Here is a 113533-nt window from a genome sequence, read left to right on the forward strand (position 1 = left end):
ATCCTTAACAACTTCAACCACTTGCGCTTTCGATCTCTCGTCAGCGGGAGGCGAATTCTACAGCGTTACTCGCTGCTGTCAACACCTCTTTTTCAACTTCCTTTCGGCTTCGATGACCTGAAGCAACTTGCTGCCGAAAACTGCGTAACTCTTTGTTTATCAAGGAGTTTTCCGTTTCGACTGCACCGGAAGTGGGGCGAATTATAGACATCTATAATCTGCCGTCAAGCACTGATTTTGCTCTTCTATCAATAACTTGCTCAAAGCGCCAAAACGCCAGGTTTGAAGCCTATATAGAGAAGCAAAAGCGCTTCTCTATATAGGAGGGAGAAATCAAAGCACGCCAGACGCCTTGAGCGCAGACACCGAGCCAGCATCCAGCCCCAAGACCCGATGCAGTACCTCCAGCGTATGCTCACCCAGCAAAGGCGGTGCAAACCGGTACTCCACTGGGGTTTCAGATAGACGAATAGGGCTCGCCACCTGAGGCACCATTCCCGCCAGCGCATGCGGCAGCTCGATGGCCAACCCGCGCGCCTTGACCTGAGGATCGGCAAACATCTGCGCCAGGTCATTGATAGGCCCGCATGGCACGCCCGCCTGCTCCAGCTGCGCCACCCATTCAGCGGTGGTCTTGAATACCGTTGCCTGGCGGATGAGCGGAATCAGCACCGCGCGGTTCGCCACCCGCACCTTGTTGGTGGCAAAGCGCGGATCATCCGCCCACTGCGGCTGCCCGGCCACTTCCGCGAACTTGCGGAACTGCCCGTCGTTCCCGACGGTAAGGATGAAATCGCCATCCGCCGTAGGAAAGTCCTGATAGGGCACAATGTTCGGATGAGCATTACCCAAGCGTTTAGGCGCATTGCCTGTCGTCAGGTAGTTCATGGCCTGGTTGGCCAGACAGGCCACCTGCACGTCCAGCAGCGCCATGTCGATATGCTGACCACCGCCGTCGTGATCCCGATGCGCCAGCGCAGCCAGGATCGCCACAGTCGAGTACAGCCCGGTCAGGATGTCCGTCAGCGCCACACCAACCTTCACCGGCCCCGCACCTTCCTCGCCTTCAGGTCGCCCCGTGAGGCTCATGAGACCGCCCAGCCCCTGGATCATGAAGTCATAACCCGCACGCTTGGCGTAAGGACCGGTCTGGCCAAACCCGGTGATCGAGCAATAGATCAGGTCCGGATTGATCGCCTTCAGCGACTCATAGTCCAGGCCATAGGCCGCCAAGCCGCCAACCTTGAAGTTTTCGATCAGGATGTCCGACTTCGCCGCCAGCTCACGCACCAGCTTCTGCCCTTCGGGGCGAGTGAAGTCGATGGTGACCGATTGCTTGTTGCGATTGGCCGACAGGTAATAGGCGGCCTCGCTGGTGTTTTCCCCATAAGCGTCTTTAAGGAACGGTGGCCCCCAGGCGCGCGTGTCATCACCGTTACCGGGGCGCTCTACCTTGATCACTTCGGCGCCGAGGTCGGCCAGGATCTGCCCGGCCCAAGGCCCAGCCAGCACCCGCGATAAATCCAGTACCCGTAGATGCGATAGCGCGCCCATGGACGTCCTCCTGTTAATAGAACGCCTGGATGCCGGTTTGCGCACGACCGAGGATCAGCGCGTGGACGTCATGAGTACCTTCATAGGTATTCACCACTTCCAGGTTCACCAGGTGGCGAGCAACGCCGAACTCATCGGAGATGCCATTGCCGCCCAACATATCGCGAGCCATGCGCGCGATGTCCAGGGACTTGCCGCAAGAGTTGCGCTTCATCATCGAAGTGATTTCGACCGCCGCAGTGCCCTCATCCTTCATACGACCCAGACGCAGGCAGCCTTGCAGCGCCATGGTGATTTCGGTCTGCATGTCGGCCAGTTTCTTCTGGATCAACTGAGTGGCTGCCAATGGACGGCCGAACTGTTGACGATCCAGGGTGTACTGGCGAGCGGTATGCCAGCAGAACTCGGCTGCACCCAGTGCGCCCCAGGAAATGCCGTACCGCGCCGAGTTGAGGCAGGTGAAAGGACCTTTCAGGCCACGGACATCCGGGAAGATGTTCTCTTCCGGCACGAACACGTTGTCCATCACGATTTCACCAGTGATCGATGCCCGCAGGCCGACCTTGCCGTGAATCGCCGGAGCGCTCAGGCCTTTCCAGCCTTTCTCCAGAACGAAGCCGCGGATGTCGCCGGCATCGTCCTTGCCCCAGACCACGAACACGTCGGCAATCGGGCTGTTGGTGATCCACATCTTGCTGCCAGTGAGGCTGTAGCCGCCTTCCACTTTGCGCGCACGAGTGATCATCGCACCCGGGTCAGAACCGTGGTTAGGCTCGGTCAGGCCGAAGCAGCCGATCCACTCGCCCGAGGCCAGTTTCGGCAGGTACTTCTGCTTCTGCGCTTCGGTACCGAACTCATTGATCGGCACCATTACCAGCGAGGACTGAACGCTCATCATCGACCGATAACCGGAGTCGATACGCTCGACTTCACGGGCGATCAGGCCATAGCTGACGTAGTTCAGGCCGCTGCCACCGTACTGCTCAGGAATGGTTGCGCCCAACAGACCCACTTCGCCCATTTCGCGGAAGATCGCCGGGTCGGTCTTCTCATGGCGGAAAGCTTCAAGAATGCGCGGCGCCAGGCTCTGCTGAGCGAACTGCGCAGCCGTGTCGCGAATCATGCGTTCTTCTTCAGTGAGCTGTTGATCCAGCAGCAGGGGATCGATCCAGTTGAAGCTAGCTTTACCGCCCATGAGTGTGTCCTCTCGAATCGGGTCAAATAACGTGGACTGATCCTAGGCCTGGATCGGCGCTACGGCAAACGAGGATTTCGCATACTGTTGTGCTAATTTCTCACTCCGAAACGTCGTAAAAGAGCTTTTATGCGATGCATTAGTGAGGTTGACGTACATGCGCAGGAAGATACCCAGCACCACCGCCCTGATCAGCTTCGAGGCCGCAGCGCGCCATGAAAGCTTCACCAAGGCCGCCCAGGAACTTTCGCTGACCCAGGGGGCGATTTGCCGACAGATCGCCAGCCTTGAGGAGTTCCTCAGCGTAGAACTGTTCCGACGTTCGCGGCGTGGAGTGAAGCTGACGGAGGCCGGACTTTCCTACAGCCGCCGGGTCGCCACTCAACTGGATGCGGTTGAGCGCGACACCCTATCCGTGATGGGCCAGCAGGGCACCAACGTAATCGAATTGGCCGTGGTTCCGACCTTCGGTACCCAATGGCTGCTGCCACGACTCAAGGACTTCCAGCAGAAGCACCCGGAAGTGACGGTCAACCTGACCAACCGCACACGCCCGTTCCTGTTCGCCGACACTGATTTCGATGCCGCGATCTACTTCGGCGACGCGGATTGGTCGGGTACAGAATCCCACAGGCTGATGGGTGAAAATCCGATGCCCGTTTGCAGCCCCAACCTGCTCGCAAACAAGACCAGCCTCACGCCCGGCGAAATCGCCGATTTGCCCCTGCTGCAACAAACCACCCGCCCTTATGCCTGGCGCCAGTGGTTCGATTCCCAACACCTGAATGTCCCGCGAGACATGACAGGCCCCCGCTACGAGCTATTCTCCATGCTCGCCCAGGCGGCCATGCATGACATGGGCATTGCCCTGATTCCGCCGTTCCTGATTCAAAGGGAGTTGAAAGAAAAACGCCTGGTGATCGCCAACCCGCAAGCACTGTCCAGCATCAAGGCTTATTACCTGATGATTCCTGAGCGAAAGGTCGAATCCGCGTCTTTAAGGGCATTTCGTGACTGGCTGGTGAACCAGGCGCACAGCTACAGCCTAGAGGAGTAAAGGCTCTCCAACGTTACTTAACCCCGTAGTCAGCAAAAACAAAGCCCTACAGATATACGTATTTGTCGCATGACAGCAAACTGTATCGAAAAGTCGTACAAACGTCCCACAAGCGCCTGATCACGCGGCTTTGCGCCACTATTTCGAGGCGATGCCGCATCATTCATACGGCCGATGTGTAAATTCTTCAGTTTCGGCCAGAATCCTTGTAAAGCACGGTCTGCAAGGGATTGAGCCGGGTGGTTGCGACATTCGGTCACGGGGTGACTTGTAGTTAATTTTCCGTCACCCGTCATAATCCCTTGAAGGGCACAAAGTTCGCCTGCAAAATGCCGCGCCCCGCCCTGATTTGGCGGGATCGTGCTGATCGGCCGCCCCAGCCGCACCATCCGTAGTGCATGGGTTTACTCAATAAGATCACGCAGGAGATTTGACGTGCACATTGGTGTTCCTCTCGAAACCCAGACCGGTGAAACACGGGTTGCTGCAACCCCGGAAACCATCAAGAAGCTGATCAGCCAGGGTCATAAGGTCACTGTACAAAGCGGCGCCGGCGTGAATGCCAGCGTTGTCGACAGTGCCTATGAAGCGGCAGGCGCAACCATTGGCAGCGCCAATGATGCGTTTGGAGCAGAGCTGATTTTGAAGGTGGTCGCCCCCAGCGACAGCGAGCTGACGCTGATTAAAAGCGGCACCGTTGTGGTGGGTATGCTCAATCCGTTCAACAACGAAACCATCGCCAAGATGGCCGAGTGCGGCATTACCGCCTTCGCCCTGGAGGCTGCGCCACGTACCTCCCGCGCCCAAAGCCTGGATGTGCTGTCGTCGCAAGCCAACATTGCCGGTTACAAGGCTGTCTTGCTGGCCGCTCACCATTACCCTCGTTTCATGCCGATGTTGATGACGGCTGCGGGCACCGTGAAAGCGGCGCGCGTGCTGATCCTGGGTGCCGGTGTGGCCGGATTGCAGGCCATTGCTACGGCAAAACGCCTGGGTGCGGTGATCGAAGCCTCTGACGTGCGTCCTGCGGTGAAAGAGCAGATCGAATCCCTCGGCGCGAAGTTCGTCGACGTGCCTTACGAGACCGACGAAGAGCGTGAATGCGCCGTTGGTGTCGGGGGCTACGCCCGGCCGATGCCAGCCAGTTGGATGCAGCGCCAGGCCGCGGCCGTGCACGAGCGCGCCAAGCAGGCTGACATCGTAATCACCACAGCGCTGATTCCCGGCCGCAAGGCACCGACGCTGCTCAGCGCGGAAACCGTGGCACAGATGAAACCGGGTTCGGTGGTCATCGACCTCGCGGCCGCCCAGGGCGGTAACTGCCCGCTGACCGTGGCCGATCAGGTGGTCGTCGAAAACGGCGTGACCATCGTTGGCCCGACCAACCTGGCGGGCGCAGTGGCGGCCGATGCTTCGGCGCTGTACGCACGCAACCTGCTGGACTTCATGAAACTGTTGTTCGATAAAGAAGGACAACTGGTGATCAACCTTGAAGACGATATCGTCGCCGCGTGCCTGATGTGCCGCGACGGCCAGATCGTGCGCAAGAACGGCTGAGGATAAAAACAATGGAAGACATGCTGATCTCTCACGGTATCTACAACCTGATCATCTTCGTGCTGGCCATCTATGTCGGCTACCACGTGGTCTGGAACGTAACACCTGCACTGCACACGCCACTGATGGCTGTTACCAACGCCATCTCGGCCATCGTGATCGTCGGCGCCATGCTCGCCGCCGCCCTCACTGTGACCCCGCTGGGCAAGACCATGGGCACCCTGGCCGTGGCCCTGGCCGCCGTCAACGTGTTTGGTGGCTTCCTGGTCACCCGGCGCATGCTGGAAATGTTCAAGAAGAAAGCGGCCCCGGCAAAAGCTCCGGCCGCCAAGGCCGAAGCAGTCAAGGCTGAGGTGCAGCAAGCATGAGCATGAACCTGGTTACTTCCCTGTATTTGATCGCCTCGGTTTGCTTCATCCAGGCGCTCAAGGGCCTTTCGCATCCCACCACGTCGCGTCGCGGTAATCTGTTCGGCATGCTCGGCATGGGCCTGGCGATACTCACCACGGTCGGCCTGATCTACAAGCTCGGTGCCGAACTGGCCCAGGACGGTATCGTCTACGTGATCGTCGGCCTGCTGATCGGCGGCACTGCCGGTTCGATCATGGCCAAACGCGTTGAAATGACCAAGATGCCCGAACTGGTCGCCTTCATGCACAGCATGATCGGCCTGGCCGCGGTGTTCATCGCCATTGCGGCAGTCGTCGAGCCGCAGTCGCTGGGTATCGTTGCGCAACTGGGTGACGCGATCCCGGCCGGTAACCGCCTGGAGCTGTTCCTCGGTGCCGCCATTGGTGCGATCACCTTCTCCGGTTCGGTAATCGCCTTCGGCAAGCTGTCGGGCAAGTACAAGTTCCGCCTGTTCCAGGGCGCACCGGTACAGTTCACCGGTCAACACAAACTGAACCTGCTGCTCGGCGTGGCCACTCTGGGCCTGGGCATCACCTTCATGTTGACCGGCGACCTCAGCGCCTTCGCCTTGATGCTGGCCCTGGCCTTCATCATGGGTGTGCTGATCATCATCCCGATCGGTGGCGCGGACATGCCAGTGGTCGTGTCGATGCTCAACAGCTACTCCGGCTGGGCAGCGGCAGGTATCGGCTTCTCGCTGAACAACTCGATGCTGATCATCGCGGGTTCGCTGGTAGGTTCGTCCGGTGCGATCCTCTCGTACATCATGTGCAAGGCGATGAACCGCTCCTTCTTTAATGTACTGCTCGGCGGTTTCGGCAATACAGCCGACGCAGGTCCGGCAGGCGCCAAGGAAGCCCGTCCGGTGAAATCCGGTTCGGCTGACGACGCGACTTTCCTGCTGACCAACGCCGACACCGTGATCATCGTTCCGGGCTATGGCCTGGCGGTAGCACGGGCGCAGCATGCGTTGAAGGAACTGACCGAGAAGCTGACCCATCGCGGCGTGACCGTGAAGTACGCGATCCACCCGGTTGCCGGTCGCATGCCGGGCCACATGAACGTGTTGCTGGCGGAGGCCGAAGTGCCTTACGACCAGGTGTTCGAGATGGAAGACATCAACTCCGAGTTCGGTCAGGCCGACGTGGTGCTGGTGTTGGGCGCCAACGACGTGGTCAACCCGGCCGCGAAGAACGATCCGAAATCGCCGATTGCCGGCATGCCGATCCTCGAAGCGTTCAAGGCCAAGACCATCATCGTCAACAAGCGTTCGATGGCCAGCGGCTATGCCGGCCTGGACAACGAACTGTTCTACCTGGACAAAACCATGATGGTGTTCGGTGACGCCAAAAAGGTCATCGAAGACATGGTAAAAGCCGTCGACTAATCCTCTGCGGCACACAGAACGCCCCGACTCGTCGGGGCGTTTTTGTTTGCGCAAATCGTCGGACAAACTATTCTTTTGTTACCGATCCGGTAACGGTGTTTTGCTTGAAAGGCCCGGAATAGACACCTCGATTGCGACCTTGGTAGCGGGACAGAAGCCGGCGCAATTCACTAGACTGCACGTCCTGCTACCTGTTGCCCGAGATAACAATCCATGTACCGTGACCGTATTCGCCTGCCTTCGTTGTTGGACAAAGTGATGAGTGCTGCTGACGCTGCCGCCCTGATTGAAGACGGCATGACCGTCGGCATGAGTGGCTTCACTCGCGCCGGCGAGGCCAAGGCCGTTCCTCAGGCGCTGGCCGAGCGCGCCAAGGTCACGCCGTTGAAAATCAGCCTCATGACTGGCGCAAGCCTGGGCAACGACCTTGACAAGCAGTTGACCGAAGCTGGCGTGCTGTCGCGACGCATGCCGTTTCAGGTCGACAGCACCCTGCGCAAGGCGATCAACGCCGGTGAAGTCATGTTCATCGACCAGCACTTGTCGGAAACCGTGGAGCAATTGCGCAACCAGCAATTGAAACTACCGGACATCGCCGTGATTGAAGCCGTTGCGATCACCGAGCAAGGGCATATCGTGCCAACCACTTCGGTAGGCAACTCGGCCAGCTTTGCGATTTTCGCCAAGCACGTGATCGTCGAGATCAACATGGCGCACAATCCGAACCTCGAAGGTCTGCACGACATCTATATCCCGACCTATCGCCCGACCCGCACTCCGATTCCATTGGTCAGAGTCGACGACCGCATTGGCAGCACCGCCATCCCGATTCCGGCGGAAAAGATCGTCGCCATCGTGGTCACCAACCAGGCTGACTCACCCTCCACGGTGCTGGCGCCAGACGCTGAGACCCAAGCCATTGCCGACCACCTGATCGACTTCTTCAAACAGGAAGTGGCTGCCGGACGCATGACCAACAAGCTCGGTCCACTACAGGCCGGTATCGGCACCATCGCCAATTCGGTGATGTGTGGCTTGATCGACTCGCCGTTCGAAGACCTGACGATGTATTCCGAGGTGCTGCAGGACTCGACTTTCGACCTGATCGACGCCGGCAAACTGAGCTTTGCTTCGGGCAGCTCGATCACCCTGTCGAGCCGGCGCAACGCCGATGTGTTCGGCAACCTGGAGCGTTATAAGGACAAGCTGGTCCTGCGCCCGCAGGAAATCTCCAACCACCCTGAAGTCGTGCGCCGCCTCGGCATCATCGGCATCAACACGGCGCTGGAGTTCGACATCTACGGCAATGTCAACTCCACTCACGTCTGCGGCACCCGGATGATGAACGGCATCGGTGGCTCGGGCGACTTCGCGCGCAACGCGCACCTGTCCGTGTTCGTGACCAAGTCGATCGCCAAGGGCGGCGCGATCTCCAGCGTGGTGCCGATGGTCAGCCATGTCGACCATACCGAACATGACGTCGACATCCTCGTGACCGAAGTGGGCCTGGCAGACTTGCGAGGCCTGGCGCCCCGGGAGCGTGCCCGGATCATCATCGACAAGTGCGTGCACCCGGATTACCGCCAGGCGCTGAATGATTACTTCACTGCTGCGTGCGCCATCGGCGGACATACCCCGCACATCCTGCGTGACGCACTCAGTTGGCACATAAACCTGGAAGAAACCGGGCACATGCTGAAGAAGTAATTGCTACAGATAGCAGCTGGCGCAAACACAGTTTCGCCAGCTTGCGCTTGCCACCCTCGCAATATGAAAAAAACTGTACTGCTGTACTGGTCATTTCCTACGGAAAATTCCTGCCTAGTCGGGGTAAAACAGCATTTTTGCACTCAAACAGTGCAGACAAGTACAGTTGCCTCAATTTTGACCAGTACACCCCCTATAAACAGTTAACTGAGCTCTCACAATACAGATGAACTGTATCTACAGAGACTAGGCAAACAAGAGGATCATGGGCACCAGTTAAACCACTACCTAATCCCGCCACAAGCGGAAGGATGACCACCATGGAACGTACACTCAGTTCCGATCTGTTCTTCGAAGACACTGCTGCAAAAACCCAGGCTTCCCTGCCTCTGCGCGTTATCGCCAACCTGATGTTGTGGCAGCGCCGCATTACCAGCCGCCATCAACTGGCTCGCCTGGATTCGCGTCTGCTGGCTGACGCCGGGATTAGCGAAGCACAACGCTACGAAGAGCTGAGCAAGCCGTTCTGGCGCTAAGTTAGCGTCGCTGGCTCTGACCTTAAGGTCCACCGCCAGCAACCCGAATTGAAAAAACAGAACCCGTCGTGGGCAACTACGACGGGTTTTGTCATTTTGGCCTGTCAAACCCGGTCTTACAGAAGAGAAACCTGAGCACCAGTACAGTTTGCAAAAAGTACAAACTGCATGAGTACAATATTGCCTCAGTGTGTCTGTAGTGGATATTCGACGGGTGTCAGCATGGAGCCCTCCACTTATCAGGACAGGGATCGTGCCATGAAGAACGTACTGGATTTTTCCATTCCCTCGGTTCAATCGAAACCTTGCCAGCAGAGGCTTCGAGGGCTGCTGAAGGGGCTCTGCGCTGGCCTGGAAAGGGCGAGAACGCGACGTTTGCTGGCTCAACTCGATGATCGCCAGCTATCGGATCTGGGTATCAGCCACGCCGACCGCAGCCATGAATTGGATAAACCGTTCTGGCGCTGACTTCCTGCGTGCAGGGCCGGGACTGTTCGAACCGACACAGACAGGCCTAATATCACTTCAGAACGTGGCGAACGCCGAGTGCCTGGCGTCAGACTTTGCAGACACTGCGCCATATTTCAAATGGTCTACCAAAAGGAGTTACCCCATGTCCCGTCTTCGCCTGCTTAGCGCCGCGGCCCTGTTTGCCGTGGCTGCCAGTGCCCAAGCCACCAGCTTCATCGTGACCACGGATGCTGTGGTCAACGCGCTCAAGGCCACTTCCGATGCGACTACCAACATCGTTTCGTCGTCGTTCAAGGATGACAAGATCGTCCTCGCCGCCCGTGACGACGCTGCCAGCTTCGTCGCCAGCGAAGGCTCCATCCGCGGTGTGAAGCTGGAAAGCGCCCTCGATCACATTCGCCATAAGGCGCCGCAACTGAGTGCAACAGACGCACAACTGGCTCAGGCGATCCTGACCATCTAAACGGCGGTACAGACATGGGGCACGCCCGGCGTGCCCCAATGTTTCGGCACTGGCTCTAGACCGGCCCTTGCGCTAGCCTTGGGACTCACTTTCAACTGTCGAGTCTCATGCGTTTTCTTACCCGCTTCCTGATCACTCCAGTCTTTCTCACCCTGGGTTACTGCGCATCAGCCCACGCTTATGACGCCTTCAACCTGTCCACCCAGGGCACCGTCGCCAGTGGTTACGCCACAAGCCTCGTGACCTCCGCTCCCTTCGACCATAAACTATTGCTCGCCGCCCACGATGACGCCGCGGCATTCATTGCCAGTGACGGCCAACTGAGAGGCGCACGACTGGAGTCGGCCCTTCGGTATCTGCGCCAGACCCAGGCAAAACTTCATGCCAGCGACCTTGAACTGGCGCAAGCAATTCTCGTCCAATAGTTATCCCTGCTTTTCTGGAGTTCGATCCATGCGTAACCCGCTGATTGCTGCCATCCTCGGCCTGCTGCTGTTGGCCGATGTGGCCCAGGCACATACTCTGGTTGCCACCAGTAACATCCTGATCCGTGCGACCCAGCGCACCCTCGATTTCACCTCCGACACCACCACGTCCATTCGCGATTCGAAAATCGTGCGCGAAGCCCAGGACGACGCCGCCAGTTTCGTCGCCAGCGATGGCGACATTCGTGGCGCTCACCTGGAGTCCGCTTTCAACTTGCTGCGCACCCGCGTGCCGGAAGCGCGCGACGCCAGCGATCAGGATCTCGCCGAAGCCATCCTCGCACTGTGAGGTGTGCACGCGCCTGGCTGCTGACCGGGGCCCTGTTGCTGCTCGGCAACACGGCCCACGCAGGCCTTCAGTTACAACTCAAGACCGAAGGTCTGACGCCCGCGCAACAGCAAGCCAGCCAGGCGTTGCTTGATGAAGCGATGCAGGCGCTGCCGCCACGCTTCATCGAGCACCTGGACCGACGTATCGTGGTCGGCTGGACCGATGACATGCCGCGCAATGCCTACGGCCAGGCATCGCTGGTGTCCGAGCTCGATCTGAACCGCAACCTGCTGGCCGGCCTCACCGATGGCAGCGCCGCGAGCAAAAAAACCCATCGCCCCCATGGCACCGTGCGCCGGGAAATGCTGGCCACTGTGTTGCACGAGCTGACTCACATCTACGACCGTTCGCGCCTGTGGCCGGATGACGAGCGCAAGCTGATTCAGCGCTGCACCCGGCGCAACAACAGCTCAGGGCTGGTCGGCATACCCGACCAATGTCGGGGCCAGTCCGATCGGCGCTTTACCCTCAGCGATGATCCGCGCCTGCTCGACCTGGCCGGCTGGCAGCAATACGTAGGCCGTCGGGGTGAACGCGAACAGCACAATCGCCAGATCGCCCGCAGTCCGGATATCTACGAGACCAGCAGTCCCAAGGAATTCGTCGCGGTCAACATGGAGTATTTCCTCCTCGACCCGAGCTACGCCTGCCGCCGTCCCGCACTGTATCGCTACTACAAAGAGCATTTCGGCTGGGCGCCCGCCGCCAGTGACACCTGCAGCAAAACCGTTGCGTTCCTCAATGCCGGCAACGACTTCGCGAAGACACCGCTGGGGCAGGTCGATCCGGAGCGGGTCTATGCCGTTGACTATTTGCTGGCCGAGGCTAACCAGAACCTGTTCAGCCGCTGGGGCCACAGCATGCTGCGTCTGGTGATCTGCGCGCCGGGCCGCCCCCGTGGCCCGGATTGCCGACTGGACCTGGACCAGCACCTGGTGCTGTCGTATCGCGCCTTCGTCGGCGACGTACAGTTGTCGAGCTGGGATGGCCTGGTCGGCAAATACCCGTCGCGGCTGTTTATCCTGCCGCTGTCCCAGGTCATTGACGAATACACCAAGACCGAACTGCGCAGCCTGGCCTCCGTCCCCCTGAACCTGTCGCACACAGAGATTGAAGACGTGGTGGAACGTGCCGCCGAGATGCACTGGAGCTACGACGGCAACTATTTCTTCCTGTCGAACAACTGCGCAGTGGAAGAACTGAAATTGCTGCGTGGCGGCACCAATAACCCGAAATTGGTAGGGCTCGACAACATCATGCCCAACGGTTTGCTGGAAGTGCTCAAAGGTCGAGGGCTGGCGGACACCAGTGTGCTGGACGATCCGCGGGAGGCCTTGCGCCTGGGTTATCGTTTCGATTCCTTCCGCGAACGCTATCAGGCGATGTTCGAAATCCTGAAAAAGCACTTGCCGGTCAAACAGGAAACCGTCGAAGACTGGCTGGACTTGAAAGCCGCGGATCGTCGGCAATGGTTCGAGCAGGCGGACCTGCGCACCAGCGCGGCGTTGCTCCTGCTGGAACAGGCCAGTTTCCGTCAGCAGTTGCTGCTGGCTCAGGATGAAGTGAAGCAGCGCTATCTGGGCGCCCGGGAACTGCAGAATGGCGGCATGGACAAGGCCAACGAGACGCTCAAGGACATTCTCGCCAACAGTGGCTTCCTCAGCCGTCCGGCGGAACTGCTGGGCACTAACGGCTATGGCTTGCCACAGCCGAGCGAGTGGGAGCATCTGGAATCGGAAAGCAGCCAGCGCCAGAAGCAGCTTCTGGCGCTGTCCGGGGACTTGGACAAGGAAGTGAGAGCGTTGCTCGAACCGGGTCGCGCCGCCGAAATGGCCGCCAACGAAGCCAACGTGAAGCAGATTGGCGAGCATTTGCGCAAATTGCACAAGGCAGCAGGCGGCATAGAGTTGCCTTGACCCGCAACCTGTGGGAGCGAGCTTGCTCGCGATGAGGGCTGCACATCCAGCATTGATGTCGGCTGACACGCCGCTATCGTCGGATCGCCGCCCGGAGCAAGCTCGCTCCCACAAGGTTTACAGCGTTTTGCTGTTCAGTCTCTTAATCAGGAACGTTGCCTTCAGCTGACGCGGGCCTTACGCACGCCTTCGGCCAATGCCGAGCACAGGCTCAGCACACCATCCACGGCTTGTTCCGGGGACGTGGCATTGGCGATGTGATCGATCAACGCCGAACCCACCACCACACCATCAGCCAGGCGTGCAATGGACGCTGCCTGTTCCGGAGTCCGGATACCGAAACCGATGCTGATCGGCAGGTCGGTATGGCGGCGCAGACGGGCGACCGCTTCCTCGACGTGTTCCAGCGTGGCGGCGCCGGCGCCGGTCACACCGGCTACCGACACGTAGTAGACGAAACCGGAGCTGCCGTTAAGAACAGTCGGCAGGCGTACATCGTCGGTGGTTGGCGTGGTCAGGCGGATGAAGTCCAGGCCCGCAGCCTGCGCCGGGTCACACAGCTCGCCGTTATGCTCCGGCGGTAGGTCGACCACGATCAGGCCATCAACGCCGGCCTCTTTGGCTTCGGCAATGAAGCGCGGTACACCATACATGTGGATCGGGTTGAAGTACCCCATCAGCACCAGCGGCGTTTCGTTGTTGTCCTGGCGGAACTCGCGAACCATTTGCAGGGTTTTCGCCAGATTCTGCTTGGCACCCAACGCACGGATGTTGGCGAGCTGGATGGCCGGGCCGTCAGCCATCGGGTCGGTGAAGGGCATGCCCAGCTCGATCACGTCGGCGCCAGCCGCCGGCAAGCCCTTGAGGATGGCCAGGGAGGTGTCATAACCCGGGTCGCCAGCGGTCACGAAGGTCACCAGGGCGGCGCGGTTCTGTTCCTTGAGTTCGGCAAAACGCGTTTGCAGGCGGCTCATCAGTGTTTCTCCTGCTTGGATTGTTCCATGTGGTGCATCACGGTCTGCATGTCTTTGTCGCCACGGCCGGACAGGTTGACCACCATCAGGTGATCCTTTGGCAAGGTCGGTGCACGTTTGAATACTTCAGCCAGGGCATGGGCGCTTTCCAGGGCCGGGATGATCCCTTCCAGGCGGCAGCACTGGTGGAATGCAGCGAGGGCTTCGTCGTCGGTCACCGAGGTGTACTGGACGCGGCCAATGTCGTGCAACCAGGCGTGTTCCGGGCCGATGCCCGGGTAGTCGAGGCCGGCGGAGATCGAGTGGGCGTCGATGATCTGGCCATCGTCGTCCTGCAGCAGGAACGTGCGGTTGCCGTGCAGCACGCCTGGAACGCCGCCGTTCAGGCTGGCCGCATGCTTGCCGGTCTCGATGCCGTAACCGGCCGCTTCAACGCCGATGATCTCGACACTCTTGTCGTCCAGGAACGGATGGAACAGGCCCATGGCGTTGGAGCCACCGCCAATGCACGCCACCAGGCTGTCCGGCAGGCGACCTTCCTGGGCTTGCAACTGCTCGCGGGTTTCCTTGCCGATCACGGCCTGGAAGTCACGGACCATCGCCGGGTAAGGGTGCGGACCGGCCACAGTGCCGATCAGGTAGAAGGTGCTGTCGACATTGGTCACCCAGTCACGCAGGGCTTCGTTCATTGCATCCTTCAGCGTACCGGTGCCGGCGACCACCGGGATAACCTCGGCGCCCAGCAGCTTCATGCGGAACACGTTGGCCTGCTGGCGTTCGATGTCAGTGGTGCCCATGTAGATCACGCAATCCAGGCCGAAACGCGCAGCCACGGTGGCAGTGGCCACGCCGTGCATGCCGGCGCCGGTCTCGGCGATGATGCGCTTCTTGCCCATGCGTCGCGCCAGCAGGATCTGGCCGATGCAGTTGTTGATCTTGTGGGCGCCGGTGTGGTTCAGCTCTTCGCGCTTGAGGTAGATCTTCGCGCCGCCACAGAACTCGGTCAGACGCTCGGCGAAGTACAACGGGCTTGGACGTCCGACGTAGTCACGCTGGAAGTAGGCCAGTTCTTCCTTGAATGCAGGATCTTCCTTGGCCAACTCATATTCACGGGCCAGGTCGAGGATCAATGGCATCAGGGTTTCGGCGACGTAGCGGCCACCGAACGCGCCAAACAGGCCGTTGGCATCAGGGCCGTTGCGCAGATTAGTCTGGGTCATTTGGCGCTCCAGTTGAATGCGTGAAGTGATGCATAAAGAGATAGTGGGCTTCACTCTACCCCTGACGCCCCGGCCTGAAAACCGATAAGATCGCCACAACCTGTCAGGAAAACTCACAGATCCCATGAGCCATGACCTTCCTCCGCTGAATGCGCTTCGCGCCTTCGAAGCCACTGCCCGCTTGAACAGCGTCAGTCAGGCCGCCGAGCAGCTGCATGTCACCCATGGTGCGGTCAGCCGGCAGCTCAAGGTGCTTGAAGAACACCTCGGCGTCAGCCTGTTCATCAAGGACGGTCGCGGCCTGAAACTCACAGATGCCGGCTTACGCCTGCGTGACGCCAGCAGCGAAGCCTTCGAGCGCCTGCGCAACGTCTGCGCCGAACTCACACAAAGCACGGCCGACGCCCCGTTCGTGCTCGGTTGCTCGGGAAGCCTGTTGGCGCGCTGGTTTATCCCGCGACTGGGGAGACTCAATGCCGACCTGCCGGACTTGCGCCTGCACCTGTCGGCCGGAGAAGGCGATCTCGATCCCCGAAGACCGGGACTGGATGCCTTGCTGGTCTTTGCCGAGCCCCCCTGGCCGGCGGACATGCAGGTTTTCGAGCTGGCCAGCGAACGTATCGGTCCGGTCATGAGCCCTCGGTTCGCCGGCTATGAGCGGCTCAAGCAAGCGCCGGAAAGCGCACTGCTGAACGAACCCTTGCTGCACACCACCTCACGCCCGCAAGCCTGGCCAAACTGGGCGCAACAATGCGGCCTCGACGCCAGGGCATTGAAGTACGGTCAGGGATTCGAACATTTGTATTACTTGCTGGAAGCCGCCGTCGCGGGGCTGGGCGTGGCGATTGCCCCCGAACCCTTGGTGGCGGAGGACTTGAAGGCCGGCCGCCTGGTTGCGCCATGGGGCTTCAGTGAAACCCCGGCACAACTGGCGTTGTGGCTACCCAAGCGCGCCGCGGACGGGCGCGCCAGGCAACTGGCGCAGTGGCTGAAAAACGAGCTGCGCCGGGTAGATTAATCGCGCTTGCACAATAGATAAGCGGCCAGCAGGCCCAATGCGCCCACGGCGACACCGGCTGTAGTCCAGGGGTGCTCCTGGGCGTAGTCCCGGGTGGCAATCCCTGTTTCGCGGGTTTTGACCTTGACCTCTTCATAGGCGTCGGCAAGCAGATGGCGCGAGTGCTTCAAGGCATTCTCGGCGTTGCCTTTCAGGGTCTTGAGGGTTTTACGCGACTCGTCCGAGGCGTCGTCCTTCAGGTTTTCCAAAGACTTGAGCAGACTCTCGATCTCGGCTTCCATGCTTTGCAATGAGGCTTTGCGTAACGAGGTGTTGGCCATGGTGGCTCTCCTGCATTGGTGATGAGTGGCGTGTGTTGGTTGGGACTTCAGGGGTTCGAGAAAGTGCAGAAAATCTGAACTTCACTCTCAGTACGACCAACAGAAGAAATAGGAAAAATCACTGCTAGGCTGTAATTCACACGCCAAGGAGAACGCCATGTCTGACCATCACACCTACAAGAAAGTCGAGCTGGTTGGCTCGTCCACCAGCAGTATCGAGGATGCAATCAACAACGCCCTGACCGAAGCCAGCAAAAGCATCAAGTACATGGAATGGTTTGAAGTCACCGAGACCCGTGGGCACATCAGGGACGGCAAGGCCGCGCACTTTCAGGTGACCCTGAAAGTCGGATTCCGGATTGCCAGCAGCTGACTTTGGGCTAGTCTTCTGAACTTGCACGCCGGCCGAATGCCATAGGGAATGGCACAGCGCTGCATGAGTGCGTCCGGCTGACGGCTGGTTACCCCTATGATCCGACCAGGGAATGCAACCGATGAAGAAGTTTATGTTGGCGGTAGGTTTATTGAGCCTTGCGGGGACCGTATTGGCAGATGGTGGCAAGCCATGCGAAGAGCTGAAAGCCGAAATCGCAGCGAAACTTGATGCCAAGGGCGTTTCCGGTTATTCGCTGGAGATTGTCGATAAAGGTAGCGCCGCTGGCGGAAAAGTTGTTGGTAAATGCGAAAAGGGCGCCAAAGTGATCGTCTACAAAAAGTAGGCCGGTCCTCGCCCGATTGAAAAAGCCGACGCCCTGGCGCCGGCTTTTTCATGCCTGCCGTTTGAGTATCAGCCTCGCATGACCTGCGCCAGCAGCTCGTAGGAATGCACGCGATCCGAATGTTCGTACAGGTCACAGGTGAAAATCAGCTCGTCAGCCTGGGTCTGTTCGATCAGGACCTCGAGTTTGGCGCGGATTTTCTGTGGGCTGCCAATCATGGCCAGACCAAGAAAATCGTGCACAGCCTCTTTCTCATGGGGCAGCCACAGGCCGTCCATGGTCTTCACCGGTGGACGCTGTACCAGGCTTTGGCCGCGCATCAGGGCGAGAATCCGCTGGAACACCGAAGTCGCCAGGTAATCGGCCTGCTCATCGGTATCGGCCGCCACCAAAGGCACGCCGAGCATCACGTAGGGTTTATCCAAAACGGCTGAGGGCTTGAAGTGATTGCGGTAGACCCGAATCGCTTCATGCATGTAGCGCGGCGCGAAATGCGAAGCGAAGGCGTAAGGCAAACCGCGTTCACCGGCCAGTTGTGCACTGAACAGGCTCGACCCCAATAACCAGACCGGCACATGGGTCCCGGTTCCCGGCATGGCGATGATCCGTTGATCCGGGGTACGTGGCCCGAGGTAGCGCACCAGTTCCGCCACATCTTCCGGGAAGTCGTCGGCGCTGCCGGAGCGCTCGCGGCGCAAGGCACGTGCGGTCATCTGGTCGGAACCGGGTGCGCGCCCCAGGCCCAGATCAATCCGGCCCGGATACAGGCTTTCCAGGGTGCCGAACTGCTCGGCAATCACCAAGGGTGCGTGGTTGGGCAACATCACACCGCCCGAACCGACACGAATGGTCGACGTGCCACCGGCCAGATAACCGAGCAGAACCGAAGTCGCGGAGCTGGCGATGCCGTCCATGTTGTGGTGCTCAGCCACCCAGAAGCGGTTGTAACCGAACTTCTCGACATGCTGCGCCAGGTCCAGCGAATTGCGCAGCGACTGGGCCGCGCTGCCGTTCTCGCGCACCGGCACCAGATCGAGGGTTGAGAACTTGATATCGGACAGTCGTTTCATAAACCTGCTTCTCCAATTGAGGGCGCAGGTTTGTTCTTGCGAACGCAAACCTGCCGAATCCAAAAGCCTGTTCATGCAATGTGGGCATATACCCGAGTTTCAATAGCCCGGTAAAAAATCCCGCGAAAAAAGCAGATTGATCGGACGAAGTGAACTTTGCCCCTTCGTCTATCCTCACAACCCTGGCAACCGAAAATCCCACAGGCGCGACCTTTCGCGCCGACCTTCAGGAGGCAGGCATGGCTATCGTCAAGAAAGCATCGGCACATTGGGAAGGTGATCTGAAAACCGGCATCGGCTCGATTTCCACAGAAACCGGCGTGCTTCGGGAAGCCCCCTACGGCTTCAAGGCGCGCTTCGAAGGCGGCCGGGGCACCAACCCGGAAGAGTTGATCGGCGCTGCCCACGCCGGCTGTTTCTCCATGGCGTTCTCCATGATTCTCGGTGACGCCGGCCTGAAGGCCGATAGCATCGATACCCAGGCAGAAGTCACTCTGGATCAAGTGGACGGCGGTTTTGCGATCACCGCAGTGAAATTGATTCTGCAAGCGAAAATCCCCGGGGCAACCCAGGCGCAGTTCGAAGAACTCAGCAACAAGGCCAAAGAAGGCTGCCCGGTGTCCAAAGTGCTGAATGCCAAGATCAGCCTGGAGGCAACATTGGTCAGCTAGATCTTCATTTTTGCAAAGAAAAGATCGCAGCCTTGCGCAACTTGCCGGGATCATTCGGCAAGAGGTGTCCAAGGCTGCGATCTTTTTTGTGTGGTGACAGATTTGCCCGCTAATAATATGGTCGAATAAATGACAGCAGCGAAAACCTGTGAACAGGCGTGCTGCCTCAAAGGAGCTTCAACCATGAAACGTTTTACCCTGGCGGTTATCTGTTGCGCGCTGGCCACGTCGGCCCTCGCAGCACCGAAGCCCTGCGAAGAGCTCAAGGCCGAGATCGAAGCCAAGATCCAGGCCAGTGGCGTCACTTCCTACACGCTTGAAATCGTCACCAACGACGAAGTGCACGACCAGAACATGGTCGTTGGCTCGTGCGAAAACGGCACCAAAAAAATCATCTACCAGAAGAACGACCGCTGACATCTCACATCAGGCAGTTGGCTTCCCGGTCTTCAGCGACGATCTCGCGCTTGGCGTTGTACAGGCGGGCGCCGGGGGTAAACGCTATGGAGCGGCCTTCGAGTACATAACGCTGACCGGCTTCGAAATGATCGTAACGGATGGTCAGGTAGCACAGCCGCTCAGAGGGCCCGCTCATCGTACTCAAGCCACCGCCGCCGGGCACTTCAAAGTCGAAACGCACGATCAGTTCGTGGCTGCCGGGCGTCACTTCGAAATAACGCCCATCGCGCAATCGTTGTTTGTCCAGGCGTTCAGCCATCAACAACTTGTCGTTAGGGAAGGGCGTCGAAAAATCAACCCAGGCCATTTTTGGATCAGGTGTCGGCATCGGGCTTTGACAGCCCGCGACGACTCCGACGGCGAGTAACAGCATCAACCTGCGCATGATGGATGTCCCGGGGGATAGGCATCCAGCATAACGCCGATCAGGTTCGTTGGCAGCCCGCAGGAGTGCCATGGCCGATCACTTTTCGCTGTTGATCGTAGAGCTTGGCCCACGGCCGAAAACCGATGTTCCCCGCTTGCAGTTGATAACGTTCGCCGGCGTTGAAATCCTTGAATTTCACGTTCAACTGACAATCGCGCCACAACGGCTCGGCGTCGGGGCCGATGTTGGTGGGCTGCACCGGAAACTGGTAACGGACTGTCAATTCATGGCTACCGGGCTGAACCTCGAAGTAGCGTTTATCGTCGGTGGCCTTGGCATCGACCTCCAATGCCTGCAACGCCGTATCTTCTTGCTTCGAGTCCAGGTCGATCCAGGCTTGCGCAGGATCATGGCGGGGTATTCCGAATCCGGCACAGCCGGCCAGCAACAGCAGACTTCCTGTCAGTATCATCGTGCGCATAGCGGAGCTCCAGTGAGGCGGGATAGTCTTGCGGGAAGACTCTCCAAGGAAGAATTATTGTGATCAGGCCGCTTCCTAGCCTTGGGTTACTTGATCGCGTTTTTCGCGTTTTGTTTCCGGGCGTGTTGTTTTTGTTACTCAACGGTTGCACCAGCATCAGCTATTACAGCCAACTGGCCAGTGGCCAACTGCAGTTGTTGCGGGCCAGGGAGCCGGTTTCCAGCGTGATTGCCGACCCGGCGCGCGACCAAAAACTGCGTATACACCTGGAGCAATCACAAAAGGCCCGAACGTTCGCCAGCCGGCAATTGCACCTGCCGGATAACCAAAGTTACCGCTTGTACGCGGACATTGGCCGTCCCTTCGTCGTCTGGAATGTCTTCGTCACGCCGGAATTTTCCCTCAAGCCTGTAAACCACTGCTTTCCCATCGCCGGCTGTGTGGCCTACCGCGGGTACTACAGTCAGAGCGCAGCGCGCGGCGAAGCAGCCTTGCAACGTTTGCAGGGCATGGACGTGTCGATTGGCGGCGTCGAGGCCTATTCGACTCTCGGCTGGTTCAATGACCCGATCATCAGTTCGATGATGGGCTGGGGGGATGAGCGACTGGCCACGCTGATCTTTCACGAGCTGGCCCATCAGCGCGTCTATGTGAAGGACGACACCGAGTTCAACGAATCCTTTGCCACCTTCGTCGAGCAGGAAGGTACTCGCCAATGGCGTGCCTATCGCCACCTGCCACCGGACAACAATGCGCAGGCGCGTCAGCGCGACCAGTTCACGGAGTTGGTGCTGGAAACCCGCGCCCGGCTGGAAAAGCTCTACGCCTTGCCCTTGCCAACCGCACAGATGCGCCAGCGCAAGGCGGCCGAGTTCGAGCGCTTGCGCAGCGAATACCGGCAACTGCGCGACAGTCAGTGGGCTGGAGACAAACGCTACGACACCTGGATCCATGCCCCCATGAACAATGCCCGGCTATTACCGTTTGGCTTGTACGACCAGTGGGTACTGGCATTTGACGCACTGTTCCATCAGGCGGATGGCGATTGGCCCAGGTTCTATGCCGCCGTGGAAAAGCTCGGTGGCTTGCCGACGGATGAGCGCAAGGCCGCGCTTAAGAAGTTGGCTGACGGCGCCGATCAGCCAAAGAACCAGTAGCAAACGCCGATTGCACCCAGCACCCCGGCAAGTTCCGCCAGCAATGCGCAGCCAACGGCATGGCGCGCACGCTGGATGCCCACGGCACCGAAGTACACCGCCAGCACATAGAACGTGGTCTCGGTACTGCCCTGGATTGTCGCCGCCACCAGCGCCGGGAAGCTGTCGACGCCCGAGGTCTTCATGGTTTCAATCAGCATTGCCCGGGCGGCACTGCCGGAGAAGGGTTTGACCATCGCCGTCGGCAGCGCATCGACAAAGCGCGTGTCCCAACCGGCCCACGCCACCAGATGACGAATCCCGTCCAGGCCGAAGTCCAGCGCCCCGGAGGCCCGCAGGACACCCACCGCGCAGAGCATCGCCACCAGATAAGGCAGCAGGTTCTTGGCGACGTCAAAACCCTCCTTGGCACCTTCAACGAAGGCCTCGTAGACCTTCACTTGGCGCAGCGCCCCGATCAGTAAAAACAGCATGATCAGGCCAAACAGCGTCAGGTTGCCGAGGATCGATGACAAGCCGGCCAGCGCGGTCGCCGAAAGGGTCGCCAGCAACGCCATGAAACCACCGAGGGCGAGGGCGCCGGGGATCAGGTAGGCCAGCACCACCGGGTCCCAGACGCGCAGGCGCTGCATGAATGCCACCGACAGGAAACCGACAATGGTCGAGCAACTGGTCGCCAGCAGGATCGGCAGGAACACCAGCGTCGGGTCAGGCGCGCCTTGCTGAGCGCGATACATGAAGATGGTCACCGGCAGCAGGGTCAGCGAAGAGGCGTTGAGCACCAGGAACAGGATTTGTGCGTTGCTGGCGACGGTAGCGCTGGGGTTGAGTTCTTGCAGCGCTTTCATGGCCTTGAGGCCGATAGGCGTGGCGGCGTTGTCCAGACCGAGGCCGTTGGCGGCGAAGTTCAAGGTGATCAGGCCGATGGCCGGATGACCAGGCGGGACTTCAGGCATCAGGCGCAAAAACAACGGCCCCAAGGCCCTGGCCAACCATTCGACGATGCCGGCCTTCTCGGCAATGCGCAGAAAACCCAGCCAGAGGGTGAGGGTGCCGAACAGCAGCACCATGACCTCGACCGACAGCTTGGCCATGGCAAAAATGCTCTCCACCATCGCCGCGAATATCCCGGCGTTGCCACCAATCAGCCACTGCGCCAGCGCCGAAACGGCTGCCACGATGAAGAAGCCAAGCCACAGGCCATTAAGCATCAGTCAAATCCCCCAAAAGATCCGCGAATGATAGCGGGGTGACCAGAAACGACAAACCCCGGATTTCTCCGGGGTTTGTCTGGTGCGGCTTTCGTAGATCACTGTGGGAGCAGCCGGTTGACGCTCGATTGCTCGCGATAGCGGTGTATCAGTCGACATCAATATCGGCTTTAGTCGGTCATCGCGAGCAAGCTCGCTCCCACAGGTTTTGTATCAGTTGCTGGAGGTTTCACCCGCTGGCAGCTTTTCCTTGCTACGCCAGTGCGGCAGGGAGTTCCAGTAACGCTGGCCCTTGGCGTCGTCGTACATACCTTCCCAACGAGCGATTACCAGAACAGCCAGGGCGTTGCCGATCACGTTCAGTGCGGTACGGGCCATGTCCATGACGCGGTCGACACCGGCGATGAACGCCAGGCCTTCCAGTGGAATACCGACGCTGCCGAGGGTGGCCAGCAGGACCACGAAAGACACGCCCGGTACGCCGGCGATGCCTTTGGAGGTGACCATCAACGTCAGGACCAGCAGCAGTTGCTGACTGATCGACAGATCGATGCCGTACAACTGGGCAATGAAGATCGCCGCAATGCTTTGGTACAGGGTCGAACCGTCGAGGTTGAACGAGTAACCGGTCGGTACCACGAAGCTGCAAATGGCTTTCGGCGCGCCGTAGGCTTCCATCTTCTCGATCACGCGCGGCAGCACGGTTTCGGAGCTCGCGGTGGAGTAGGCCAGTACCAGCTCATCCTTGAAGATGCGCATCAGCTTGATCACCGAGAAGCCGAACAGGCGAGCGATCAGGCCCAGGATCACGAACGCGAAGAAGGCGATGGCGACGTAAACCAGGATCACCAGTTTGGCCAGCGGTATCAACGACGCGAAGCCGAAGTTGGCCACGGTCACCGCGATCAGTGCGAACACGCCGATCGGGGCGTAGTTCATGATCATGTGAGTGACCTTGAACATGCTTTCCGACACGCCCTGGAACATCTTCACCAGCGGTTCGCGCAGGTCCGCCTGCAGGCTCGACAGCCCGAGACCGAACAATACGGAGAAGAAGATGATCGGCAGCATTTCGCCGCGAACCATGGCCGCGAAGATGTTCGACGGGATCAGGTTGAGGATGGTTTCGATGAACGCGTGTTCATGCTGGACCTCGGCGGCAGTCGCCTGGTACTTGGAAATGTCCACAGTGCCCAGGGTGCTCATGTCGATGCCGGCACCCGGATGGAACAGGTTGGCCAGCAGCAGACCGACCACGATGGCGATGGTCGTGACGATTTCAAAGTAGATGATGGTCTTGAAGCCGATGCGCCCCAGCTTCTTGGCGTCACCGACGCCGGCAATGCCGACGATCAAAGAGGAGATGACGATCGGGATCACGATCATCTTGATCAGACGGATAAAGATATCGCCTGCCGGTTGCAGGACGTTGCTGATCCACCAGGCTTTTTCGGCACTGAAATGGTTGAGCAGTGCACCGATTGCTATCCCCAATACCAGACCGATGAGGATCTGCCAGGCGAGGCTAAGCTTTGCCTTCTTCATATCTTTACCCTTACTTGCGTTTGACTCAGGGAGATGCGCGAACTGGAACGCTCGTGGCGAAAAAGTCTAGTGCATCTACCCCCCGTATAAGGTGCCCCGGAACGCGTGTTTGCGGCTCTCTGGCAGGCGAAAAAAGGCGCAACTATTCCGATGCAAGGAAGCGCCGTCTAATGCCGTAAACGCCTACCCTATGCCGAATCGGCATGAGGTTTTTCCACTGAATGCGACGTCGCAATCGGTTCGAATGCGACATTTCAGCAGGCATAAGTGCCGTGAACCGGTCATCACAGAGCAGATTGAATGTTTTTTGAGCAGTGGCCGAGCGTTGATTTTCCAGCAGAATCCCGCAGGACAAAGCGAAAAATCGCGGCCAAAAAAAAGGGCTTTTTCTCGATATACGGTCGCCTGTGAAACACCGGGAAAAGTAATTTCCGACGTAACAGGGACAAGGACGCGATAACAGTGATGAAATCGAGACGAGTGCTCTATTTCAATGTGTTGCGTGATCCAGCCCTACGCAAGCTCGTCGAGCCATGGTGGTCCGGCGAACTTGCGCAGCAGCTTTTCCTGACCCGGCCCTTACGCAGGTACTCCCTGTACCCGTAGGTCACTCCACCCATGAAACAGGCAGAACGTCCCGACCCCTTGGTCATGCGCCAGCCTTCCTCAGGTGACGCAGATAGAAAGAGGCGCTGTGACCTCCTTCGTGTACAAATTCTGTTCTATCGACAAACCCTGCATGAGGGCCTCAGGCATGCCGGAGAGAAACCTCAGCCCGCATGCCATGGCACTACCGCCCTGATAGCAGGGCGGCTGCCAGCGTCTTGAACACACCATTCATGTCAGCCTCGACCGCGACGGCTGAAGAAGAAGGAAGCAATGAACATCACCAGGAACACGACAAACAGAATCTTGGCGATACCCGTGGCGGTGCCCGCGATACCACCGAAGCCCAGTACTGCGGCGATGATGGCAATGATCAGGAATGTGATTGCCCAGCTCAACATGGTGATTCTCCTTACGCTTCTATTTAGAGGTGTTGCGTTTCCCGGCACATCGCTGCGGCGGAAATTGTTTACCTAGAACACCCAACGCTCCTGATGACGTACCTCGCCTGCAGGCCCAGCCTGGTCGACGTCCATCATGCGCATCGGGGTGCTATCGGCCTGAAGGCTGCCAACAGCACTGAAATGGGTTTGGGTCGGATGCTGAATCGACAGTTGTGGCGCCTGCGGCTGCTGACTCTGCTCCCAGCGCACAAACTGTTGGCCGCCGATAAGGGTGAGCAACAGCGCCAGTACAGCAAACAGTCCTTGCTGAATATGCACAGGCGAGAGGTGCAGGTGGGCGGCACGTTGACGGTTCATCCTGGAGCTCCTACCACTCGGGTCGGTATTCGATAGCGGGCGCTTGTTTTTGAATGCCCTGGTTAACCAGACAATTGCAGCCCGCATGCCAGCATTGAACCGAATTAATTGTCTTTAATATCAATATCTTACGACCATCAAAGAAATCACATCGTACGCATCCTGCACGATGCCACTTGTGCAGTCGTGCGTATTGCACGATTCATTTGAAGGAAGGCGTAAATTTTTTGAATTGAGAGGAGGACGCAGATGTCAGAAATACACGCTGGCCGCTGTCGGAATCCGGGCATCTATTAAAAGACCCCCTACATCAGCTGACTGACCGATACATCGGATGAAAGCTACCCAGCCATGACAGGAATGGCTCAGAATCAATCATGCAACTTGCCCGATTTCTCCGGGACTAAATCAAGATCATTCATTAAGGAGCGTAGGAAAATGGAATCCGCCACTGAGCACCAAGGCCGCATTCTGCTGGTGGATGATGAGTCTGCCATCCTGCGTACTTTTCGTTACTGCCTCGAAGACGAAGGCTACAGCGTGGCCACCGCCACCAGCGCCGCGCAGGCCGAAGCCCTGTTGCAGCGCCAGGTCTTCGACCTGTGTTTCCTCGATTTGCGTCTGGGTGAAGACAACGGTCTCGATGTGTTGGCCCAGATGCGTATCCAGGCGCCCTGGATGCGGGTGGTGATCGTCACTGCGCACTCAGCCGTCGACACGGCGGTGGATGCCATTCAGGCCGGTGCCGCCGACTATCTGGTCAAGCCGTGCAGCCCCGATCAATTGCGCTTGGCAACCGCCAAGCAACTGGAAGTGCGGCAGCTGTCGGCGCGGCTGGAAGCCCTGGAAGGTGAAGTGCGCAAGCCCAAGGATGGTCTGGACTCCCACAGCCCGGCCATGAAAGTGGTACTCGAAACCGCGCGCCAGGTGGCCACGACCGATGCCAATATCCTGATTCTCGGTGAGTCCGGCACCGGCAAGGGCGAGCTGTCCCAAGCCATTCACGGCTGGAGCAAACGCGCGAAGAAATCCTGCGTCACGATCAACTGCCCGTCGCTGACCGCCGAGCTTATGGAAAGCGAGCTCTTCGGCCACAGTCGTGGCGCCTTCACCGGCGCGAGCGAAAGCACCCTGGGCCGAGTCAACCAGGCGGACGGCGGGACGCTGTTTCTCGACGAAATCGGCGACTTTCCGCTGACATTGCAGCCGAAATTGCTGCGTTTCATACAGGACAAAGAATATGAGCGCGTCGGTGACCCGGTGACCCGCCGTGCCGATGTGCGCATCCTTGCAGCCACCAACCTCAACCTCGAGGACATGGTCCGCGATGGTCGTTTCCGTGAAGACCTGCTCTATCGCCTGAATGTCATTACCCTGCACCTGCCACCGCTACGCGAACGCCGTGAGGATATTCTCAACCTGGCCGATCGTTTCCTGGCGCGCTTCGTCAAGGAGTATGCCCGCCCCGCGCGCGCGTTGAGCGACGAGGCCCGGGAAGCCCTGCTGGGCTATCGCTGGCCGGGCAACATCCGTGAGCTGCGCAACGTGATCGAGCGCGCGAGCATCATCTGTCCGCAGGAGCGGGTCGAGATCAGTCATCTGGGCATGGCCGAAACCCCGGTCAACAACGCACCGCGCATCGGCGCAGCGCTGAGCCTGGATGAGCTGGAAAAGGCCCACATCGGCGCGGTCCTCGCCACCGCCGACACGCTGGACCAAGCGGCAAAAACCCTGGGCATCGATGCTTCGACGCTGTACCGCAAACGCAAGCAGTACAACTTGTGAGCAATAGGCGATGAAACTGGCGATGAAATTGCGGACCCGGCTTTTCCTGAGCATCTCCGCACTGATCACCGTCGCCTTGCTCGGGCTCCTGCTCGGGCTGGTCAGCGTGATGCAGATGGCCGGCAGCCAGGAAGCACTGACCCGCAGTAACTTCATCACCCTGGACCTGGGACTCAAGATGCGCCAGACCCTGGGTGACCAACTGATCATTATGCTCAGCGAGAAGCCTGACTCCGCCGCTTTCGCCGCCTCGAAGCAGCGTTATTACCAGTTGCTGGAGGAAGGCATCGCCCAGGAACCCGAGCAGAACGCAAGCGAGTACGGCTTCAGGAAAGCCAAGGCTGACTACGAGCGCTTTATCGAAGCTTATGAGGCGTCCCCGGACCCTTCGACTGTGCTCAGCAGTCATGACAACCTGACAGAAAAATTCAACGCACTGCGCAATGGTCTGATCGCCGAGCACAAGCGCGCGCTGGATAACATCAACGATACCGAGCGCCAGGCTCGGGAGCGGGCACTGCTGATCGCCGGGCTGCTCGCCCTGGTGGGGTTGGCGGTGCTGATCATCGGCTTCGTGACCGCGCAGGCCATTGCCCGGCGTTTCGGGGCGCCCATCGAAGCCTTGGCCAAGGCAGCGGACAATATCGGCCAGGGCAATTTCGATGTCACCCTGCCGATCTCCTCGGCAGTGGAGCTCAACCAGCTGACCCGACGTTTCGGGATCATGGCCCAGGCGTTGCGTGAACATCAGGCCACCAATGTCGACGAGTTGCTGGCCGGCCAGCAGCGTTTGCAGGCCGTGCTCGATAGCATCGACGACGGGCTGCTGATGATCGACCGTCAGGGCCATCTGGAACACCTTAACCCTGTGGCCCAGCGTCAGTTGGGCTGGGAGTCCGATCGCCTGGGGCAGGGATTGGGCACGGCACTGGAGCGCCCTGAACTCGATGAGCAGCTGCAACTGGTGCTGCGCGGCGGCACTCTGGAGCGGGCGCCGGAGGACTTGAGTGTCGAAGTCGATGGCGAGTCGCGACTGCTGACCTATAGCCTGACCCCGGTCAGCCACACCCAGGGCCATATTCTCGGGGCCGTGATGGTGCTGCATGACGTTACGGAGCAGCGTGCCTTCGAACGGGTACGCAGCGAGTTTGTATTGCGCGCCTCCCATGAATTGCGCACACCGGTCACCGGCATGCACATGGCCTTCGGATTATTCCGCGAGCGCGCGCACTTTGCCCCGGACTCCCGGGAAGCCGACCTGCTCGATACCGTGAATGAAGAGATGCAGCGGTTGATGCAGCTGATCAATGACCTGCTGAATTTCTCCCGTTACCAGAACGGTTTGCAGAAACTCACCCTGGCGCCGTGTTCCATCGAGGCGCTGCTGGAACAGGCTGAGTCACGCTTTGCCGCATCGGCCGCCGAGAAGGACATCAGTCTGCTGGTGGAAGTGCAGGGGCCTTTGCCGCGTTTGCAGGCCGATCAGCCACAACTGGAGCGGGTACTCGATAATTTGCTCGACAACGCCTTGCGCCACACCGGTTCCGGCGGGCGGATACGCCTGCACGCCCGGCGCCACGGCGACCGGGTCATCATCAGTGTCGAGGACAACGGCGAAGGCATTGCCTACGGTCAGCAGGGGCGGATCTTCGAGCCGTTCGTGCAGGTCGGACGCAAGAAAGGCGGAGCCGGTCTCGGCCTGGCATTGTGCAAGGAAATCGTGCAATTGCATGGCGGGCGGATGGGCGTCTATTCACGGCCGGGGCAGGGCACTCAGTTCTACATGGCGCTGACGGTATAGATCGCGGTCACGCTTCGTCATCCAGGCGCCGGCCGCCCGCCCGACGTCGCCCTCGGGTTATCAATTCAATGAACTGAACCGCGCTCAGCGCATGGGCGAACAGCCAGCCCTGGCCGAACTTCACGCCTTCACTGCTCAAGAACTCGGCCTGGGCCTCATGTTCGATGCCCTCGGCAATCACCTTCAGATGCAGCGACTGGGCCATGTGAATGATGTGCGGGGCCACACCGCTGCTGGCGGCGTCATGGCCCAACGCATCTATGAACGCCTTGTCGATTTTCAGGCAGTCCACCGGCAGGGTTTGCAAATAGGCGAGGCTGCAGTAGCCGGTGCCAAAATCATCGATCAACACCTGGTGCCCGACATCCCGCAGCGATTGCAGGTTTTCCCGGGCCACCACCACATCGACCAGCCCGCGCTCCGTGACCTCGAAGGCAATTTGCCGCGCAGCAACGCGGTGCAGGGTCAGCAGCCTCGCCATCACCTGGCCGATTCGCGGAACCATCACATCGCACGCCGCGAGATTGACTGAGATGTACAGTTGCGGGTTGGCGCGCAGCAACTGGCCGAGTTGCTCGAGCAAGCGTTGCAAGACGAAATCCGTCATCTGGCGAATCTGCCCGGTGTCCTCCGCCATCGGAATGAACAGGTCGGGACTGGTCAGGGTACCGTCCGGCCTGCGCCAGCGCAGCAGCGCTTCAGCCCCGACACAGTTGCGGCTATCGAGGTCGAAGATCGGTTGATACAGCACCTGCAACTCGCCCCGGCGAATCGCCCCGGCCAGCTCGGCATCCAGCGACTGCCGCTGTTGCACCAGCAGGAACACCAGGAACCCGACGCATATGCCCAGCGCCAGGCTGGCCGGTAGCAGCCACCACCAGACCGACGGGATATGCATGCCCGTACGCAGGCTGATCAACACCAATTGATACTCCGGGTTGTCGGTGGGCATGCGGTATATCAGGCGTGACTGGGTGATCTGCAGCGCATCACGGTTTTTTGGCGGCCAGGCCTCGACCGGCGGCCAGATCTGGGAAGAGCCCAATACCGGAATCGCGCGCGTGCCATGGTCCAGGACGACCAGCAGGCTGCTGCCCGGCGACAGGTCGACCATATCGGTCAAATGCCCGCGGGAGGTCGCGACGCGGAAATTCCCGCGCCCCAGCATCAGGGCGGCGCGGTTTTCATCGGGTTCGGTGGTGGTGTTGAGCCAATAGCTGTAGGTCGGGCCCTTGATGTCTGGCGATCGAATCAGCGACAGCCCTTCCTGGCGGGGGCGATTGGAACAGATTCGCGAGGAGTCCATGTAGGCGGCTTCGTAGACGAAGCGATAATTGAACGTAACCTGTTGCAAGGTCGCGATCATTTCAGCATCACAACCGCGCAACGGTTGCGCTTCAAGGTCGTCCAGGCTTTCACGCAGTTGCCCGAAGAGCTGTTCCAGGCGGGCGAGAAAGCGCTCACCCTGAGCATTCATTTCTTCGCTTTCGTTTTGCTCGACCTGATGAATGGCGACGAACAGGCTGCCGGCCATCAATAACGTTGCGCTCAAGACAGCCGACATCAGCCCCAGGAACCAGGGGCGATGGAACCAACTACGGAAGGTCTCTCGAGCAGCAGTCATTGCGTAATATCCGATGGATTACCAATGAGTTATAGCTGCTGATTGGGAAAAAGCCCTGACCGCCGGGCGGGCGCCATTATTTTGTCTGATTCAACACCAAAAGCAGCGCGGCTGTTTGCGCATCCGGCGTGCCATCGAAGCGCGCCGGGCGGAAGTGCATCTGGAAGGCCGCGATCACATGTCGTGTCGCAACATCGAGCTCGCCGGTTTGTGGCACGGCATAACCCAGGTGGGCCAATTGCGCCTGAAACCAACTGATGCTCGGCAACTGATCGGCGAACAGCATTTGCTCGCGCGCGACCGCCTGTTCGTTCGGCCAGATACCCAGACCTTCGGCAGCCAGACGCTTCCAGGGGAACAGCGGCCCCGGGTCCAGTTTGCGCAACGGCGCAATATCGCTATGGCCGATGATGTCGCGAGGCTTGATGCCATGACGCTTGCTGATGTCCTTGAGCAATACGATCAAGGACTGAACCTGATCTTCGCTGTAGGGATACCACACGCGCCCGGTTGGAGTGTCCTTGAATCCCGGGTTGACGATTTCGATACCAATGGAACTGGAATTCAGCCAGGTCCGGCCATCCCACTCGCTCTCCCCGGCGTGCCAGGCGCGAACATTTTCATCCATCAGCTTGTAGATGGTGGCGCCCTTGTCGTCACCGATCAGGTAATGACTGCTGACTTCGCCGTGGGTCAGCAGTTGCAGCGAACGCTCCAGCGAGGCGTTGGTGTAATGCACCACCACGAACTGCACACGGCTGTCGTAATTGGCTGAAGGGTGACTGGTGTCAAAACGGGGACCGCTGGCGCAGCCGGCCAGCAGAGCAAGTGAGACGATCAGAGCAAGATATTTCATGGCGAAAGGCAGTACACACAAGACAATAATGCAACAGTGTAACGTAATGCCTTGCGGGCTGACGGCAATCGCCGCGAATTAAACAAAATGGAACAAATAATGCTCAGCCCGGCTCCACGCGGTTGCGTCCGGCATTTTTTGCACGGTACAACGCCTGATCGGCTCTTTTAAGCACTTGATCGCTGTGCTCACCCGGCCTGAACGCCGACATTCCGACAGACACGGTAATGGTCACCGGCTCTCCCTTGAAGTGGAACGGACAAGCCTCGATGGCGGCACGCAGGCTTTCCAGCAACTTCAGCCCTGCCGCCGGCACCGTAGATGGCATTAACAGCACAAACTCTTCGCCGCCGAACCGGGCAATGAAGTCCGTACCGCGAAGACGCTTGCGCAACACGCTGGCAATGATCTTCAGCACTTTGTCACCGGCCAGGTGCCCGTAGTTATCGTTGATACGCTTGAAATGATCGAGGTCGAGCATGGCCAGCAACAGCGTATTGCCATGTTGCTGCCATTGTTTGACTTCATGATCCAGGCGCTCGCTCCAGGCCGCGCGGTTGGGCAGGCCGGTCAACGGGTCGACCAACGCCTTCTGCCGTTGCTCTTCAAGATGCTCGCGGTAACCCTGGGCCTCCTGTTCCATATGGGCGACGCGCTCGGCCAGGCTGTGCAGGCGCGCAGCGACCTCTTGCTCGCGCTCATCACGTTGTTTCTGGTGCTGGTCCATGGTGCCCAGCAAGCCTTCGAGATGGTTTTCCAGAACGTGCTTGAGATCTTCCAGGTCCGCGGCTTCCTGCATGCTGCTTTGCAAGCCATCAACCTGTTCGCGGATCTGCGTGTCCATCTGCCGCGCAGCCGAACGGTTGTCGGCGTGCCCAGCGGTGGCGGCCTGCAAGTTGCTCTGGAACGATTCGAGGCGCTCGTTCAGTCGTTGCAGGTAGGCTTCGAACTCATGCTGGCCGCTGTCGGTAATAGCCAGCATCAATGTGGCGAAATCGTCGAGAATCGGTAGTAATTCGTACCAGTTCAGACCGTTTTTCAGACGATCGCGCATGGATTCGGCTTGCGGGCGATGGCGCTCGGGCAATGTCAGGTCTTCGAGCAGCCCCAGTAGCGTGTGTTCGATGTGGCTGGCCACCGAGCTGTAGGAGGGCTCGGGGGAATCCGGGAGTGCGTAGAAAGTGTCGTGCCCGGATAGAAGCTGATCTACGGCGACCACCTCCTCTGTCGGAGTCGCAAGCAAGGCCTGGCTATCCGGCGATGCTGGCACGGTCAGCTCGTCGGGGTTCACTTGCGACTCAAGAGGTGTTTCCGGCGTCGGCTTCTCGGCCGACCTGGTTTCTGCCGCGCCTGCCATGGCGGGTTGAGGCTGGGCAGCCGAAGGTGCCAAGTCCACGACTGCCGGAGCAGGGGAAGCCTCGACTGGCTCGGTCGGCGCGGACTCCTCTTCCACTCGCTCAGCCGTGGGTACTTCGCAGTTTGCCGTCTCAATCGCGTCCGGGGCCGACTCAATAACCGCCGCAGGGCTCCCGGCTACGGGGGTCGCCGGCGCAGGAGAAGCAGGCGTTGATGCCACCGTCTCTTCTGTCTCACGACCGCCGAACAATCGCTGCAGCAAGCCCGGCCGACCAGGCTCCGTCGGGGTTTCCAGTTGGCTCAGGGCCTTGCCTTGCAAGCCACTCAGCTCGCTGAGCAACAAGGGTATCTCACGCGCCTGACTGACCCGCGCATCCAGTTGCTTGGCGAAACTCTTGAGTGGCCGGCTCACATCCCGTGGCAGCGGCAATGTTTGCAGTTGAGTGACCAGTGCAGTCAGGGCGGCACTGGTCTGGTTGATCCGGGTTTCCCGACGCTGTTCGGAGTCGAGCACGGCTTTTTCCAGGCGTGGAATCAGCGCGGCCAGGCCGGCGTCCATGTCGTCGGTGCGCACGACCTCGCGCATTTCCTTCATGCATTGGTCAACCGCGCGGTCAGTACCTTCCGCCGCCAGGGTGCTGCGCACCAGCCCGCGACGCAGCAAGTCGAGCCGCGCGTCCCAGCGACGTTCGAGCTTTTCCTGTTGTTCGATGCTTTGGAGGTATTTCTCTTTCCAGCGCTGTGTTTCGTCGCTCATTCATGGGTTCCGCGTGGGGCAGGACTCAACGCGGGCAATGCATCGGCCGTGAGCGAACCCGGCAGACGAATCTCTACCGCGACCGGCAGGTGATCGGAAATGGGCTGTGCCAGCACCTCGACCTTTTCCAGGGTCAGGCTCGGGCTCAGCAGGATATGGTCCAGGCAGCGCTGGGGGCGCCAGCTGGGGAACGTTGCTTCCAGTTGCGGCGCGAGCAGGCCGAGATCGCGCAACGCGGAATTTTGCAGCAGGTCACTGGCATGGGTGTTCATGTCGCCCATCAGTACCTGGTGTTTGTAGTCGCCAATCAGATCGCGGATGTAGGCCAGTTGCAGGCTGCGCGCCCGGGCGCCCAGTGCCAGGTGCATCATGACGACCACCAGTGCTTCCGGGCCTTCGCCGAACCGTACCAGGATGGCTCCGCGCCCCTTTGGGCCCGGCAACGGATGATCTTCAATGGCCCACGGACGCAATCGGCTGAGCACGCCATTGCTGTGCTGGGCCAGGCGACCGAGATTGCGATTGAGTTGTTGATACCAGTAGGGGAAGGCGCCGAGATGGGCCAGATGCTCAACCTGATTGACGTAGCCTGAACGCAGGCTGCCACCGTCGGCCTCCTGCAAGGCGACCAGATCGAAGTCGCCCAGCAGATTGCCGATTTTCTGCAGATTGTCGGCACGCCCGGTGTGCGGCAGCAGATGCTGCCAGCCCCGGGTCAGGTAATGCCGGTAGCGCTCGGTGCTGATGCCGACCTGGATATTGAAACTGAGCAAGCGCAGACGACTGTCTGCGGGCAGGCCCGTGGACTCCAGATGATGCTCGTTGACCCGCGGATCATGCAGGCCAACGATGCGTTCAGTACCCCATCGGCGCATGGCAGTGACTGCCCTTAGTTGGCGGCAGCCTTGTTAGCCGCTCGCTCTTTGTCGATCAGTTTGTCGGCCAGTTGCAGGGCCTGTTCGGCACCGCCGGCGGAGCCCACGTCGAAGCGATATTTGCCATTCACAATCAGGGTTGGAACGCCAGAGATCTCATATTTCTTGGCCAGTTCACGGGCTTGAACGACCTGTCCCTTGATTGCAAAGGAGTCGAAAGTGGCCAGGAACTTTTCCTTGTCTACGCCCTGGGTAGCCAGGAAGTCGGCCATATCATTCTTATCGGTCAGCTTCATTTTTTTGTTCTGGATCGCGTCGAACACCGCAGCATGAACCTTATGCTCAACCCCCATGGATTCAAGAGTCAGGAACATTTGGCCATGAGCGTCCCAAGGACCGCCGAACATCGCTGGAATACGCTTGAAGTTCACATCCGATGGCAGTTTTTCGGCCCAGGGATTGATTGTCGGCTCAAAGTGATAGCAGTGCGGGCAGCCATACCAGAACAGCTCCACCACTTCGATCTTGCCAGGCACGGCGACCGGAACCGGATTGCTCAGTTCGACATAAGGTGCGGCGGGGGCTTCAGCAGCCTGGGCAGTCATGCCGAACAGGCTGGCAGCGGCAAAAACGGCGCTGATGATCAGATTACGCATGCTTTACTCCTGGACAAATTTTTCGCCTCGCGCGACGTGTTTTCAGACAGGTCCTGGCGGGCTTGAGTTCTGTAGTGTAACGGCAGCGGCCACAAAAAAGGGCGGCCAAGGCCACCCTTTTTATACTCGTTGCAACGGATTAATCGAGCGTTAACGTTGTAAGCGATATGTACCCGGTTCAACGCCCGATCCGCCGGCCTTAATGCAGGCCCTGGATGTAGCTGGACACCGCGGCGATGTCTTCGTCGCTCAGCTTCTTGGCAATACTCTGCATGGGTTTGGTATCGCCGTCGTTGGTACGGCCGCCGTCTTCCTTGCGGAAATCGGTCAGTTGCTTGGCGATGTATTGAGCGTGCTGGCCACCCAGGTGCGGGAAGCCCGCCGGGGCGTTACCTGCGCCATTTGGCGAGTGGCAGCCGGTGCAGGATGGCAGGCCCTTGGCCAGGTCACCACCGCGGAACAGGGCTTCACCGCGAGCGACGACTTTAGGATCGGCGGCACCGACGCTGCCTTTCTGGCTGGCGAAGTAGGCGGCGATGTCCGCCAGGTCCTGATCGCTCAGGTTGGTCAGCAGGCCGGTCATTTCCAGAACCGTGCGCTTGCCCGACTTGATGTCGTGCAATTGCTTGGTCAGGTAGCGTTCACCCTGACCGGCCAGTTTTGGAAAGTTTGGTGCCATGCTGTTGCCATCCGGGCCGTGGCAGGCGCCACAGACGGCGGCTTTGGCCTGACCGGCTTTTGCATCACCCGGTTGTACTGCCTCACCTGCAGCATGGGCCATGCCGGAGATGCCCACGGTCAACAGCAGACTCACGATCAATTTCTTCATCAGCTAATCCAACTACGGCTAAGGGTTAAGAGTTATGGACCGGGCTTACTCGCTCATCCAAAGGATGATGGCTTGGTAATCCTCGGCACTGCAGTCCATGCACAAACCACGCGGCGGCATCGCCTTGAAACCCTGGGTCACGTGTTGCACCAGCGTCTCCATACCTTTCGCCAACCTCGGCGTCCAAGCATCCTGATCGCCTTTTTTCGGCGCCATGGGTAATTGGCCGGAATGACAGGCACCACAAACACGGTTGTACACAGCTTCCGGATCCTGTGTAGCCTGAGCGCTGTAAAGCGGTATCAAGACACCGGCAGCTAGCAGCCATTTCGTCATAAAACGACCTTTTCAGGGTTGAGAGCGTGCTGCGTTCTAGTGCGCAATCAAGGTCTGTCGCTCTCGTGAACTTCATCCTACGCTGGGACAAAGCGCACACAAAATCTGCGGCATTATATACTGGCGTCACTGAAACGGAAGCGACACTGCTTGCCGCACCCATTCCTGGCGCCGCCCACATCGGAAATCCCATGCAACTCAAGAATCCCATCCTCGGTCTGTGCCAACAGTCCACCTTCATGCTCAGCGCCGCCAAAGTCGACCAATGTCCGGATGACGAGGGCTTCGAAGTCGCCTTCGCCGGGCGTTCCAACGCCGGCAAGTCGAGTGCATTGAACACCCTGACCCACGCCAGCCTGGCGCGCACCTCGAAAACCCCGGGGCGCACGCAACTGTTGAATTTCTTCAAGCTAGACGATGAACGCCGTCTGGTCGACCTGCCGGGCTACGGTTATGCAAAAGTACCGATCCCGCTCAAGCAACACTGGCAGCGTCACCTGGAAGCCTACCTGGGTGGTCGCGAGAGTTTGAAAGGCCTGATCCTGATGATGGACATCCGCCATCCGATGACCGATTTCGACCTGCTGATGCTCGATTGGGCCGTCGCTGCTGGCATGCCGATGCACATTCTGCTGACCAAAGCGGACAAGCTGACCTATGGCGCGGCCAAGAACACGCTGCTCAAGGTCCAGGCGGAAATCCGCAAGGGCTGGGGCGATCTGGTGACGATTCAGCTGTTCTCGGCCCCGAAACGCATGGGCCTGGAAGAAGCCTATACCGTACTGGCAGGCTGGATGGAGCTGGCGGACAAGGGTGTCGAGGTAGAAGCCCAATAGGGCTGCGAAAGCTGTCTGGGGCACCCCGGACAGCTTTCTGCAGGCAAAAAAAACCCCGGACTTCATATGGGGAGGGAGAAGTTCCGGGGTTCAAGCTCTAGACCGCTAGGGCGGGGTCCAGATATCTGCCAACACTTAACACAACATAGGAGCATCGAAGGGCTTCACCAGCCATTCAGTACCTCTGAGTGGTGCTTCGCAAGATTAGTTCAGATTTTTTTCAAATAGCTTTGAAATAACTTCGATAGCCTTGCGGACTAAGCTGTTTGCGCCCTTCTGCCGCGGCACCATGCCGCAGCAGAACACGACTCTTTTCTGTAGGAGCGAGCTTGCTCCTACAGGAAGGCTCAGTGAGCCTCATCCCAGTTATTTCCAACACCCACTTCGACCAGCAACGGCACATCCAGTTTCGCGGCTTCGCTCATGTGTACGCGAATTTCATCGCGAACCTGGTCGACCAGGTCCTCACGTACCTCCAGCACCAGTTCATCGTGCACCTGCAAAATGACTTTGGCGTCGAGGCCGGACGCGGTCAGCCAGTTATCCACAGCGACCATGGCTTTCTTGATGATGTCCGCAGCGGTGCCTTGCATCGGTGCGTTGATCGCCGTGCGTTCGGCGGCGGCGCGCTCTTGCGGTTTGTTGGAGTTGATGTCCGGCAGGTACAGGCGACGACCGAAGAACGTCTCGACATAACCTTGCTCGGCGGCCTGGGCCCGCGTGCGGTCCATGTACTGGCGTACGCCGGGGTATCGGGCGAAGTAGGTATCGATGTAGGCCTTGGCGGTCTTGGTGTCGACGCCAATATCCTTGCCGAGCTTCTGCGCCCCCATGCCGTAGATCAGGCCGAAGTTGATCGCCTTGGCGCTGCGGCGCTGGTCGGAGGTGACCTCGGCCAGTTCGACCTTGAACACTTCGGCGGCGGTCGCGGTGTGCACGTCCAGATTGTGGCGGAAGGCGTTCATCAGCCCTTCATCCCGTGACAGGTGCGCCATGATCCGCAATTCGATCTGCGAGTAGTCCGCCGCCAGCAGCTTGTAACCGGTCGGGGCCACGAAGGCCTGGCGGATACGACGCCCTTCGGCGGTCCGCACCGGGATGTTCTGCAGGTTCGGATCGCTGGAGGACAGGCGTCCGGTGGAGGCGACAGCCTGGTGGTACGACGTATGGATCCGCCCGGTGCGCGGGTTGATCTGTTCCGGCAAACGATCCGTGTAGGTGCTTTTCAGCTTGCTCATGGAGCGATATTCCATGAGCACTTTGGGCAATCGATAGTCGTCTTCCGCCAGTTTGGCCAACACCTCTTCGGCCGTGGACGGCTGGCCCTTGGCAGTCTTTTTCAGCACCGGCAGGCCGAGCTTCTCGTACAGGATCACGCCGAGCTGCTTGGGCGAACCGAGGTTGAATTCCTCGCCGGCGATCTCGAACGCTTCGCGCTCAAGTGCAACCATCTTGTCGCCCAGCTCGATGCTTTGCACACCCAGCAAGGCGGCGTCGACGAATGCGCCCTGGCGCTCGATACGCGCCAGCACCGGCACCAACGGGATTTCAATGTCAGTCAGCACACTGGCCAGGCTCGGAATCGCCGAGAGTTTTTCGAACAAGGCCTGGTGCAAACGCAGGGTGATGTCCGCATCTTCGGCGGCATAAGGCCCGGCCTGCTCAAGGGCGATCTGATCGAACGTCAGCTGTTTCACGCCTTTGCCGGCGATGTCCTGGAAACTCACCGTGGTGTGGTCCAGATACTTCTGCGCCAGGCTGTCCATGTCATGGCGCGTGGCCGTGGAGTTGAGCACGTAGGACTCGAGCATGGTATCGAAGGCGATGCCGCGAACGGTGATGCCGTTGTCCTGTACGCCACCGATGGCGCAGTTGGCCAGGATGTTCATGTCGAACTTGGCGTGCTGGCCAACCTTGAGCTTGTTCGGGTCTTCCAGAATCGGCTTGAGCGCGCGCAGGACCGTATCGCGGTCCAGTTGCTGCGGCACGCCGATGTAGGAGTGGGTCAACGGGATGTAGGCCGCTTCGTTAGCCTGAACCGCGAACGACAGCCCCACCAGTTGCGCCTGCTGCGCGTCGATGCCAGTGGTTTCGGTGTCGAAGGCGAACAGCTTGGCGTTGTTCAGCTTTTCCAGCCAGGCATCGAAACGCGCCTGATCGAGGATGGTTTCATAAGCGGCTTCAGCAGCGGCGGCCGGTGCTTCGGCCTCTGGTTCGCTGAACAGATCGGCGGCCGGTGCAGGCTCGGCGGCTGCGCTCAGTTCCAGGCGTTTGGCGTCACGATCAAGGTCGTTCAGCCAGCTCTTGAACTCCAGCAGGCTGTACAACTCGTAGAGTTTCGCCGGATCTTCCGCACCCATTTGCAAGTCGTCGAGGCCAATGTCCAGCGGCACATCGACCTTGATGGTCGCCAACTGATAGGACAGGAAGGCCATTTCCTTGTGCTCTTCGAGCTTGGCCGGCAGGGTCTTGGCACCGCGAATCGGCAGGGTCGGCACGATGTCGAGCTGTGCATAGAGCTCGGTAAGGCCGCCGTTCACACCGACCAGCAGGCCGGAAGCGGTCTTCGGGCCAATCCCCGGAACACCCGGAATGTTGTCGGAAGAATCGCCCATGAGCGCCAGATAATCGATGATCTGCTCCGGAGCGACGCCGAATTTCTCCTTCACGCCCTCCACGTCCATGCTGCTACCGGTCATGGTGTTGACCAAGGTAATGTGACCATCGACCAGTTGCGCCATATCCTTGTCGCCCGTGGAGATGATCACCGGACGATCCGCCGCCGCGCTGCTGCGGGCCAGGGTGCCGATCACGTCATCGGCCTCGACGCCTTCGACGCACAGCAGCGGGAAGCCCAGGGCAATCACGCTCTGGTGCAGCGGCTCGATCTGCACGCGCATGTCGTCAGGCATACTCGGACGGTTGGCCTTGTACTCGGCGTACATGTCATCGCGAAAAGTCCCACCCTTGGCGTCGAACACCACGGCGAACGGACTGTTCGGATATTGCTTGCGCAGGCTCTTGAGCATGTTCAACACGCCCTTGACCGCACCGGTCGGCAGGCCTTTGGACGTGGTCAGCGGTGGCAGCGCGTGAAAGGCGCGGTACAGGTAAGAAGAACCGTCCACCAGGACGAGGGGGGCTTGGCTCATGTGCAGGATCAACCTTTTCGGCGGGTCCGGCGCTAGAATAGCGGGACCGTTGACGACAAAGGGACAAGGTTATCATGCGCACACTAAATCGCCTGTTGCTGGCTGGCTTGTTTGCAATCACACCCCTGGCCGTCATGGCAGCGGACGATGCGCCGACACCGGAGCCAGATGTCACGATCCGCACGGAAGGGGACAAGGTCATCCAGGAATACCGCCAAAACGGTTTTCTGTATGCGATCAAAGTCACGCCCAAAGGCGGCAAGCCGTATTTCCTGGTACGCGCCGACGGATCAGAAGGTAACTTCATCCGCTCTGATTACCCGGATATGCTGATTCCGGCGTGGGAAATTTTTAAGTGGTAAGTCGTCCTTAACTTTAATCGGCGCTGGCTCAACAGCGGCGCCCGTACTGGCAGTTTAAACATGTCTGTGTTCACCCCCCTGGCTCGGCCCGAGCTGGAAGCTTTTCTCGCCCCTTATGGCCTCGGCCGCCTGCTTGATTTCCAGGGGATTGCCGCCGGTAGCGAAAACACCAATTTCTTTATCAGCCTGGAGCAGGGCGAATTTGTCCTGACCCTGGTAGAGCGCGGCCCGGTTCAGGAAATGCCGTTCTTCATCGAACTGCTCGACGTACTGCACGGCGCCGACCTGCCGGTGCCTTACGCCCTGCGCACCACCGACGGCGTGGCCTTGCGCGAACTGGCGGGCAAACCTGCGTTGCTGCAACCGCGCCTGGCCGGCAAGCACATCAAGCAAGCCAATGCGCAACATTGCGCACAGGTCGGTGAGTTGCTCGGCCATCTGCACCTGGCGACCCAGGCCAACATGATCAAGCGCAAAACCGATCGCGGCCTGGACTGGATGCTGGAAGAGGGCACGCAGTTCCTGTCGCACCTCGGTGCCGAACAGAAGGACCTGCTGCAACGGGCGCTGGAAGAAATCACCCGACAGAAAGAAAAAATCCTCGCTCTGCCGCGGGCGAACATTCACGCCGACCTGTTCCGCGACAACGCGATGTTCGAAGGCACCCACCTGACCGGACTGATCGACTTCTACAACGCCTGCTCCGGGCCGATGCTCTACGACGTGGCGATTGCCTTGAACGACTGGTGCTCGGACGACGAGGGCGTGATCGATGGACCGCGAGCACGGGCCTTGCTGGGCGCTTATGCGGCCCTGCGACCGTTCACCGCTGCCGAAGCCGAGTTGTGGCCGACCATGCTGCGGGTGGCTTGCGTACGCTTCTGGTTGTCACGCCTGATCGCGGCGGAGTCGTTTGCCGGGCAGGATGTGTTGATTCACGATCCGATGGAGTTCCAGTTGCGCCTGGCGCAGCGGCAGACGGTCAATACGCCGTTGCCTTTCGCCCTTTAAAAAGCAAAAGATCGCAGCCTTCGGCAGCTCCTACACCGATCTCTGTAGGAGCTGCCGAAGGCTGCGATCTTTTGTTTCAGCGGTTACAACGACTCCAGACACCCCGCCAGATCATTCCCCAATTTCTCCAGCACCTGCTCATAGCCCTGGGCCGTCGCCGGCGTGTACCCGCCCAACGCATCCAGTTCCGCCAGCTTCACCGGCAAACCCGCCACCAGGGTTTCCGCCAGGCGCGGACGCAGCGGTGGTTCGCTGAACACGCAGGTCTTGCCGACTTCCTGCAAGCGCGCGCGCATCGCCGCGACATGCTGGGCACCGGGTTGCACTTCGGCCGCGACGCTGAACACACCCACGTGCTTGAGGCCGTAGGCGTCTTCGAAGTAATCGAACGCTTCGTGGAACACGAAGTAAGGCTTGCCCTGAACATCGGCCAGGCGTTTCTTCAGGCGCACATCCAACGCATCGAGACGCTCGTCGAAGGCTTTAAGGTTGCTCTGATAGCGCACGGCGTTGTCAGGATCGACGGCACTCAGGTCTGCCGCCATTTTCGTGGCGATGACCCGGGCGTTGACCGGCGACAGCCACAAATGCGCATCCAGGCTGCCTGGGCGATGATCGTGGTCGTGGTCGTCGGCTTCTTCGGCGTGGGAGTGGCTATCTTCGGCAAAACGGCGCAGTTTCATGCCTGGCAAATCCTGCACGGCGACGCTGGGCAGCGTACGACCATTGAGCACGCGAGGCAGGAAACCTTCCATGTCCGGGCCGATCCAGTACAGCAGGTCCACCGATTGCACCTTGCGTACGTCGGAGGGGCGCAGCGCATAGTTGTGCGGCGAGGCACCCGGTGGCAGCAAGACCTCAGGGATCGCCACGCCGTCCTGCACCGCAGCGGCAATCAACTGCAGTGGCTTGATGCTGGTAAGGACCTTGACCTCGGCCTGCGCCGGACCGATCAGCAGAAAACTTGCGAAAAATGCGACAAAGATAGAAAAAAGACGGGACACGATGACCACTCGAAGAGGCGAGAACGGGTAACATAATAACGTCTCTCACAAAACTCGTCGCCGCTCATGCTAAAAACACCGATTGCCAGCCGCCCCCACGACCACTCGCATTGCGTTCACAGCGCTTTGTCCGAGGCCGATGCCCTGTGCGCTCGTCAAGGCCTGCGCCTGACCGCATTGCGCCGGCGGGTGCTGGAACTGGTGTGGCAAAGCCACAAGCCGCTGGGTGCCTACGACATTCTCGCGGTCCTCAGCGAGCAGGACGGTCGCCGCGCCGCGCCGCCGACGGTGTACCGCGCGCTGGACTTCCTGCTGGAAAACGGCCTGGTCCATCGCATTTCCTCGCTCAACGCCTTTATCGGCTGCAATCACCCGGAACATGCACACCAGGGCCAGTTCCTGATCTGCCGTGTGTGCCACGCCGCCATCGAGCTCGAGCAAAAGTCCATCAGCGACGCGATCATCGCCAGCGCCAGGGATGTCGGGTTTATCGTCGAAGGCCAGACCGTCGAAGTGGTCGGTCTGTGCTCGGGTTGCCAGGGGGCTTGATGAGCAACGCGCTGATCCGTCTAGAGCAGGTTGCCGTCACGTTCGCCGGGCAACCGGTGCTGGACAACATTGAGCTGAGTGTCGAGCCGGGGCAGATCGTGACCCTGATCGGCCCCAACGGTGCCGGCAAAACCACACTGGTGCGTGCCGTGCTCGGGCTGTTGAAACCGGACAGCGGCAACGTCTGGCGCAAGCCGAAACTGCGAGTCGGCTACATGCCGCAAAAACTCCATGTCGACCCGACCCTGCCGCTGTCGGTATTGCGCTTCCTGCGCCTGGTGCCAGGCGTAGACCGTGCGATGGCCTTGGCGGCACTCAAGGAAGTCGGCGCCGAACAGGTCATCGACAGCCCGGTGCAAAGCGTTTCCGGTGGCGAAATGCAACGCGTGCTGCTGGCCCGGGCCTTGTTGCGCGAACCGGAACTGCTGGTACTCGACGAACCGGTGCAGGGTGTCGACGTGGCCGGCCAGGCTGAGTTGTACAGCCTGATCACCCGCCTGCGCGACCGTCACGGTTGCGGTGTGCTGATGGTCTCCCACGATTTGCATCTGGTGATGAGCACCACGGATCAAGTGGTTTGCCTCAATCGTCACGTCTGCTGCTCCGGCCATCCCGAGCAGGTCAGCGGCGATCCGGCGTTCGTTGAGCTGTTCGGAAAAAACGCACAAAGCCTGGCGATTTATCACCACCATCACGACCACGCCCACGACTTGCATGGCTCGGTGGTCAAGGCGCCCGCATCGGGCCAACCCCATGTTCACGGAGATGGCTGCAAGCATGGCTGATTTTCTGCTCTACGCCCTGCTTGCAGGCCTGGCCCTGGCCGTTGTCGCAGGCCCTTTGGGGTCTTTCGTGGTCTGGCGGCGCATGGCTTATTTTGGCGACACCCTGTCCCACGCGGCATTGCTCGGCGTAGCCCTGGGCTTCCTGCTGGACGTCAGCCCGACGGTTGCCGTGACCGTCGGCTGCTTGCTGTTGGCGGTGTTGCTGGTGACCTTGCAACAACGCCAGCCATTGGCATCCGACACGCTTTTGGGAATTCTCGCACCCAGCACGCTCTCACTGGGCCTGGTGGTACTAAGCTTCATGCACGAAGTGCGGATCGACCTGATGGCTTATCTGTTCGGCGACCTGCTGGCAATCAGTCCAACCGATCTGGCCTGGATTCTTGGCGGCAGTGCGGCCGTGCTGGCCTTGCTGGTTGCATTGTGGCGGCCATTGCTGGCGATCACGGTGCATGAAGAACTGGCCAGGGTCGAAGGCCTTCCGGTAGCCGGATTGCGCCTGGCGCTGATGTTGCTGATCGCCGTGGTGATTGCCGTGGCGATGAAAATCGTTGGCGTGTTACTGATCACTTCGTTGCTGATCATCCCGGCGGCGGCGGCACAACGTCACGCCCGCTCGCCGGAACAGATGGCACTGGGCGCGAGCCTGCTGGGCATACTCGCCGTGTGTGGCGGATTGGCGTTGTCCTGGTTCAAGGACACCCCGGCCGGCCCGTCGATTGTGGTGGCAGCCGCCGCGCTGTTTCTGCTGAGTTTTGTTCTGCCCCGTCGAGGGGTGTAGACTTGCTCGTTTTTTGCGCAAATAGAGAGTCGCAGGAATGAAGTCGTTCGCCTCCCGTTATCTGCTCCTTGTCGCATTTTCTTTGCTGCTGGGCGCCTGCCAAAGCACGCCACCGGCGGCCACCGAGGCCGCCAATGCGCGAGCCACGGCCATCGTACAGCTGGAACAAAACATCGCCAGCGATGAACTGGCCACCGCCGAAGACCAATTGGCGGCCTTGCAGGCCGAATCGCCCAACGATGCTTCCCTTGAGCAGTACCAACGGCAGCTGGCCGAAGCCTATCTGCGCCGCAGCCAGATCGTGCTGCAAAAGGGTGATGTGGATGCCGCTGCGACCGCCCTGAGCCGTGCCCGCTCGTTGATGCCCAAGGCTCCGGCACTGACCGGCGGAGTCAACGGCTCGATTGCCCAGGCGCGCAAGGCCGAGCTGGAAAAAGCCGAAGCGGCCCTGAAGGCTGCCGAAGCCAAGCCAAAAGCCAAGGTCATCGATCTCACGGCTGAAAGCACTACGGTCTCGCTGAATATCAACGATATGGGCAAACTGCGTCGCCAACTGGATGCCATCGCCGCCGATGTGGTGAATTTTCAGTGCGACGTGAGCATCCAGGCTCCACGCACCAATGATTACCCTTGGCTGGCGACACTGCTGACAAAACGGGTGAACAAGCTCGACCCTGAGTTTGACCTGAAGCTGGAGCGGCAGATTTTGCGCAGTGTTCCGGCGCAGATGGTTCTGAGTCCGCGTAAACCTTAAAAAGCTTCGCGAGCAAGCCCGCTCCCACACGAGTTCTGCGGCGGGCATAGATCCAATGTGGGAGCGGGCTTGCTCGCGAAGGCGGCCTTTCTGGCAATAAACATTTTCAGGCCGGAATCGCCCTGGCCTTCGCCTCCCTGCCCCAAACCCGATGCTGCCCGATCGCGGCGAAAAACGCTTTGATCAACTTCGCATCCGCCCCCAGGATCAATCCCGCATCAGCCTCCAGCTTCAATACATCCAGCAACTGCTTCGCTTCACCCTGCAAGGCGATAGCCTTGAGATGTTTGTATGCCTCCAACAGGTAATGCAACGCCACGCCATCCGTACTCAGCGCCTTGATCGACGCGGCTCCGCCCGGCACGAACACCGCGTCAAATGCCACCGACGGTGAACCCTCCATCGAAGCATCGACAGGCAGAGTTTTGCCATCGGCGGTTTTCACGGGTGCAGAGGTCGGCCCCAGTAATTTCGCGTGAGCCCCCTCTGCTGCAAGCGCTTTCTTCATCGCATCAATCGCAGCGCTATCAACGCCATTGGCCGCCAGAATCGCGACTTTTCGCGTCTTGATGTTCTCCGGCAACAGATTGGCCTGGCTCAATGCCGGAGAGCGATCCGGTGCGGTTTTGCGCACCTCGACGGTTCCTCGAGCCGGCGCAGGCAATCCAAGGTTCAGCGCCACGCGCTTGGCCAACTCCAGATCGATATTGGCGAGAATTTCGTTCACTTCCCGGACGCGGATCGCCTCACGCTCAACCTTGCCCAACTCAAAGCTGTAGGCCGAGATGATGTGCTCCTGTTCGTGCTCACTCATGCTGTGGAAAAACAAGCGAGCCTGGGAGAAGTGGTCAGCAAACGATTCGCTGCGCTGGCGAATCTTGTTGGCATCAATCCGCTCCGGATAGCTCTCGAAACCACCGTCCCGAGCAGAGGCCGGCGTTTCCTTTGGCCAGCCGCCATCGATGGAGTTCGGCTCATAAGACGCACGTCCCTTGTCGATGGTGGTGCGGTGCTGGGCATCCCGCTGACCGTTGTGGAACGGCGACACCGGACGGTTGATCGGAATCTCGTGAAAGTTCGGCCCGCCGAGTCGGCTGATTTGCGTGTCGGTGTAGGAAAACAATCGGCCTTGCAGCAGAGGGTCGTTGGAGAAATCGATCCCCGCAACGATATGCCCGGGGCAGAAGGCAACCTGCTCGGTTTCGGCGAAGAAGTTGTCCGGGTTGCGATTCAGCACCATCTTGCCCAGCGGCGTGATGGGCACGAGTTCTTCGGGGATCAGCTTGGTCGGGTCGAGGATGTCGAAATCGAAGGCGTGTTCATTTTCTTCTTCGATGACCTGCACCCCCAACTCCCATTCCGGGTAGTCGCCGATCTCAATCGACTCCCACAGATCACGCCGATGGTAGTCGGCGTCCTTTCCCGCAAGCTTCTGCGCTTCGTCCCACACCAGGGAGCAAGTGCCGGCCGTAGGGCGCCAGTGGAATTTGACGAAGCGCGACTTGCCCTCGGCATTGATCAGGCGAAAGGTGTGCACGCCGAAGCCCTGCATGCTGCGCAGGCTTTTCGGGATCGCCCGGTCGGACATCGCCCACATCACCATGTGCGCCGACTCCGGCACCAGCGAAACAAAGTCCCAGAAGGTGTCGTGGGCCGAGCCGCCGGTAGGGATCTCGTTATGCGGCTCGGGTTTGACCGCGTGCACGAAGTCGGGAAACTTGATCGCATCCTGTATGAAGAACACCGGCATGTTATTGCCCACCAGGTCGAAGTTGCCTTCGTCGGTGAAGAACTTCACGGCAAAACCCCGCACATCACGCACGGTGTCGCCTGACCCTCGCGGCCCCTGTACCGTGGAAAAGCGCACGAACACCGGGGTTTTCTTCGCGGGGTCCTGCAGGAAACCGGCCTTGGTCAGCACCGAGTGGTTTTCATAGCTCTGGAAATGACCATGGGCGCCGGTGCCGCGAGCGTGAACGATGCGCTCGGGAATGCGCTCGTGATCAAAATGCGTGATCTTTTCACGCATGATGAAATCTTCCAGCAGCGACGGCCCGCGGGCCCCGGCCTTCAGGGTGTTCTGGTTGTCCGCCACCTTCACGCCCTGGTTGGTGCGCAAGGCCTGCTCAGTGGCATCGGAGCGAAATGTTTCCAGGCTGTCGAGCTTGGCGTTGGTGTTGTGGCGATCCGGGGTATCGGTCCCGGCCAGGACGCTCTTGGTGGCGGCAGGCTTCTTGGTACTCATCAGGCGTGAACTCCTCAGGCATATTCCAGTGGCCTAAGTAGTGACTGACGAGCTTATTCAGCCGTTCCTTTTTTCTGACCTTTGATCGCGTTATTGCCAAATGACAGGACAAATGCGAAATAAATGCTAAGAACCTCTATACGGACAGGCTAAAATGCGCGCCCGGCTAACCGCTGACCCTTTTCTAACGCGCCCCACAAGGTTCGCTACGTGATCGAGTTTCAAAACGTCCATAAAACCTACCGCGTCGCCGGTAAGGAAATCCCCGCGCTGCATCCGACCAGTCTGACGATTGAGAACGGACAGGTTTTCGGCTTGATTGGTCATTCCGGCGCAGGAAAAAGTACCCTGCTGCGTCTGATCAATCGCCTGGAAAACGCCAGCGGCGGCAAGATCACCGTCGACGGTGAAGAAGTCACCGCGCTCGACGCCAACGGCCTGCGCCGCTTCCGTCAGCAGGTCGGGATGATTTTCCAGCACTTCAACCTGCTGGCCTCCAAGACCGTCGCCGACAACGTCGCACTGCCACTGACCCTGGCCGGCGAACTGTCGCGCAGCGAAATCGATTCGCGCGTGGCCGAGTTGCTGGCGCGGGTCGGTTTGTCCGACCACGCGAAAAAATACCCGGCGCAATTGTCCGGCGGGCAAAAGCAGCGTGTGGGCATTGCCCGCGCCCTGGCGACCAAGCCAAAAATCCTGCTGTGCGATGAAGCCACCAGCGCCCTCGACCCGCAAACCACTGCATCGGTCCTGCAATTGCTGGCCGAGATCAATCGCGAGCTGAAACTGACCATCGTGTTGATCACCCACGAAATGGACGTAATCCGCCGGGTCTGCGACCAGGTGGCCGTGATGGACGCCGGTGTGATCGTCGAGCAAGGCTCGGTGGCCGAGGTGTTCTTGCATCCGAAGCACCCGACCACCAAACGTTTTGTGCAGGAAGACGAGCAGATCGACGAAAGCGAACAGCGTGACGACTTCGCTCACGTACCGGGTCGCATCGTGCGTCTGACCTTCCAGGGCGAAGCGACCTACGCGCCGTTGCTGGGCACCGTCGCCCGGGAAACCGGGGTGGACTACAGCATCCTGGCCGGCCGTATCGACCGCATCAAAGACATCCCTTACGGGCAACTGACCCTGGCCGTGACCGGCGGTGACATGGAAGCGGCGTTCGCCCGCTTCATCGCAGCCGACGTCCACATGGAGGTGCTGCGCTAATGGAAGCCCTGACAAGTTTTTTCGCCAATATCGACTGGCTCGAAATCTGGCTGGCCACTGGCGACACCCTGCTGATGCTCGGCGGTTCGCTGTTGTTCACCGTACTGCTCGGCTTGCCGCTGGGCGTGCTGCTGTTCCTCTGCAGCCCACGCCAGTTGCTGGAAGCCAAAGGCGTCTACGCGATGTTGTCGCTGGTGGTGAACATTCTGCGTTCGCTGCCGTTCATCATCCTGTTGATCGTGATGATTCCGTTCACCGTGTTGATCACCGGCACATCCCTCGGTGTCGCAGGGGCGATCCCGCCGCTGGTGGTGGGTGCCACGCCGTTCTTCGCGCGCCTGGTGGAAACCGCCCTGCGTGAAGTGGATCGCGGCATCATCGAAGCGACCCAGGCCATGGGTGCAACCACACGGCAGATCATCACCAATGCCTTGCTGCCGGAGGCGCGTCCGGGCATCTTCGCGGCGATTACGGTGACCGCCATTACACTGGTGTCCTACACCGCGATGGCGGGTGTCGTCGGCGCCGGTGGCCTGGGTGACCTGGCGATCCGCTTCGGTTACCAGCGCTTCCAGACCGATGTGATGGTCGTGACGGTGGTGTTGCTGCTGGTCTTGGTCCAGGTACTACAAACCGTTGGCGACAAGTTGGTCGTCCACTTTTCCCGTAAGTAAGACATGAGCCGGCCATTCGCTGGCAGGCGCCAAACGGGCGCCTCACAAGGAGTTAGCTGAATGAAAAAACTACTCGTCGCCTTCGCTGCCGTTGCCGCATTCTCGGCCCACGCGGCTGACACCCTGACCGTCGCGGCCACCCCAGTGCCCCACGCCGAGATCCTCGAATTCGTGAAGCCGACCCTGGCCAAAGAAGGCGTGGACCTAAAGGTCAAGGTCTTCACCGACTACATCCAGCCGAACGTGCAAGTCGCGGAAAAGCGCCTGGACGCCAACTTCTTCCAGCACCAGCCGTACCTGGATGAGTTCAACAAGGCCAAGGGTACAAACCTGGTATCTGTCGCCGGTGTGCACCTGGAACCCCTGGGCGCTTACTCGAGCAAGTACAAGACCCTCGCTGAATTGCCTGGCGGCGCCAACGTGGTGATCCCGAACGACGCCACCAACGGCGGCCGTGCACTGTTGCTGATGGCCAAGGCCGGGCTGATCAAGTTGAAGGATTCGAACAACATCCTGTCGACCGTGAAAGACATCACCGAGAACACCAAGGACCTGAAAATCCGCGAGCTGGAAGCCGCGACCATCCCGCGCGTGCTGACCCAGGTCGACCTGGCGCTGATCAACACCAACTACGCGCTGGAAGCCAAGCTCGATCCAGCCAAGGACGCGCTGGTCATCGAAGGCAACGACTCGCCGTACGTGAACATCCTGGTAGCTCGCCCGGATGACAAGGACAGCGACGCGATGAAGAAGCTGGTTGCAGCTTTGCACAGCCCGGAAGTGAAGGCCTTCATCCTCGAGAAGTACAAAGGCGCGGTAGTGCCGGCGTTCTGACCGACTGAAAGCAACAAAAAAGGGCGCATCGAATGCGCCCTTTTTTGTGCCAGAAACACCGCCCCCCTGTGGGAGCGAGCTTGCTCGCGATGGCGGTGTATCAGTCAATGTAGATGTTGACTATTACGGCCTCATCGCGAGCAAGCTCGCTCCCACAGGTTTAGCGGTGTCTTTAGTTGCGCTTGAGCATCACCGGCAACTGCGCCACCAGCTTCGCGTTGTTCAACGGCGCCCGGATGAAGCCGCGCTGCGTGCCGTCCGGCCCGATCACCGCGAGGTTGCCACTGTGGTCGACCGTGTAGTTTGGCTTGTTGGTGTCCGCCGGAATGAACGGAATGCTCACCGCGTTGGAGATCTTTTGCAGCTCATCGATCGACTTTGGCGCCAAGCCGACAAACTGCGGGTCAAAGTAGCTCAGGTACTGCTTGAGCTGCTGGGGCGTGTCGCGATGGGGGTCGACGCTGACCAGCACGATCTGCAGCTTGTCCACCGCCTCGGGCGGCAACTCGCTCTTGATCTGTCGCAGCTGGGCGAGGGTGGTCGGACAGACGTCCGGGCAGAAGGTGTAGCCGAAGAACAGCAGGCTCCACTTACCCTTCAATTCATTGATCATGACCGGCTGGCCGTCCTGATTGGTCATCGTCACGTCCGGCAGATTGCGGCTCTGCGGCAGCAAAATGATACCGGCGTCGATCAGCGCCGTCGGGTCGCCCTGGTTTTTCCCGGACAGTACCTTGTTGACGGTCAGGCCCAGGATCAGTGCGACCAGGGCGACGAGGATGAAGACGGTTTTCTGGGTTCGAGTCATAGGTTCAACAGTAAGTAGTGGTCTACGAGCAGGGCGATAAACAGCAGGAACAAGTAGTAAATAGAGTACTTGAACGTGTTGATCGCCGCGTGCGGCCGAGTGCCACGGTACAGCACCACGGCCCATTGCAGAAACCGCGCCCCCAACCCGAGCGCGCAGACCAGGTAGAGCATACCGCTCATGTGGATCACGTAGGGCATCAGGCTGACGGCGAGCAGCGCAAAGGTATACAGCAGGATATGAATCTTGGTGTAGTGCTCGCCATGGGTGACCGGCAGCATCGGGATGTCGGCCTTGGCGTATTCCTCCTTGCGATGGATCGCCAGCGCCCAGAAGTGCGGCGGGGTCCAGGCGAAGATGATCAGTACCAGCAGCAGCGGTTCGGCGCTGACGTGACCGGTGGCGGCGGTCCAGCCGAGCAAGGGCGGCGCGGCACCGGCCAGACCGCCGATGACAATGTTCTGCGGGGTCGCACGCTTGAGGAATCCGGTGTAGATCACCGCATAGCCAAGCAGCGAGGCGAGGGTCAGCCACGCGGTCAGCGGGTTGGTAAACGCCAGCAGCATGGCTTGCCCGAGGGCCGCCAATACCAGCGCGAACGTCAGCGCGGCGGTCGGAGATATCCGGCCTTCGGCGAGCGGCCGTTTGTGGGTGCGCGCCATCACCGCGTCGATGCGCCGGTCCACCACATGATTGACCGCCGCGGCGCCACCGGCACACAGGGCGATGCCCAGGTTGCCGAACACCAGCACCGTCCACGGCACCCCGGCACGGGTCGCGAGGAACATCCCCACCAGTGAAGTGATGAGCATCAACACCACGACCTTGGGTTTGGTCAGCTCCAGGTAGTCACGCCAGATCGCCTGACTGGGACGTTCGCCGATCAGAATCGCCATGGCATCTCTCCTTTTATTGTTATGGGCCCGGCTGAGTGTTTACGCAGGCTGAAGCGCCAGCGCGTTGGCTGCTTGACCCGGACCAGACTGGTTCGGGCGTGGTAGTTGACCAGCACCATGGTCAGCAACAGCGCGGCGCCGCCCGCGTTATGCGCGACGGCCACCGGCAGCGGCAGATGGAACAGCACGTTGCTGATGCCCAGAGTGATTTGTGCGCCGAGGGCAATCAGCACCAGGCCTGCCAGGCGCGTCATGCCGACCGCCTTCAATTGCCAGGCCAGGCCGAGCAATACCAGGGTGACCAGCAAGGCACCGATGCGATGGGTCAGGTGGATGGCCGTACGGGCGTCGCTGTCCAGTTGCCCGCCGAGGTAATTCGGGCCGATGTGTTGGGTCAGATGAAAGCCATTGGCAAAATCGGCAGGCGGCAGCCATTGGCCGTGACAGGTTGGAAAGTCGATGCAGGCCACGGCGGCGTAGTTGGAACTGACCCAGCCACCGAGGGCGATTTGCCCGATCACCAGCAACAGCCCCGCCGTCGCCCAGTGCTGTAAACGTCGTGGCACGGTCAGCGCCGGCAGTACGCCGGACAGGCGCAAGGTCAGCAGAAACAACAGGCTCAAGGTCGCGAAGCCGCCAAGCAAATGCCCGGTGACCACCTGCGGCCAGAGCTTGAGCGTTACCGTCCACATGCCGAACGCGGCCTGGCCGAAGACCACCGCCAACAGAAACAGTGGCAACTTCACCGGTTGCCCCGGATGACGGCGATGCAACCACGCACGACCGGCCAACACCGCGATCAACACGCCCAGCGTGCCAGCGAAGTAGCGGTGGATCATCTCGTTCCAGCCCTTGTGGGCCTCGACCGGAGCGTCCGGGAAATGCAATTCGGCATGGGCCAGCTGGGCTTCGCTTTTCGGCACGCTGATGAAACCGTAGCAGCCAGGCCAGTCCGGACAACCGAGGCCGGCGTGGGTCAGGCGGGTGTAGGCGCCGAGCAACACCACAATCAGTGCCAGCAAGGTGGCAAACAACGCGAGGCGAAATCCAGGCTTGGCCATGACGATGCCCTTATCCGATATTCGACAGTTTCAGCAGGTGGCGCAGATCGTTCAGCAGGTCCTTGCCCTTCACCGACGGGTCGTAGCGCAGCACCAGATTGCCGTGGGGGTCGATGATCCACAGGTGCGGGGCGTCATTGCTCTGAGCGCCTTTTGTGTAGGCAGGCAAGTCCAGTGGATAGCGTTGCAACTGCGGGTACTCGCGTTGAAGTTTAGTCTCGTAATCGCTGTTCAGCGTCTGCGCGGCGGCCAATGCATGGCTGGCGCGAGACGCATCGCGGCCGAGGCCGATCTGGATCTGCCGCGCCAGATACACCAGTTGCTGGCAGTCCACCGCGCAATCCTTGGGCGCGGTCACCAGGATCTGCCAACGCTCCTCCGGGGCCTGCACGCCGATGTCCGCGCGGGTCTGACCGTTGCCGATCAGTTCGCCGTGATAACTGCGGCCCTCGGGCACCCAGAAATTCAGCTTGTACATACCGGTGGCAAGGATCATTGGACCGATCACCCCGAGCAGGATCAGCAGCAGTTGCATACGGCCCTTGCGCCGGTTCACCGAAGGTTTCGCCTCAGACATGCTGGGTGGATTCATGGCCGCTCCCATGGTGTTTCTCCTTTGCGTTGTGCCAGCCGAGATAGAGATAAAGACCGAACAGGGCGATCCCCATGGCGAACCACTGCACGGCATAAGCGATATGTTTTTCCGGGCCCGTGGCGACCACCGGCCAGTCGGCCTGATAGGTGGCCGGAGCGGTTTCGGCGCGTAGCTCAAAGGCAAAGCCTTCGCGGTTCAGCGTCTTCCAGAGACTGGCCGGTTCAACGGCCGTAATCAGCTTCGGCCACGTCGCTGTCGCCGGGTCTGCATGCAACTGAAACGGCGCGCCGGGGGAGACGTAGACCCACGCGTCGAGGCTGACTGCCTCGACAGGTGTCTTGAATTGCACGGGAGTGCGGCGTTCCGGCCAAGGCAGCCAGCCGCGATTGACCAGCAGCCAGAGTCCGCTGGCCTGATCATGAAAGGGTTGCAACAGCTCGACGCCGACCCTGCCGTTACGTTGACTGTTGTCGAGCAGCAGGCTGTGTTCGGCATCGAAGCGGCCGTGCAGGCGAACCCGGCGGAAAGCCGAATCAGCGGTGTATTGCAGTTCGGTGCTGGCCATCGGCTCGGCGGCCCGGCGCTCGGCGTAGGTTTGCAGCAGCGCGCTTTTCTCCGCGCCCCGGCTCAATTGCCAGAACCCCAGGGACACCAGTAGCGGCAGCAACAGCGCGACCACCAGCGTTGGCACGATACCCGGCCGAAAGCGCTTCATGGCATTGCCAGAAAGTCGGTCATCGCGATAGCTATACTCAAGTGCATCGCTTGTCCCCCGGAGTCTCACCATGCTCAAAGCAGCCATCGTCCTGATGCTGATTGCCACGGTTGTCAGCCTGTTCAGCGGCCTGTTTTTTCTGGTCAAGGACGACAGCAGCTCAAACCGCCTCGTCATTGCCTTGAGTGTGCGTGTCACGCTGGCCGCCATTACCCTCGGTCTGATCACCTGGGGGTTTTTCAGCGGCCAGCTGGTGTCCCACGTGCCGTGGTAGCTCAAAGCTTCAAGCTTTTAGCTTCAAGCTGCTTCAAAGCACATAGACGAAAACGAACAACCCGATCCACACCACATCCACGAAGTGCCAGTACCAGCTCGCCGCTTCGAAGCCGAACTGGTGCTCGCTGTCGAAGTGCCCGCGCATGACCCGCATCAGCATCACGAACAGGATGATGGTGCCGATGGTCACGTGGGCGCCGTGGAACCCGGTGAGCATGAAGAAGGTCGCGCCGTAGATGCCCGAACCCAGGGTCAGACCCAGTTCGCGGTAGGCGTGCATGTACTCTTCGGCCTGGAAGATGAGGAATGCACAGCCCAACACTACGGTGAGCGCCAGCCAGAGTTTCAGTGCGCCGCGATGGCCCTTTTTCAAGGCGTGGTGGGCGATGGTCACAGTCACGCTGGAGCTCACCAGCAACACAGTGTTGAGCAGCGGCAGGCCCCAGGGGCTGATGACCTCCTTGGGTGGCGGAAACAGTTTCGAGTCGGGGTTGTCCAGCAGCGGCCAAGTGAACTGGAAGTTCGGCCACAGCATGTGCGCGACGCCTTTGGCGCCTTCACCGCCAAGCGCCGGCCCGGAGATGTGACGCACATAAAACAGTGCGCCGAAAAAGGCGATGAAGAACATTACTTCCGAGAAAATGAACCAGCTCATGCCCCAGCGGAACGAGCGATCCATTTGCGCGCTGTACAAGCCGCCGCGACTTTCCTTGATCACCGTGCCGAACCAACCGAACAGCATGTAGGCCAGCAGTAACCCGCCGACGAAAAAGATCAGTGGCCCATGGGATTCCGGGCGCGCCGCTTTCAGATCGTTGAACCAGGTGGCCAGGCCAAACACCGTGACGAACATGCCGACCGTGGCGATGATTGGCCATTTGCTCTGGGCCGGTACGTAATAATGCTCATGAGTTGCCATTTATTGTTCTCCTTATCGGGCACGCTCAGCCGCCAGTGTTTACAGCTACCGGTGGATGTCGGGCGGTGATATCGAACAGCGTGTAAGACAGCGTCAGGTGCTTCACATCCTTGGGCATGTCACGGTCAACGATGAAACGTACCGGCATCTCGATCCGTTGACCGGGCTGCAGCACTTGCTGGGTAAAGCAGAAACATTCGGTCTTGTGGAAGTACGCCGCCGCGGAGCTTGGCGCGATGCTCGGCACGGCCTGGGCACTCATCGGCTTATCGGTAGGGTTGTGGGCGATGAAGATCATCTCGTTCACCGCCCCCGGGTTAGCGGTCAGCTCGTCATGCTTGGGGTAAAAATCCCATGGCATATCGGCGGTATTGGTCGACAAGAACTGCACACGCACCTGCCGCGAGGTGTCGACCGTCTGCTCCCCCTCGTACTGCCCGGCGGTCTTGCCATTGATGCCGAAGGCCCTGCACATCACGTCGTAGATCGGCACCAGCGCAAACCCGAACACAAACATTGCCACCACCACCGTCAACAGGCGCGTGACCAGTTTCTTCATTGAAATCGAGTCAGCCATGGTTTTGAACCTCTACGCCAACCCCTGTAGGAGCGAGCCTGCTCGCGAAAAACTGGAGAGCGCCGCGGGGTGTCAGGTTGCCAGCGTTATCGTTGACGACCATCGCGAGCGAGCTCGCTCCTACAAAGGGGCAGGCGTTCATTTCACTTCCGGCGGCGTGGTGAAGGTGTGATACGGCGCTGGCGACGGGATGCTCCACTCCAGGCCTTCAGCTCCATCCCACGGTTTGGCCGGTGCCGGCGGGCCGCCGCGAATGGTCTTGATCACGATGAACAGGAAGAAGATCTGCGTGGCCCCGAACATGAATGCGCCGATCGACGACACCATGTTGAAGTCGGCGAACTGCAGGTTGTAGTCCGGAATCCGTCGCGGCATGCCCGCCAGCCCCACAAAGTGCATAGGGAAGAAGGCCAGGTTCATGCCGATGAACGACAGCCAGAAATGCAGCTTGCCGAGGGTTTCGTCGTACATGTGGCCAGTCCATTTCGGCAACCAGTAATAGGCCGAGGCGAAGATCCCGAAGATCGCCCCCGGTACCAGCACGTAATGGAAGTGCGCGACCACGAAGTAGGTGTCCTGGTACTGGAAGTCCGCTGGGGCGATGGCCAGCATCAATCCGGAGAAACCGCCGATGGAGAACAGGATCACGAACGCCACGGCAAACAGCATCGGTGTCTCGAACGTCAGCGAGCCCTGCCACATGGTGCTGGCCCAGTTGAACACCTTCACGCCCGTTGGCACCGCAATCAACAGGGTGGCGTACATGAAGAACAGCTCGCCCACCAGCGGAATGCCGACCACGAACATGTGGTGCGCCCAGACGATGAACGACAGGAACGCGATACTCGCCGTGGCATAGACCATCGAGGTGTAGCCGAACAGCGGCTTGCGCGAGAAGGCCGGAATGATCGAGCTGACGGCACCGAAGGCCGGCAGGATCATGATGTACACCTCGGGGTGGCCGAAGAACCAGAACACGTGCTGGAACAGCACCGGGTCACCGCCACCGGCTGCGCTGAAGAAGCTGGTGCCGAAGTGGATGTCCATCAGCATCATGGTCACGCAGCCCGCCAGCACCGGCATCACCGCGATCAGCAGGAACGCCGTGATCAGCCAGGTCCAGACGAACAACGGCATTTTCATCAGCGTCATGCCGGGGGCGCGCAGATTTAGGATGGTGGCGATCACGTTGATCGCCCCCATGATCGAGCTGATCCCCATCAAGTGAATGGCGAAGATGAAGAAGGTCACGCTTTCCGGTGCGTAGGTCGTCGACAGCGGCGCGTAGAACGTCCAGCCGAAGTTCGGCCCGCCACCGGCGGTGAACAGGGTCGACACCAGCATCAGGAACGCCGCCGGCAACAGCCAGAAGCTGAAGTTGTTCATTCGCGGCAGGGCCATGTCCGGCGCGCCGATCATCAGCGGGATCATCCAGTTGGCGAGGCCGACGAAGGCCGGCATCACCGCGCCGAAGACCATCACCAGACCGTGCATGGTGGTCATCTGGTTGAAGAATTCCGGCTGGACGATCTGCAGCCCCGGCTGGAACAGCTCGGCGCGAATCACCATCGCGAACGAACCGCCGAGCAGGAACATGGAAAACGCAAACCACAGGTACAAGGTGCCGATGTCCTTGTGGTTGGTGGTCAGCACCCATCGCATCAGGCCTTTGGCGGGGCCGTGGGCGTGGTCGGTGGCGGTATGAACATGTTCATCGATTACAGCAGTCATGTCCTGTCTCCTGCAAACAGATGGGCTGGGCAGGCCGGGGTGCGTAGCCCCGACCGGTTCCTTACGTGCGCAATAGACCGGGTCATTTGCTTTCCGCCTGTTTCAGCTCCAGCACTTCTTTTGGCGTGACCATGTCGCCCTTGTTGTTGCCCCAGGCGTTACGTTCATAGGTCACGACCGCTGCGATATCGACTTCCGAGAGCTGTTTGCCGAACGCGGCCATGGAAGTGCCAGGCTTGCCGTGGAAGACAATGCTCAGGTGATCTGCTTTCGGTCCGGTGGCGATTTTCGAGCCCTTGAGTGCCGGGAACATCGGCGGCAGGCCCTGGCCTTCGGCCTGGTGACAGGCCACGCAAGTGGTGTGATAGACCTTGTCGCCGCGCTCCTTGAGCTCGTCGAGGGTCCATTCCTTGCTGGTCAGCTCTTTGAGCTGCGCGGCCTCGACCTTGCGATCGGCCAGCCATTTTTCGTAATCGGCCTTTTCCTTGACCTCGACCACGGTCGGCATGAAGCCGTGATCCTTGCCGCACAACTCGGCGCACTGGCCACGGTAGATGCCGGGCTTGTCGATGCGGGTCCAGGCTTCATTGACGAACCCGGGTATCGCATCGCGCTTGACCGCGAATGCCGGCACCCACCAGGAGTGGATCACGTCAGCGGAGGTCACCAGGAAGCGCACTTTGGTGCCGACCGGCAGCACCAATGGCTTGTCGACCTCGAGCAGGTAGTGCTCACTCTTGGCTTCCTTGTTGTGGATTTGATCCTGGGGGGTGGTCAGGTTGCTGAAGAACTCGACGTCCTGGCCCAGGTATTTGTAGTGCCACTTCCACTGGTAGCCAGTGACCTGGATATCGATCTCCGGCTCGCTGGCGTCGTACATCTTGATCAGGGTCGCGGTAGCGGGAACCGCCATGGCCACCAGGATCAGGAAGGGCACGATGGTCCAGAGGATTTCGACGGTGGTGCTTTCATGAAATTTGGCGGCCACCTGCCCGGTCGAGCGGCGGTGGAGAATCATCGACCAGAACATGGCACCAAAAACGATGATGCCGATCACCACACAGATCCAGAAAATGGTCATGTGCAGGTCGAATACTGCGTGACTGATTTCAGTCGCTCCAGGCGCCATATTCACAGTCCAGGCCGCTTGCGCCTGACTGAAAATCGACCACAACAGGAGGCCCATCCAGACATGTGGATGTCGCATCATTGCGGGTTCCCCTTATCGTTCTTGTTATCCCGCCGGCTTTCACCTGCGGCAAGGGAGCGGCTGCATCAGACTACGAACTTGAGCACCGGGCCTTGCTGCATATGCAGTCGGGCGTCATCAGCTAACTCCATTCCACCCCGAGTATAGACAGCACCTCTGACCTCGCAATGCGAAGGCGTAAATCATCTGAAACAGCATTAACTTGCTTTGCAGGGCACGAATGGAGAAGGATGCAGACGAGTGGTGGCAAACCGATATAACGGGGCCGTCTCAAGGATGAAATAATTATGACAAATGCGTCTTAGCATTTTTCGTAAGCCAGCTAAGTTATGTCTTCCCTATTTCATTGCCTTGTTTCCTGGAGTTTTCATGAACACCGCCGCATTGCGCGAGCAGATCCAAAAAGCCCAACAACACGAAGCCGAGACCGGCCTGCTGACGCGTCAGCTGGAAAGTAAGCTGCCTCACCTGCACCCGGCGATCCAATTGCCGGAAGCGGACGCCAATGGCGTGCTGACGCGATTTGTCGCCGCCTACGTCGAAGAAGTGCCCGATCTGCTGGATGCAGCCAATGAAGTCGCCAGGGAAGCGGGCATTGAGTCACAGATCAAACCGGTGCTGAAAATCGCCGAGCAGTACTTCCTCCAGCCGCCTGCCATCATGGCCGGCCATGTCGGGCTCGACGGCCTGCTGGATGAAGCCTATCTGGCGCACCGGTTTGTCGAAGAGGTCAACGACCTGTACATCAAGCATTTCGGCCAGCCACTGATCCCCTTGGACATGACTGTCGCCAACCTGATTGCTCACCAATTGATCGGTGAGGAGTTCGCCAACCAACTGGATGAGGCGGTGCATCACGCCATCGACGAGATGCTCAACGAAGAGAGTTTTGCCCTGGAGTCGGTGGAAACCTACCGCGACAAGCTCAGCAGCCCGGACACCGGTGCCGCATGGAAACGCTGGCCGTGCATGTCCCGCCGCCTGGGTGTAGGCCTGGAACTGGATCAGCCGGCGGCTTGATTCCTGAAACCTGTGGGAGCGGGCTTGCTCGCGAATGCGGTCAATCATTCAACGTTGATATCGACTGACACGCCGCTTTCGCATGCAAGCCCGCTCCCACACAGGTACCTCAGCCAACCGCGCCGACGCCGGTATTCGTCCGCACCCGCCCCTCAAGCCGACGCTTCAATCCCCGCGATTCAATCAACAGCTTCGAACCCTTGCCCGCATTGGCTCGCCCCCATTCCTCCAGTAACTCCAGACACGAGTGATCGATGTAGCTCAGGTTATTGAGCGGCACATGCACCGTCGTACCCACCGGAATGCTGCCCAGCACCTGGGTCAGCGCCGGTACTTTGAGGAAGGTCGCCGCGCCCACCAGGCGCAACTCCATTTCCCCTTCCCGGGGCAGGTCGATCAGGCTGATCTTCAAGCGCGAGGCTTTCAGCGCCAGTTTCACCAGGGTCAGGCCAAAGCCAATCAACACGCCCGTCAGCAGGTCGGTAAAAACGATGGCCAACGCGGTTGCCGCGTAAGTGAACATCGGCGCCCGACCGTACCGGCCCAACCCCCGAAAGACCTTGAGATCCACCAGTTTGAAACCGGTGTACACCAGCACGCCCGCCAGGCTTGCCACCGGAATGCTCTGCAGCACGCTGGACAGCAACAGCACGAACGCCAGCAGCCACAGGCCGTGGAATATGGTCGAAAACCGCGTGGTTGCTCCGGCCTGAACATTCGCCGAACTGCGCACGATAACGCCGGTCATCGGCAATGCCCCAAGCAGGCCACACAACATGTTGCCGATACCTTGCGCCGACAATTCCCGGTCGAAGTCCGAGCGCTGGCCGCTGTGCATGCGATCAACCGCCGCGGCTGAGAGCAAGGTTTCGGCGCTGGCGATAAAGGCCACGGCAAACGCCGCGATCAGCAATGTCGGATCGGCCAGGTTGAGCAGGTCCGCCGGCTTCAGCCAGTCGATAGCCTCCGTCAGGTTGGCCGGTACCTCAACCCGTTTGACCTGCAACGCCAGCACCAGGCTGGCCAGCGTGGCCAGACCGACACCCAGTAGCGCCCCGGGAATGAAGCGCAAGGATTGCGGACGGAATTTTTCCCACAGCCACATGACAGCAATCGTCGACAGACCGAGCAAACCGGCTTGCCAGCCAAACGTGGGCAATGCCTGAGCCAGCGCCGCCGGGAAGGCTGCGAGGTTATCGAGGCCCGAGGGTTTGGGCACGGCATCCAGCATGACATGCACTTGGGACAGGACGATCAGCACACCAATCCCGGCCAGCATGCCGTACACCACCGCAGGCGCCGTCACCCGAAACCAGCATCCCAGCTTCAATCGGCCCGCCACCAGTTGCAGCAAACCCGCCAGTAACAGGATGGGCCCAAGCATGGCGATACCGTGTTGGCGGACCAATTCGAAGACCAGAACGGCCAGACCCGCCGCCGGGCCACTGACTTGCAGCGGCGAGCCGGCCAACCAGCCGACCACCAGACCGCCGATGATGCCGGTGATCAGGCCTTTGGCGGGTGGCAACCCCGAGGCAATGGCGATGCCCATGCACAGGGGCAGGGCGACCAGAAACACGACCACCGAAGCCAACAGCTCCCGTGGCAGAACAGCTTTGAGTCGAGCAGCACGCATGGTGAGTCTCCCGAAGTTTTCTTCAGGCATGGCAAAGCCAGGCTGCCTGAACGGCAGCCTCGGCTAAACCACACAACGATTTAGGAGGATTTAGAAGCGCGCTTTGGGCGTCGCCACGGGAATTGGCAGGCTGCCATTGAGCGGCAGGAAACAGCCTTGATCGGCGTCGTACGCTTTGATTTCGCTGGTTTCGATGTTGTAGACCCAGCCGTGGATAAACAGCTGACCGTTGGCCATGCGCGAGGCAACCGACGGATGGGTACGCAGGTGCTGCAATTGGGCGATCACATTCTCCTCGGTGAGGATGTGCATGCTTTCGCTTTCGTTAGAGCAGTTGCAGTTCTCCTGCACCATGGTCTTGGCCACTTCGGCATGACGCAGCCAGGCTTTGACCGTGGGCATTTTCTCCAGACTGTCCGGGTTGAGTACCGCGCGCATGGCGCCGCAGTCGGAATGTCCGCAGATGATGATGTGATGCACCCCCAGAGCCAGCACGGCGTACTCGATGGCCGTGGAAACACCACCGTTCATTTGCCCGTAAGGCGGCACAACGTTGCCGACGTTACGGGTCACGAACAGGTCGCCCGGGGAGCTTTGTGTGATTAACTCAGGAACGATGCGCGAATCGGCGCAGGCGATGAACATCGCTCGTGGCCGCTGGGCCGTGGCGAGTTTCTTGAAGAGCTCTTCCTGCTGAGGAAAGATCTCATGATGAAAATGCAAAAAGCCGTCAACGATATGCTTCAACGCTGCATCGGCGGTTTCGGCCTCGGGTTGGGCTGAAGCCGACGCAGCCAACGGCTGTTTATCCTTGTCACTCATCAATTCATCCTCATTGGCGGGCTCAGGGAGTCATCCCGTGTGGTCCGGTGTGAAGCCAGTGGCTGGTTAAAAAACATCCAGGCCAAACATCTCGACCCATCAGTCACTCGATGAACAAGGTAGCGGCCGAATCTTAATTGAAACTGAATAAAACGCTCTAGAATGCGTGTTCCAGGTCACAAAAAACGTGACCAGCCTAAGGCGCGAGCGCAATCTTCAGTACTCAACCATAGGCCAATTGTCCTCAAATCAACGACATTTGGCGACCGGGCGGACAAAAGGCATTGCAGTCCAGGTCAAAGCCTTCCCGGTGATTGAGCCCCAGGCGCTTGATGGTTTTGGCAAAGCGCTGTGCCAGCAGGTCGGCGAAGGGGCCTTCGCCGCGCATTCGAGCGCCAAAGCGGCTGTCGTAGAGTTCACCGCCACGGCTCTGGCGAATCAGGCTCAGCACATGCGCCGCCCGTTGAGGGTAGTGGGTCGCCAACCATTCCTCGAACAGAGGCGCCACTTCAAGCGGCAAGCGCAGCATCATGTAGGCAGCACTCTGCGCCCCGGCTGCATGGGCCTCAGTGAGCAGACTCTCGAGTTCGCTGTCGTTGATCATCGGGATCATCGGCGAACACAGCACACCCACCGGAATGCCCGCCTCGCGCATGACCCTGATCGCCCGCAACCGGGCCTTGGGCGCTGCGGCGCGGGGTTCGAGGATGCGCTTGAGCTCATCGTCCAGTGTGGTCAGGCTGATCATTACCGCCACCAGTCTTTGGCTGGCGAGCTCGGTCAGCAGGTCCAGGTCACGAAGAATCAGCGAGCCCTTGGTCACGATGGTCACCGGGTGCCGATAGCGCAGCAGCACCTCAAGGGTCTTGCGGGTGATCTGGTATTCGCGCTCGATCGGCTGGTAAGGGTCGGTGTTGGAGCCGAGGTTGATCGGCGCACATTGATAACCACGTTTGGACAACTGCTCTTCCAGCACATCCACGGCGTTGGTCTTGGCGATCAGTTTTGTCTCGAAATCCAGCCCGGGCGACATGTCCCAATAGGCATGACTGGGGCGCGCATAACAATAAATGCAACCGTGCTCGCAGCCGCGATAAGGGTTGATCGAGCGATCGAAGGGCAAGTCCGGCGACGTGTTGCGGGTGATGATGGTTTTCGCCGTTTCAATGCGCACCTCGGTGCCTTGGGTCAGCGGCACTTCCTGGTACCAGCCGTCGTCTTCGACCACCGAATGACTGGGGGCGAAACGGTTGTGCGGGTTGGTCGCAGTGCCGCGGCCACGGGGAGGAAATGGCGTGTGCATGAAAAACACCCAATGACTGTATGCGCATACAGTACATCGATCAAAACCGCTCGACCAGCGCCGTTCGGCACTTTCTGATTATTTGTCATGCATGCTTGCGTGAAGCAACCGGGAGAAACATATAAAGCCTGGCTGTTGTGACAAAACTGCATGTACCATTTTTTCGCTGCAAAACATAAACACCGATATTCTATAAAAGGATTTATTTATGTCGTTTTTTGATCGCCGCGGTATCTTTTTGCAAAAACTTGGACCGACTGTAGTCGCCCCAGATGAAGTACTGGTATCGATGCAGTTCGCACTCAAGGAAGAAGGTTGGGATGAAGAAAACTCGGTCGTGACCACCTCTTTGCTGGACTCCACCACGCTGATTGCGTCCTCATACGACGGCGGCCAGTCTTTTAGTATCGGCAGTATCGACAAAGATATTGATGGTAACGGGACCATCAATTCCGATGATAAGGAAAAACTGCTGGCTCTGGCCAAAGCGTACGCCGGTATTGCGAAACCTTGAACCAAAGGTCCAGGCAGATATATTGTTATTAATCAGGTCCGGTCGAAGTTAATCATCGAGCGGGTTTGATTTTTTTGTCGCCCATAACAATGCTCTTTCAATGAGCGAAGCTTGATCCTTGATGAAACATTCATCATCCCGTCAGCTTCACGATTCTTTGACAGCCCTCTCACAGGCCTTTGACCGGGCGTAGTTGATCCTTGCCAGCATCTTCCCGTCCCTTTCAGAACGGTCGCTCAAACATGCCCTTACCACGATTCATATTTGCAATCTGCCTGTCGCTCGTTGCACTCGTTAACCAGACACCGGCACTTGCTGACGACAGTCAGATTCAGCGTCCGGCGGACTGGGCTCAACCCGTCGAAAAGCAATACAACCTCTTTCAAATGTCGCCAACCCTCTACCGCAGCGCCTTGCCGGACAAGGATGCGGTGCCGCTGCTGGAGAAACTCAAAGTCGGCACGGTGATCAACTTCCTGCCTGAAACGGACTCCAGTTGGCTGTCCACGCCAGGCATCACGCAAGTACAGCTGCCTTATCGCACCAACCATGTGGATGACGCCGATGTGCTCAAGGCCCTGCGCGCCATCCAGTCTGCCGAAGCCAAAGACCCGGTGCTGATGCACTGCAAACACGGCTCTGACCGTACCGGCCTGATGGCGGCCATGTATCGGGTTGTCATCCAGGGCTGGAGCAAGGAAGAGGCCCTGAACGAAATGACCGAGGGCGGCTTTGGTGACAGTACCCACTTCAAGGACGGCATCCGCTACATGATGCAGGTCGACGTCGACAAACTGCGCACAGCCCTGGCCAATGGCGATTGCAGCACCAGCCCGTTTGCCGCGTGCTCAATGAAGAGCTGGTTCAAGTCCGCGCATATCGAATAAAAAAGTTCTTCACGCAATCCCGGGAAACTGTAGGAGCTGCCGAAGGCTCGGGCCGCGTTCGGACGATCTTTTGATCTTGATCTTCAGAAATCTCCAGATAGCAAAAGCAAGATCAAAAGATCGCAGCCTTCGGCAGCTCCTACAGAAGACATTTCGTAATCTGTTTCGTGAAGAACCTAAAAAAACCCCCGTGGCATGGAGCAACGGGGGCTTTTTTTCACTCAGTGCTGTTCGTCGGGCTTTTTCTTCAGCTTCGGATTCGGGAAGAACTGAACCGCCTGAACCTTGGTGTCCGGGGCTTTGGGTACGGTGGTGTTGACCCGCGTGCCAAGCTCCTTGGGCACCGACAGCCCTTGCTCATTGAGTGTGTCGGAGTAACCGCAGGCCACGCATTCTCGGTGCGGGACCTGGTCTTCGGTCCACATCATCAATTTGTCCGGCTCGCTGCATGCCGGGCAGACCGCCCCGGCGATAAAGCGTTTTTTCGTAATCACAGGTCCCTCACTCATGCTGCCGCGTCCTCACTCAGGCCGCTGTGGCGCAAGAGTGCGTCAATCGATGGCTCACGGCCACGGAAGTCGACGAACAGCACCATCGGCTCCTGGGAACCGCCACGGGCCAGGATCGCTTCGCGGAAGGCACGACCGGTGTCGGCATTGAGCACGCCTTCTTCTTCGAACTTCGAGAACGCATCGGCCGAGAGCACTTCAGCCCATTTGTAGCTGTAGTAACCCGCGGCATAACCGCCGGCGAAGATGTGCGCAAAGCTGTTGGGGAAGCGGTTGTAGGCCGGCGGACGCATCACCGAGACCTCGTCGCGCACGCCTTCGAGCACTTGCAGCACGCTGCGGCCGTCGCCATGGGTCGCGTGCAGTTCGAAGTCGAACAGCGAGAACTCCAGTTGGCGGACCATCATCAAGCCGGACTGGAAGTTTTTCGCCGCGAGCATTTTTCCGAGCAAGTCCTGGGGCAGTGGCTCGCCGGTTTCGTAATGACCGGAAATCAGCGCCAGGCCTTCCGGCTCCCAGCACCAGTTTTCCATGAACTGACTTGGCAGTTCGACGGCATCCCAGGCCACACCGTTGATGCCGGATACGCCAGCATGCTCGACGCGGGTCAGCAGGTGATGCAGGCCGTGACCGAACTCATGGAACAGGGTGGTGACTTCATCGTGGGTCAGCAGCGCAGGTTTACCGCTGTCAGCCGGGGTGAAGTTGCACACCAGGTTCGCCACCGGGCTTTGCAGCACGCCGCCAGCCGTGCGGCGACGGTCGCGGGCGCCATCCATCCAGGCACCACCGCGCTTGTTGGCGCGAGCGTAGAGGTCGAAGAAGAAGCGGCCGACGTGCTGGCCGTTTTCCTTGATTTCGAACAGGCGCACATCCGGGTGCCAGGTGTCGAAGCCTTTGAGCTCGGCAATCTCGATGCCGTACAGGCGCTGGACGATGGCGAACAGGCCGCTGAGCACCTTGTCGATCGGGAAGTAGGCACGCAGGGCTTCCTGAGCAACGCTGTAACGTTGTTCGCGGAGCTTTTCACCGTAGAAACCGCTGTCCCAGCTTTGCAGGTCCGGGCAACCTTGCTCGGCCGCATAGGCCTTGAGCTGTTCCAGATCCTGGGCGGCGAACGGTTTGCTGCGCTTGGCCAGGTCGCGCAGGAAGCTCAGGACCTGATCGCTGGATTCGGCCATTTTGGTGGCCAGGCTCAGCTCGGAGAAACTGCTGAAACCCAACAACTTTGCCAACTCCTGGCGCAGGTCGAGGATTTCTTCCATGACCGGGCCGTTGTCGTTCTGGCCGGCATTCGGCCCCTGGTCCGACGCACGGGTGCAGTAAGCCGCGTAGACTTCTTCGCGCAGTGCGCGGTCCTGGGCGTAGGTCATCACCGCGTAATAGCTCGGGAATTCCAGGGTGATCAGCCAGCCGTCCAGGTCCTTGGCCTGTGCCGCGGCAGCCATTTGCGCCTTGGCCGAATCGGTCAGGCCGGCGAGGGCGGCCTCATCTGTGACGTGCTTGGTCCACGCCTGAGTGGCATCGAGCAACTGGTTGGAGAAACGGCTGCCCAGTTCCGACAGCTTGCTCTGCACTTCGGCGTAACGTTTCTGTTCGGCTTCCGGCAGGTCGATACCCGACAGACGGAAGTCACGCAGGGAGTGTTCCAGGATAGTTTTCTGCGCCACGTCGAAACCGGCGGCTTCAGGACTGCCGGCCAGGGCTTCGAAGGCCTGGAACAACTCGCGGTTCTGGCCCATTTCGGTGGAGTAGGCGCTCAAGGCAGGCAGGCAGGACTCGTAGGCTTCACGCAGTTCGGCGCTGTTGCACACGGCATTGAGGTGGCTGACCGGGCTCCAGGCGGCACCCAGGCGGTCGTTGAGTTCGTCCATCGCCAGCACCAGGCCGGCCCACGTTGGCTGCTTGGCCTGGGTCTTGAGGATCTCGACGATGGCGGCGCGGTTGTCAGCCAGGATCTGTTCAATGGCCGGTTGTACGTGTTCGGCGCGGATGGCGGAGAACGGCGGCAGGTCATAGGACTGCAAAAGAGGGTTGTTCACGCTCACGGTTGATACCTTGGCTGGAGAAACATGTAGCCATCTTAATTACAATCGACGTTCACCGCAGCTATCAGCAACAGAGAGAAACCCTATCGTGAACCTTCGCAAGTATCAGAACCACACGCCGCTGTTGGGCAAAGGCGCTTTTGTCGATGGCTCGGCGGTGGTGATCGGCGACGTCGAAATCGGCGAAGACAGCTCGGTCTGGCCGCTGACGGTGATCCGAGGGGACATGCACCGCATCCGCATCGGCGCGCGCACCAGCGTTCAGGATGGTTGTGTGTTGCACATCACCCACGCCGGTCCGTTCAACCCCGATGGCTTTCCGTTGCTGATCGGCGATGACGTGACCATTGCCCACAAGGTCATGCTGCATGGCTGTTCGGTGGGCAGCCGGGTGTTGATCGGCATGGGCAGCATCGTCATGGACGGCGCCGTGGTCGACGATGACGTGATCATCGGCGCTGGCAGCCTGGTGCCACCGGGCAAGCACCTGCAAAGCGGCTTCCTGTATGTGGGCAGCCCGGCGAAGCAGATCCGCCCGCTGACGGACAAGGAACGCGCCTTTTTCACCTACAGCGCGGCGAACTACGTGAAGCTCAAGGACCTGCATCTGGCCGAAGGCTATGACCAGCTTTGACTCGGCCCCCTCATTCAGGACTCTACATGCATTACCAAACCGTTTTGTTCGACCTCGATGGCACCCTGACCGACCCGCGCGAGGGCATCACCCGTTCGATCCAGTTCGCCCTGGGCAAACTGGGTATCGATGAGCCGGATCTGGGCAAACTCGAACACTTCATCGGCCCGCCACTGTTGCAGGCCTTCATGCAGTTCTACGACTTCGATGAGGCCAGGGCGTGGGAGGCGGTGAATTTCTACCGCGAGCGCTTCAAGGTCACCGGACTCTACGAGAACCGTGTGTTCGACGGCGTCACGCCGCTACTGGAAACCCTGAGCGGACAAGGCCGGCAGCTGTACATCGCGACCTCGAAACCCTGGGTGTTCGCCCGTGAAATCGCCCGGCATTTCGATTTTGCCAGGCACTTCAAGGTGATTTACGGCAGCGAACTGGACGGCACCCGGACCAACAAGGTCGATCTGATCGCTCACCTGATGGCCGAAGAAAAGCTGGACCCGGCCAACACCCTGATGATCGGCGACCGCAAGCACGACCTCATCGGCGCGCGCAGCAACGGCCTGGATGCAGCGGCGGTGGGTTACGGGTTCGGCAGCCACGAAGAGCTGAGCGCCGAAGCGCCGGCGTATCACTTTGAAACGCTGGCTGAGTTGCATCAGGCGTTTTTACGCTGATACGACGTCTCCCTGTAGGAGCGAGCCTGCTCGCGATGGTCGTGAACGATAACGCTGGAAGCCTGACGCCCCGCGGCGCTCTCAGGTTTTTCGCGAGCAGGCTCGCTCCTACAAAGGAATTGCGCAGGCCTTCATGGCCGTGGTGGTGGCGCCAGTTTCTGTCCCTGCTCCGCCGCCCAGCTCACCACCTGCGTGGTCAACTGATCACTCGCCTGACCGAACCCGGTCACCACCGCCGGGACCTGCACATTGCTCAACGGCTGGCGCACTTCGAAGCGGCGACTGGCGAGGATGCGCTGGTCGTAGCTGCGCACCAGCAATGCATCCAGACGCACGACCACGCTGGCATTCGTACCCTGGTATTCCGTCTGGAACGCCTGCAGGCTGCCGCCCAATTCAAGATCGGTCTGGAAAATGCTGTCATCGGTGCTCAGCAGTATCACCCGTCCGTCATGCTGGAAACCTTGCAGTAGGCGATTGCGCACCAGCACCGGCGCCGGGTCGCTCCAGCGCGAACCCTTGTAGTGGCTGATCACGTCGCCCTGAGGAATGACTGCAATGTTCGGACTGTTCAACGCTTCACTAGACTGGAACTTGGTCAGGCGTAGCGACCAGTGCTGCGGCGTGCCATGGCTGGCCGGCGTGCTGCTCTGGGCTGAGGGCAATCGATAGACCTCGAAAAGCTCTGGCTTGGGCAGGATCGAGCACGAGCCGATCAGCGTGAAGCCAGCGAGGAGGGCGATCCGAATCAGCTTCATGGCGTGAATTCCTTGGTCTTGTCACTGCCCAGCAGGTAACCGCTGGGGTCGGCCTCCAGACGTTTGGTAATGACGCGCAACGAGGACAGGGTTTCGCGCATCTCACGCACGGCCGGGCCCAGGCCATTGAGGCCTTGCATGCCGCTGTTGAGCGAATCCTGATTGGCGCTGATCAGTTTGTTGAGGGTCGCACTGCTTTCCTGCAGCGACTTCATCGCCTGCTCGGCGCTGCCCAGCGCTTCCTTGCCATGCTCGTTGAGCAGCCCGTTGGCGTTACGCATCAGCGTTGTGGTCTGCTCCAGCATGTTGTTGGCCTGCTTGCCCACCGAAGCCAGTTGCTGCATGGCCTGGCGGATATCGCCGCGCTGATCGGCAATGGTTCCGGTGGTTTGCTCCAGATGCTCCAGGGTGTTGCTGATGCGCGCGATGTTTTCCGTGGAGAACATCAGGTTGGCGTTATGCATCAGCGTGTTCACCCCGGCCATCAGGTCTTCGCTGTCATTGAGCAGGCGGGCGATGGGCGAGGGCGAGGCGACAATGGTCGGCAGGTTGCCGTCCTTGCCCTTGAGCGTCGGGCTCTGTGGCGTGCCGCCGCTGAGCTGGATGATCGAGGTCCCGGTGACGCCGGTCAGGGCCAGTTTAGCCTGGGTGTCTTCCTTGACCGGGGTATCGCCGGCCAGGCGGATTCGCGCCAACACCCGGCGCGGGTCTTTCGGGTCCAGGCGCAGCGAGATCACATCGCCGACCTTGATCCCGCTGTATTGCACCGAACTGCCCTTGGACAAACCGCTGACCGCCTCGTTGAATACGACCTCGTAGTCCTTGAACTCGGTGTCGACACTGGACTTGGCCAGCCACAGGCCGAACAACAGGGCGGCCGTCACCACAATCACGGTGAACAGGCCGATCAATACATGATGGGCTCGGGTTTCCATGTCAGACCTCGTTGAGCTGTTGGGCGGCTGTCAACGCCGCGCGGCCGCGAGGGCCATGGAAGTATTCGTGAATCCACGGATCGTTGGTTTCCGAGACCTTGTCGATGGCGTCCGCCACCAACACCTTTTTTTGCGCCAGCACCGCCACACGGTCGGTGATGGTGTAGAGCGTGTCGAGGTCGTGGGTCACCAGAAAGACACTCAGGCCCAGGGCATCGCGCAGGGTCAGGATCAATTGGTCGAACGCGGCAGCACCGATCGGGTCGAGACCGGCGGTGGGCTCGTCGAGAAACAGGATGTCCGGGTCCAGCGCCAATGCCCGGGCCAGTGCGGCACGCTTGATCATGCCGCCGGACAGCGACGCGGGGTACTTCTCCGCCGCCGACAACGGCAACCCGGCCAAGGCCATTTTCACCGCCGCCAGATGCTCGGCGTCGTTGCGGCTCAAGCCGGCGTGCTCGATCAGCGGCAGGGCAACGTTCTCGGTCACGGTCAGCGAAGAGAACAGCGCGCCTTTCTGGAACAGCACACCGAATCGCCGCTCCACCAGCGAGCGCTCGTGCTCCGGCAAGGTTGGCAGGTTCTTGCCGAAGACTTTCACCACCCCGTCACTGGGCTGGCGCAGCCCGACAATGCTGCGCAGCAGCACCGACTTGCCGCTGCCGGAGCCGCCGACCACGGCGAGGATTTCACCCTTGTACAAATCCAGGTCGAGGTTCTCGTGCACGCTCTGGGAGCCAAAGCGATTGCACAGCCCACGCACTTCAATCACCGCCTCGGAGGGCGCTCGGGGTAAACGACTCACCAACCCATCTCCATGAAAAACATCGCGGCGATCGCATCCATCACGATCACCACGAAAATCGACTGCACCACACTCGACGTGGTGTGCGCGCCCACAGACTCGGCGCTGCCACTGACCTTGAAACCTTCGAGGCAACCGATGGCGGCGATGAGGAAGGCGAACACGGGCGCTTTGACGATCCCCACCAGAAAGTGCTGTACGCCGATGTCCGTTTGCAGCAGCGACAGGAACATCGCCGGCGAGATATCCAGCTTCACCGCGCAGACCACCGCGCCGCCGATAATCCCCGAGAGCATCGCCAGAAACGTCAGCATCGGCAGGGCGATCAGCAACGCCAGGACCCGTGGCACCACCAGCAACTCCACGGGGTCGAGGCCCAGGGTGCGGATGGCGTCGATTTCTTCGTTGGCCTTCATCGAACCGATTTGCGCCGTGAACGCACTGGCGGTGCGCCCGGCCATCAGGATTGCCGTCAGCAACACACCGAATTCACGCAGGAAGGCAAATCCCACCAGGTCCACGGTGAAGACGGTGGCGCCGAAGGTGGCCAGCACCGTCGACCCGAGGAACGCCACCACGGCGCCCACCAGAAAAGTCAGCAACGCAACGATGGGCGCGGCGTCGAGACCGGTCTGTTCGATGTGGGCAATCATCGGCGTGACGCGCCAGCGCTTGGGACGGAACAGGCCGCGGACGATGGTTTCGATGATCAGGCCCACGAAACCCAACAGTTGGAGGGTGTCCTGCCAGACGGCGTCCACCGCCCGACCAATGCGGGTGAGCAACTGAATGGAAACGCTGACTTCCGGTTCCTTGATCGGTACGCAGAAATCGGTCAACGAACAGTAGACGGTTTGCAGCAACGCCCGATCGGCGGCGGAGAGTGTGCAATCAGGATGTTCGGCGGAGCGACCGAGGCGCTCGGAGCCGAGCAGCTCGACCAACAGCGAGGCGCCGGCGGTGTCGAGGGCGCCGAGGCCATTGAGGTCGATGGGGGTGTTGGCGTCGTACTGGCCGTGGAGTTTTTCGCTCAACAGCTTGAGGTCAGCGTAATGGGCGAGCGTCCAGTCGCCCGTCACCCGCAACCGTGCTGGGGTGAGCGACGTGTCCAATCGGGCATTGCCGGCCATCGTGCTGCTGATCATAAGCTCCGTGCTTGTTCAGTGATTAGGCAGCTCTACGTAATAGCACGAACCGCACTACTTTTCTTTGATCGCTGTGCTGTCCGTGACCTTGAAACGCAGCACGCCGATGACCTGGCCATCTTCGGTCAGCACCCGGACCTGCCATTTGCCGGCCGGGTTGCCGGGGAAATTCTGCTTGTGGGTCCAGGCCCGGTAACCTTCCTTGCGCCCGCCACGAATATCCAGAGGGATGCGGTCGACCTCTTTGCCGTTGAACTGCCAGACGTGATAAATCCGCTCGTCCAGGCCACGCGGGGCATTGATCGCGGTGTACGCGTAAAGCCCGCCATTGCGGATCTGCTCGGCGCTGACTTCGTCGAGGCTGGCGCCAGGCGTGCGGTCCTGCATTTGCGTACTGATGGCCACGTCGGTCATCCACAGCGTCGCCGGTGGCACCCACGAGCGCAGCTCCCACCCGACGGCGCCAATGCCCAGAGTGATACTCAAAATCGCCAGCGCACTGCGCAGGGTACGAATCGGGAAGATCGACGCCAGGCTCGGGAACGACAGCAGCACCGAGATCCCCAGCGCCCATTTGAAACTTTGTGCGGTGGTCAGGTGCATGATCACCGGCAACGCGGTGAGCAGCGCGGCGAACAGGGTCAGGGTGTGCAGGGCCAGAAACGCCCAGCGCCGTGGCGCCAGCCACTTGTAGTACAGCGGGTCGATGATCGAAATCAGTGCCGCGACGCCCAGCAGCCCGGTGAAAAACAACTGGCCGCTGTTCCACGTCGTGGTGATGAAGAAGAACGGCAGGACAAAGAACAGGCTTTCCTGATGGATCATCTGCGTTGCGTAACGCAGCAAGGGTTCCGGGATTTCGCGCTTGAAAATGCGCGTGAACAACTTGGTCAGGCTGTTCTCCAGCATCAGCCAGATCCAACTGATCAGCATGATGGTGGTGATCCAGCTCGCCAGGCCTTGCTGGCGATCGACCAGGATGAAACTGCCTACCCCGGAGATGAAACCGGCAAGCGCAATGACCCCGGGGTAGCGCTTCATCAATTCGAGGATGCGCTGTACGAAACGGGTCAGGTTCTGCATTCGGCGGGTTCACAGTTGTTGTAGGAAAAAACCTCGACAGAGTACCGCTGGTGTGGCGCTGTGGCGAGGGTTCACGGTCAGTGACACCACGCCACCTGTGGGAGCGAGCTTGCTCGCGATGGCGGCGCATCAGTCAACTTTGATGTTGAATGACATGGCCTCACCGCGAGCAAGCTCGCTCCCACAGGGGGATTGTGTTTCCCACAGGGAGTTTTCTTGCCAAACAGAGTGGTTACTTCCTGCGATGCAAACGCCGGCCCACCAGCATCAACACGATCAAGCCCGCCCCACCAACCACCAACCACATCAACTGGTCATAGCTGAACAACGGCTTCTCGATCCGCAAATACCCCGGCTGCAACAGCAGTTCACGCACCGCCTTGTTCGCCTCTTCCAGCGTCACCCCTTGCAGTTCCCTGGCCGGATTGGTGAAACGGCCGTCCTCGTAGTCGCCGATGGCACTCCAGTAGTAGTCGGCCAACGCACTGTTGCCTTGTACGGCCCAGGCCTGGCGGGCGATCGCGGCCTGCTTCAGGCGGTTGAAGGTTTCAGCATTGAGGCCGTCCCTGAGCAGTCCGGCCTTCAAGTCATCGAGCACTTGTTCGGCCTCGGGCACGTCGTCGCGTTCAAGGTCGGCATTGAGGCTCATGAAACCCACGCCGCCGAACACTTCGCGTTCCGCCCACGGGCCGTAGGACAAACCATGAGCCAGGCGCAGCTGGCGATAGAGCGCCCAATCCAGATAGTCCTTGAGTAAATCGAAGGTTTGGTCGTGCCCATCTTCCAGCACCGGCTCCGGCACCGACCAGTGCAACTTGGCGCCGTTACCGACCAGACCTTGGGTCAAGGTGCGCTCATGGGCGGCGCTGGCCTGGATTTGCGGCAGCGGCGGATGCTCGCCTGGGGTGATCGCTTCCAGCGTGCCATACGCCCGCTCCAGATAGGCTGGCAGCAACTTGTCGAGGTCGCCGACCACGATCAGGGTCATGTTGTTCGGCGCATACCAGTCCTTGCGCACCTGCTCCAGTTGTTCACGGGTCAGGTCATCGACTTGCGCACGCTCCGGGCATTTGAGGCCCAACTCGACGGCCAGTTGGTTGCTGGCCGTGTGGCCGAGGTCCTGACGATCGAGCCAGCGTTGCAGATGCGAGTAGTGACCACCGTCTTCACGCTCGACCACCTGCTTGGCCGCGTTGATGGCGCTGTCGTCGAAGCGGGTCTGGGTCAGCAACGCCAGCAACAGGTCGAGTACCTTGCGCTGGTTTTTCGCCGGGGCCTCGATGACGAAAGTCGTATCGGCATTGCTGGTGAAGGCATTCCACTCACCGCCCAAGGCCTGCATGCGCTCCTCCAGGCCACCTTCGCCACTGGCGTCGATGCCGCTGAAGAGCAGGTGTTCCAGCAGATGCGGCAGTTCCTTTTCTTCACAGCCGAAATCATCCAGGCCAACGCCGACCACCAACCGGATTGCCACATGCCCGCGATCAGTGCCGGGTTTGAGCAGCAACTGCAAGCCATTGCGCAGCGTGTAGCCCTCGACCTGGAAGCGATCCAGGGCGAATGACGGGAGTGAACCAAGCAACAGGCAGGCGAACAACAGACAACGCATAACAAGCTTCCATACGACCAGCGTAAGTTCAACAGACTTCAGGCAACTGTGGACGTTCAGGGTGAATGGGTGATGTCGCTCAAATCATCAACAACCAATGCGCCGGTGTCCGATGTTTCCAGCACCACGTAGGCACTGCTGCAAAACAGCGAATTCAGACGCTTCATGTCGGCGATCAGCTCCAGGTGCAACGAGCTGGTTTCGATACTTTGCACGATTTTACGGTGCAAACGGCTGACATGAGCGTGGGCCAGGCGCCGTTCCTGTGCGCGGAAACGACGTTTTTCACGCACCAGTTGGCGCGCACTTTCCGGGTCACCACTGAGAAACACCGACATCCCGAGCCGCAGGCTGGAAATCAACTGGGTGTGCAGTCCGGTCAGTTCGTCCAGCCCGACTTCGGAAAACGACCGGCGCTGCGAGGTTTTCTGCTGCTGAATCTTGCGCAGCATGCGTTCGATCAAGTCGCTGGAGAGCTTCAGGTTGATTGCCAGCTCAATGATTTCCGCCCAGCGCCGGCTGTCCTGATCGCTGAGGTCTTCCCGGGGCATTTGCGCCAGGTACAACTTGATCGCGCTGTAGAGCGCTTCGACATCGTCGCACAGGCGGCGGACTTCCTGGGTGACGGCGGTTTGCTTGCCACGCAACACGTCAAGCATGGCTTCGAGCATGTTGTCGATCAGGTCGCCCATGCGCAAGGTTTCCCGAGCCGCGTTGGCCAGCGCCAGACCAGGTGTGACCAATGCCGTGGGGTCAAGATGCCGGGGCTTGGCCGTGCCGTTGGCCAGCGGGCGCTCCGGCAGCACCCAGGCGCAAAACCTGGCCATCGGTTTGAGGCTGGGCAGCAGGATCAGGCAGCGCACGGTGTTGTAGAGCAGGTGAAAGCCAATGACCATTTCCTGAGGGCTGAAATCCAGGCCATCGAGCCAGTGCACCAGCGGGTCGAGCACCGGAATGATCAATAAAAGACCAATCAGTTTGTACAGCAGGCTGCCCAAAGCCACTTGGCGTCCGGCGGCGTTCTGCATGCTGGTGCTGAGGAAGGCGAGTATGCCGCTGCCGATATTGGCGCCGATCACCAGCCCGATGGCCACCGGCAGGCTGATCACGTTGGCACCCGCCAGGGTCGCGGTCAGCAGCACGGCGGCCAGGCTGGAATAGGAAATCATCGCGAACAGTGCCCCGACCAGGGCATCGAGCAGGATGTCGCCGGTGAGCGAGGCGAAAATCACCTTCACCCCTTTGGCATGGGTAATCGGATGCGCCGCCTCGACAATCAGCTGCAGCGCCAGAATGATCAACCCCAAGCCAATGGCGACACGGCCCAACTGCCCGAGCCGGGTCTGTTTGCGCGACAGAAAGAAAATCACCCCGACAAAAATCAGCAATGGCGACAGCCACGACAGATCGAACGTCAGCACCCGTGCCATCAGCGCCGTACCGACGTCCGCACCCAGCATGGTGGCCAGCGCCGGGGTCAGCGCCATCAGGCCCTGGCCGACAAAGGAGGTGACGAGCATGGCAGTGGCGTTGCTGCTCTGGACCATCGCCGTCACGGCGATCCCGGACGCGAAAGCCAGCCAGCGGTTGGCCATGTTATGGCTGATGACATGGCGCAAATTGGTGCCGTAGACCCGCAGAATGCCGGTTCGGACGATGTGCGTGCCCCAAATCAGCAGGGCCACCGCGGAAAGCAAATTGAGCAGGGTGAGCATAATGACCCCCTGTGGTGTAGCGCCCCAAAGGAGCAAGTTAACGGTGCCGCGCGACGTTCTACGTTCTGTACTTAAGCTGTAGTTGGCTAACGGTCTGCGCGCCAGCATCGCACAGCCAAAGAAGGGATTGAAACAAAACTGTCATGAAAACGGCGATCTTCCAGCCACACAAAGCACTGTGGGAGCGAGCTTGCTAGCGATGAGGCCATCAGATCCAACATCGATGTTGACTGACGGACCGCCATCGCGAGCAAGCTCGCTCCCACAGGTTTTGCGTATTTAGCGCTACCGGGTTACTGGCCCGGAATGTCCTTGCGCAGTTTTACCGGATCCTGCTGTTTCTTCTTTTTCGCGATGGCCGTGCGCATCTTGATGTTGATCGCTTCCACCGCCAGCGAGAACGCCATGGCGAAGTAGACGTAGCCTTTAGGAATATGCATATCCAGGGATTCGGCAATCAGCACGGTACCGACGATCAACAGGAACGACAGCGCCAGCATCTTCAGCGACGGGTGCTTGTCGATGAACTCGCTGATGGTGCCGGAAGCCCACATCATCACCAGCACAGCCACGATGATCGCCGCGACCATGACCGGTACGTGGGAGACCATGCCGACTGCGGTGATGACCGAGTCGAGGGAGAACACGATGTCGATGATCGCGATCTGGATGATGGTGTAGAGGAAGTTGCCGCCCTTGCCCGAAGGCGCTTCGTTGGTTTCGTCTTCACCTTCCAGGGCGTGGTACATCTCTTGCGAGCTCTTCCACAGCAGGAACAGACCACCGAAGAACAGGATCAGGTCACGTCCGGAGATGCCCTGGCCGAACACGACAAACAGGTCGGCGGTGAGGCGCATGACCCAGGTGATCGACAGCAGGAGCAGGATTCGCGTGATCATGGCCAGCGCCAGACCGAAAATCCGGGTGCGCGCCTGCATGTGTTTGGGCATGCGGCTGACCAGGATCGAAATCATGATGATGTTATCGATGCCCAGGACGATTTCCAGGGCGGTCAGGGTAAAGAAGGCAACCCAGATTTCAGGGTTGGTCAGCCATTCCATGTGTATTCCTTTGAGCGATTGTTAAACCACAAAGGGTCCGGGCTTCAAACAGCGAAGCCTGGACCCGAAGTGGTGAGTCTTGGGCTTATAGAGTGCTGAACATCGGGAAAGTCCCCAACAGCAGTGCAGCAATCAGTATGCAGATACAAACCAGCACTGCCCACTTCAGGGTGAAGCGCTGGTGGTCACCGAAATCGATACCGGCCAGGGCCACCAACAGATAGGTCGATGGAACCAGCGGGCTCAACAGGTGGACGGGCTGACCGACGATCGAGGCACGTGCCATTTCCACCGCGGTTATACCGTAGTGACTGGCGGCTTCGGCAAGTACCGGTAACACGCCGTAATAAAATGCATCGTTCGACATGAAGAAGGTGAACGGCATGCTTACCAGCGCCGTGATCACCGCCAGGTACGGGCCGAGGAAATCCGGAATCACCGACAACAGGCTTTTCGACATGGCATCGACCATGCCGGTGCCCGACAGGATACCGGTGAAGATGCCGGCCGCAAAGATCAGCCCGACCACGGCCAGTACGCTACCGGCGTGAGCCGCGACGCGATCCTTCTGCTGTTGCAGGCAAGGATAGTTGACGATCATGGCGATACTGAACGCCACCATGAACAATACCGGCAACGGCAGCAGGCCGGCGATCAGGGTGCACATCAGGCCCAGTGTCAGGGCGCCGTTGAACCAGATCAGTTTCGGACGACGGGCATCCGGGAACTGCGAAACACTGATTTCGCTGTGGTCGACTTCATCGCCCACCAGGTGCAGCTCACCCAGGCGCGCACGTTCACGCTTGCCGTAGAAGTAAGCGATGGCCAGGATCGCCACCACACCGGCCAGCATCGCCGGGATCATCGGGACGAAAATAGCCGACGGGTCCACGTGCAGTGCGCTGGCGGCACGGGCGGTCGGGCCGCCCCATGGGGTCATGTTCATCACGCCACCGGCGAGGATGATCAGGCCGGCCATGATCCGCGGGCTCATGCCGATGCGGCTGTAGAGCGGCAGCATGGCGGCCACGCAGATCATGTAGGTGGTCGCGCCGTCACCATCGAGGGAAACGACCAGCGCCAGTACAGCGGTGCCGACCGAAACTTTCAGCGGGTCGCCCTTGACCATTTTGAGGATCTTGCGCACGGCCGGATCGAACAGGCCGGAGTCGATCATCAGGGCGAAATACAAAATAGCGAACATCAGCATCACGCCGGTCGGCGCGAGCTTGGTGATGCCTTCGAGCATCATCGGGCCGATTTTGGGGCCGAAGCCGCCGAACAGGGCGAAGATGATTGGAATGAGGATCAGGGCGATCAGCGCAGACAGGCGCTTGGTCATGATCAGGAACATGAACGTGATGACCATGGCGAAGCCAAGGAAAGTCAGCATGGGAGTACTCCAGGCGTAGCGCGGCTAGGGAATGGGCGGATCGGGCGGGATCAGCGCAGAACGGGAAGCACGAGATGTACGGAGGGAGGCACAGCGAAGTGGCGGGTAGAAGAGGACATCAGAATCACCATTGTTGTTGTTAAATGGGCCTTTCGAGCAATCGAACACTCGCATTGGCCACCGGTCTTTTGCCGGTAGTGGCGGCGATCCTAATCGGGGAAGCTTTCAGCCAGCTTTCGCAGTTGAAAGCTTTGACCGGATGCACGACCGGTCGTCGGACGGGGGCAGGGAGGTGAACCGGGTTACGGCCTTCGCGAGCAAGCCCGCTCCCACACTGGATCTGTGTCGTACACAAAGCCAATGTGGGAGCGGGCTTGCTCGCGAAGGCGACAGTCATAACGCAGCAGGAGGAATGTCATGAACAATGTTCACACCGGCGGTTGCCACTGCGGGCAGCTGCGCTATCAATTCAGCGGGCCACTGCACGACATCGTCCACTGTCATTGTTCGATTTGCCGACGGGTCAGCGGCGGCATCGTGACCACCTGGATCACCGTGCCGGTATCCGCCTTTCAATGGCTGGCCGGGACGCCGTCGCGGTACGACTCTTCATCCACCTGCGCGCGTTATTTCTGCGGTCACTGCGGGGCGCAGCTGGCGGTGGTAACGCACCTGAGCCCGGACAGCATCGACCTGACCATCGCCACCCTCGACCACCCCGAGCAGGCACCGGCGCAGCGGCACATCTGGACCGACAGCCGCTTGCCATGGCTGCATCTGGACGAACACTTGCCCGGCGAAGCCGAAGAAACACTCTGATCAAAAAATAGACAGGTCCAGCGGTCGAATCGCGCCCATCCAGATCGCATGCTCGGTGTGGTCGCGCAGATCGTCGCCGGTGTCCGGGTGTAGAAACACCACCAGGCCCTTGCGATTGAGCGCCAGCCACGGCAGCACGTCGCCCAGCACCTGCGGCGCGAACGCCAACTGGCAGCTCCAGTCCGGGTGCGGGCCGACCGGGCGCTCGTGGACACGGCCCATTTTCACTGGAAACAATTGCGCCGCCTGCTCACACAGGGCCCGCGCCTGCCCGATCGAGTCGGCATCGAAGTAAACATGGGCGTGATAGCCCGTGATCTGCTGCATTGCAATCCCTCTGAAAGCTGTTCGAACCCTCACCCTTTCCTGCGGGTCACACGTCATATAGACGCTGGGAAAAGGGTTCAGCCATGAAAAATGCCGAAACCCCCGTTGTGAAAGTGGTGCTTTATGGTGCCATGAGTAGCCTGGGCAGTGCGCTGATGGCTGAAATGCTACGGCGCCAGCATGAGGTGATCGCGATTCTCGATGACCTCAATGCGCTGGCACCCCGTCCGGGGCTGCGCACCAAGACTGGCGACCTGTTCGACGCGCAACGGGTCAAGCAGAGTGTGGCCGGCAGCTCCGTGGTCATCTGCTTGCTGGACGCTCCAGGCTTACCGTTCAACAGCGAACACGTGGAAAAAACCATCGTACCGGGTCCGGTCGAGCAAGTGCTGGCAGTCGACGCCTTGATTGAAGGCCTGCAAGGAGCAGGCGTTGCCCGGCTGTTTCTGGTGGGAGATTTCGCGGTGCTGGACGAGCCGGAACTCGAGGACAGCCTGCAACGTCACGCCGCAGAGGAAATCCGCGAGGCACTGCAAAGCAGTCCTTTGCAGTGGACGCTGGTCAACGAGCCGCGCGGGGTACCGGGGCTGACCATCGAACATTTCGCCAAACCCGGTGGCAACCTCGAGCCGGGGCTGGCCGAACCGCTTGGGCGATTGGCCCGCACCGCCGTGGGCATTGCCGATGAATTGCACCTGAAACTGCACATCGGCGAGCACGTCAGTTTCATCGCGACCTCGGAACCTTGAATTGGCTGCTCCTGGAGCTGCCGCAGGCTGCGATCTTTTAACGCTCAAACCGCAATGGAAGGAAACGCCAACCCCGTTAACGACTCCGCGCTGCCCGCCTGTTCAGCCATTAACCAATCCACGAACTGCTGGATCAACACCCCACGCCGTTTACGCTGGGGCAAAACCACGTAATAGCCCAGCCGGGACATCACTGTTTCGCCGATCGGTCGACACAACAACCCTTGCGCCAGCAAGTTATCCACAAGGTGGCGCCAGCCGATGGCCACGCCCTGACCACCAATCGCCGCCTGAATCAGCAAGGTGTAATTGTCGAAACGCAGTTGCCCGGGCGCCGGGGGCGAGGTGATGCCCAATTCGCGGAATACGCCGCTCCAGTCGAACCAGTTACTGCTGTTTTCCCCGCGCAGATGCAGCAACGGAAACTCGAGCAAGGCCTGGGGGGGCAAAGGCAGGGAACGCTCACTGAGCAACTGCGGGCTGCACACCGGAAACACTTCCTCACTGAACAGCCAATGGCTTTCACCCTGCTTGAAGCGGCCATCGCCGAACAGTACCGCCACGTCGATATCGGTACGTAGCATGTTATGGCTGCGTTCACTGGTGACCAGGCTGACATCCACCTGCGGATTGGCCGCGTGAAAGCGGTGCAGACGCGGCATCAACCAATAGGCGGCGAAGGCAAAATCCGTGGCCACCTGCAGCACCTCATGCTGTTGCTGCGCACTGATTGCGCTCAATCCTGCGTCGATATTCTGCAATCCGAGCTGAACCTGCTGAAAAAGTATCAGCCCGGCCTCAGTCAACTCGATACCGCGATAAATGCGGTCGAACAATCGGGTCGCCAGTTGTTCTTCAAGGCGCTTGATCTGCTGACTGATGGCCGGCTGCGTGGTGCCGAGTTCAACCGCCGCCGCGGTGAAGCTGCGCTGACGGGCTGCCGCTTCGAAGGCTCGAAGCAGATCCAGTGACAGGTCACCAAGGGCGTCATACATAAGCTGTGCTTATCCTAGTCATTGCCGTGCATGGGCTTTACCGCGAAGAGCTTGGGTTCCATTCTCGAAGCCAGCACTCTCGCATAAACATCCACTATGGAATGCCGCGATCACATGAAGCGCAAGAACATTCTTTTCATCATGGCCGATCAAATGGCCGCGCCAATGTTGCCGTTCTACGGTCCATCGCCCATCAAGCTGCCCAATCTCAGCCGCCTCGCCGCACAAGGCGTGGTGTTCGACTCGGCTTATTGCAACAGCCCACTGTGTGCACCGTCGCGTTTCACCCTGGTCAGCGGTCAGTTGCCGAGCAAGATCGGCGCCTACGACAACGCTGCCGATTTCCCCGCCGACGTACCGACCTATGCCCATTACTTACGCCGCCTCGGCTATCGCACCGCCCTGTCGGGCAAGATGCATTTCTGCGGGCCGGACCAGTTGCACGGCTACGAAGAGCGCCTGACCAGTGACATCTACCCGGCCGACTACGGCTGGGCAGTGAACTGGGATGAACCGGACGTGCGGCCGACCTGGTACCACAACATGTCATCGGTTCTGCAAGCCGGACCGTGCGTGCGCACCAACCAGCTGGATTTCGACGAAGAGGTGGTATTCAAGGCCCAGCAGTACCTGTTTGATCACATCCGTGAGGATGGCGATCAGCCGTTTTGCCTGACCGTGTCGATGACTCACCCACACGATCCGTACACGATTCCCAAGGCTTTCTGGGATTTGTACGACGATGCCGATATCCCGCTGCCTACAACCCCGGACCCGCATGACCTCGACCCGCACTCGCAGCGTTTGCTCAAGGTCTATGACCTGTGGGACAAGCCACTGCCTGTGGATAAGATTCGCGATGCCCGCCGTGCCTATTTCGGCGCGTGCAGCTATATCGACAGCAACGTCGGCAAACTCCTGCAAACCCTCGAGGATACAGGGCTGATCGATGACACCATCATCGTGTTTTCCGGTGACCACGGTGACATGCTCGGCGAACGCGGCCTCTGGTACAAAATGCACTGGTATGAAATGGCCGCACGGGTGCCGCTGCTGATCAGCGCACCGGGGCAGTTTGGCGCTGGCCGGGTCAGCGCCAGTGTTTCCACGGCGGACCTGTTGCCGACATTCGTCGAACTGGCCGGCGGCTCGCTGGAACCGGGCTTGCCGCTGGATGGCCGTTCGCTGGTGCCGCACCTGCAAGGGCAAGGCGGCCACGATGAAGTGTTCGGCGAATACATGGCCGAAGGCACTATCAGCCCGCTGATGATGATCCGCCGCGGTGCCTATAAATTCATCTACAGCGAAGACGACCCTTGTCTGCTCTTCGACGTACACAATGACCCTCAAGAACTGGAAGAACTCAGCCATTCGCCGCAACATCGCCAGCTGTTCGCCGATTTTCTCGTTGAGGCGCGGGCGAAATGGAATATTCCGGCCATCCACCAGCAGGTGCTCGCCAGCCAGCGGCGCCGGCGTTTCGTGGCCGAGGCGCTGACCCTCGGCAAGCTGAAGAGCTGGGATCACCAGCCGCTGGTAGACGCCAGTCAGCAGTACATGCGCAACCACATCGACCTCGACGATCTGGAACGTAAAGCACGTTATCCACAACCCTGCCAAAACCAATAATGTTAAGGGGAAGTCCATGCAAAGGTTATCCACAGTACTGACGGTCGGGCTCCTGGCTCTGGGCAGTGCATCGGCGTTTGCCGATCAGAGTTGCGAGACCGTGAAGATGGCCGATCCGGGTTGGAGCGACATCGCCGCGACCAATGCCATCACCGGGTTCCTGCTGGACGGCATGGGCTACAAGGCCAAGGTCGACACCCTCGCGGTGCCGATCACTTTTGGCGGGCTCAAGGATGGCCAGGTCGATGTGTTCCTGGGTAACTGGATGCCGGCCCAGCAGGGTTTCTATGACAAATTCGTCGCCAACGGCGATGTCACGCAACTGGCGAAGAACCTCGACGGCACCGAATTCACCCTCGCCGTTCCGGATTACGTATGGAACGCAGGTGTGCATAACTTTGCCGACCTGAACAAATACGCCGACAAGTTCGACCGCAAGATCTACGGCATCGGTTCCGGTGCACCGGCCAACATCTCGCTGCAAGAGATCATCAAGAAAAACGATTTCGACATGGGCCAGTGGAAACTGGTCGAGTCCAGCGAGCAGGCCATGCTGGCAGAAGTGTCCCGCGCGGTGAAAAAGCAGAAATTCGTGACCTTCCTCGGCTGGACCCCGCACCCGATGAACGTGCAGCTGAAAATGCATTACCTCAAGGGCGGCGAGAAGTACTTCGGTGACACCGGCAGCGTGCACACATTGACCCGCAAAGGTTATGCACAGGCCTGCCCGAACGTCGGCAAGCTGCTGACCAACCTGAGCTTCACCCAGGACATGGAAAACAGCATCATGGCCGAGGTGGTGAACAACAAGGTCAGTAACGCCGACGCCGCCAAGGCGTGGATCAAGGCCAACCCCGCGGTGTTGGACAAGTGGCTTGATGGAGTGAAGACCGTGGATGGGAAGGATGCGTTGCCGGCGGTCAAAGCCAAACTCTAAACCAGAGTCGAAATGGATTTGTGTGGCGAGGGGGCTTGCCCCCGTTGGACGGCGCAGCCGTCCCAAAACCAGCAACTGTGGTTTATCAGGTAAACCGCATGCAATGGTTTACGATTGCTTCGCAATCGATCGGGGGCAAGCCCCCTCGCCACAATGATTGCCTGGTCCTGATACTCTTTCGTACCCCCCCAACCGAGAGGCCCCATGGCCCTGCCAAGCCGCCATTCACTCTTTCCATTCCTCAGTTGGTTGCCCAAGCAAACCCGCGCCAGTATCGGACGCGACCTGGTCGTCGGCCTCAGCGGCGCGATTCTGGCGTTGCCGCAATCCATTGCCTACGCGCTCATCGCCGGTCTCCCACCGGAATACGGCCTGTACGCCGCAATCATCCCGGTACTGATCGCCTGCCTCTGGGGCTCGTCGTGGCATTTGATCTGCGGTCCTACAGCGGCCATCTCGATTGTCCTGTTCGCCAGCGTCAGTCCTCTGGCCGTTCCGGCGACGCAGGACTACGTCATGTTGATCCTGTTGCTGACGTTTCTTGCCGGCATCTTTCAATGGCTGCTGGGTTTGTTGCGGTTTGGCGCGCTGGTGAATTTCGTCTCGCACTCGGTGGTGCTCGGCTTCACCCTGGGGGCTGCCGTGGTGATTGCCATCGGTCAATTGCCTAACCTGCTGGGACTGGACTTGCCCAGCCAAGCCACCGCGCTGGACAGTTTCATCACGTTGTTACGCCATATCGGCGAAATGGACAAACCTTCGCTGGCGCTGGGACTGGCGACCGTGGTGGTGGGCGTGATCCTAAAACTGCTGCTGCCACGCTGGCCGACGCTGTTGATCACCCTGATCCTTGGCGGATTGCTGGTCTGGCTCTGGCCGTCGATGTTCGGCCATGTGCAACTGGTCAGCGCCTTTACCGGCAGGCTGCCGCCTTTCAGTCCGTTGCCGCTGGATCTCGACCTGATCCTGCGTTTGCTGCCCAGCGCCGTGGCGGTTGGCATGCTCGGGCTGGTCACCAGCCTGTCGATTGCCCGCTCGATCTCTGCACGTTCGCAGCAACTTCTCGACGCCAACCAGGAAGTTCGCGCCCAGGGCTTGTCGAACATTGTCGGCGCGTTTTTTTCCGGATCGCTATCGGCCGGCTCCTTCACTCGCTCAGGCCTGAGCTATGAAGCGGGCGCCTGTTCGCCACTGGCCGGGATTTTTTCGGCCTTGTGGGTTGCGCTGTTTGCGATCTTCGGCGCGAGCCTGATCGCGCACATCCCGATTCCGGCCATGGCCGGCAGCATTCTGTTGATCGCCTGGGGACTGGTGGACCATCGCGGCATTCGCGCATTGTTGCGGGTCAGCCGCGCCGAGTTCGTGGTCATGGCGCTGACCTGCGTCGCCACGCTGCTGCTGGAATTGCAGACGGCGATCTACGCCGGCGTACTGGCCTCGCTTTTTTTCTATCTCAAACGCACATCCCAGCCACGGGTGCAGCACGTACGTGATGGCGAGGAGGACATTCTGCGGGTCGGCGGTTCGATCTTTTTCGGTGCCAGCCACTACCTGCAAGTACGCCTGCAACGCTTGCACGGCGCGCGCGTGGTGATCGAGGCGCAGCAGATCAACTTCATCGATTACTCAGGGGTGGAAATGCTGCACCAGGAGGCGCGACGATTGCTGCGCCAGGACCGCAGCCTGACCTTGCGCCGGGCCCGGCCGCAGGTGGTGGAAGAGCTTAGGAAGCTTGAGGGCGCGGAAAAGTGCCCGATTCAGTTTGAGGACTGAGCCGAAATCGGTGTCGCGCCATTCGCGAGCAGGCTCGCTCCCACAGGTTCTTGGTGACCCCCTGTGGGAGCGAGCCTGCTCGCGAAGCTTTTAAAGGGCCAACTGCCGACGCAACTCAGCCAACACTGGCGCTGTATCCGGTCGCACACCGCGCCACAGGAAAAACGCCTCCGCAGCCTGCTCGGCCAGCATCCCCAAGCCATCCATCGCCACCGCCGCCCCGTGTTCGCTGGCCCAGCGGCAGAACGAGGTCGGCTCCTTGCCGTACATCATGTCGTAGCACACCGTTTTGCCCGGTTCGATCAGGCTGGGCGCAATCGGCGGCACATCGCCCGTGAGGCTCGCGGAAGTCGCGTTGATGATCAGGTCCACCGACTCTCGCAACCAGTCATAGCCACTGGCCGAGACCGGCCCCAGATCGCAGAACAGCTCCGCCAGCAGCTCGGCCTTGTCCACCGTGCGGTTGGCGATGATCACCGAAGCCGGCTGCTCGGCCAGCAGCGGCTCCAGGGCACCACGCACCGCGCCGCCAGCGCCGAGCAGCAAGATGCGTTTGCCCTTGAGGCTGAATCCGGCGTTGACCGTCAGGTCCCGCACCAGCCCGGCACCGTCGGTGTTGTCGCCCAACAGACTGCCATCGGCCAGTTTGCTCAAGGTATTGACCGCACCGGCGCGCTGCGCCCGCGCCGTCAGGCTGTTCGCCAGCCGGTAGGCCTCTTCCTTGAACGGCACCGTCACATTGGCGCCGCGTCCTTCGAGGAAAAACGTCCGGGCACAGGTGGAAAAGTCGTCGAGTGGCGCCAGCAGCGTGTTGTAGTCCAGCTTTTGCCCGGTCTGCTCGGCGAACAGACGGTGGATCAACGGCGATTTGCTGTGGCCAATCGGGTTACCGAACACGACATAACGGTCCATCAGGATTCCTCGTTCAAGCTTCGGCCAACCAATCGCGGTCCTGCAGGAAGTACTCGGTCAGGCGCGCTTCTTCGCTACCAGGCTCGGCCTTCCAGTCGTAGCCCCAGCGCACTTGCGGTGGCAGCGACATCAAGATCGACTCGGTACGCCCGCCCGATTGCAGGCCGAACAACGTGCCGCGGTCGTAGACCAGGTTGAATTCAACGTAGCGGCCACGGCGGAACTCCTGGAACTCGCGTTGCTTGGCCGTGAACGCGTCGTTCTTGCGGCGCTGCACGATCGGCAGGTAAGCATCGATGTAGGCGTCACCGATGGCACGCATGAAGGCGAAACTGGTGTCGAAATCCCACTCGTTCAGGTCGTCGAAGAACAGCCCGCCAATGCCACGCGGTTCGTGACGATGCTTGATGTGGAAGTAGCTGTCGCACCAGGCCTTGTAACGCGGGTAGACGTCCGGGCCGAACGGCGCACAGGCCTGCTCGGCGATGCGATGCCAGTGGATGCAGTCTTCTTCGTTACCGTAATACGGGGTCAGGTCGAAGCCGCCGCCAAACCACCAGACCGGTTCTTCACCTTCTTTTTCAGCGATGAAAAAGCGCACGTTGGCGTGGGAAGTCGGCACATGGGGGTTGTGCGGGTGAATCACCAGCGACACGCCCAAGGCTTCAAAGCCACGGCCCGCCAGTTCCGGCCGGTGGGCGCTGGCGGAGGGTGGGAGACCGCTGCCGAAGACGTGGGAAAAGTTCACGCCACCCTTTTCAATGACCGTGCCGTTTTCAATCACGCGGGTGCGACCGCCACCGCCGGCCGGCCTGGTCCAGGCGTCTTCGACGAATTGCGTGCCACCGTCTTCGGCTTCCAGGGCGGCGCAGATACGGTCTTGCAGGTCGAGCAGGTAGGCTTTTACGGCCTCGGTGCGGGTCGTCATGTCATCACCTTGAATCGGGCAAAACAACGCGGCGCTCCATTGGAGCTCAGCCTGCGCAAATGGGCGCGTAGCATAACATCGCAAGTTACCCCTTCGCAGTTGACGAAAATCAAGCTTAGGAGTCCGATAGGGCGCTTGGCAAAACGACCTATGGAGAGTTCCGATGGCAAAGCGTATCCAGTTCCGCGCCCATGGCGGCCCCGAAGTGCTCGAGTATGTGGATTACCAACCCGCCGAGCCAGGTCCGAAGGAAGTGCGCGTGACCAACAAGGCCATCGGCCTGAACTTCATCGACACCTATTACCGTAGCGGCCTGTACCCGCCGCCATCCCTGCCATCGGGCCTCGGCTCGGAGGGTGCGGGCGTGGTCGAGGCGGTCGGCAGCGACGTGACCCGCTTCAAGATCGGCGATCGCGTGGCCTATGGCAGCGGCCCTCTGGGCGCCTATAGCGAAGTTCATGTGCTGCCCGAGGCCAATCTGGTGAAACTGCCGGACGCCATCAGCTTCGAACAGGCCGCAGGCGTGATGCTCAAGGGCCTGACCGTGCAGTACCTGCTGCGTCAGACTTATGAACTCAAGGGTGGCGAAACCATCCTGTTCCACGCCGCAGCCGGTGGTGTCGGTTCCCTGGCTTGCCAATGGGCCAGGGCCTTGGGCGTGAAGCTGATCGGTACGGTCAGTTCGGCCGAGAAAGCCGCACTGGCCAAGGCCAACGGTGCTTGGGCGACCATCGACTACAGCCATGAAAACGTCGCCCAGCGCGTGCTGGAATTGACCGACGGCAAAAAAGTCCCGGTGGTGTACGACGGCGTTGGCAAGGACACCTGGCTGACGTCACTCGACAGCGCCGCACCGCGTGGCCTGGTGGTGAGTTTCGGCAATGCGTCCGGCGCGGTCGACGGCGTGAACCTGGGGATCCTGGCGGGGAAAGGCTCGCTGTACGTGACCCGGCCAACCCTGGGCACTTATGCGAACAACGCCGAGAACCTGCAACACATGGCCGACGAGTTGTTCGAGATGATCATCAGCGGCAAGCTGACCGTGGACATCAGTCAGCGTTTTCCACTGGCTGACGCGGCGAAGGCGCAGACCGAGTTGTCGGCACGGCGTACGACGGGGTCGGTGGTTCTGTTGCCCTGAATGGGTAGTTGACCGGTAGGGCCCCTTCGCGAGCAAGCCCGCTCCCACACTGAACCTGTGTCGTTCACAGATCCAGTGTGGGAGCGGGCTTGCTCGCGAATGAGGTCAACCCGGTCTCAATCCGGGCGCACAACCTTGCCGGTCGCCAGATCGCGAATCACGCTCGGGTTCTTGCGCCCGCCCAGATTGCCACCCAGCACCAGATCCACCTGCCCACGGAAGTACTGCTCGACGCGAAGCCGCGTGCGTGCCGCCGGGCGTCCCTGCGGATTGGCCGACGTCGATACCAGCGGCCCGACCAGCGCGCACAAGTCCCGCACCAGTGGGTGATCGCTGACCCGCAGCGCCACGGTTTCATGCACGCCGGTAATCCACTGCGGCAGCAGGTTCTGGTGCGGCACCAGCCAGGTGTTCGGTCCCGGCCAGGTACTGGCCATGCGGTCCATCCACAATTCGGGGAAGTCTTCGAAGAGGAAATCAAACTGACGGATGTTGTCCGCGACCAGGATCAGCCCTTTATCCTCAGACCGACCCTTGATCAGCAGCAGACGCTCCACCGCTTCCTCGTCCCACGGGTCGCAACCCAGGCCCCAGACTGCTTCGGTTGGGTAGGCAATCACCGCCCCGGCGCGAATTGCTTGCGCGGCTTGTTGCACACGCCAACTGTTGACCATGAAAAACTCTCCAGAATAAGGCTCTGCGCAGTTTACCGATCTTGTTTATAAAACCTAGCTCACCCGTGCAAACCAACGCCCGCTTTCGCAAATAGCGCGACCGTCCATTTCCAGTTCCGTCAACGCCGCCAGCACTTTCGGCAAGGCCCAGCCGCTTGCGTCGGCCAACGCTTCACTGGTCAGAGGTGCGGCATGCAGCAACTTCAACAAGGGGTGAGTCGTTTCAGGGGTAAAGGATTCTGTGGATAACGGCAGTCGTTGCCAGCCGCGCAAGGCTTCGAGGATATGCTCGATGGTTTCCACCAGCACCGCACCGTCACGGATCAACTGATGGCAGCCGCGGGCACCGGGATGATGGATCGACCCGGGCATCGCAAACACCTCGCGCCCCTGTTCCGCTGCCAGCCTCGCGGTAATCAGTGATCCACTGGCGACACTGGCTTCGACCACCAACACCCCGAGGGACAAACCGCTGATGATCCGGTTGCGCCGGGGGAAGTTGCCAGCGCTGGGGCCTGCATCCAGCGGAAACTCCGACAGTACCGCGCTGCCCGAGGCGATCATGGCGTCCGCCAGGCGTCTATTGCGCTGTGGATAAAACTTCTCGAGCCCCGTGCCGAGCACACCCACCGTTTGCCCGCCAACGTCCAGCGCGGCCTGATGTGCGGCGGCGTCAATGCCCAGGGCCAGGCCGCTGGTAATGACAAAACCGGCACCCGCCAGGCTGCGGGAAAACGCGGCAGCGGTGTCCATCCCCGGCCGGGACGCGCGACGGCTGCCGACCATCGCCAGTTGTGGTTTTTCCAGAATGCCGGGATCGCCGGCGACAAATAACAGCGGTGGTGCATCGCTGATTTGTGCCAGCAGCGCCGGGTAGTCCGGTTGGTCCCACATCAGTAAATGCTGGGCCGGATGCTCCAGCCAGGCCAATGCATGACTGGCGCCGTCTCGGATTTCAGCACTACGCCTGGCCTCGGAACAGGCCAGTGGCAAACCCAGCGCGCGCCAGGCACTGGCGGGTGCACTGAGGGCTTTCGATGCCGAACCGAAGGCTTCGAGCAATTTCTTGAAACGCGCCGGGCCGAGTTCCGGCAAACGGTGCAGACGTAAACGAGCTTCCAGTTCCGCGGGGGAAACCGGTGTAACGGCAGACAGCGACATGGATCATCCTTGATCGTTATGAGCACCCGTACAAACGGGAATAAGCTGTGGATAACTCTGTTGGTAACTTGTGAAGCACTCTTACGGATTTCGTACCTTGTCCATCACCGACAGCGAGCGCGAAGCGCTGAGCACCAGCCCATAACTGAGTTTGTCGTAGGTACGGAAAACCATCAGCAGACCAGCGCGCTCATCGGGAATTTTCAATGGCTGGCCGGTGATCCGGTCCCGCACTGTTTCGCCGGTTTTCATCACTGCCAGCAGATTGCCTTCGACCAGACCGTCGCGCTGCCCCTTGTTCAGCGTAACCACGTCCAACTCGCCGATCTGCGTGACCCCGCGCGGAACATCGATGATCAGACCGTTGATTTCGTGGCTCGGCGCCCTGGGCGTGAAGGTCGAGTTGATCGCCTGCTCTTCACCGCTGAACAAGCGATCGCCGAGGCGGACCTCCTGGGTCGTGCGTTGCAACTCCAGGGTGGCGACGTCACCTTCGATGGCCACGACATCGCCGCCACCGATGTCGTCGGCGTTGATCCCCAGGATTTCCTTGCTCTGCGGATCGGTGTAGACCTTGCCTTGGCGGAAGATGCCGTACGCCGGTTGCGCCGGATCGAATTGGCCACGGGCAAAGATGCGGTCACCCGCGCCGCTCAGCACCCGTTCGGAATCACCAGCGACGATGTAAGGCGCCTTGGTGAAATCCTCGGCCTTGTCGACGATGCGGTTGCTCAGCAGAAAGCTGTTGATCGATTTCAGCGCAATGCCGGGGATAACCTCGGTCACCGGGCTGCTGCGAACCTGAGGCGATAGCTTTATGGTGGGAATATCTTCCCGAAGTTGCACCTGCCCGTACGCCCAACCTGCCGAAGCCAGGAGCAGCAGGGCGAGTAGTGATTTCCTCATGCGGTGAATCCCTTTATTATGTGCATTCGCGTGAAACGCCAGAGCCGTCAGTGGCTCGCTCCCGGCTTGCTTGTCAAAACTTGCTTGTCAACAGAAGGGAGCTACGTTTTACAACGGTAGCCTGCATTTCTTCGGACCCGCCAGGCCATCGACCCGACCTTACTTCACACGTGCACTGATCAAGCTTATGGCCATTTTAAACATCCTCGAATTCCCTGATCCGCGTCTGCGCACTATCGCCAAGCCAGTGGCCGTAGTGGACGACGAAGTGCGTCAGTTGGTCGACGACATGTTTGAAACAATGTATGAAGCGCCTGGCATCGGCCTCGCCGCTACCCAGGTCAACGTGCACAAACGTATCGTCGTGATGGACCTCTCCGAAGACCGCACCGAGCCTCGAGTGTTCATCAACCCCGAGCTCGAACCGCTGACCGACGACATGGGCCAGTACCAGGAAGGCTGCCTGTCGGTGCCGGGTTTCTACGAAAACGTCGATCGCCCGCAACGGGTCAAGGTCAAGGCGCTGGACCGCGACGGCAAGCCATACGAACTGATCGCCGAAGATTTGCTCGCGGTGTGCATCCAGCACGAATGCGACCACCTCAATGGCAAATTGTTCGTCGATTACCTGTCCACGCTCAAACGCGACCGCATCAAGAAGAAACTGGAAAAGCTTCATCGCCAGAACGCCTGATGCCCATCTTCAAAGGCTTGCTGCGGCAAGCCTTTTTCTTTTCAAGAGACGTCACCCATGACTGAGCCACTGCGCATTGTCTTTGCCGGCACCCCGGAATTCGCCGCCGAACACCTCAAGGCCCTGCTGAGCAGCCCTTACGAGATCGTCGCGGTCTACACCCAACCGGATCGTCCGGCCGGTCGCGGGCAAAAACTGATGCCGAGCCCGGTCAAGCAGCTTGCTCTGGAGAACAACATCCCGGTGTTGCAGCCGCCAACCCTGCGCAACGAAGACGCGCAAGCCGAACTGGCCGCGCTGAAACCGGACTTGATGGTGGTGGTCGCCTATGGCCTGATCCTGCCGCAAGTGGTGCTGGATATTCCGCGCCTGGGTTGCATCAACAGCCACGCCTCGCTGCTGCCGCGCTGGCGCGGTGCGGCGCCGATCCAGCGTGCCGTGCAAGCAGGTGATGCCGAAAGCGGCGTGACCGTGATGCGCATGGAAGCCGGCCTCGACACCGGGCCGATGCTGCTTAAAGTCACTACGCCGATCAGCGCCGAAGACACTGGCGGCAGCCTTCACGACCGTCTGGCCGAAATGGGTCCACCGGCCGTGGTTCAGGCGATTGCCGGCCTCGCCGCGGGTACGCTGGAAGGCGAAGTGCAGGACGACAGCCTGGCCACCTACGCGCACAAATTGAACAAGGACGAAGCTCGCATCGACTGGACTCGTCCGGCGCTTGAACTGGAGCGTCTGGTGCGTGCCTTCAATCCGTGGCCGATCACCCACAGCACCTTGAATGGCGAAGCCCTGAAAGTGCTGGCCGCAAACCTGGCCGAAGGCAAAGGTGCACCCGGTGAAATCCTCAGCGCCAGCAAGGATGGCCTGATCGTCGCGTGCGGCGAGCAGGCGTTGTGCCTGACCCGTCTGCAATTGCCCGGCGGCAAGGCGCTGAACTTCAGCGACCTGTTCAACAGCCGCCGTGAGAAATTCGCCACCGGCACCGTCCTCGGTCAAGCGGCGGACGCTCAATGAATCCGCGTCTGGCCGCCGCCAAGGCACTTGCCGCTGTCCTGAACGGAAAAGCCTCGCTCAACAGTTCGCTGCCAACGCAGTTGGACAAGGTCGAGGACCGTGATCGCGGCTTCACCCAGGACCTGGCGTTCGGCACCGCACGCTGGCAGCCACGTTTGTCGGCGCTGGCGGCCAAGTTGCTGCAAAAGCCGTTCAAGGCTGCCGATGCCGATGTCGAGGCGCTGCTGTTGGTCGGCCTCTATCAGTTGCTCTACACCCGCGTCCCGGCCCATGCCGCGATTGGCGAGACGGTCGGTTGCGCTGACAAGTTGAAAAAGCCATGGGCCAAGGCCTTGCTCAATGCGGTGCTGCGTAACGCTCAGCGCGAAAGCGAAACGATTTTCGCCGAACTGGAACGCGATCCGGTGGTGCGCACGGCCCACCCGCGTTGGCTGCAGAAATCCCTGAAGGCGTTCTGGCCGGAACAATGGGAAGCCATCTGCGCCGCCAACAACGCGCATCCGCCAATGATCCTGCGGGTCAACCGTCGCCATCACAGCCGGGATGCCTACCTCGGTTTGCTGACCGACGCCGGTATCGCCGCCACACCCTGTGTCTACAGCCGTGACGGTATCGTGCTCGAAGCCGCCGCCGACGTGCGCAGCCTGCCAGGTTTCGCCGAGGGCTGGATCAGCGTGCAGGACGAAGCGGCGCAACTGGCCGCTGATCTGCTCGATCTGGCACCGGGCCAACGGGTACTGGACGCCTGCTGCGCACCCGGCGGCAAGACCTGCCATATTCTCGAAGCCGAGCCAAAACTGGCCGGGGTGGTGGCGGTAGACCTGGAAGCCAAGCGTCTGGTGCGAGTGCGGGAAAACCTCGAGCGCCTGAAACTGAGCGCCGAACTGATTGCCGCCGACGGCCGCGACACTCAGGCGTGGTGGGACGGCAAGCCGTTCCAGCGCATTCTGCTGGACGCGCCATGCTCGGCGACGGGCGTGATCCGTCGTCATCCGGACATCAAGCTGACCCGCCAGCCCGACGACATCGCCGCGCTGGCGCTGCTGCAAGGCGAGCTGCTCGATGCCATGTGGAACACCCTGGAAGTCGGCGGCATTCTGCTATACGCCACCTGCTCGACGCTGCCGACCGAGAACACCGAAGTCATCGAAGCGTTCCTCGCCCGCACGCCGGGCGCCCGTGAACTGGACCTCGCCACGACGGCCGGCATCAAGCAGCCCCATGGTCGCCAGTTGCTGGCCCAGGAAGGCGGCCACGACGGGTTCTACTACGCCAAGCTGATCAAGATCGCCGCCGCACGCGGTTAAACGGATTCAATGGAGTGACTGGATGAAAATCATCATCCTCGGTGCAGGGCAGGTCGGCGGTTCGCTGGCGGAACACCTGGCCAGTGAAGCCAACGACATCACCGTGGTCGACACCGATGGCGAACGCCTGCGCGACCTTGGCGACCGCCTGGACATCCGCACGGTGCAGGGCCGCGGTTCGTTTCCGACCGTGCTGCGCCAGGCCGGCGCCGACGACGCCGACATGCTGGTCGCCGTGACCAACAGCGACGAAACCAACATGGTCGCCTGCCAGGTCGCCCATACCCTGTTCCACACCCCGACCAAGATCGCCCGGGTTCGCGAGGCCGCGTACCTGACCCGCGAAGAGCAGTTATTCCAGAATGAAGCGATTCCGGTGGACGTGCTGATCAGCCCGGAACAAGTGGTCACCAACTACATCAAGCGTCTGATCCAGCATCCGGGCGCCTTGCAGGTGATCGACTTCGCCGAAGGCAAGGCGCAACTGGTCGCGGTTCGCGCCTATTACGGCGGGCCGCTAGTGGGCCAGCAACTGCGACAGTTGCGCGAACACATGCCGAACGTCGAAACCCGCGTGGCCGCCATTTTCCGCCGCGACCGGCCGATCCTGCCCCAGGGCGATACCGTGATCGAGGCCGACGACGAGGTGTTTTTCATCGCCGCCAAAGCGAACATTCGCGCGGTCATGAGCGAAATGCGCCGTCTCGACGAAACCTATAAACGCATTGTCATCGCCGGTGGCGGGCAGATTGGCGAGCGTCTGGCCGAGGCCATCGAAAGCCGTTATCAGGTAAAGATCATCGAGATGAACCCGGCACGCTGCCGTCACCTCTCGGACCACCTCGACAGCACCGTGGTGTTGCAAGGCAGCGCCTCGGACCGCGACCTGCTGCTGGAGGAGAACATCGCCGACGCGGACCTGTTCCTCGCCCTGACCAACGACGACGAAGCCAATATCATGTCGTCGCTGCTGGCCAAGCGCCTCGGTGCGAAGAAGGTGATGACCATCATCAACAACCCGGCCTATGTCGATCTGATCCAGGGCGGCGACATCGACATCGCCATCAGCCCTCAACTGGCGACCATTGGCACCTTGCTGGCCCACGTACGCCGTGGCGACATCGTCAGCGTGCACTCGCTGCGCCGTGGCGCGGCAGAGGCCATCGAGGCGATTGCCCATGGCGATGCGAAATCAAGCAAGGTGATCGGCAAGGCCATCGAGAACATCGGCCTGCCGCCGGGCACCACCATCGGTGCGATTATCCGCGACGAAGAAGTGATCATCGCCCACGATGACACCGTGATCGAAGCGGGCGACCATGTGATTCTGTTCCTTGTGGATAAAAAACATATTCGCGATGTGGAGAAGTTGTTCCATGTGGGGCTGAGTTTCTTCTGATCCGGATTTTTCGGTGATCAGACTGGCCTCATCGCGAGCAAGCTCGCTCCCATATTGGTTATATGTCGATCACAAAGCCCCTGTGGGAGCGAGCTTGCTCGCGATAGCGGTCGGACTGGCACCTGACCTCTAACCGACCTACCTCAAAAAGGAATCCACCGATGATCGAATCCCTGGAAAAAATGCTCGCCAAGGGTGTGGATAACTCATTGCTGCGCTTCGGCCTGGGCAAGGGTTATCTGGATCTGGGGGAGAACGCCAAGGCGGCGGAGCATTTTCAGCGCTGCGTCGAATTCGATCCGAAGTATTCGGCGGCGTGGAAACTGCTGGGCAAGGCCCATCTGGCGCTGGCGGACTTTGCGGCCGCGCGCCAAGCCTGGGAACAAGGCCTGGAAGCCGCTCGCAACCATGGCGACAAGCAGGCAGAAAAGGAAATGGCGGTGTTTCTGAAAAAGCTGGATCGCAACATTCAGAGATAGCGCAAGCCAATCCCTTCGGCATCCACCAACACCACTTCCATGCGTACCCGCGGTGCGCCTGTGGGTAAGTCTTGCACCTGCCCGTAGACCACCGCCCCCCGGGGCAACGCCGACAGTTTCGGATGCTTGACGTAAACCCCGGTGGTCGACAGGTTGCGCGTCTGGCCCAGGCATTCGCCGATGTTTTCGTGACTGATCTTGATGCGGAATGACTTGCGGTGTTCGGACATCTTCTGCGCCCTTTGATGAACGGTTGTGGATAACCCCGAATCCAGGGTTATCCACAGATCATGCCAATTGAATCAATACCAGCGCTCTTCACCCGGTGGCCGCTTCTTGAAGCGCTTCATGCTCCACATGTACTGGCTCGGGTAAGCCCCGACATAACGCTCGACCACTTTACTCATGGCCGCACAGGATTCCGCCGTATCGGTGCTGTACATGGCCTCTGGCGCGGCTTCGAGGATCACTTTGTAGCCGGAACCGTCGGGCAGGCGCAGCGCATGCAGGAACACGCCGACCGCTTTGCCGCCGGCGAGCATGTTCGGCACGAATTTGCTGGTCAGTGCCTGGGTGGCGAAGAACGGCACGAAGATCCCGGCGGATTCGGCCGGTTCCGGGTCAGCGGGAATGCCCACTGCACCACCTTTGCGCACTTCCTTGATGACGCTGAGGATGCCTTCCTTGGTGGAAGCAGCGACCTTGTTACCCAGTTGTACCCGTTGCTTTTGCAGCAATTCGTCCACCGCCTTCAATTTTGGCGGGCGGTAGAAAATGATCGGTTTGCACTGGCTGCAATAGAAGTGATTGAGCACTTCCCAATTGCCCAGATGGCTGGTGATGCCAACCACGCCTTTGCCGGAGGCGAGGGCGTCCTTCAAAATGTCGAGGCCTTCGACCTCGCGCACCAGGTCGATGGAGCGCTGGGCCGGCCAGATCCACGCGCAGGCGCTTTCGGTCAGGGACTTGCCGATGTCCTTAAGGCTCTGTCCGACTAAACGTTCGCGCTCGGCGGGGTCCATGTCCGGAAAGCACTTGGACAGGTTGATCCGTACCACGTCGCGGGAACGGTTCGGGGTTTTCCACATGACCCAGCCAATCGCCGAGCCCACGGCCTGCACGGCCCGCCACGGAAGCAGGGCAAACAGCCGCAGAGCGCCTACCAGCAAGGCGCCTTTCAACTTATCCACAGGTCACTCCTGATCTTGTGCTGTGCGCGAGGCGGCCATTCTAACCGCCGTTCGCCAACTGCGCGTAGCGGTCGCAGTCCCGAGTGTGATCCATGACCATGCCCGAGGCCTGCATCAGGGCGTAGCAAATGGTCGGCCCGACGAAGGTGAAACCGGCTTTTTTCAGGCCTTTGCTCATTTCCACGGCGGTCGGCGTCACGGCGGGGACTTCGCTGCGGTCCTTGAAATGATTGATCACAGGTGTACCACCGACGAACGACCAGAGAAACGCCACCGGGTCCTCCAGCGCCAGCCAGGCCTGGGCATTGCGCCGGGCCGCATTGAGCTTGAGGCGGTTGCGGATGATCCCCGGATCGAGCATCAATTCGTCGATTTCGGCATCGCTCATCTGCGCCACGCGCTGGACATCAAAACCAAACATCACCTGACGATAATGCTCGCGTTTGCGCAGCACGGTGATCCAGGAAAGCCCGGCCTGGAACCCTTCGAGCAAAAGCAACTCGAACAATCCCTGCGCATCGCGTAGCGGCGTGCCCCACTCCTGATCGTGATAAGCCATGTACAGCGGATCTTCGGAACACCAAAAGCAGCGTGGCATAAGGCTCCAGGGGGCGTGCGCAGCAATGAATCGGGTATACTCCCGCTCTTTAAATCGCAGCCCAAGAAACAGGTGAATTTCGTGAGCCAGCCTACGCCAGCCGTGCGTACCTTCCAAGACTTGATCCTCGCCCTCCAGCAATACTGGGCCGAGCAAGGTTGTGTGGTACTTCAGCCCTACGATATGGAAGTAGGCGCCGGCACTTTCCACACTGCTACATTCCTGCGCGCCATTGGCCCGGAAACCTGGAACGCCGCCTACGTGCAGCCAAGCCGTCGTCCGACTGACGGCCGCTATGGCGAAAACCCGAACCGTCTGCAGCACTACTACCAGTTCCAGGTGGTCCTGAAGCCGAACCCGGACAACTTCCAGGAACTGTACCTGGGCTCCCTCAAGCATGTCGGCCTGGACCCACTGGTCCACGACATCCGCTTCGTCGAAGACAACTGGGAATCGCCGACCCTCGGCGCCTGGGGTCTGGGCTGGGAAGTCTGGCTCAACGGCATGGAAGTGACCCAGTTCACTTACTTCCAGCAAGCGGGCGGCATCGAGTGCTACCCGGTGACCGGCGAGATCACCTACGGCCTCGAGCGCCTGGCCATGTACCTGCAAGGCGTGGACTCGGTCTACGACCTGGTCTGGGCTGACGGTCCGTTCGGCAAAGTGACCTACGGCGATGTGTTCCACCAGAACGAAGTGGAGCAATCGACCTACAACTTCGAACACGCCAACGTCGACAAGCTGTTCGAACTGTTCGATTTCTACGAAAGCGAAGCCAAGCGCCTGATCGAGCTCGACCAGCCGCTGCCGTTGCCGAGCTACGAAATGGTGTTGAAGGCTTCCCATACCTTCAACCTGCTGGATGCGCGCCGGGCAATCTCGGTGACCGCGCGTCAGCAATACATCCTGCGTGTGCGCACCCTGGCGCGTTCCGTTGCGCAAGCCTACCTGCTGGCTCGCGCCAAGCTGGGCTTCCCGATGGCGACCCCGGACCTGCGTGACGAAGTACTGGCCAAGCTGGAGGCTGCACAATGAGTGCTCTGGATTTTCTGGTTGAACTGGGCACTGAAGAACTGCCACCCAAAGCCCTGAACACCCTGGCCGAGGCGTTTCTTGCCGGTATCGACAAGGGCCTGCAAGCTGCCGGCCTGAACTACGAGACCAAAACCGTTTATGCCGCCCCGCGCCGCCTGGCCGTGCTGATCACTGCACTGGCCACCCAGCAGCCGGATCGCAGCATCAACCTCGATGGCCCGCCACGTCAGGCTGCATTCGATGCCGAAGGCAACCCGACCCAGGCAGCACTGGGTTTTGCCAAGAAGTGCGGCGTCGAGCTGAGCGATATCGATCAGAGCGGCCCGAAACTGCGCTACAGCCAGAGCATCGCCGGCAAGCCGACCGCGAGCCTGCTGCCGACCATCGTCGAAGATTCGCTGAACGACCTGCCGATCCCGAAACGCATGCGTTGGGGTGCGCGCAAGGAAGAGTTCGTGCGTCCGACCCAATGGCTGGTGATGCTGCTCGGTGACCAGGTCATCGACTGCACCATCCTCGCCCAGAAAGCCGGTCGCGATTCCCGTGGTCACCGCTTCCATCACCCGGAAAGCGTGCGTATCGGTTCGCCGTCCAGCTACCTGGCCGACCTGCGTGCCGCCTACGTGCTGGCCGATGCCAACGAGCGTCGCGAAATCATCAGCAAGCGCACCGAAGAGCTGGCCACCCGCCAGGAAGGCACGGCAATCGTTCCACCGGCCCTGCTCGATGAAGTGACCGCGCTGGTCGAATGGCCGGTGCCGCTGGTGTGCTCGTTCGAGGAGCGTTTCCTCGATGTGCCGCAGGAAGCCCTGATCACCACCATGCAGGACAACCAGAAGTACTTCTGCCTGCTGGATGCCGACGGCAAGTTGCTGCCACGTTTCATCACCGTGGCCAACATCGAAAGCAAAGACCCGCAGCAAATCATCGCCGGTAACGAGAAAGTGGTTCGCCCACGCCTGACCGACGCCGAGTTCTTCTTCAAGCAGGACAAGAAGCAGAAGCTCGAAGACTTCAACCTGCGCCTGCAGAACGTGGTGTTCCAGGAAAAACTCGGCAGCGTCTACGACAAGGCCGAGCGTGTTTCCAAACTGGCCGCGTTCATCGCTCAACGCATCGGCGGCAACGCCGCATGGGCCGCTCGTGCGGGCCTGCTGTCGAAGTGCGACCTGTCGACCGAAATGGTCGGTGAGTTCCCGGAGATGCAAGGTGTCGCCGGTTACTACTACGCCCTCAACGATGGCGAGCCGGAAGATGTCGCCCTGGCCCTGAACGAGCAGTACATGCCGCGCGGTGCCGGCGCCGAACTGCCGTCCACCCTGACCGGTGCGGCCGTGGCCATCGCCGACAAGCTCGATACGCTGGTCGGTATTTTCGGCATCGGCATGCTGCCGACCGGTAGCAAGGACCCGTATGCCCTGCGCCGTGCGGCACTGGGTGTGTTGCGCATCCTGATCGAGAAACAACTGGACCTGGACCTGACCGAGGCCGTGGCCTTCGCCGTGGATGCCTTCGGTACCAAGGTCAAGGCTGCCGGCCTCAACGACTCGGTGCTGGAATTCATCTTCGACCGTCTGCGTGCCCGTTACGAAGACGAAGGCGTCGATGTTGCCACCTACCTGTCGGTGCGTGCCCTGAAGCCAGGCTCGGCCCTGGACTTCGACCAGCGCGTGCAGGCGGTAGAGGCCTTCCGCAAATTGCCGGAAGCCGCTGCCCTGGCCGCGGTGAACAAGCGCGTGTCGAACCTGCTGAGCAAGGTCGAAGGTTCGGTGCCTACGGTCGTGGAAGCCAAGTACTTCGACAATGCCAACGAGTTCTCCCTGTACTCGGCGATCCAGCAGGCTGACCAGGCTGTACAGCCAATGGCCGCCTCGCGTCAGTACAGCGAATCCCTGGCACGCCTGGCTGCATTGCGCGAGCCGGTGGATGCGTTCTTCGAAGCCGTGATGGTCAACGCGGAGGACGCAAAAGTCCGCGCCAACCGTTATGCATTGCTGGCGCGTCTGCGTGGGTTGTTCCTCGGCGTCGCCGATATTTCGTTGCTGGGGTAAGACTGTTTGAAACTGCTGATTCTCGATCGGGACGGAGTGATCAATTACGACTCCGACGCTTACATCAAGTCGGTGGAGGAGTGGATTCCACTCCCCGGTTCGATCGAAGCCATCGCGCAGTTGAGCAAGGCCGGCTGGACGGTAGCCGTCGCTACCAACCAGTCGGGCATCGCTCGCGGCTACTACGACCTCGCTACCCTGGATGCCATGCACGAGCGCTTGCGCGCGCTGGTGGCGGAGCAGGGTGGTGAAGTCGGCCTGATCGTCTACTGCCCCCACGGGCCGGACGAGGGCTGCGATTGCCGCAAGCCGAAACCCGGGATGTTGAAAAACATCGCCGCACATTACAACGTATCGCTGACTGATCTATGGTTCGTCGGCGATAGCCTTGGTGACCTGGAAGCCGCTAAAGCCGTCGATTCACAGCCAGTTTTGGTTAAGACCGGAAAAGGCGAAAAAACCTTGGGCAAGACCTTACCGGCAGGCACCTTGATTTTTGACGATCTGGCGGCGATTGCCGCAGAACTTATCCACAATTAGAGTGCTTCGATTGTTCCTGACAAAGGATTGATCGGGAGTGCGCTTTATATAGGGCGGGCATTGCCCGCATTGGTAAACGTCGCCATGTCGATACTGCAGGCCATCAGAACCTTCCTCTTTTACCTGCTGCTGGGCACCAGCTCCTTGCTGTGGTGCAGCCTGAGTTTTTTTATCGCGCCGTTTCTGCCGTTCAAGGCGCGCTATCGCTTCATCAACGTGTACTGGTGCCGCTGCGCCTTGTGGCTGAGCAAGGTGTTTCTGGGTATCCGCTACGAAGTGAAGGGTGCCGAGAACGTACCTGAACGGCCTTGCGTCATTCAGTCGAACCACCAGAGCACCTGGGAGACGTTCTTTCTCTCTGCCTACTTCTCGCCGCTGAGCCAGGTGCTCAAACGCGAATTGCTCTATGTGCCGTTCTTCGGTTGGGCCATGGCCATGCTGCGACCGATCGCCATCGATCGCGACAACCCGAAAGCCGCACTCAAGCATGTGGCGCAGAAAGGCGATGAGTTGCTCAAGGACAATGTCTGGGTACTGATCTTCCCCGAAGGCACGCGCGTTCCTTACGGCACCATCGGAAAGTTCTCGCGCGGTGGCAGTGCATTGGCGGTCAACGCCGAATTGCCCGTGCTGCCGATTGCGCACAACGCCGGCAAGTTCTGGCCGAAAACCGGTTGGGCGAAGAAGCAGGGCGTCATCACCGTGATCATTGGCACACCGATGTATGCCGAAGGCACCGGACCACGAGCCATTGCTGAATTGAACGACCGGGTCCAGGCCTGGAACGAGCAGATGCAACGGGAAATGGGCTCACTGCCACCGGCTCCGCAAGCGCCGGTTTCAAGCGATCAGGTGACTGTCTGAGATTCTGTGGATAACCTGTGTACCGTTTCCTTTAAAACCGTTGTTATTTGTACGTAACTTTATGATTTTTTTACATATTTCTTAGAATGATAAATCCCATAAAAACGTGCATAAGTTTTTTTTGGACGTAAAAAAACCGGCTGATATAGCCGGTTTTTTTATGCCCGGAATAATCGCCGGCAGTCGACACGACGGAGCAACCTGGATCGTTCGCTTTCATTCCGTAAACAGCGGAAATTGCAGCCTGAATGTCGTCCCCAGGCCCACCTCGCTCTGACACTCGATTCGCCCGCCGTGCCGGTCCACAACGGCTTTGACCATCGACAATCCCAACCCCACGCCATCGATACCCTGGGCGGAAGAAAAGCGCCGGTATTGGCTGAACAGCTCGGGCAGCTCCTCAGCGGCAATCCCTTTGCCTTGATCGATGAGCTCACAAGTCAGCCAGCCGTCGCGTTGACTGACATGCAAACGGATACGCGTACCTGAAACACTGTACTTGATGGCATTTTCCAACAGATTGAACAACGCCCGGGTCAGCAGCGCCTGGTCCGCCAGAACCAAGCTTTCCTGTGCCTGCTCTTCCACTTGATGAACCAGTTCGATCTGTTTCAACTGCGCGATGGGCAGCGCCTGATCGAACACATCCAGCACCAGCATCGCAAACAGGCTCGGCTGAAACTGATAAGCCTCGGACTCGGCCCTCGCCAGTTGAACGAAGCCGTCGGTCAACTCCAGCGCCCGACGAACCTGTAGCTCGATTTGATCAAAGAGTGGTGAATCACCGCCTACTTGATGACGATGGACATCGAGCAACGCAAGGATGGCCGAGTGAGGCGCCCGCAGGTCGTGAGACAGGAACCGCAACAGCACCGCACGCTGTTGCTCCGCATCGCGCTCGACGCTCAAATCAGTCAGGTTCCATAGCCAACCGACCGGAGCCTCACCGTCCACCGGCAATAGCCCGGCGCGCTCCAGACGCAGGCTGCGCTCCTTGAAGTCGCGAAACTCCAGCAGCGGCAGCGTCGATAAGGACGAATCCGGCTTGCGGCCCATGTCCGGATAACCGAGCTGTTCAAGTCGCTCCAGCACATCTGCGCCGACCAGATCCCCACCAAACAGATCACGGGCCTTGCGATTGCCGAGCAGAATCTTCCCCTGGGGATCACTGATCAACGTCGCCACCGGCAAGTATTCCAGACCATCGGCGATGAATCGGTGGGTATCGCGGGTCAGGCTCACGGCTTGTTCCAGCGCGATGATTTGTTTCTGCAAACGGTCGTCACCGGGATACCGGGCACGACGGCGCTCCGGAAACACTTTCGGCTCGCTGTCCAGCCGCGCCAATTCCCAACCGAAATAGGTCAGCACCACACTGAGACGCCGCCAGTTCCAGATCAGATAACCAAACAGCATCCCCAACAAGGCAGGCGTCGGCGACCACCACCAGCGCTTGAATTCCGCAAGGCCGGCACTGGTCATCAACGCACACGCCATCCCCGTGAGCGTCAACCAGAGCGCCAGCCGCGGACGCCATAACAACAGCCCGAGTACACCCGTCACCAGACCAAGGGAAAACAATGCGCTCAAGCCGGGGGAGGCATCGTTCAGGTTGATTTGCACGCGATAGGACAGCAGTGTCGTCAGCGGTAACAGTACAAGACTTATCCACAACCATTCGCGCACCAATTGCCGAAATAATCGTTGTACCTGGCTTGGCTCTCGGCTTTCACCGCGGCGTTGGTCAATCATGGCCAACGGGGCAGGGCGGGGTAAATGGTTTCATGGTTCCTGCGTCTGAGGCGTCGACTCAAAGAATCATAGCGGACGCCGCGACCAACGGCGGGCGGCTTGCTTTCACTGTGTCGGATGAGCCGCTATCGTCGATAAAGAGCTGCCAAGCAACAAGGAATCACCCTGTATGCGCGTTGCGATTCTGGACGATGAGCCCGCCGAACTGCGCCGGGTCGAACAAACCCTGCAACAGATGGCCGAGGCCGGAGAGCAGCCGTGGTCACTGCACAGCTTCGAACGGGCCGAAGACCTGTTGCGCCAACTGCGGCGGGAAACCTTCGACCTGCTGATCCTCGACTGGCAACTGCCCGACCTCTCGGGTTTGTCATTACTGCAATGGACCCGCGAACACCTGGAAGCGCCACCGGCGGCCATCATGCTCACCAGCCGCGACGGCGAAAGCGATATCGTTCAGGCCCTGAATGCTGGCGCCGACGACTACGTCAGCAAACCGTTCCGCCCCAATGAACTGAAAGCCCGTGTTGGCGCGGTCCTGCGCCGCCATGGCCAGCAGCGCATGGCCGCCGAAGGGTTGAGCTTCAATGACCTGGTGTTCGACGACGCCGAACTGACCATCACTCGCGACGGCAAACCGATCGTCATGACCGAACGCGAATACCGCCTGGCGCATTGCCTGTTCAGCAACCTCGGTCGACCGCTGTCGCGGGATTACCTGTACGAACGATTCTGGCCCCACGAAGAAATGTCCTCGTCCCGGCCGCTGGACACCCACATCTACCGCCTGCGCAACAAGCTTGGCCTGACAGCGGATCGCGGTTGGCAGTTGCTGACGATTTATGGGTACGGGTATCGGTTGGAGAGTGTGGCACCGGCGAGCGAGAGTCGCAGGCAATAAAAATGGTTCACCGGGGGAACACAGATTACGAAATATCTGTGTAGGAGCTGCCGAAGGCTCGGGCCGCGTTCGGACGATCTTTTGATCTTCAGACATCTCCAGATCGCAAAAGCAAGATCAAAAGATCGCAGCCTTCGGCAGCTCCTACAGGGGGAACGCGTGCACCACCAAACAACGAGGTCGAGCGTTAGCTCGCCTCGCGGTGCGTTGAACCCAAAAAAAAAGGCCAATGCAGTTGCATTGGCCTTTTCGTTGGCATCAACCGGAATCAGAAGTCCAGGTTGGACACCGCCAGGGCGTTGCTCTCGATGAAGTCACGACGAGGTTCGACCGCATCACCCATCAGGGTGTTGAAGATCTGGTCCGCGCCAATGGCGTCTTCGATGGTCACTTTGAGCATGCGGCGCGAGCCCGGGTCCATGGTGGTTTCCCACAGCTGATCCGGGTTCATCTCGCCCAGTCCTTTGTATCGCTGGATGGTATGGCGCTTGGTGCTTTCGGCCATCAACCACTCAAGGGCTTCCTTGAACTCGGTGACCTGCTTCTTGCGCTCGCCACGCTGGATGTACGCGCCGTCGTCCAGCAAGGTGCTCAGTTGAGCGCCCAGGGAAACCACGGTCTTGTAGTCGTTGCTGCCGAAGAAGTCGCGGTTGAAGGTGACGTAGTTCGACAGGCCGTGGGAGATCAGTTCGACCTCGGGCAGCCAGACGTTACGCTCACGGTCTTCACGCAGGCTGGCCTTGTAGACCAGACCCGACTTCTCGACGGTACGCAGACGCACTTCGTACTGGGCCAGCCAATCCTGCATCGCTGTGTGATCGGACAGTTGATCCATGCTGACCGCCGGCAGGTAGATGAAGTGCTCGGTCAGTTCCTGTGGGTACAGGCGCGACAGACGCTTGAGGGTCTTCATTACCAGACGGAAGTCGTTCACCAGACGCTCAAGGGCTTCGCCGGAAATACCCGGTGCTTCCTCGTTCAGGTGCAGGCTCGCATCTTCCAGGGCCGACTGCGTCATGTACTCTTCCATGGCGTCGTCGTCTTTGATGTATTGCTCTTGCTTGCCTTTCTTCACTTTGTACAGCGGCGGCTGGGCGATGTAGATGTAGCCACGCTCGATCAGCTCCGGCAACTGACGGAAGAAGAAGGTCAGCAGCAAGGTACGGATGTGCGAACCGTCGACGTCAGCATCGGTCATGATGATGATGTTGTGATAGCGCAGCTTGTCGATGTTGTACTCTTCGCGACCGATGCCACAGCCGAGCGCGGTGATCAAGGTGCCTACTTCCTGGGAAGAGATCATCTTGTCGAAGCGAGCCTTCTCGACGTTCAGGATCTTACCCTTGAGGGGCAGAATCGCCTGGGTCCTGCGGTTACGTCCCTGCTTGGCAGAGCCGCCCGCGGAGTCACCTTCCACGAGGTACAGTTCGGACAGGGCAGGGTCCTTTTCCTGGCAGTCCGCCAGTTTGCCCGGCAAGCCGGCGATGTCCAGCGCGCCTTTGCGACGGGTCATCTCGCGGGCCTTGCGCGCCGCTTCACGGGCACGAGCGGCGTCGATCATCTTGCCGACGACCAGCTTGGCTTCGTTCGGGTTTTCCAGCAGGAAGTCCGAGAAGTACTTGCCCATTTCCTGTTCGACCGCGGTCTTCACTTCCGAAGACACCAGCTTGTCTTTGGTCTGGGAGCTGAACTTCGGATCCGGCACTTTCACCGAAATGATCGCGGTCAGGCCTTCACGGGCATCGTCACCGGTAGTGGCGACCTTGTGCTTCTTCGCCAGGCCTTCTGCTTCGATGTAGGTGTTCAGGTTCCGCGTCAGTGCGGAACGGAAACCCACCAGGTGAGTACCGCCGTCGCGCTGTGGAATATTGTTGGTGAAGCACAACAGGTTCTCGTTGAAGCTGTCGTTCCACTGCAGGGCGATTTCCACGCCGATGCCGTCTTCACGCTGGATGTTGAAGTGGAACACCTGGTTGACCGGAGTCTTGTTGGTGTTCAGGTATTCAACGAACGCACGCAGGCCGCCTTCATACTTGAACAGCTCTTCCTTGCCGCTGCGCTCGTCCTTGAGGACGATGCCGACACCGGAGTTGAGGAAGGACAGTTCACGAATCCGCTTGGCCAGGATGTCCCAGCTGAAGTGGATGTTCTTGAAGGTTTCGCTGGAAGCCTTGAAGTGGATCTGCGTACCGGTGGTTTCGGAGTCGCCAACGATTTTCATCGGCTCTTGCGGAACACCGTGGACGTAAGTCTGTTCCCAGATCTTGCCACTACGGCGAACGGTCAGGACCAGCTCTTCCGACAGGGCGTTAACGACCGACACACCCACACCGTGAAGACCGCCGGAAACCTTATAGGAGTTGTCGTCGAATTTACCGCCGGCGTGCAGCACGGTCATGATGACCTCGGCTGCCGAAACGCCTTCTTCTTTGTGTACGTCTACCGGGATGCCACGGCCGTTGTCGCGAACGGTGATGGACTCATCCGGGTGGATGATGATGCTGATGTCGTCGCAGTAGCCGGCGAGCGCTTCGTCGATCGAGTTATCGACCACCTCGAACACCATGTGGTGCAGACCGCTGCCATCGTCGGTATCACCAATGTACATACCGGGACGTTTGCGTACGGCATCCAGGCCTTTCAGCACTTTAATGCTCGTTGAGTCGTACGTATTTTCTTCGCTCAATGCCTTCACTCCCGATGGTCGTGGGTCTGGGTGATACGGCCCTGTTCCACGTGGAACAGAGCGACTGGCGTTTCCGTCTGCCAGCCTTCCCTCAATAATTCGTGATCTACACAGGTGATAAAGACCTGGCAGCGTAAGTCTTCCAACAAGCGGCAAAGCGCGCGACGGTGGTGCTCGTCCAGCTCGGACGGCAAGTCATCCACCAGATAAATACACTGACCGCGTCGAGCCTGGCTGACCAGGTGCCCTTGGGCAATCCGCAATGCGCAAACCACCAACTTCTGCTGGCCACGGGACAAGATGTCCGCGGCGTTGTGTGCGCCCAGTCTGAGACGCAAATCAGCACGTTGTGGTCCGGCCTGGGTATGCCCCATTTGCTGGTCCCGCTGCAGAGACCCGGCGAGCACAGCACTCAGTTCACGGTCCTTGTCCCAGCCGCGGTAATAGCTGAGCGTCAAGCCTTCAAGCTCAACCAGTTCGCTCAAGGTTTGTTCAAAGACTGGTTTCAAGGCTTTGATATAAGCGCGGCGGTATTCATCAATTTCAGCGCTGGCCTGGCACAGTTCCCTGTCCCAAACCGCTTGCGAAACGGCGTCAAGTGTACCATGCCGCAGCCAAGAGTTTCTCTGGCGCAGGGCCTTCTGCAAGCGCTGCCAGGTTGACATGAAGCGCGGTTCCACGTGGAACACGCCCCAGTCGAGAAACTGCCGGCGAATCTTCGGCGCACCTTCCAGCAATCGAAAGCTGTCAGGATTGATCAGTTGCAGTGGCAGGATCTCGGCCAGTTGCGCGGCGCTACGGGCGTTCTGCCCATCGATACGGATCTGGAATTCGCCTTGGCGATCCCGCGAAATGCCCAAGGCGCTGTGCCCACCCTCTGCCAGTTCAACCTGGCCAAAGACCGTGCACGCCAGTTGCTCGTACTGAATGACCGGCAACAGTCGGGTGCTGCGAAACGAACGGGCAAGCCCCAGCAGATGGATGGCTTCCAGAACACTGGTTTTGCCGCTGCCGTTGGCGCCGTAAAGGATATTGATTCGGGGGGAGGGGGAGAAGGTCACCGGGTGCAGATTGCGCACCGCGGTGACCGAGACGCGACTTAAGGACATCTAGCTTCTGCTGGGCATGATTACAGACGCATCGGCATGACAACGTAGGCCGAGTCGTCGTTATCCGATTCCTGCACCAGCGCACTGCTGTTGGAGTCGGACAGGATCAGGCGAACCTGCTCGGTGGTCATCACGCCCAGCACGTCGAGCAGGTAGCTCACGTTGAAGCCGATTTCCAGGGAGCCACCGTTGTATTCAACGCCCACTTCCTCTTCCGCTTCTTCCTGCTCCGGGTTGTTCGCCTGGATCTTCAGCTGACCGCTGGCCAGTTGCAGACGGATACCACGGTACTTCTCGTTGGAGAGGATCGCGGTACGGCTGAACGCTTCGCGCAGCGCCTGGCGATCGCCCAGTACCAGCTTGTCGCCGCCTTTTGGCAGAACGCGTTCGTAGTCCGGGAATTTGCCGTCGACCAATTTCGAGGTGAAGGTGAATTCACCGGTGGTGGCGCGGATGTGGTGCTGACCCAGAACGATGCTGACATTGCCATCCGGCTCGGTGAGCAGGCGTGCCAGTTCAAGGATACCTTTGCGCGGGACGATGACCTGGTGACGATCCGGTTGGCCGATATCAGCCTGCATCGAGCACATGGCCAAGCGGTGACCGTCGGTGGCCACGGCGCGGATCACACCCGCGGAAACTTCCAGCAGCATGCCGTTGAGGTAGTAACGCACGTCCTGCTGGGCCATGGCGAAGCTGGTGCGCTCAATCAGACGGCGCAGTTTGCTTTGCTCCAGGCTGCAGGTCAGCGAGCCCGGGCCTTCTTCCACGGTAGGGAAGTCGTTGGCCGGCAGCGTCGACAGGGTGAAGCGGCTACGGCCAGCCTTGACCACAAGCTTCTGCTCATCGACCTTGATGTCGATCAGCGCATCGTTTGGCAGGCTCTTGCAGATGTCCATCAGCTTGCGCGCAGGTACGGTGATGGAACCCGGATCCGCCGGCTCTTCGAGTTGGACACGACCGACCAGCTCGACTTCCAGGTCGGTACCGGTCAGCGACAATTGCTGGCCTTCGACAACCAGCAGCACGTTGGAGAGCACCGGCAAGGTCTGGCGGCGTTCGACGACGCCTGCGACCAGTTGCAGGGGTTTCAACAGGGCTTCGCGTTGAATGGTGAAATGCATGGTCTAGTCCCTTGCCTTAATTAGCTGCGCTGGTGTTCATCAAGTGGTCAGTGTACGCAGCAGGTTCTTGTAGTCCTCGCGGATGTCCGCGTCGGATTCCTTAAGTTCGTTGATCTTGCGGCAGGCGTGCAAAACAGTCGTATGGTCGCGGCCGCCAAACACGTCGCCGATTTCCGGCAGGCTGTGGTTAGTCAACTCTTTGGACAAGGCCATTGCAACCTGACGCGGACGTGCGACCGAGCGAGAACGACGCTTGGACAGCAAATCGGAGATCTTGATCTTGTAGTACTCGGCGACGGTGCGCTGAATGTTATCCACAGAGACCAGTTTATCCTGCAACGCCAACAAGTCCTTCAGGGATTCGCGAATCAGCTCGATGGTGATATCGCGACCCATGAAGTGCGAGTGGGCGATCACGCGTTTGAGCGCGCCTTCCAGCTCACGGACGTTGGAGCGAATACGCTGGGCAATGAAGAACGCGGCGTCATGCGGCAGCTCGACTTTGGCCTGATCGGCCTTTTTCATCAGAATCGCCACGCGGGTTTCCAGCTCCGGTGGCTCGACCGCTACGGTCAGGCCCCAGCCAAAGCGGGATTTGAGGCGTTCTTCAAGGCCTTCGATTTCTTTCGGGTAGCGGTCACTGGTGAGAATGACCTGCTGGCCACCTTCGAGGAGGGCGTTGAAGGTGTGGAAAAACTCTTCCTGGGAACGCTCTTTACGGGCGAAGAACTGAATGTCATCGATCAGCAACGCATCCACCGAACGGTAGAAACGTTTGAACTCGTTGATCGCGTTCAGTTGCAGGGCCTTGACCATGTCCGCCACGAATCGCTCGGAATGCAGGTACACCACCTTGGCATTCGGGTTCTTCTTTAATAGATGGTTACCCACAGCGTGCATCAAGTGGGTTTTACCCAGGCCGACGCCACCATAAAGGAAGAGCGGGTTGTAACCGTGCTTGGGGTTGTCAGCCACCTGCCAGGCGGCGGCGCGCGCCAACTGGTTGGATTTACCTTCAACGAAATTCTCGAAGGTAAAGGTACGGTTCAGGTAACTGGTGTGCTTGAGCGCACCTTCGACCTGCACGGTACGTTGTTCGGCGCGAACCGGGGCCTGTTGCGAACTGGCGCCGGCCATCGGGTCGAAGCTGTCGCGGGAAGGTTCTTCCTCGGTGACCTCGGCCATTTTTTGCGTGGCGCGCTTGGTCGAAGCCGCAGCAGGTGCTGGCGGCGGCGGACTGGCGGGTGTTTGAGCAGCCTGGGCCTGGGAAGCAGCGGCTGCCAGGGGAGCATTTGGCGCGGCACGCGGTGCCGAACTGCGTTTGCTGCCTATTAATAAGGAAAGCGCAGGCGCCATGCCATTGCCGTGCTCATCGAGCAATTCGAGAACACGCCCCAGGTACTTTTCGTTGACCCAGTCCAGAACAAAACGATTGGGTGCATAGACACGCAACTCGTCGCCTTCGGCTTCGACCTGTAGTGGACGGATCCAAGTGTTGAATTGTTGGGCAGGCAGCTCATCGCGCAGAAGCTCCACGCACTGCTGCCAAAGTTCCACTGACACGGATATCCCCTAAGTTGAAAGCCGGTGAGGCAAAAACAAGCGGCCATTGTAGCGACCAGACGCCGACTTATCCACACGAAGGTGGTTCATCAACCAAGAAGAATCGCCGTTTCATACGCAAAAAAGACGACCAGTGGTCTGTGCATAAGCTCTGTGGATAACCAGGGTTAAGGTCATTGCACAAGTGGGAGCGAAACTCGGTGGATAA

111 protein-coding genes and 1 pseudogene are annotated in these 113533 nt (G+C 59.9%); 52 read left to right on the top strand and 60 right to left on the bottom strand.

The genetic code is table 11. The annotated features are described in order from the left end of the window. Positions 1 to 333: 333 nt before the first annotated feature. Together KW838_RS23375 and KW838_RS23380 are read right to left on the bottom strand one after the other, a co-directional pair. Positions 334 to 1554: a CaiB/BaiF CoA-transferase family protein gene (locus KW838_RS23375; protein WP_102701531.1), complete on the bottom strand. Its 1221-nt coding sequence runs from the start codon at positions 1552 to 1554 to the stop codon at positions 334 to 336. Positions 1555 to 1567: 13 nt separating this feature from the next. Beyond that, the gene (locus KW838_RS23380; protein ID WP_007969743.1) at positions 1568 to 2749 is read right to left on the bottom strand and encodes an acyl-CoA dehydrogenase; all 1182 of its coding nucleotides are present in this window, start codon (positions 2747 to 2749) and stop codon (positions 1568 to 1570) included. Positions 2750 to 2906: 157 nt separating this feature from the next. Between KW838_RS23380 and KW838_RS23385 the strand changes: the two genes are divergently transcribed. From KW838_RS23385 to KW838_RS23435, 11 genes are all read left to right on the top strand, one after another. After that, on the top strand, positions 2907 to 3806 hold the full coding sequence (locus tag KW838_RS23385) for a LysR family transcriptional regulator (RefSeq protein WP_104450438.1): 900 nt from the start codon (positions 2907 to 2909) through the stop codon (positions 3804 to 3806). A 435-nt stretch (positions 3807 to 4241) separates the two neighbouring features. Further along, positions 4242 to 5363, top strand: a complete 1122-nt coding sequence (locus KW838_RS23390) for a Re/Si-specific NAD(P)(+) transhydrogenase subunit alpha (protein WP_102701533.1) — start codon at positions 4242 to 4244, stop codon at positions 5361 to 5363. 11 nt (positions 5364 to 5374) lie between these two features. Further along, positions 5375 to 5731, top strand: coding sequence for an NAD(P) transhydrogenase subunit alpha (locus tag KW838_RS23395; RefSeq protein ID WP_007992881.1), 357 nt, complete (start codon positions 5375 to 5377; stop codon positions 5729 to 5731). Then, positions 5728 to 7161, top strand: coding sequence for an NAD(P)(+) transhydrogenase (Re/Si-specific) subunit beta (locus KW838_RS23400; RefSeq protein ID WP_095967830.1), 1434 nt, complete (start codon positions 5728 to 5730; stop codon positions 7159 to 7161). The genes KW838_RS23395 and KW838_RS23400 overlap by 4 nt, the downstream gene beginning before the upstream one ends. A gap of 213 nt (positions 7162 to 7374) precedes the next feature. Continuing rightward, on the top strand, positions 7375 to 8868 hold the full coding sequence (locus KW838_RS23405) for an acetyl-CoA hydrolase/transferase family protein (protein WP_218503727.1): 1494 nt from the start codon (positions 7375 to 7377) through the stop codon (positions 8866 to 8868). 320 nt (positions 8869 to 9188) lie between these two features. Next, positions 9189 to 9404 carry a DUF1127 domain-containing protein gene (locus tag KW838_RS23410; RefSeq protein ID WP_007969750.1) on the top strand — a complete coding sequence of 72 codons (216 nt, stop codon included), beginning with the start codon at positions 9189 to 9191 and terminating at the stop codon, positions 9402 to 9404. 258 nt (positions 9405 to 9662) lie between these two features. Further along, entirely contained in the window at positions 9663 to 9872 is a 210-nt protein-coding gene (locus tag KW838_RS23415) for a DUF1127 domain-containing protein (protein ID WP_218503728.1), read from the top strand. Positions 9873 to 10017: 145 nt separating this feature from the next. Then, positions 10018 to 10338: a DUF2388 domain-containing protein gene (locus KW838_RS23420; RefSeq protein WP_095967832.1), complete on the top strand. Its 321-nt coding sequence runs from the start codon at positions 10018 to 10020 to the stop codon at positions 10336 to 10338. Between the two features lie 107 nt (positions 10339 to 10445). Beyond that, on the top strand, positions 10446 to 10763 hold the full coding sequence (locus KW838_RS23425; protein ID WP_102701536.1) for a DUF2388 domain-containing protein: 318 nt from the start codon (positions 10446 to 10448) through the stop codon (positions 10761 to 10763). A gap of 28 nt (positions 10764 to 10791) precedes the next feature. Then, complete coding sequence (locus KW838_RS23430) at positions 10792 to 11112, top strand: DUF2388 domain-containing protein (protein WP_007969755.1); 321 nt, start codon at positions 10792 to 10794, stop codon at positions 11110 to 11112. After that, positions 11109 to 13070 carry a DUF4105 domain-containing protein gene (locus tag KW838_RS23435; RefSeq protein ID WP_218503729.1) on the top strand — a complete coding sequence of 654 codons (1962 nt, stop codon included), beginning with the start codon at positions 11109 to 11111 and terminating at the stop codon, positions 13068 to 13070. Before KW838_RS23430 ends, KW838_RS23435 begins: the two co-directional genes overlap by 4 nt. Before the next feature lie 161 nt (positions 13071 to 13231). Here KW838_RS23435 and trpA read toward each other — a convergent pair whose 3' ends face one another. Together trpA and trpB are read right to left on the bottom strand one after the other, a co-directional pair. Then, positions 13232 to 14044 (bottom strand): tryptophan synthase subunit alpha, encoded by an 813-nt coding sequence (gene trpA / locus KW838_RS23440; protein WP_015092933.1) that lies wholly within the window; start codon positions 14042 to 14044, stop codon positions 13232 to 13234. Next, positions 14044 to 15264, bottom strand: coding sequence for a tryptophan synthase subunit beta (trpB, locus tag KW838_RS23445; protein WP_008002146.1), 1221 nt, complete (start codon positions 15262 to 15264; stop codon positions 14044 to 14046). The genes trpA and trpB overlap by 1 nt, the downstream gene beginning before the upstream one ends. Before the next feature lie 124 nt (positions 15265 to 15388). Here trpB and KW838_RS23450 point away from each other — a divergent pair, with 124 nt between their 5' ends. Beyond that, the gene (locus tag KW838_RS23450) at positions 15389 to 16282 is read left to right on the top strand and encodes a LysR family transcriptional regulator (protein WP_218503730.1); all 894 of its coding nucleotides are present in this window, start codon (positions 15389 to 15391) and stop codon (positions 16280 to 16282) included. Here the strand turns inward: KW838_RS23450 and KW838_RS23455 are convergent. Then, on the bottom strand, positions 16279 to 16602 hold the full coding sequence (locus tag KW838_RS23455) for a YqjD family protein (protein ID WP_095967836.1): 324 nt from the start codon (positions 16600 to 16602) through the stop codon (positions 16279 to 16281). The genes KW838_RS23450 and KW838_RS23455 overlap by 4 nt on opposite strands. A 157-nt stretch (positions 16603 to 16759) precedes the next feature. On the opposite strand from KW838_RS23455, the gene KW838_RS23460 reads away from it, so the two are divergent. Continuing rightward, on the top strand, positions 16760 to 16975 hold the full coding sequence (locus KW838_RS23460; protein ID WP_015092929.1) for a dodecin: 216 nt from the start codon (positions 16760 to 16762) through the stop codon (positions 16973 to 16975). 121 nt (positions 16976 to 17096) lie between these two features. Beyond that, positions 17097 to 17321 (top strand): DUF1161 domain-containing protein, encoded by a 225-nt coding sequence (locus KW838_RS23465; RefSeq protein WP_102701539.1) that lies wholly within the window; start codon positions 17097 to 17099, stop codon positions 17319 to 17321. A gap of 68 nt (positions 17322 to 17389) precedes the next feature. Here the strand turns inward: KW838_RS23465 and KW838_RS23470 are convergent, their stop codons facing one another. Beyond that, on the bottom strand, positions 17390 to 18391 hold the full coding sequence (locus KW838_RS23470; protein ID WP_095967837.1) for an LLM class flavin-dependent oxidoreductase: 1002 nt from the start codon (positions 18389 to 18391) through the stop codon (positions 17390 to 17392). Positions 18392 to 18630: 239 nt separating this feature from the next. Here KW838_RS23470 and KW838_RS23475 point away from each other — a divergent pair, with 239 nt between their 5' ends. Together KW838_RS23475 and KW838_RS23480 are read left to right on the top strand one after the other, a co-directional pair. Further along, a complete protein-coding gene (locus tag KW838_RS23475; protein WP_218503731.1) occupies positions 18631 to 19062 on the top strand; it encodes an OsmC family protein in 432 nt (143 codons plus the stop codon). 183 nt (positions 19063 to 19245) lie between these two features. After that, positions 19246 to 19479: a DUF1161 domain-containing protein gene (locus tag KW838_RS23480; RefSeq protein ID WP_116579879.1), complete on the top strand. Its 234-nt coding sequence runs from the start codon at positions 19246 to 19248 to the stop codon at positions 19477 to 19479. 4 nt (positions 19480 to 19483) lie between these two features. Here KW838_RS23480 and KW838_RS23485 read toward each other — a convergent pair whose 3' ends face one another. Both KW838_RS23485 and KW838_RS23490 read right to left on the bottom strand, forming a co-directional pair. Continuing rightward, positions 19484 to 19906: a lipoprotein gene (locus KW838_RS23485; RefSeq protein ID WP_015092924.1), complete on the bottom strand. Its 423-nt coding sequence runs from the start codon at positions 19904 to 19906 to the stop codon at positions 19484 to 19486. Between the two features lie 40 nt (positions 19907 to 19946). Next, on the bottom strand, positions 19947 to 20369 hold the full coding sequence (locus tag KW838_RS23490) for a hypothetical protein (protein ID WP_218503732.1): 423 nt from the start codon (positions 20367 to 20369) through the stop codon (positions 19947 to 19949). Between the two features lie 59 nt (positions 20370 to 20428). Between KW838_RS23490 and KW838_RS23495 the strand changes: the two genes are divergently transcribed. Further along, positions 20429 to 21526, top strand: a complete 1098-nt coding sequence (locus KW838_RS23495) for an aminopeptidase (protein ID WP_218503733.1) — start codon at positions 20429 to 20431, stop codon at positions 21524 to 21526. On the opposite strand, the gene KW838_RS23500 is transcribed toward KW838_RS23495, so the two are convergent. The 4 genes from KW838_RS23500 to KW838_RS23515 all read right to left on the bottom strand — a co-directional run bounded on the left by KW838_RS23500 (position 21508) and on the right by KW838_RS23515 (position 25649). Then, the gene (locus tag KW838_RS23500; RefSeq protein WP_102701545.1) at positions 21508 to 22737 is read right to left on the bottom strand and encodes a nucleoside recognition domain-containing protein; all 1230 of its coding nucleotides are present in this window, start codon (positions 22735 to 22737) and stop codon (positions 21508 to 21510) included. The genes KW838_RS23495 and KW838_RS23500 overlap by 19 nt on opposite strands. A gap of 213 nt (positions 22738 to 22950) precedes the next feature. After that, complete coding sequence (gltP, locus tag KW838_RS23505; protein WP_057712586.1) at positions 22951 to 24282, bottom strand: glutamate/aspartate:proton symporter GltP; 1332 nt, start codon at positions 24280 to 24282, stop codon at positions 22951 to 22953. Positions 24283 to 25124: 842 nt separating this feature from the next. Then, on the bottom strand, positions 25125 to 25289 hold the full coding sequence (locus tag KW838_RS23510) for a DUF1328 domain-containing protein (RefSeq protein WP_150657806.1): 165 nt from the start codon (positions 25287 to 25289) through the stop codon (positions 25125 to 25127). 72 nt (positions 25290 to 25361) lie between these two features. Then, entirely contained in the window at positions 25362 to 25649 is a 288-nt protein-coding gene (locus tag KW838_RS23515; protein ID WP_218503734.1) for a hypothetical protein, read from the bottom strand. 438 nt (positions 25650 to 26087) lie between these two features. Between KW838_RS23515 and algB the strand changes: the two genes are divergently transcribed. Both algB and KW838_RS23525 read left to right on the top strand, forming a co-directional pair. Beyond that, entirely contained in the window at positions 26088 to 27434 is a 1347-nt protein-coding gene (algB, locus tag KW838_RS23520) for a sigma-54-dependent response regulator transcription factor AlgB (RefSeq protein WP_007969783.1), read from the top strand. 10 nt (positions 27435 to 27444) lie between these two features. After that, complete coding sequence (locus tag KW838_RS23525; protein WP_218503735.1) at positions 27445 to 29235, top strand: ATP-binding protein; 1791 nt, start codon at positions 27445 to 27447, stop codon at positions 29233 to 29235. 7 nt (positions 29236 to 29242) lie between these two features. On the opposite strand, the gene KW838_RS23530 is transcribed toward KW838_RS23525, so the two are convergent. The 7 genes from KW838_RS23530 to KW838_RS23560 all read right to left on the bottom strand — a co-directional run bounded on the left by KW838_RS23530 (position 29243) and on the right by KW838_RS23560 (position 36524). Further along, positions 29243 to 30859, bottom strand: a complete 1617-nt coding sequence (locus tag KW838_RS23530) for an EAL domain-containing protein (protein WP_102701548.1) — start codon at positions 30857 to 30859, stop codon at positions 29243 to 29245. Positions 30860 to 30935: 76 nt separating this feature from the next. Next, positions 30936 to 31715, bottom strand: coding sequence for an N-acetylmuramoyl-L-alanine amidase (locus KW838_RS23535; RefSeq protein ID WP_218503736.1), 780 nt, complete (start codon positions 31713 to 31715; stop codon positions 30936 to 30938). A 103-nt stretch (positions 31716 to 31818) separates the two neighbouring features. Continuing rightward, positions 31819 to 33828: a diguanylate cyclase gene (locus KW838_RS23540; protein WP_218503737.1), complete on the bottom strand. Its 2010-nt coding sequence runs from the start codon at positions 33826 to 33828 to the stop codon at positions 31819 to 31821. After that, complete coding sequence (locus KW838_RS23545) at positions 33825 to 34703, bottom strand: endonuclease/exonuclease/phosphatase family protein (RefSeq protein WP_218503738.1); 879 nt, start codon at positions 34701 to 34703, stop codon at positions 33825 to 33827. The genes KW838_RS23540 and KW838_RS23545 overlap by 4 nt, the downstream gene beginning before the upstream one ends. Before the next feature lie 14 nt (positions 34704 to 34717). Beyond that, a complete protein-coding gene (dsbA, locus tag KW838_RS23550; protein WP_095967849.1) occupies positions 34718 to 35359 on the bottom strand; it encodes a thiol:disulfide interchange protein DsbA in 642 nt (213 codons plus the stop codon). A 199-nt stretch (positions 35360 to 35558) separates the two neighbouring features. Then, positions 35559 to 36188, bottom strand: coding sequence for a cytochrome c (locus KW838_RS23555; RefSeq protein ID WP_102701553.1), 630 nt, complete (start codon positions 36186 to 36188; stop codon positions 35559 to 35561). 45 nt (positions 36189 to 36233) lie between these two features. Next, positions 36234 to 36524, bottom strand: coding sequence for a cytochrome c5 family protein (locus KW838_RS23560; RefSeq protein WP_102701554.1), 291 nt, complete (start codon positions 36522 to 36524; stop codon positions 36234 to 36236). A 191-nt stretch (positions 36525 to 36715) separates the two neighbouring features. On the opposite strand from KW838_RS23560, the gene yihA reads away from it, so the two are divergent. Continuing rightward, on the top strand, positions 36716 to 37360 hold the full coding sequence (yihA, locus tag KW838_RS23565; RefSeq protein ID WP_102674491.1) for a ribosome biogenesis GTP-binding protein YihA/YsxC: 645 nt from the start codon (positions 36716 to 36718) through the stop codon (positions 37358 to 37360). A 347-nt stretch (positions 37361 to 37707) separates the two neighbouring features. On the opposite strand, the gene polA is transcribed toward yihA, so the two are convergent. Further along, on the bottom strand, positions 37708 to 40512 hold the full coding sequence (gene polA, locus KW838_RS23570) for a DNA polymerase I (RefSeq protein ID WP_218503739.1): 2805 nt from the start codon (positions 40510 to 40512) through the stop codon (positions 37708 to 37710). A 74-nt stretch (positions 40513 to 40586) separates the two neighbouring features. Here polA and KW838_RS23575 point away from each other — a divergent pair, with 74 nt between their 5' ends. Further along, positions 40587 to 40874: a DUF2782 domain-containing protein gene (locus tag KW838_RS23575; protein ID WP_102701556.1), complete on the top strand. Its 288-nt coding sequence runs from the start codon at positions 40587 to 40589 to the stop codon at positions 40872 to 40874. Between the two features lie 60 nt (positions 40875 to 40934). Beyond that, a complete protein-coding gene (locus KW838_RS23580; RefSeq protein ID WP_015092907.1) occupies positions 40935 to 41885 on the top strand; it encodes a homoserine kinase in 951 nt (316 codons plus the stop codon). An 83-nt stretch (positions 41886 to 41968) separates the two neighbouring features. Here KW838_RS23580 and KW838_RS23585 read toward each other — a convergent pair whose 3' ends face one another. Further along, positions 41969 to 42889, bottom strand: coding sequence for a metal ABC transporter solute-binding protein, Zn/Mn family (locus KW838_RS23585; RefSeq protein WP_173900845.1), 921 nt, complete (start codon positions 42887 to 42889; stop codon positions 41969 to 41971). A 66-nt stretch (positions 42890 to 42955) separates the two neighbouring features. Between KW838_RS23585 and zur the strand changes: the two genes are divergently transcribed. The 4 genes from zur to KW838_RS23605 are packed head-to-tail and all read left to right on the top strand — an operon-like array spanning position 42956 to position 45758. Beyond that, positions 42956 to 43438: a zinc uptake transcriptional repressor Zur gene (gene zur / locus KW838_RS23590; RefSeq protein WP_007969799.1), complete on the top strand. Its 483-nt coding sequence runs from the start codon at positions 42956 to 42958 to the stop codon at positions 43436 to 43438. Next, positions 43438 to 44223 carry a zinc ABC transporter ATP-binding protein ZnuC gene (gene znuC, locus KW838_RS23595; RefSeq protein ID WP_095967855.1) on the top strand — a complete coding sequence of 262 codons (786 nt, stop codon included), beginning with the start codon at positions 43438 to 43440 and terminating at the stop codon, positions 44221 to 44223. The genes zur and znuC overlap by 1 nt, the downstream gene beginning before the upstream one ends. Continuing rightward, on the top strand, positions 44216 to 45004 hold the full coding sequence (gene znuB, locus KW838_RS23600; RefSeq protein ID WP_015092904.1) for a zinc ABC transporter permease subunit ZnuB: 789 nt from the start codon (positions 44216 to 44218) through the stop codon (positions 45002 to 45004). The genes znuC and znuB overlap by 8 nt, the downstream gene beginning before the upstream one ends. 37 nt (positions 45005 to 45041) lie before the next feature. Then, positions 45042 to 45758, top strand: a complete 717-nt coding sequence (locus KW838_RS23605; RefSeq protein ID WP_102701559.1) for a PA5502 family lipoprotein — start codon at positions 45042 to 45044, stop codon at positions 45756 to 45758. 106 nt (positions 45759 to 45864) lie between these two features. Here the strand turns inward: KW838_RS23605 and katE are convergent, their stop codons facing one another. After that, complete coding sequence (gene katE / locus KW838_RS23610) at positions 45865 to 48003, bottom strand: catalase HPII (protein WP_218503740.1); 2139 nt, start codon at positions 48001 to 48003, stop codon at positions 45865 to 45867. Positions 48004 to 48213: 210 nt separating this feature from the next. Between katE and KW838_RS23615 the strand changes: the two genes are divergently transcribed. Genes KW838_RS23615 through KW838_RS23625 form a run of 3 tightly spaced genes read left to right on the top strand, consistent with a single transcriptional unit; the run spans position 48214 to position 50729 of the window. After that, positions 48214 to 49221, top strand: coding sequence for a methionine ABC transporter ATP-binding protein (locus KW838_RS23615; RefSeq protein WP_102701561.1), 1008 nt, complete (start codon positions 48214 to 48216; stop codon positions 49219 to 49221). Further along, positions 49221 to 49895 carry a methionine ABC transporter permease gene (locus KW838_RS23620; protein ID WP_008018443.1) on the top strand — a complete coding sequence of 225 codons (675 nt, stop codon included), beginning with the start codon at positions 49221 to 49223 and terminating at the stop codon, positions 49893 to 49895. The genes KW838_RS23615 and KW838_RS23620 overlap by 1 nt, the downstream gene beginning before the upstream one ends. Positions 49896 to 49955: 60 nt before the next feature. Continuing rightward, positions 49956 to 50729: a MetQ/NlpA family ABC transporter substrate-binding protein gene (locus tag KW838_RS23625; RefSeq protein WP_007969811.1), complete on the top strand. Its 774-nt coding sequence runs from the start codon at positions 49956 to 49958 to the stop codon at positions 50727 to 50729. A gap of 172 nt (positions 50730 to 50901) precedes the next feature. On the opposite strand, the gene KW838_RS23630 is transcribed toward KW838_RS23625, so the two are convergent. From KW838_RS23630 to KW838_RS23650, 5 genes are read right to left on the bottom strand one after another with little or no spacing between them, the layout of a single operon-like run. Continuing rightward, positions 50902 to 51537, bottom strand: coding sequence for an SCO family protein (locus tag KW838_RS23630; protein WP_218503741.1), 636 nt, complete (start codon positions 51535 to 51537; stop codon positions 50902 to 50904). Further along, positions 51534 to 52433, bottom strand: coding sequence for a heme o synthase (gene cyoE / locus KW838_RS23635; protein ID WP_015092898.1), 900 nt, complete (start codon positions 52431 to 52433; stop codon positions 51534 to 51536). The genes KW838_RS23630 and cyoE overlap by 4 nt, the downstream gene beginning before the upstream one ends. After that, positions 52421 to 53494 (bottom strand): heme A synthase, encoded by a 1074-nt coding sequence (locus tag KW838_RS23640; protein ID WP_007969814.1) that lies wholly within the window; start codon positions 53492 to 53494, stop codon positions 52421 to 52423. Before KW838_RS23640 ends, cyoE begins: the two co-directional genes overlap by 13 nt. Before the next feature lie 10 nt (positions 53495 to 53504). Then, positions 53505 to 54098 carry a hypothetical protein gene (locus KW838_RS23645; protein ID WP_218503742.1) on the bottom strand — a complete coding sequence of 198 codons (594 nt, stop codon included), beginning with the start codon at positions 54096 to 54098 and terminating at the stop codon, positions 53505 to 53507. Further along, on the bottom strand, positions 54064 to 54804 hold the full coding sequence (locus tag KW838_RS23650) for an SURF1 family protein (RefSeq protein ID WP_218503743.1): 741 nt from the start codon (positions 54802 to 54804) through the stop codon (positions 54064 to 54066). Before KW838_RS23650 ends, KW838_RS23645 begins: the two co-directional genes overlap by 35 nt. A 70-nt stretch (positions 54805 to 54874) precedes the next feature. Between KW838_RS23650 and KW838_RS23655 the strand changes: the two genes are divergently transcribed. Beyond that, complete coding sequence (locus tag KW838_RS23655; RefSeq protein WP_102702117.1) at positions 54875 to 55078, top strand: twin transmembrane helix small protein; 204 nt, start codon at positions 54875 to 54877, stop codon at positions 55076 to 55078. Positions 55079 to 55111: 33 nt separating this feature from the next. Here the strand turns inward: KW838_RS23655 and KW838_RS23660 are convergent, their stop codons facing one another. From KW838_RS23660 to coxB, 4 genes are all read right to left on the bottom strand, one after another. Next, the gene (locus tag KW838_RS23660) at positions 55112 to 55999 is read right to left on the bottom strand and encodes a cytochrome c oxidase subunit 3 (RefSeq protein WP_102702118.1); all 888 of its coding nucleotides are present in this window, start codon (positions 55997 to 55999) and stop codon (positions 55112 to 55114) included. A gap of 25 nt (positions 56000 to 56024) precedes the next feature. Next, complete coding sequence (locus KW838_RS23665) at positions 56025 to 56576, bottom strand: cytochrome c oxidase assembly protein (RefSeq protein ID WP_102702119.1); 552 nt, start codon at positions 56574 to 56576, stop codon at positions 56025 to 56027. Between the two features lie 138 nt (positions 56577 to 56714). Beyond that, positions 56715 to 58307 carry a cytochrome c oxidase subunit I gene (gene ctaD / locus KW838_RS23670; protein WP_102702120.1) on the bottom strand — a complete coding sequence of 531 codons (1593 nt, stop codon included), beginning with the start codon at positions 58305 to 58307 and terminating at the stop codon, positions 56715 to 56717. A gap of 82 nt (positions 58308 to 58389) precedes the next feature. Beyond that, positions 58390 to 59517 (bottom strand): cytochrome c oxidase subunit II, encoded by a 1128-nt coding sequence (gene coxB, locus KW838_RS23675; protein WP_102674486.1) that lies wholly within the window; start codon positions 59515 to 59517, stop codon positions 58390 to 58392. A 369-nt stretch (positions 59518 to 59886) separates the two neighbouring features. Between coxB and KW838_RS23680 the strand changes: the two genes are divergently transcribed. Next, on the top strand, positions 59887 to 60537 hold the full coding sequence (locus KW838_RS23680) for a hypothetical protein (RefSeq protein ID WP_218503744.1): 651 nt from the start codon (positions 59887 to 59889) through the stop codon (positions 60535 to 60537). 109 nt (positions 60538 to 60646) lie between these two features. Here KW838_RS23680 and KW838_RS23685 read toward each other — a convergent pair whose 3' ends face one another. The 3 genes from KW838_RS23685 to KW838_RS23695 all read right to left on the bottom strand — a co-directional run bounded on the left by KW838_RS23685 (position 60647) and on the right by KW838_RS23695 (position 64298). Continuing rightward, on the bottom strand, positions 60647 to 62173 hold the full coding sequence (locus KW838_RS23685) for a SulP family inorganic anion transporter (protein WP_102702122.1): 1527 nt from the start codon (positions 62171 to 62173) through the stop codon (positions 60647 to 60649). Between the two features lie 90 nt (positions 62174 to 62263). Beyond that, positions 62264 to 62995: a carbonic anhydrase gene (locus tag KW838_RS23690; RefSeq protein WP_015092887.1), complete on the bottom strand. Its 732-nt coding sequence runs from the start codon at positions 62993 to 62995 to the stop codon at positions 62264 to 62266. A gap of 244 nt (positions 62996 to 63239) precedes the next feature. After that, complete coding sequence (locus KW838_RS23695) at positions 63240 to 64298, bottom strand: PA0069 family radical SAM protein (RefSeq protein ID WP_218503745.1); 1059 nt, start codon at positions 64296 to 64298, stop codon at positions 63240 to 63242. Positions 64299 to 64506: 208 nt separating this feature from the next. Between KW838_RS23695 and KW838_RS23700 the strand changes: the two genes are divergently transcribed. Together KW838_RS23700 and KW838_RS23705 are read left to right on the top strand one after the other, a co-directional pair. Further along, positions 64507 to 64812, top strand: a complete 306-nt coding sequence (locus KW838_RS23700; protein ID WP_102702124.1) for a hypothetical protein — start codon at positions 64507 to 64509, stop codon at positions 64810 to 64812. A 242-nt stretch (positions 64813 to 65054) separates the two neighbouring features. Continuing rightward, a complete protein-coding gene (locus KW838_RS23705) occupies positions 65055 to 65699 on the top strand; it encodes a tyrosine-protein phosphatase (protein WP_218503746.1) in 645 nt (214 codons plus the stop codon). A 221-nt stretch (positions 65700 to 65920) separates the two neighbouring features. Here KW838_RS23705 and KW838_RS23710 read toward each other — a convergent pair whose 3' ends face one another. Then, positions 65921 to 66208: a YheV family putative zinc ribbon protein gene (locus tag KW838_RS23710; protein WP_218503747.1), complete on the bottom strand. Its 288-nt coding sequence runs from the start codon at positions 66206 to 66208 to the stop codon at positions 65921 to 65923. Continuing rightward, entirely contained in the window at positions 66205 to 68256 is a 2052-nt protein-coding gene (gene prlC / locus KW838_RS23715) for an oligopeptidase A (protein WP_116579854.1), read from the bottom strand. The genes KW838_RS23710 and prlC overlap by 4 nt, the downstream gene beginning before the upstream one ends. 88 nt (positions 68257 to 68344) lie before the next feature. On the opposite strand from prlC, the gene KW838_RS23720 reads away from it, so the two are divergent. From KW838_RS23720 to KW838_RS29650, 3 genes and pseudogenes are all read left to right on the top strand, one after another. Beyond that, complete coding sequence (locus KW838_RS23720; protein WP_218503748.1) at positions 68345 to 68890, top strand: gamma carbonic anhydrase family protein; 546 nt, start codon at positions 68345 to 68347, stop codon at positions 68888 to 68890. A gap of 26 nt (positions 68891 to 68916) precedes the next feature. After that, the gene (locus tag KW838_RS23725; RefSeq protein WP_218503749.1) at positions 68917 to 69564 is read left to right on the top strand and encodes an HAD family hydrolase; all 648 of its coding nucleotides are present in this window, start codon (positions 68917 to 68919) and stop codon (positions 69562 to 69564) included. A gap of 35 nt (positions 69565 to 69599) precedes the next feature. Beyond that, positions 69600 to 69677: pseudogene (locus KW838_RS29650) on the top strand (outer membrane lipoprotein carrier protein LolA); the annotation flags it as partial. Between the two features lie 18 nt (positions 69678 to 69695). Here the strand turns inward: KW838_RS29650 and KW838_RS23730 are convergent. From KW838_RS23730 to KW838_RS23770, 9 genes are all read right to left on the bottom strand, one after another. Beyond that, positions 69696 to 70322, bottom strand: coding sequence for an ABC-type transport auxiliary lipoprotein family protein (locus KW838_RS23730; RefSeq protein WP_218503750.1), 627 nt, complete (start codon positions 70320 to 70322; stop codon positions 69696 to 69698). Continuing rightward, on the bottom strand, positions 70319 to 71257 hold the full coding sequence (locus KW838_RS23735) for an MlaD family protein (RefSeq protein ID WP_102702129.1): 939 nt from the start codon (positions 71255 to 71257) through the stop codon (positions 70319 to 70321). Before KW838_RS23735 ends, KW838_RS23730 begins: the two co-directional genes overlap by 4 nt. Position 71258: 1 nt before the next feature. Then, positions 71259 to 72062: an ATP-binding cassette domain-containing protein gene (locus KW838_RS23740; protein ID WP_218503751.1), complete on the bottom strand. Its 804-nt coding sequence runs from the start codon at positions 72060 to 72062 to the stop codon at positions 71259 to 71261. After that, on the bottom strand, positions 72059 to 73207 hold the full coding sequence (locus KW838_RS23745; protein ID WP_218503752.1) for an ABC transporter permease: 1149 nt from the start codon (positions 73205 to 73207) through the stop codon (positions 72059 to 72061). The genes KW838_RS23740 and KW838_RS23745 overlap by 4 nt, the downstream gene beginning before the upstream one ends. A 54-nt stretch (positions 73208 to 73261) precedes the next feature. Continuing rightward, positions 73262 to 74290 carry a DUF5924 family protein gene (locus KW838_RS23750; RefSeq protein WP_007969841.1) on the bottom strand — a complete coding sequence of 343 codons (1029 nt, stop codon included), beginning with the start codon at positions 74288 to 74290 and terminating at the stop codon, positions 73262 to 73264. 232 nt (positions 74291 to 74522) lie between these two features. After that, complete coding sequence (locus KW838_RS23755; RefSeq protein WP_218503753.1) at positions 74523 to 75899, bottom strand: pitrilysin family protein; 1377 nt, start codon at positions 75897 to 75899, stop codon at positions 74523 to 74525. 56 nt (positions 75900 to 75955) lie between these two features. Further along, the gene (locus KW838_RS23760; protein WP_218503754.1) at positions 75956 to 77614 is read right to left on the bottom strand and encodes a Na/Pi cotransporter family protein; all 1659 of its coding nucleotides are present in this window, start codon (positions 77612 to 77614) and stop codon (positions 75956 to 75958) included. 293 nt (positions 77615 to 77907) lie between these two features. Continuing rightward, positions 77908 to 78675 carry a TerC family protein gene (locus KW838_RS23765; RefSeq protein WP_102702134.1) on the bottom strand — a complete coding sequence of 256 codons (768 nt, stop codon included), beginning with the start codon at positions 78673 to 78675 and terminating at the stop codon, positions 77908 to 77910. An 85-nt stretch (positions 78676 to 78760) separates the two neighbouring features. Continuing rightward, entirely contained in the window at positions 78761 to 80068 is a 1308-nt protein-coding gene (locus tag KW838_RS23770; protein WP_007969845.1) for a CitMHS family transporter, read from the bottom strand. Positions 80069 to 80485: 417 nt separating this feature from the next. Between KW838_RS23770 and KW838_RS23775 the strand changes: the two genes are divergently transcribed. Then, positions 80486 to 80887: a GFA family protein gene (locus tag KW838_RS23775; protein ID WP_218503755.1), complete on the top strand. Its 402-nt coding sequence runs from the start codon at positions 80486 to 80488 to the stop codon at positions 80885 to 80887. On the opposite strand, the gene KW838_RS23780 is transcribed toward KW838_RS23775, so the two are convergent. Then, positions 80888 to 81214: a DOPA 4,5-dioxygenase family protein gene (locus KW838_RS23780; protein WP_102702135.1), complete on the bottom strand. Its 327-nt coding sequence runs from the start codon at positions 81212 to 81214 to the stop codon at positions 80888 to 80890. It lies immediately after the preceding gene. Between the two features lie 83 nt (positions 81215 to 81297). Between KW838_RS23780 and KW838_RS23785 the strand changes: the two genes are divergently transcribed. Continuing rightward, complete coding sequence (locus tag KW838_RS23785; protein WP_007969850.1) at positions 81298 to 81963, top strand: NAD(P)-dependent oxidoreductase; 666 nt, start codon at positions 81298 to 81300, stop codon at positions 81961 to 81963. Between the two features lie 44 nt (positions 81964 to 82007). Here the strand turns inward: KW838_RS23785 and KW838_RS23790 are convergent, their stop codons facing one another. Then, positions 82008 to 82958 (bottom strand): LysR family transcriptional regulator, encoded by a 951-nt coding sequence (locus tag KW838_RS23790; RefSeq protein WP_015092868.1) that lies wholly within the window; start codon positions 82956 to 82958, stop codon positions 82008 to 82010. 114 nt (positions 82959 to 83072) lie between these two features. Here KW838_RS23790 and betC point away from each other — a divergent pair, with 114 nt between their 5' ends. The 3 genes from betC (at position 83073) to KW838_RS23805 (ending at position 87297) form a co-directional block, all read left to right on the top strand. After that, positions 83073 to 84587: a choline-sulfatase gene (gene betC, locus KW838_RS23795; protein WP_218503756.1), complete on the top strand. Its 1515-nt coding sequence runs from the start codon at positions 83073 to 83075 to the stop codon at positions 84585 to 84587. A gap of 16 nt (positions 84588 to 84603) precedes the next feature. Then, positions 84604 to 85524 carry a choline ABC transporter substrate-binding protein gene (gene choX, locus KW838_RS23800; protein ID WP_095967887.1) on the top strand — a complete coding sequence of 307 codons (921 nt, stop codon included), beginning with the start codon at positions 84604 to 84606 and terminating at the stop codon, positions 85522 to 85524. A gap of 204 nt (positions 85525 to 85728) precedes the next feature. Further along, positions 85729 to 87297: a SulP family inorganic anion transporter gene (locus tag KW838_RS23805; RefSeq protein ID WP_218503757.1), complete on the top strand. Its 1569-nt coding sequence runs from the start codon at positions 85729 to 85731 to the stop codon at positions 87295 to 87297. A gap of 90 nt (positions 87298 to 87387) precedes the next feature. Here KW838_RS23805 and aroE read toward each other — a convergent pair whose 3' ends face one another. Together aroE and hemF are read right to left on the bottom strand one after the other, a co-directional pair. Beyond that, a complete protein-coding gene (aroE, locus tag KW838_RS23810) occupies positions 87388 to 88209 on the bottom strand; it encodes a shikimate dehydrogenase (RefSeq protein ID WP_218503758.1) in 822 nt (273 codons plus the stop codon). Between the two features lie 13 nt (positions 88210 to 88222). Continuing rightward, entirely contained in the window at positions 88223 to 89137 is a 915-nt protein-coding gene (gene hemF, locus KW838_RS23815) for an oxygen-dependent coproporphyrinogen oxidase (protein ID WP_015092863.1), read from the bottom strand. A gap of 163 nt (positions 89138 to 89300) precedes the next feature. On the opposite strand from hemF, the gene KW838_RS23820 reads away from it, so the two are divergent. Continuing rightward, entirely contained in the window at positions 89301 to 90278 is a 978-nt protein-coding gene (locus KW838_RS23820; RefSeq protein ID WP_218503759.1) for an NADPH:quinone reductase, read from the top strand. 116 nt (positions 90279 to 90394) lie between these two features. Here KW838_RS23820 and KW838_RS23825 read toward each other — a convergent pair whose 3' ends face one another. The 3 genes from KW838_RS23825 to KW838_RS23835 all read right to left on the bottom strand — a co-directional run bounded on the left by KW838_RS23825 (position 90395) and on the right by KW838_RS23835 (position 93019). Beyond that, the gene (locus KW838_RS23825; protein ID WP_102700999.1) at positions 90395 to 90952 is read right to left on the bottom strand and encodes an L-threonylcarbamoyladenylate synthase; all 558 of its coding nucleotides are present in this window, start codon (positions 90950 to 90952) and stop codon (positions 90395 to 90397) included. Positions 90953 to 91006: 54 nt separating this feature from the next. Beyond that, positions 91007 to 92113 (bottom strand): DNA-processing protein DprA, encoded by a 1107-nt coding sequence (gene dprA / locus KW838_RS23830; protein WP_218503760.1) that lies wholly within the window; start codon positions 92111 to 92113, stop codon positions 91007 to 91009. A gap of 81 nt (positions 92114 to 92194) precedes the next feature. After that, the gene (locus KW838_RS23835) at positions 92195 to 93019 is read right to left on the bottom strand and encodes a peptidoglycan-binding protein (protein ID WP_218503761.1); all 825 of its coding nucleotides are present in this window, start codon (positions 93017 to 93019) and stop codon (positions 92195 to 92197) included. Positions 93020 to 93206: 187 nt separating this feature from the next. Between KW838_RS23835 and def the strand changes: the two genes are divergently transcribed. The 5 genes from def to KW838_RS23860 all read left to right on the top strand — a co-directional run bounded on the left by def (position 93207) and on the right by KW838_RS23860 (position 97915). Beyond that, the gene (def, locus tag KW838_RS23840) at positions 93207 to 93713 is read left to right on the top strand and encodes a peptide deformylase (protein WP_007969867.1); all 507 of its coding nucleotides are present in this window, start codon (positions 93207 to 93209) and stop codon (positions 93711 to 93713) included. A gap of 57 nt (positions 93714 to 93770) precedes the next feature. Further along, entirely contained in the window at positions 93771 to 94730 is a 960-nt protein-coding gene (fmt, locus tag KW838_RS23845; RefSeq protein ID WP_102700996.1) for a methionyl-tRNA formyltransferase, read from the top strand. Further along, entirely contained in the window at positions 94727 to 96037 is a 1311-nt protein-coding gene (gene rsmB / locus KW838_RS23850; protein ID WP_095964423.1) for a 16S rRNA (cytosine(967)-C(5))-methyltransferase RsmB, read from the top strand. The genes fmt and rsmB overlap by 4 nt, the downstream gene beginning before the upstream one ends. Positions 96038 to 96059: 22 nt before the next feature. Further along, positions 96060 to 97436: a Trk system potassium transporter TrkA gene (gene trkA / locus KW838_RS23855; RefSeq protein ID WP_007969870.1), complete on the top strand. Its 1377-nt coding sequence runs from the start codon at positions 96060 to 96062 to the stop codon at positions 97434 to 97436. 161 nt (positions 97437 to 97597) lie between these two features. After that, entirely contained in the window at positions 97598 to 97915 is a 318-nt protein-coding gene (locus KW838_RS23860) for a tetratricopeptide repeat protein (protein ID WP_218503762.1), read from the top strand. Here KW838_RS23860 and KW838_RS23865 read toward each other — a convergent pair. From KW838_RS23865 to KW838_RS23875, 3 genes are all read right to left on the bottom strand, one after another. Further along, the gene (locus tag KW838_RS23865) at positions 97906 to 98145 is read right to left on the bottom strand and encodes a PilZ domain-containing protein (protein ID WP_015092855.1); all 240 of its coding nucleotides are present in this window, start codon (positions 98143 to 98145) and stop codon (positions 97906 to 97908) included. The genes KW838_RS23860 and KW838_RS23865 overlap by 10 nt on opposite strands. Before the next feature lie 72 nt (positions 98146 to 98217). Beyond that, a complete protein-coding gene (locus KW838_RS23870) occupies positions 98218 to 99105 on the bottom strand; it encodes a lysophospholipid acyltransferase (protein ID WP_008018389.1) in 888 nt (295 codons plus the stop codon). A 40-nt stretch (positions 99106 to 99145) separates the two neighbouring features. Then, positions 99146 to 99703, bottom strand: coding sequence for a DNA-3-methyladenine glycosylase I (locus tag KW838_RS23875; RefSeq protein WP_007985082.1), 558 nt, complete (start codon positions 99701 to 99703; stop codon positions 99146 to 99148). Between the two features lie 81 nt (positions 99704 to 99784). Between KW838_RS23875 and glyQ the strand changes: the two genes are divergently transcribed. The 4 genes from glyQ to KW838_RS23895 all read left to right on the top strand — a co-directional run bounded on the left by glyQ (position 99785) and on the right by KW838_RS23895 (position 104193). After that, positions 99785 to 100738 (top strand): glycine--tRNA ligase subunit alpha, encoded by a 954-nt coding sequence (gene glyQ, locus KW838_RS23880; protein WP_003187265.1) that lies wholly within the window; start codon positions 99785 to 99787, stop codon positions 100736 to 100738. Next, positions 100735 to 102789 carry a glycine--tRNA ligase subunit beta gene (gene glyS / locus KW838_RS23885; protein WP_218503763.1) on the top strand — a complete coding sequence of 685 codons (2055 nt, stop codon included), beginning with the start codon at positions 100735 to 100737 and terminating at the stop codon, positions 102787 to 102789. The genes glyQ and glyS overlap by 4 nt, the downstream gene beginning before the upstream one ends. A 6-nt stretch (positions 102790 to 102795) precedes the next feature. Continuing rightward, the gene (gene gmhB / locus KW838_RS23890; RefSeq protein WP_102700992.1) at positions 102796 to 103329 is read left to right on the top strand and encodes a D-glycero-beta-D-manno-heptose 1,7-bisphosphate 7-phosphatase; all 534 of its coding nucleotides are present in this window, start codon (positions 102796 to 102798) and stop codon (positions 103327 to 103329) included. Positions 103330 to 103413: 84 nt separating this feature from the next. Next, entirely contained in the window at positions 103414 to 104193 is a 780-nt protein-coding gene (locus KW838_RS23895; protein WP_102700991.1) for a 1-acyl-sn-glycerol-3-phosphate acyltransferase, read from the top strand. 216 nt (positions 104194 to 104409) lie between these two features. Here KW838_RS23895 and KW838_RS23900 read toward each other — a convergent pair whose 3' ends face one another. Then, the gene (locus tag KW838_RS23900) at positions 104410 to 105945 is read right to left on the bottom strand and encodes a PAS domain-containing sensor histidine kinase (protein ID WP_218503764.1); all 1536 of its coding nucleotides are present in this window, start codon (positions 105943 to 105945) and stop codon (positions 104410 to 104412) included. Positions 105946 to 106114: 169 nt separating this feature from the next. On the opposite strand from KW838_RS23900, the gene KW838_RS23905 reads away from it, so the two are divergent. Then, entirely contained in the window at positions 106115 to 106843 is a 729-nt protein-coding gene (locus tag KW838_RS23905; RefSeq protein WP_102700989.1) for a response regulator transcription factor, read from the top strand. Positions 106844 to 107111: 268 nt separating this feature from the next. Here the strand turns inward: KW838_RS23905 and gyrB are convergent, their stop codons facing one another. The 4 genes from gyrB to dnaA are packed head-to-tail and all read right to left on the bottom strand — an operon-like array spanning position 107112 to position 113325. Beyond that, positions 107112 to 109529 (bottom strand): DNA topoisomerase (ATP-hydrolyzing) subunit B, encoded by a 2418-nt coding sequence (gene gyrB, locus KW838_RS23910; RefSeq protein ID WP_218503765.1) that lies wholly within the window; start codon positions 109527 to 109529, stop codon positions 107112 to 107114. A gap of 5 nt (positions 109530 to 109534) precedes the next feature. After that, complete coding sequence (gene recF, locus KW838_RS23915; RefSeq protein ID WP_007969883.1) at positions 109535 to 110638, bottom strand: DNA replication/repair protein RecF; 1104 nt, start codon at positions 110636 to 110638, stop codon at positions 109535 to 109537. 20 nt (positions 110639 to 110658) lie between these two features. After that, positions 110659 to 111762 (bottom strand): DNA polymerase III subunit beta, encoded by a 1104-nt coding sequence (gene dnaN / locus KW838_RS23920; protein WP_007969885.1) that lies wholly within the window; start codon positions 111760 to 111762, stop codon positions 110659 to 110661. A gap of 39 nt (positions 111763 to 111801) precedes the next feature. Next, a complete protein-coding gene (gene dnaA, locus KW838_RS23925; RefSeq protein ID WP_102700987.1) occupies positions 111802 to 113325 on the bottom strand; it encodes a chromosomal replication initiator protein DnaA in 1524 nt (507 codons plus the stop codon). Positions 113326 to 113533: the final 208 nt, after the last annotated feature.

Origin of the sequence: Pseudomonas sp. PDM27 (assembly GCF_019219205.1) — a bacterium.
GTDB lineage: Bacteria > Pseudomonadota > Gammaproteobacteria > Pseudomonadales > Pseudomonadaceae > Aquipseudomonas > Aquipseudomonas laurylsulfatiphila.

Coding starts and splice junctions, on each gene's coding strand:
- KW838_RS23375 (WP_102701531.1), bottom strand. CDS start 1,554: ATGGGCGCGCTATCGCATCTACGGGTACTGGATTTATCGCGGGTGCTG.
- KW838_RS23380 (WP_007969743.1), bottom strand. CDS start 2,749: ATGGGCGGTAAAGCTAGCTTCAACTGGATCGATCCCCTGCTGCTGGAT.
- KW838_RS23385 (WP_104450438.1), top strand. CDS start 2,907: ATGCGCAGGAAGATACCCAGCACCACCGCCCTGATCAGCTTCGAGGCC.
- KW838_RS23395 (WP_007992881.1), top strand. CDS start 5,375: ATGGAAGACATGCTGATCTCTCACGGTATCTACAACCTGATCATCTTC.
- KW838_RS23400 (WP_095967830.1), top strand. CDS start 5,728: ATGAGCATGAACCTGGTTACTTCCCTGTATTTGATCGCCTCGGTTTGC.
- KW838_RS23405 (WP_218503727.1), top strand. CDS start 7,375: ATGTACCGTGACCGTATTCGCCTGCCTTCGTTGTTGGACAAAGTGATG.
- KW838_RS23410 (WP_007969750.1), top strand. CDS start 9,189: ATGGAACGTACACTCAGTTCCGATCTGTTCTTCGAAGACACTGCTGCA.
- KW838_RS23415 (WP_218503728.1), top strand. CDS start 9,663: ATGAAGAACGTACTGGATTTTTCCATTCCCTCGGTTCAATCGAAACCT.
- KW838_RS23420 (WP_095967832.1), top strand. CDS start 10,018: ATGTCCCGTCTTCGCCTGCTTAGCGCCGCGGCCCTGTTTGCCGTGGCT.
- KW838_RS23425 (WP_102701536.1), top strand. CDS start 10,446: ATGCGTTTTCTTACCCGCTTCCTGATCACTCCAGTCTTTCTCACCCTG.
- KW838_RS23430 (WP_007969755.1), top strand. CDS start 10,792: ATGCGTAACCCGCTGATTGCTGCCATCCTCGGCCTGCTGCTGTTGGCC.
- trpA (WP_015092933.1), bottom strand. CDS start 14,044: ATGAGCCGCCTGCAAACGCGTTTTGCCGAACTCAAGGAACAGAACCGC.
- trpB (WP_008002146.1), bottom strand. CDS start 15,264: ATGACCCAGACTAATCTGCGCAACGGCCCTGATGCCAACGGCCTGTTT.
- KW838_RS23450 (WP_218503730.1), top strand. CDS start 15,389: ATGAGCCATGACCTTCCTCCGCTGAATGCGCTTCGCGCCTTCGAAGCC.
- KW838_RS23455 (WP_095967836.1), bottom strand. CDS start 16,602: ATGGCCAACACCTCGTTACGCAAAGCCTCATTGCAAAGCATGGAAGCC.
- KW838_RS23460 (WP_015092929.1), top strand. CDS start 16,760: ATGTCTGACCATCACACCTACAAGAAAGTCGAGCTGGTTGGCTCGTCC.
- KW838_RS23465 (WP_102701539.1), top strand. CDS start 17,097: ATGAAGAAGTTTATGTTGGCGGTAGGTTTATTGAGCCTTGCGGGGACC.
- KW838_RS23470 (WP_095967837.1), bottom strand. CDS start 18,391: ATGAAACGACTGTCCGATATCAAGTTCTCAACCCTCGATCTGGTGCCG.
- KW838_RS23475 (WP_218503731.1), top strand. CDS start 18,631: ATGGCTATCGTCAAGAAAGCATCGGCACATTGGGAAGGTGATCTGAAA.
- KW838_RS23480 (WP_116579879.1), top strand. CDS start 19,246: ATGAAACGTTTTACCCTGGCGGTTATCTGTTGCGCGCTGGCCACGTCG.
- KW838_RS23485 (WP_015092924.1), bottom strand. CDS start 19,906: ATGCGCAGGTTGATGCTGTTACTCGCCGTCGGAGTCGTCGCGGGCTGT.
- KW838_RS23490 (WP_218503732.1), bottom strand. CDS start 20,369: ATGCGCACGATGATACTGACAGGAAGTCTGCTGTTGCTGGCCGGCTGT.
- KW838_RS23500 (WP_102701545.1), bottom strand. CDS start 22,737: ATGCTTAATGGCCTGTGGCTTGGCTTCTTCATCGTGGCAGCCGTTTCG.
- gltP (WP_057712586.1), bottom strand. CDS start 24,282: ATGAAGAAGGCAAAGCTTAGCCTCGCCTGGCAGATCCTCATCGGTCTG.
- KW838_RS23510 (WP_150657806.1), bottom strand. CDS start 25,289: ATGTTGAGCTGGGCAATCACATTCCTGATCATTGCCATCATCGCCGCA.
- KW838_RS23515 (WP_218503734.1), bottom strand. CDS start 25,649: ATGAACCGTCAACGTGCCGCCCACCTGCACCTCTCGCCTGTGCATATT.
- algB (WP_007969783.1), top strand. CDS start 26,088: ATGGAATCCGCCACTGAGCACCAAGGCCGCATTCTGCTGGTGGATGAT.
- KW838_RS23525 (WP_218503735.1), top strand. CDS start 27,445: ATGAAACTGGCGATGAAATTGCGGACCCGGCTTTTCCTGAGCATCTCC.
- KW838_RS23530 (WP_102701548.1), bottom strand. CDS start 30,859: ATGACTGCTGCTCGAGAGACCTTCCGTAGTTGGTTCCATCGCCCCTGG.
- KW838_RS23535 (WP_218503736.1), bottom strand. CDS start 31,715: ATGAAATATCTTGCTCTGATCGTCTCACTTGCTCTGCTGGCCGGCTGC.
- KW838_RS23540 (WP_218503737.1), bottom strand. CDS start 33,828: ATGAGCGACGAAACACAGCGCTGGAAAGAGAAATACCTCCAAAGCATC.
- KW838_RS23545 (WP_218503738.1), bottom strand. CDS start 34,703: ATGCGCCGATGGGGTACTGAACGCATCGTTGGCCTGCATGATCCGCGG.
- dsbA (WP_095967849.1), bottom strand. CDS start 35,359: ATGCGTAATCTGATCATCAGCGCCGTTTTTGCCGCTGCCAGCCTGTTC.
- KW838_RS23555 (WP_102701553.1), bottom strand. CDS start 36,188: ATGAAGAAATTGATCGTGAGTCTGCTGTTGACCGTGGGCATCTCCGGC.
- KW838_RS23560 (WP_102701554.1), bottom strand. CDS start 36,524: ATGACGAAATGGCTGCTAGCTGCCGGTGTCTTGATACCGCTTTACAGC.
- yihA (WP_102674491.1), top strand. CDS start 36,716: ATGCAACTCAAGAATCCCATCCTCGGTCTGTGCCAACAGTCCACCTTC.
- polA (WP_218503739.1), bottom strand. CDS start 40,512: ATGAGCCAAGCCCCCCTCGTCCTGGTGGACGGTTCTTCTTACCTGTAC.
- KW838_RS23575 (WP_102701556.1), top strand. CDS start 40,587: ATGCGCACACTAAATCGCCTGTTGCTGGCTGGCTTGTTTGCAATCACA.
- KW838_RS23580 (WP_015092907.1), top strand. CDS start 40,935: ATGTCTGTGTTCACCCCCCTGGCTCGGCCCGAGCTGGAAGCTTTTCTC.
- zur (WP_007969799.1), top strand. CDS start 42,956: ATGCTAAAAACACCGATTGCCAGCCGCCCCCACGACCACTCGCATTGC.
- znuC (WP_095967855.1), top strand. CDS start 43,438: ATGAGCAACGCGCTGATCCGTCTAGAGCAGGTTGCCGTCACGTTCGCC.
- znuB (WP_015092904.1), top strand. CDS start 44,216: ATGGCTGATTTTCTGCTCTACGCCCTGCTTGCAGGCCTGGCCCTGGCC.
- KW838_RS23605 (WP_102701559.1), top strand. CDS start 45,042: ATGAAGTCGTTCGCCTCCCGTTATCTGCTCCTTGTCGCATTTTCTTTG.
- katE (WP_218503740.1), bottom strand. CDS start 48,003: ATGAGTACCAAGAAGCCTGCCGCCACCAAGAGCGTCCTGGCCGGGACC.
- KW838_RS23620 (WP_008018443.1), top strand. CDS start 49,221: ATGGAAGCCCTGACAAGTTTTTTCGCCAATATCGACTGGCTCGAAATC.
- KW838_RS23625 (WP_007969811.1), top strand. CDS start 49,956: ATGAAAAAACTACTCGTCGCCTTCGCTGCCGTTGCCGCATTCTCGGCC.
- KW838_RS23630 (WP_218503741.1), bottom strand. CDS start 51,537: ATGACTCGAACCCAGAAAACCGTCTTCATCCTCGTCGCCCTGGTCGCA.
- cyoE (WP_015092898.1), bottom strand. CDS start 52,433: ATGGCGATTCTGATCGGCGAACGTCCCAGTCAGGCGATCTGGCGTGAC.
- KW838_RS23640 (WP_007969814.1), bottom strand. CDS start 53,494: ATGGCCAAGCCTGGATTTCGCCTCGCGTTGTTTGCCACCTTGCTGGCA.
- KW838_RS23645 (WP_218503742.1), bottom strand. CDS start 54,098: ATGGGAGCGGCCATGAATCCACCCAGCATGTCTGAGGCGAAACCTTCG.
- KW838_RS23650 (WP_218503743.1), bottom strand. CDS start 54,804: ATGAAGCGCTTTCGGCCGGGTATCGTGCCAACGCTGGTGGTCGCGCTG.
- KW838_RS23655 (WP_102702117.1), top strand. CDS start 54,875: ATGCTCAAAGCAGCCATCGTCCTGATGCTGATTGCCACGGTTGTCAGC.
- KW838_RS23660 (WP_102702118.1), bottom strand. CDS start 55,999: ATGGCAACTCATGAGCATTATTACGTACCGGCCCAGAGCAAATGGCCA.
- KW838_RS23665 (WP_102702119.1), bottom strand. CDS start 56,576: ATGGCTGACTCGATTTCAATGAAGAAACTGGTCACGCGCCTGTTGACG.
- ctaD (WP_102702120.1), bottom strand. CDS start 58,307: ATGACTGCTGTAATCGATGAACATGTTCATACCGCCACCGACCACGCC.
- coxB (WP_102674486.1), bottom strand. CDS start 59,517: ATGATGCGACATCCACATGTCTGGATGGGCCTCCTGTTGTGGTCGATT.
- KW838_RS23680 (WP_218503744.1), top strand. CDS start 59,887: ATGAACACCGCCGCATTGCGCGAGCAGATCCAAAAAGCCCAACAACAC.
- KW838_RS23685 (WP_102702122.1), bottom strand. CDS start 62,173: ATGCGTGCTGCTCGACTCAAAGCTGTTCTGCCACGGGAGCTGTTGGCT.
- KW838_RS23690 (WP_015092887.1), bottom strand. CDS start 62,995: ATGAGTGACAAGGATAAACAGCCGTTGGCTGCGTCGGCTTCAGCCCAA.
- KW838_RS23695 (WP_218503745.1), bottom strand. CDS start 64,298: ATGCACACGCCATTTCCTCCCCGTGGCCGCGGCACTGCGACCAACCCG.
- KW838_RS23700 (WP_102702124.1), top strand. CDS start 64,507: ATGTCGTTTTTTGATCGCCGCGGTATCTTTTTGCAAAAACTTGGACCG.
- KW838_RS23705 (WP_218503746.1), top strand. CDS start 65,055: ATGCCCTTACCACGATTCATATTTGCAATCTGCCTGTCGCTCGTTGCA.
- KW838_RS23710 (WP_218503747.1), bottom strand. CDS start 66,208: ATGAGTGAGGGACCTGTGATTACGAAAAAACGCTTTATCGCCGGGGCG.
- KW838_RS23725 (WP_218503749.1), top strand. CDS start 68,917: ATGCATTACCAAACCGTTTTGTTCGACCTCGATGGCACCCTGACCGAC.
- KW838_RS23730 (WP_218503750.1), bottom strand. CDS start 70,322: ATGAAGCTGATTCGGATCGCCCTCCTCGCTGGCTTCACGCTGATCGGC.
- KW838_RS23735 (WP_102702129.1), bottom strand. CDS start 71,257: ATGGAAACCCGAGCCCATCATGTATTGATCGGCCTGTTCACCGTGATT.
- KW838_RS23745 (WP_218503752.1), bottom strand. CDS start 73,207: ATGATCAGCAGCACGATGGCCGGCAATGCCCGATTGGACACGTCGCTC.
- KW838_RS23750 (WP_007969841.1), bottom strand. CDS start 74,290: ATGCAGAACCTGACCCGTTTCGTACAGCGCATCCTCGAATTGATGAAG.
- KW838_RS23755 (WP_218503753.1), bottom strand. CDS start 75,899: ATGCGTTGTCTGTTGTTCGCCTGCCTGTTGCTTGGTTCACTCCCGTCA.
- KW838_RS23760 (WP_218503754.1), bottom strand. CDS start 77,614: ATGCTCACCCTGCTCAATTTGCTTTCCGCGGTGGCCCTGCTGATTTGG.
- KW838_RS23765 (WP_102702134.1), bottom strand. CDS start 78,675: ATGGAATGGCTGACCAACCCTGAAATCTGGGTTGCCTTCTTTACCCTG.
- KW838_RS23770 (WP_007969845.1), bottom strand. CDS start 80,068: ATGCTGACTTTCCTTGGCTTCGCCATGGTCATCACGTTCATGTTCCTG.
- KW838_RS23775 (WP_218503755.1), top strand. CDS start 80,486: ATGAACAATGTTCACACCGGCGGTTGCCACTGCGGGCAGCTGCGCTAT.
- KW838_RS23780 (WP_102702135.1), bottom strand. CDS start 81,214: ATGCAGCAGATCACGGGCTATCACGCCCATGTTTACTTCGATGCCGAC.
- KW838_RS23785 (WP_007969850.1), top strand. CDS start 81,298: ATGAAAAATGCCGAAACCCCCGTTGTGAAAGTGGTGCTTTATGGTGCC.
- KW838_RS23790 (WP_015092868.1), bottom strand. CDS start 82,958: ATGTATGACGCCCTTGGTGACCTGTCACTGGATCTGCTTCGAGCCTTC.
- betC (WP_218503756.1), top strand. CDS start 83,073: ATGAAGCGCAAGAACATTCTTTTCATCATGGCCGATCAAATGGCCGCG.
- choX (WP_095967887.1), top strand. CDS start 84,604: ATGCAAAGGTTATCCACAGTACTGACGGTCGGGCTCCTGGCTCTGGGC.
- KW838_RS23805 (WP_218503757.1), top strand. CDS start 85,729: ATGGCCCTGCCAAGCCGCCATTCACTCTTTCCATTCCTCAGTTGGTTG.
- aroE (WP_218503758.1), bottom strand. CDS start 88,209: ATGGACCGTTATGTCGTGTTCGGTAACCCGATTGGCCACAGCAAATCG.
- hemF (WP_015092863.1), bottom strand. CDS start 89,137: ATGACGACCCGCACCGAGGCCGTAAAAGCCTACCTGCTCGACCTGCAA.
- KW838_RS23820 (WP_218503759.1), top strand. CDS start 89,301: ATGGCAAAGCGTATCCAGTTCCGCGCCCATGGCGGCCCCGAAGTGCTC.
- KW838_RS23825 (WP_102700999.1), bottom strand. CDS start 90,952: ATGGTCAACAGTTGGCGTGTGCAACAAGCCGCGCAAGCAATTCGCGCC.
- dprA (WP_218503760.1), bottom strand. CDS start 92,113: ATGTCGCTGTCTGCCGTTACACCGGTTTCCCCCGCGGAACTGGAAGCT.
- KW838_RS23835 (WP_218503761.1), bottom strand. CDS start 93,019: ATGAGGAAATCACTACTCGCCCTGCTGCTCCTGGCTTCGGCAGGTTGG.
- def (WP_007969867.1), top strand. CDS start 93,207: ATGGCCATTTTAAACATCCTCGAATTCCCTGATCCGCGTCTGCGCACT.
- fmt (WP_102700996.1), top strand. CDS start 93,771: ATGACTGAGCCACTGCGCATTGTCTTTGCCGGCACCCCGGAATTCGCC.
- rsmB (WP_095964423.1), top strand. CDS start 94,727: ATGAATCCGCGTCTGGCCGCCGCCAAGGCACTTGCCGCTGTCCTGAAC.
- trkA (WP_007969870.1), top strand. CDS start 96,060: ATGAAAATCATCATCCTCGGTGCAGGGCAGGTCGGCGGTTCGCTGGCG.
- KW838_RS23860 (WP_218503762.1), top strand. CDS start 97,598: ATGATCGAATCCCTGGAAAAAATGCTCGCCAAGGGTGTGGATAACTCA.
- KW838_RS23865 (WP_015092855.1), bottom strand. CDS start 98,145: ATGTCCGAACACCGCAAGTCATTCCGCATCAAGATCAGTCACGAAAAC.
- KW838_RS23875 (WP_007985082.1), bottom strand. CDS start 99,703: ATGCCACGCTGCTTTTGGTGTTCCGAAGATCCGCTGTACATGGCTTAT.
- glyS (WP_218503763.1), top strand. CDS start 100,735: ATGAGTGCTCTGGATTTTCTGGTTGAACTGGGCACTGAAGAACTGCCA.
- KW838_RS23895 (WP_102700991.1), top strand. CDS start 103,414: ATGTCGATACTGCAGGCCATCAGAACCTTCCTCTTTTACCTGCTGCTG.
- KW838_RS23900 (WP_218503764.1), bottom strand. CDS start 105,945: ATGATTGACCAACGCCGCGGTGAAAGCCGAGAGCCAAGCCAGGTACAA.
- KW838_RS23905 (WP_102700989.1), top strand. CDS start 106,115: ATGCGCGTTGCGATTCTGGACGATGAGCCCGCCGAACTGCGCCGGGTC.
- recF (WP_007969883.1), bottom strand. CDS start 110,638: ATGTCCTTAAGTCGCGTCTCGGTCACCGCGGTGCGCAATCTGCACCCG.
- dnaN (WP_007969885.1), bottom strand. CDS start 111,762: ATGCATTTCACCATTCAACGCGAAGCCCTGTTGAAACCCCTGCAACTG.